The sequence below is a fragment of the Pseudomonas helleri genome (assembly GCF_045830615.1).
GTDB lineage: Bacteria > Pseudomonadota > Gammaproteobacteria > Pseudomonadales > Pseudomonadaceae > Aquipseudomonas > Aquipseudomonas helleri.
In genome coordinates, this window is record NZ_CP174501.1 from 1,703,020 (window position 1) to 1,818,362 (window position 115,343).

The following is a 115,343-nucleotide window of genomic DNA, read 5'->3' on the forward strand; positions in this document are numbered from 1 at the left end:
GGCTTTTTTTGTACGGGGACGTGTTGGCAATGCTCTGGCGGTGTTGGCGTTGCTGTTTGGCTTGCCGGCATTGGCGCTCTACAACGCCAGTTTGGCGGTCTTTGCGGTGGTGATTGCAGGGTTGCGGCTGGTTCGGGCAAAACCGCAAAAATAATCCAATCCAGGAGCAAGCTTGCGATCTTTTTAAAGATCAAAAGATCGCGAGGCAAGCTCGCTCCTACAGATTTGGGTTATTGACGGCGGCTGCGCCACAGCGCGATGACCATCAATACACTGACCAAGGCCCATACCCAGGCTTGTTGGTTGTTCAGGCCTTCGCGGTACAGTTGCAGTGGGATGCCCGCGCCTATGATCAGCGCCAACAGGCTGAGTTCACGCCGTGGTCCGCTCGCCGGGCGCAGCAGGTAAACCAAAGCTGGCAGCACCAGAGCGGCACTCGGGAAGCTGCGATAGCGGGGTTCAAATACCAGGCCCAGCATCATGACTGCACCGGCAAACCCGGCGGCTGCGATCCAGCATCCTGCATGACGCTCGAGCACGTTGAACAGACGCTTACGCCAGCCCTGTTGTTGCCCCAGCGCCAAAGCGCTGTGGGCGAGCACAATCAGATTGAGCACAACCAACAACCCGGCCCATGTCCATTCTTCGGTAAAGCGACTGGTAACTGATGCCAGTTCGGCCCATGCCACCAGGCTACAACCCGCCACGGCTCCCAGGGCCGGCAGCAACAGAGCCGAGCGCGTGCTGCCTACGCGTCCACCGATCAACAATGTGGCCGCAAACAGAGCGATACCCAGTCCCAGCCAGGCTGGCCAATGGGGCAGGTTGGTTACGGGGCCTGCAAGTATGCCTTTGTCTTGGCGGTCGGCATCAAATAGCCCCCAGTAACCGCCCACTGCACCTTCACTGGCACGCTTCCACGGTTGGTCGAAGGCTTCGATCAGGTTGTATTTCCAGCCGTTCTGTTCGGCCAGGGTGACAAAGCCACGAATGAATTTGGCTTCGTTGACACGGCTCGGCAGGGCGGTTTCGCGCTGGCGGCCTTCGCTGGGCCAGCCGGTTTCGCCGATCAGGATGTCTTTATCGAATTTGCTGCCGAATTCCTGGCGCACCTGGGCGACGTGGTTGACGGCCTGGTCGATCCCCGCAGGGTCGTCTTCCCAATACGGCAGCAAGTGGATGGTCAGAAAGTCTACTGCCGGTGCAATCTCGGGGTGTTGCAACCAGAACTCCCACACATCTGCGTAGGTGACAGGTTGTTTGATTTGGCTTTTGACCTGCGTGATCAGCTTGACCAGTTGGGGGGCAGTGATTTCTTTACGCAGCAAGGTTTCGTTGCCGACAATCACGGCGCTGATGACATCCGGGTTGGCATTGGCATTGGCGATCAATGCGTCGACTTCTTTTTGGGTCTCTACGGCGTTGCTGCTAACCCAGGCGCCACTCATCATCTTCAACCCGTGCTTGCGGGCCAGTTGCGGGAGGGCTTCAAGCCCGGCCTGGGAATACGTGCGGATACACTCAAAGCGTGTCGCCAACAATGCCAGATCCGCGTCCATGCGCTCTACGCGAGGTACGAAAGGCTGGTCGAACGGGGACTGGTCTTTGTCAAACGGTGTGTAAGACGCACATTGCAGTTTGTGCGTAGGGGTAGCGGCATCGGGCAGGATGACGGGCTGGCCCAGGCCATACCAGAAACCGGCAATGGCACACACGCCCAGCAAGCAGGCAAGGAGGTAAGGCAACACAGGGGAGCGGGCAGTCGCAGACATGGTCAGGCCGTATGGGAGCAAAGCCGCGCATCTTACCTGCAATCAGCTGCGCCTAGAGCTTCCGTATAATTTTGTCATGCAAAGTTCAGGTGGGTGTTTGGGCAAAGTGCTTTGGGGCAGCGGCTGATGTCGTTGATGGTTGGCTGGGCGTCGTCGTCAGAGCAGGGCTCTTGGCAGGCGAGGACGATTATCAGGGGGGATGTTATGTCGGGGGTGTTTATAAAGCCCTGAAACCTGATGTGGTCCGGCACTCGTCGGGCCCGGCACAGCGAGGAATCATAGATGAAGATGCGACGACTCTTGAGCGCGGGAGCTGCCTTGGTGCTGGCGATGAGTGCGGGGTTGGCGATTGCTCAGACCAAGCCCACCCTTAATATCGGTTATGTCGACGGTTGGTCCGACAGTGTGGCGACAACGTTCGTGGCCGCAGAGGTGATCAAGCAGAAGTTGGGTTACGACGTGAAATTGATGCCGGTGGCTACGGGCATCATGTGGCAGGGCGTGGCCACGGGCAAACTCGATGCGATGCTGTCTGCCTGGCTGCCAGTCACTCATGGTGAATACTGGGCCAAGAATAAAGACAAAGTGGTGGATTTTGGCCCCAACTTTAAAGAAGCAAAAATTGGTTTGATTGTTCCGGAGTATGTAGAGGCCAAGTCGATTGCTGATCTGAAGGACGATAAAGGCTATAAAAACAAAATCGTAGGGATTGATGCCGGGTCGGGCGTGATGTTGAAAGCGGACGAAGCAATCAAGGACTACGGTTTGAATTACAAGTTACAAGCCAGTTCCGGTGCGGCCATGACCTCTGAGCTTGGACGTGCATACGCTAAAAAAGAACCGATTGTAGTGACGGGCTGGGTGCCGCACTGGATGTTCGCCAAGTGGAAGTTGCGCTTCCTGGACGATCCAAAGGGTATCTTTGGCGCTGCAGAAACTGTCAATAGTGTCGGTAGCAAGGACCTGGGAAAGAAAGCGCCGGAAGTTGAAGCGTTCTTTAAGAAGTTTTCGTGGAATTCCAAAGACGAAATTGGTGAGGTCATGCTGGCCATTCAAGAGGGGGCCAAGCCAGAAGCTGCCGCAAAGGATTGGGTTGCCAAACACCCTGAGCGTGTCGCCGAGTGGACGGCTAAATAATCGCGAAGCGTCTAGCTCGCAGCACACAGAACCGCTCGGTTTAATCGCCGTGCGGTTTTTCTGTTTTGAGCACTGGCCAAATGATGTCGTTATTCGCGCAGCCTAGAGAATACGGGGCCTGTAGGGTATTTCGGTTCTACTACTAAAGTCGTCTGGCTTAGAGATCGAAGCCCCCTAATAGTGAAACCGTTACATCTCTTCTGTGCTGCGAGGACAAAAATAATGAACGACAGCATTTACCTCTCGATTCAAAACAGCCCGCGTTTCAAGGAGCTGGTCAAAAAAAGGGAGCGGTTCGCCTGGATTCTTTCGGCGATCATGCTCGGTTTATATGCCGCCTTTATTCTGTTGATTGCTTACGGGTCGCACATCATGGGGGCCAAGTTGTACCCCGGCTCCGCTATAACCTGGGGAATACCGATCGGGATCGGGCTGATTATTTCGGCCTTTGTTCTGACCGCTATTTATATTCACCGGGCCAATGGCGAGTTTGACGATCTGAACAATGCAATTCTGAAGGAGGCTGAGCAATGATCCGGCGTCTATTGGCAACACTGGGCATTGCTGCCTTGTCTCAAGGTGTCTGGGCGGCTGACGCCTTGACGGGGGAAGTTCAAAAACAACCGCTTAACGTCGCTGCAATTATTATGTTCCTCGCGTTTGTAGGCGCGACCCTGTGTATTACTTACTGGGCCTCCAAACGTAATAAGTCAGCTGCGGACTACTATGCCGCAGGTGGCAAGATCACCGGCTTTCAAAATGGTCTGGCGATTGCGGGCGACTATATGTCTGCCGCATCGTTTTTGGGTATTTCCGCGCTGGTATATACCTCTGGCTACGATGGCCTGATCTATTCGATTGGCTTTTTGGTGGGTTGGCCAATCATTCTGTTCCTGATTGCCGAGCGTCTGCGTAACTTGGGTAAATACACCTTTGCAGATGTGGCGTCGTACCGTCTGGGCCAAACCCAGATCCGTTCGCTGTCAGCGTGTGGTTCGCTGGTGGTTGTCGCGTTCTACCTGATCGCGCAAATGGTCGGTGCGGGCAAGCTGATTCAATTGCTGTTCGGTCTCGATTATCACGTTGCGGTGATTCTGGTCGGCATTTTGATGTGCCTGTATGTATTGTTCGGCGGCATGCTGGCGACTACATGGGTGCAGATCATCAAGGCGGTGTTGCTGTTGTCCGGTGCGACCTTCATGGCCGTGATGGTGATGAAGCACGTTAACTTTGACTTCAACTCGCTGTTCGCTGAAGCGGTCAAGATTAACCCCAAAGGTGAGGCCATCATGAGCCCGGGCGGCCTGGTGAAGGATCCGATTTCGGCCTTCTCGCTGGGTCTGGCGCTGATGTTTGGTACCGCAGGCCTGCCGCACATCCTGATGCGCTTCTTCACCGTGAGTGACGCTAAAGAAGCCCGCAAGAGCGTGCTGTACGCGACTGGCTTTATTGGTTACTTCTACATTCTGACCTTCATCATTGGTTTCGGCGCGATCATTCTGGTCAGCACCAACCCGGCTTTCAAAGATGCAGCGGGCGGTTTGTTGGGCGGTAACAACATGGCGGCGGTGCATTTGGCTGACGCGGTGGGCGGTAGCATCTTCCTGGGCTTTATCTCGGCGGTGGCCTTCGCGACGATTCTCGCGGTGGTTGCAGGGCTGACGCTGGCCGGTGCTTCGGCGGTGTCTCATGACCTGTATGCCAGTGTGTTCAAAAAGGGCAAAGCCAACGATAAAGATGAAATTCGCGTCTCCAAAATCACCACGGTGGCGTTGGGCGTGTTGGCGATTGGTCTGGGTATCTTGTTCGAAAGCCAAAACATCGCGTTTATGGTGGGCCTGGCGTTCTCTATCGCGGCGAGCTGTAACTTCCCGGTACTGCTGCTTTCGATGTATTGGAAAAACCTCACCACGCGCGGCGCCATGATCGGTGGCTGGCTGGGTCTGATCAGTGCGGTTGGCTTGATGGTCCTGGGCCCAACCATCTGGGTGCAGATTCTGCATCATGAAAAAGCGATCTTCCCTTACGAATATCCAGCCTTGTTCTCCATGATCATTGCGTTCGTGGGTATCTGGTTCTTCTCCGTGACTGACAAATCCAAGTCGGCTGCGAAAGAGCGAGCGCTGTTCTTCCCGCAGTTTGTTCGTTCACAAACCGGGTTGGGGGCGAGCGGGGCGGTAGACCACTAAAGCAGCGGCAAGTTGTTAGCTGCAAGCTGCACGTAAAATCAAATCCCCCTGTCTTAAGGCAGGGGGATTTTTTATGTCTGCCTACCCTGTAGGAGTGAGCTTGCCTCGCGATCTTTTAAAGATCAAAAGATCGCGAGGCAAGCTCGCTCCTACACGCAGTGTTTACTGCGCACAAAAAAATACGGCCTCTAACAAGTAGAGGCCGTATCGGCTGCAGCTAAGACGCTATCGTGGTATCAATGGTCTTATTTGCGGTCTTCAAGCTTGCTGAAGTCACGCGACTCGTAGCCGGTGTACAGCTGGCGTGGACGGCCAATCTTGTACGGGCTGGAGAGCATTTCTTTCCAGTGCGAGATCCAGCCGACAGTCCGCGACAGGGCGAAGATTACGGTGAACATGCTGGTAGGAATGCCGATCGCCTTGAGGATGATCCCCGAGTAGAAGTCGACGTTCGGGTACAGCGAGCGCTCGATGAAGTAAGGGTCGGTCAGAGCGATCTCTTCCAGGCGCATGGCCAGTTCGAGTTGTGGGTCATTTTTGATGCCCAGCTCTTTCAGTACTTCGTCACAGGTCTTTTTCATCACGGTGGCGCGCGGGTCGCGGTTTTTGTAAACGCGGTGACCAAAGCCCATCAGTTTGAATGGATCGTTCTTGTCCTTGGCCTTGGCGATGAACTTGTCGATGTTGGATACATCGCCAATTTCGTCGAGCATGGTCAGAACAGCTTCGTTGGCGCCGCCGTGAGCCGGGCCCCACAGTGCTGCGATGCCTGCAGCGATACACGCGAACGGGTTGGCGCCCGAAGAGCCCGCCAAGCGTACGGTAGAGGTCGATGCGTTCTGTTCGTGGTCGGCGTGCAGGATAAAGATCTTATCCATGGCCTTGGCCAGTACCGGGCTGATCGGTTTGATCTCGCACGGTGTGTTGAACATCATGTGCAGGAAGTTTTCGGCGTAGCTCAGGTCGTTACGCGGGTACATCATGGGTTGACCCATGGAGTACTTGTAAACCATGGCTGCCAGCGTTGGCATCTTGGCAACCAGACGGATCGCGGAGATTTCGCGATGCTGCGGGTTATTGATGTCCAGGGAGTCGTGGTAGAAAGCCGACAGTGCGCCGACCACGCCGCACATGACGGCCATCGGGTGAGCGTCACGACGGAAGCCGTTGAAGAAGGTCTTCAACTGCTCGTGAACCATGGTGTGGTTCTTCACGTTGCTGACAAACTGAGCCTTCTGTTCTACCGTCGGCAGTTCGCCGTTCAGCAGCAGGTAAGCTGTTTCCAGGTAGTCAGAGTGTTCAGCCAGTTGTTCGATCGGGTAGCCGCGGTGCAGCAGGATACCGTTGTCACCATCAATATAGGTGATCTTCGACTCGCAGGATGCAGTCGACATGAAGCCTGGGTCGAATGTGAATCGGCCCGTGGCCGTGAGGCCGCGCACATCGATTACATCGGGACCAACGGTGCCAGTTAAAATGGGCAGCTCGACGGGGGCAGCGCCCTCGATGATCAACTGCGCTTTTTTGTCAGCCATGTGGCCTCCTATTTATGCTTGAAATCATCAGACAGACCCCCCACGCAGGGCCCGCACCACTATAGTTAGATAAATTTGAATGTCAATTTGCCTAAAGTCTTGCTGTACAAGGCTTTCAGGAGTCATTTTTCTCGAATATCCCCGCCGTTTACGCCTTTTATGCAAAGAGTGCAATGCTCTATTAGAGGGAGGTGATTGCGTTGTCATTAGTAACCTAACTGTCTATACTCGGCAGCCGACCGCCAGAGGCTTTTGGGCCTGTTTAGATGGGGGTCGTCACTCCCGGGTGGTGGGTACCTGACCAGTGCGCATCCCAACAAACTTGCCCTGATTGTTAGGGGCTCTTCAGTGTGAAAAAAGCCGTGAATAGCCAACGACCTGTAAACCTAGACCTAAGGACCATCAAACTCCCCATCACCGGCGTTACGTCGTTTCTGCACCGCGTATCGGGCATCATTCTTTTTCTCGGCCTGGGCTTCATGCTTTATGCATTGAGCAAATCCCTGGGTTCCGAAGAAGGTTTTGCCGAGGTGAAGGCATGCTTGACCAGCCCGCTGGCCAAATTCATTGCATGGGGCCTGCTATCTGCCTTGCTGTATCACTTGGTTGCCGGTGTGCGCCACTTGATCATGGATATGGGCATCGGTGAGACGCTGGAAGGCGGCAAGCTGGGCTCGAAAATCGTAATCGTCATTTCCGTAGTGATGATTGTTCTGGCAGGAGTTTGGATATGGTAACCAGCGTTACGAACCTATCGCGTTCGGGCCTCTATGACTGGATGGCACAACGTGTGTCTGCGGTCGTTCTAGCGGCTTATTTCATTTTCCTGATCGGATACCTCGTTGCGAACCCTGGCATTGGCTACGCCCAATGGCACGAACTGTTCGCAAGCAACTGGATGCGTATCTTCAGCCTGTTGGCCCTGGTTGCCCTTGGCGCTCACGCCTGGGTCGGCATGTGGACCATCGCGACTGACTACCTGACGCCAATGGCGCTGGGCAAGTCCGCGACAGCAGTACGTTTCCTCTTCCAGGCAGTATGCGGCGTTGCGATGTTCGCTTACTTCGTCTGGGGTGTGCAGATTCTTTGGGGTATCTGATTCATGGCTAACACAGTTAATACACTTTCCTTCGACGCCATCATTATTGGCGGCGGCGGTGCCGGTATGCGCGCTGCGTTGCAACTGGCTCAAGGCGGTCACAAGACTGCTGTAATCACCAAGGTTTTCCCGACTCGTTCCCACACCGTATCGGCTCAGGGTGGCATCACCTGCGCGATCGCGTCTGCGGATCCAAACGATGACTGGCGCTGGCACATGTACGATACCGTCAAGGGTTCCGACTACATCGGTGACCAGGACGCTATCGAATACATGTGTTCCGTAGGCCCAGAGGCCGTATTCGAACTCGAGCACATGGGTCTGCCGTTCTCCCGTACCGAGCAAGGCCGTATCTACCAGCGTCCTTTCGGCGGTCAGTCCAAGGACTTTGGTAAAGGTGGTCAGGCTGCCCGTACCTGCGCTGCTGCTGACCGTACTGGTCACGCACTGCTGCACACCCTGTACCAGGCCAACCTGAAAGCCGGCACTGTATTCCTGAACGAATACTACGGTGTCGACCTGGTTAAAAACGAAGCTGGCGATTTCGTCGGCATGATCGTTATCTGCATCGAAACTGGCGAAACTTCCTATGTTCGCGCCAACGCCACCGTACTGGCGACTGGCGGTGCAGGCCGTATCTACTCTTCGACGACCAACGCCCTGATCAACACAGGCGACGGTATCGGCATGGCCCTGCGTGCAGGCGTACCGGTACAGGACATCGAAATGTGGCAGTTCCACCCAACCGGTATTGCCGGCGCCGGTGTACTGGTTACCGAAGGTTGCCGTGGTGAAGGTGGATACCTGATCAACAAGCACGGCGAGCGTTTCATGGAGCGTTACGCTCCGAACGCCAAAGACCTTGCTGGTCGTGACGTAGTAGCACGCTCGATGGTTAAAGAAATCATCGCGGGCAACGGTTGCGGTCCAGATGGCGACCACGTAATGCTGAAGCTTGACCACCTCGGTGAAGAAGTTCTGCACAGCCGTCTGCCAGGTATCTGCGAGCTGTCCAAGACTTTCGCCCACGTTGACCCGGTACTGGCCCCAGTTCCAGTGGTTCCAACTTGCCACTATATGATGGGCGGCGTTGCCACCAACATTCATGGCCAGGCGATCACCCAGGACGCCGACGGCAACGACCAGATCATCCCTGGCCTGTTCGCAGTAGGTGAAGTGGCGTGCGTATCGGTTCACGGTGCCAACCGTCTGGGCGGCAACTCGTTGCTCGACCTGGTGGTATTCGGTCGTGCTGCCGGTCTGTTCCTTGAGCAGACGCTTAAAGAAGGCGTTGATTACGCTCGTCCACGTCAGTCCGACATCGACGCTGCCCTGGCACGTCTGGACGGTCTGAACTCGCGCACTGATGGCGAAGACGTTGCGACCCTGCGCAAAGAACTGCAGAGCTGCATGCAGAACTACTTCGGCGTATTCCGTACCGGCGAATACATGCAGAAGGGTATTACCCAGCTGCAAGACCTGCGCAAGCGCATTGCCAACGTGAAGATCAACGATAAGAGCCAAGCGTTCAACACTGCTCGTATCGAAGCCCTTGAGCTGCAAAACCTGCTCGAAGTGGCTGAAGCCACTGCTATCGCTGCTGAAACCCGTAAGGAATCGCGCGGTGCTCACGCCCGTGAAGACTTCGAAGATCGTGACGACGTTAACTGGCTGTGCCACACCCTGTACTTCCCGGGTGAGAAACGCGTAGCCAAGCGTGCGGTGAACTTCTCGCCGAAAACCGTTCCGACCTTCCAGCCAATGGTTCGTACTTACTAAGGGTGGCCGATATGTTGAAAGTCAGTGTTTATCGCTACAACCCGGATCAGGACGCTGCGCCGTTCATGCAAGAATTCCAGGTCAATACCAACGGTAAAGACCTGATGGTGCTGGACGTACTGGCCCTGATCAAAGAGCAGGACGAAGGTTTCTCCTATCGTCGCTCTTGCCGTGAGGGCGTTTGCGGCTCCGACGGCATGAACATCAACGGTAAAAACGGCCTGGCGTGCGTAACGCCGCTGTCTTCCGTTGTAAAAGGTAACAAGTTGGTGATTCGTCCGCTGCCAGGTTTGCCGGTTATCCGTGACCTGGTCGTCGACATGAGCATCTTCTACAAGCAATACGAGAAGGTGAAGCCGTTCCTGCAGAACGATACTCCGGCTCCGGCCATCGAGCGTCTGCAATCGCCAGAAGAGCGTGAAAAGCTCGACGGTCTGTACGAGTGCATCCTGTGCGCTTGCTGCTCGACTTCGTGCCCGTCCTTCTGGTGGAACCCGGACAAGTTCCTGGGCCCTGCTGCACTGCTGCAAGCCTACCGCTTCCTGGCTGACAGCCGTGACACCAAGACCAGCGAGCGTCTGGCTTCACTGGATGACCCGTTCAGCGTATTCCGCTGCCGCGGGATCATGAACTGCGTAAACGTGTGTCCGAAGGGCCTGAACCCGACTAAGGCCATCGGTCACGTGCGTAGCATGCTGCTGCAAAGCGGCGTGTGATTCAAAGCTGCACTGCAACACCGTTGTAACCGTAGATGCTACGGCGCAGGCTTCAACCGGCGCCGTAGTTATAACCTGAGCAGCAGCTCACAAAGTTGCGGCTCTTATTTTGAAGAAATGAGACCAGCAGGGGCATCCGGGCTGGTACCCGGACTATCAGCGTGACTCTAGTGGCTTGTTTTAGTCGCTGTATTCGGACTTTCTCAAGTGCTGTGGTGTTTTCGCCGATGGTGTCCCCTAACCGAGGGTGACCAAGCATGCAAGAAAGCGTGATGCAGCGCATGTGGAACAGCGGCTATCTTTCAGGTGGTAACGCTGCCTATGTGGAAGAGCTCTATGAGCTCTACCTGCACGACCCTAACGCTGTGCCAGAAGAATGGCGCACCAAATTTCAGACGTTGCCTACTGAGGGCAACTCTGCCAACGATGTTTCGCACTCCACAATCCGCGATCATTTCGTGTTGCTGGCGAAGAACCAGCGCCGCGCCCAACCGGTATCTGCCGGTAGCGTGAGCAGCGAACACGAGAAGAAGCAGGTTGAAGTGCTGCGATTGATCCAGGCCTATCGGATGCGCGGCCACCAGGCAGCCCAGCTTGATCCGCTGGGGCTGTGGCAGCGTCCTGCACCTGCAGACCTGTCGATCAATCATTACGGCTTGACCAATGCCGATCTTGATACGACCTTCCGTGCCGGCGACCTGTATATCGGCAAAGAGGAAGCGAGCCTACGCGAAATTCTCGAAGCGTTGCAGCAGACATATTGCCGCACCATTGGCGCCGAGTTCACGCACATCGTCGATTCCGAGCAGCGCCACTGGTTTGAACAGCGTCTCGAAAGCGTACGTGGCCGTCCGACCTATTCGGCAGACATCAAAAGCCACCTGCTTGAGCGCGTGACCGCAGCTGAAGGCCTGGAGAAGTACCTGGGCACCAAGTACCCGGGCACCAAGCGTTTCGGTCTGGAAGGCGGCGAGAGCCTGATTCCGTTGCTGGACGAGCTGATTCAGCGTTCGGGCAACTACGGCACCAAAGAAATCGTTATCGGCATGGCCCACCGTGGTCGTCTGAACGTGCTGGTCAACACCTTCGGTAAAAACCCGCGCGACCTGTTCGACGAGTTCGAAGGCAAGAAAAAAATCGAGCTGGGTTCCGGTGACGTTAAATACCACCAGGGCTTCTCGTCCAACGTGATGACCTCGGGTGGCGAAGTTCACCTGGCCATGGCGTTTAACCCTTCCCACCTGGAAATCGTTTCTCCAGTGGTTGAAGGTTCGGTACGTGCACGTCAAGACCGTCGTAACGACGCAACGGGCGAAAAAGTACTGCCTATTTCCATCCACGGTGACGCTGCATTTGCAGGTCAGGGCGTGGTCATGGAAACCTTCCAGATGTCGCAGACCCGCGGCTTCAAGACTGGCGGTACGGTTCACCTGGTGATCAACAACCAGGTTGGCTTCACCATCAGCAACCCTGAAGACTCGCGTTCGACCGAGTACTGCACTGACGTCGCGAAAATGATTCAGGCGCCGATCCTCCATGTTAATGGTGATGATCCGGAAGCCGTTCTGTTCGTGACCCAGCTGGCAATCGACTACCGCATGCAGTTCAAGCGTGACGTCGTGATCGACCTGTTCTGCTACCGCCGTCGCGGTCACAACGAGGCCGACGAGCCAAACGGTACTCAGCCGTTGATGTATCAGCAAATCGCCAAGCAGCGCACCACGCGTGAACTGTATGCCGAGCGTCTGACTCAAGAAAAAGTGGTAGACGAAGAGCGCGTTCAGGCCAAGATCGACGAATACCGCAACGCGCTGGACAACGGTCTGCATGTTGTGAAAAGTCTGGTCAAAGAGCCGAACAAAGAGCTGTTCGTTGACTGGCGTCCGTACCTGGGCCACGCCTGGACTGCGCGTCACGACACACGCTTTGATCTGAAAACCCTGCAAGAACTGTCGGCCAAGCTGCTGGAAATTCCAGAAGGCTTCGTCATGCAGCGTCAGGTGTCGAAGATCTACGAAGACCGTCAAAAAATGCAAGCCGGCGGCCTGCCGATCAACTGGGGTTATGCCGAAACCATGGCATACGCGACCCTGGCGTTCGAAGGTCACCCGATCCGCATGACCGGTCAGGACATCGGCCGCGGTACGTTCTCGCACCGTCACGCAGTGTTGCACAACCAAAAAGACGCCAGCACCTACATTCCTCTGCAGCACCTGTACGAAGGTCAGCCTCGCTTTGACCTGTACGACTCGCTGCTGTCGGAAGAAGCGGTATTGGCGTTCGAATACGGCTACTCGACCACCACGCCAAACGGCCTGGTGATCTGGGAAGCCCAGTTCGGTGACTTCGCCAACGGTGCACAGGTTGTTATCGACCAGTTCATCACCAGCGGCGAGCACAAGTGGGGTCGCCTGTGCGGTCTGACCATGCTGTTGCCACACGGCTACGAAGGTCAGGGCCCAGAGCACTCCTCGGCACGTCTTGAGCGTTACCTGCAATTGTGCGCTGAGCACAACATTCAGGTGTGCGTACCAACCACTCCAGCGCAGATCTACCACCTGCTGCGCCGTCAGGTTATCCGTCCGCTGCGCAAGCCGCTGGTGGTACTGACACCGAAGTCGTTGCTGCGTCACAAATTGGCAATCTCGACACTGGAAGATCTGGCCGAAGGTTCGTTCCAGACCGTTATTCCAGAAATCGATGCACAAGATCCGGCGAACGTCGGTCGTATCGTGCTGTGTAGCGGCAAGGTCTACTACGACCTGTTGGAAAAACGCCGTGCCGAAGGTCGTGATGACATCGCTATCGTGCGTCTTGAGCAGCTGTATCCGTTCCCTGAGGACGACTTGATTGAAGTCCTGGCTCCGTACAAAAACGCCAAGCACATTGTCTGGTGTCAGGAAGAGCCAATGAACCAGGGCGCCTGGTACTGCAGCCAGCACCACATGCGTCGCATCATTGGCGGTCACGATAAATCTCTCGTGCTTGAGTACGCGGGCCGTGACGCTTCTGCTGCACCTGCTTGTGGTTACGCATCGATGCACGCTGAGCAACAGGCCAAACTGTTGCAAGACGCGTTCACTGTTTAACGCCTTCGCGCACTGAAACCGAATTAAAGGAACCAAAGAACATGGCTATCGAGATCAAAGCCCCAACATTTCCGGAATCGGTTGCCGATGGCACCGTTGCCACCTGGCACAAGCAACCAGGCGACGCTGTAAAGCGTGACGACCTGATCGTTGACATCGAAACCGACAAAGTCGTACTGGAAGTATTGGCGACTGCTGACGGCGTTCTGGGCGCAATCGTGAAAAACGAAGGCGACACCGTTCTGTCCGACGAAGTATTGGGCTCCATCGTTGAAGGCGGTGCTGCTGCCGCTGCTCCAGCCGCCGCTGCAACACCGGCTGCCCAAGCTGCTGCTCCAGCCGCTGCTGACGGCGAAGACGATCCAGTGGCTGCTCCGGCTGCACGCAAGATCGCTGAAGAAAACGGCATCAACATCGCTTCCGTTGCCGGTACTGGCAAAGGCGGTCGTGTGACCAAAGAAGACGTTGTGGCTGCTGTTGCTGCCAAGAAAGCCGCTCCGGCTGCCGCACCTGCCAAAGCTGCTGCGCCTGCTGCCACTGCTCCGGTATTCGCTGCTGGCGACCGCGTAGAAAAACGCGTTCCAATGACCCGCGTTCGCGCTACCGTGGCCAAGCGTCTGGTAGAAGCTCAGTCGAACATGGCGATGCTGACCACGTTCAACGAAGTTGACATGACCGAAATCATGGCACTGCGTTCGAAGTACAAGGACCTGTTCGAGAAGTCCCACAACGGCGTACGCCTGGGCTTCATGTCGTTCTTCGTTAAAGCCGCTACCGAAGCCCTGAAACGCTTCCCGGCTGTCAACGCGTCGATCGACGGTTCGGACATCGTTTACCACGGCTACGCCGACATCGGTGTTGCAGTGTCCAGCGACCGTGGCCTGGTAGTTCCAGTACTGCGTAACGCTGAACTGATGAGCCTGGCTGAAATCGAAGGCGGCATCGCTGCTTACGGCAAAAAAGCCCGTGATGGCAAACTGTCGATTGACGAAATGACCGGCGGTACGTTCACCATCACCAACGGTGGTACTTTCGGTTCGATGATGTCGACCCCGATCGTTAACCCGCCGCAAGCCGCGATCCTGGGCATGCACAACATCCTTCAGCGTCCAATGGCAGTCAACGGTCAGGTTGTAATCCGTCCGATGATGTACCTGGCTCTGTCTTACGATCACCGCTTGATCGACGGCAAAGAAGCTGTAAGTTTCCTGGTAGCCATCAAAAACCTGCTGGAAGACCCAGCTCGTCTGCTGCTGGATATTTAATAGGAGCAGCTTCAAGTTGCGAGCTTCAAGCTGCCTGTAACGCAGCTTGGCTTGCAGCTTGAAGTTCCGAGCTTGAAGCTTGTAGCTAATAGAGGATCTATTCCCATGTCTCAGAAATTTGACGTTGTAGTGATTGGTGCGGGCCCTGGCGGCTACGTTGCCGCGATCAAGGCCGCGCAACTGGGCCTTTCGACTGCATGCATCGAAAAATACACCGACAAAGAAGGCAAACTGGCATTGGGCGGTACTTGCCTGAACGTTGGTTGCATTCCATCCAAGGCGCTGCTGGACAGCTCCTGGAAGTATCACGAAGCCAAGGATGCATTTGCTATCCACGGCATCACCACCGGTGAAGTGAACATGGACGTGCCAGCGATGGTTGGCCGTAAAGCCAACATCGTTAAAGGCCTGACCTCCGGCGTTGCGACCCTGTTCAAAGCCAACGGTGTTACCTCCCTGCAAGGCCACGGCAAACTGCTGGCCGGCAAGCGCGTTGAGCTGACCAAGCCAGATGGCAGCGTTGAAATCATCGAAGCCGAGAACGTGATTCTGGCTTCCGGTTCGCGTCCTATCGACATTCCGCCAGCTCCAGTTGATAACAACGTGATCGTTGATTCGACCGGCGCACTGGAATTCCAGGCCGTACCTAAGCGTCTGGGCGTTATCGGCGCTGGCGTTATCGGTCTGGAACTGGGTTCGGTATGGTCCCGTCTGGGCGCTCAGGTAACGGTTCTGGAAGCACTGGACACGTTCCTGATGGCGGCTGACGCTGCTGTGTCCAAAGAAGCCTACAAAACCCTGACCAAACAAGGTCTGGACATCAAGCTGGGCGCTCGCGTGACCGGTTCCAAGGTAAACGGCGACGAAGTCGTTGTGACCTACACCGACGCCAACGGCGAACAGACCATCACCTTCGACAAGCTGATCGTAGCGGTAGGTCGTCGCCCTGTGACTACCGAACTGCTGGCAGCTGACAGCGGCGTGACCATCGACGAGCGCGGTTTCGTGTTTGTTGACGATCATTGCGCTACCAGCGTACCGGGCGTTTACGCCATCGGTGACGTGGTTCGCGGCATGATGCTGGCACACAAGGCTTCTGAAGAAGGCATCATGGTGGTTGAGCGCATCAAAGGTCACAAGACCGAGATGAACTACGACCTGATTCCATCGGTTATTTACACTCACCCGGAGATCGCATGGGTAGGTAAAACCGAACAGGCCTTGAAAGCTGAAGGCGTTGAAGTTAACGTCGGCACCTTCCCGTTCGCAGCCAGTGGCCGTGCCATGGCAGCAAACGACACCGGTGGCTTTGTTAAAGTCATTGCTGATGCCAAAACTGACCGCGTACTGGGCGTCCACGTGATTGGCCCGAGCGCAGCAGAGCTGGTACAGCAGGGCGCAATCGGTATGGAATTCGGCACCAGTGCCGAGGATCTGGGCATGATGGTTTTCTCCCATCCAACCCTGTCCGAAGCGTTGCATGAAGCAGCGCTGGCAGTGAATGGCGGCGCCATCCACATTGCCAACCGTAAGAAACGTTAAGACCAGACAATAAGAAACCACGGCGGTTTGCCCGTCGTGAGCCTTGCTAGCAAGCCTCACCGCGGAACTTCCGCCGGACGCAGTCTTGTCTTGTTTTATCCAGGCCCGGCCTTTGCTCACGCAATGGCCGGGTTTGCTAAAGCAGCACAAGCAGCAGTCACAGGTGGTGCGGCACTAATAAAAGTGCAGCGCCGAATGCGCAGTACCTAACGAAGACGGTAAAAAGCATGAATCTTCACGAGTATCAGGGTAAGCAGCTGTTCGCTGAGTACGGCCTGCCAGTATCCAAGGGTTATGCAGTAGACACCCCGGAAGCAGCGGCTGAAGCTTGCGACAAAATTGGCGGAACCGAATGGGTTGTAAAAGCCCAGGTTCACGCAGGCGGTCGCGGCAAAGCGGGCGGCGTTAAGCTGGTTCGCAACAAAGAAGACGCTAAAGCATTTGCTCAGCAGTGGCTGGGCAAGCGTCTGGTGACTTACCAAACTGACGCCAATGGTCAGCCGGTCACCAAAATCCTGGTTGAATCGTGCACTGATATCGCTAAAGAGCTGTACCTGGGCGCTGTCGTTGACCGTTCCAGCCGTCGTATCGTGTTCATGGCTTCCACCGAAGGTGGCGTGGACATCGAGAAGATCGCACACGACACTCCAGAAAAAATTCTCAAAGCAACCATCGATCCACTGGTTGGCGCTCAGCCATTCCAGGGTCGCGAGTTGGCATTCCAGCTGGGTCTGGAAGGCAAGCAAGTTGCTCAGTTCGCCAAGATCTTCGTAGGTCTGGCCAAACTGTTCAAGGATCACGATCTGGCCCTGCTGGAAGTGAACCCGCTGGTTATCAAGACTGACGGCGACCTGCACTGCCTCGATGCAAAAATCAACATCGACGCAAACGCCATGTACCGTCAGCCCAAGCTGAAAACTTTCCACGATCCGTCGCAAGACGATCCGCGCGAAGCGCACGCTGCCCAGTTCGAACTGAACTACGTAGCGCTGGAAGGCAACATCGGCTGCATGGTAAACGGTGCCGGTCTGGCCATGGGTACCATGGACATCGTTAACCTGCACGGCGGCAAGCCAGCCAACTTCCTCGACGTAGGTGGCGGCGCAACCAAAGAACGCGTAACTGAAGCGTTCAAAATCATCCTGTCCGACAGCAATGTCGCGGCAGTACTGGTTAACATTTTCGGCGGCATCGTTCGTTGCGACATGATTGCTGAAGGCATCATCGGCGCAGTGAAAGAAGTCGGCGTGAAAATCCCGGTGGTTGTGCGCCTTGAAGGCAACAACGCTGAACTGGGCGCTAAAGTACTGGCAGACAGCGGCCTGAACATCATCGCTGCTACCAGCTTGACCGACGCTGCTCAACAAGTTGTTAAAGCTGCGGAGGGCAAGTAATGAGCGTCCTGATCAATAAAGACACCAAAGTTATCTGCCAGGGCATCACTGGTTCGCAAGGTAGCTTCCACACCCAGCAAGCCATCGAGTACGGCACCAAGATGGTTGGCGGCGTAACTCCGGGCAAAGGCGGCACCGAGCACCTGGGTCTGCCAGTGTTCAACACCGTGAAAGACGCCGTAGCTGCCACTGGCGCCACCGCCAGCGTGATCTACGTTCCGGCTCCTTTCTGCAAGGACTCCATCCTTGAAGCAGCGTTCGGCGGCATCAAGCTGATCGTGTGCATCACCGAAGGCATTCCTACCCTGGACATGCTGGACGCTAAAGTTAAGTGCGACGAGCTGGGTGTTACCCTGATCGGCCCTAACTGCCCAGGCGTGATCACTCCGGGCGAGTGCAAGATCGGCATCATGCCAGGTCACATTCACTTGCCAGGCAAAGTAGGCATCGTGTCGCGTTCCGGCACCCTGACTTACGAAGCTGTGAAGCAAACCACTGACGCCGGTTTCGGTCAGTCGACGTGTGTAGGTATCGGTGGTGACCCGATCCCTGGCTCGAACTTCATCGACATCCTGAAACTGTTCCAGGAAGACCCGAAGACCGAAGCGATCGTCATGATCGGTGAGATCGGCGGTTCGGCTGAAGAAGAAGCGGCTGCCTACATCAAGGCACACGTGACCAAGCCAGTTGTTTCCTACATCGCTGGTGTGACTGCCCCTCCAGGCAAGCGCATGGGCCATGCTGGCGCAATCATCTCTGGCGGCAAGGGCACTGCAGACGAGAAGTTTGCTGCTCTGCAAGACGCAGGCGTAAAAACCGTGCGTTCGCTGGCAGACATCGGCAAGGCCTTGGCCGAGCTGACCGGTTGGGCTGTCAAGTAAGCCACGCGCTTAACTGATTGCTACACCAGGCAAAGGCCACCTTCGGGTGGCCTTTGTGCATTCTGGGATAACCAAATCCCCTATAGGAGTGGCCGCCCCGTCTTCGACGCCGCGCTGTCGCGCAGCAAACAGGCCGCCGAGTATCTTGAGCATCCCCCAATCGGTTCCCTCTCCTTCGGGAGAGGGCTAGGGTGAGGGGGCTCTTAGACCAAGATCAAAAGATCGCGAGACAAGCTCGCTCCTACAGCGATGTGGGAATGCTCACGTAGGAAAATCACACCAGTTTAAATTTCGATGTCATCCAGGCGACAACTGCGTTCGTTCATCGGACAGAACGCCCTGCAACAGTGCGTTCATCTTAAAAACTCGGTAATCTTGCCGCCATTCTGCTTTTCTGCGTGTGCGTCCCACAAGGAAGCCACGCGCTAGACGGGTCGGTCTTATTCAGACTGACAACATTTCCCATATCCGCACGGGAAATTCCCCTCTAAATCCCGATTTACTAGTGTGGTACTTCCGTAATGAAAGTTTTGAAAGGCCAGGACATTCTGGCACTTGGGTTTATGACCTTTGCCCTGTTCGTTGGGGCTGGCAATATCATTTTCCCGCCAATCGTTGGTTTGCAATCCGGGCCTAATGTCTGGATCGCCGCGCTGGGCTTTTTGATTACGGCTGTGGGTTTGCCGGTTGTCACTGTTGTCGCCCTGGCCAAAGTTGGCGGCGGCATGGATGCACTGAGCAGCCCGATTGGCAAAATCGCCGGTGGCTTGCTCGCGGCTGCGGCCTACCTGGCTGTGGGTCCGCTGTTCGCCACACCGCGTACGGCAACCGTGTCGTTCGAAGTGGGTCTGGCTCCCCTGACCGGTGAAAGCCCGTTGGCGCTATTCCTGTACAGCTCCGTGTACTTCTTGATCGTGTTCTTCGTTTCGCTGTATCCAGGTCGTTTGCTGGACACGGTAGGGCGTTTCCTGGCTCCGCTCAAAATCATCGCCCTGGCCATTCTCGGTATCGCCGCGTTTGCCTTGCCTGCCGGTGATATCGGTAGCGCGACCCCGGTCTATGAGGCTGCGCCGTTCTCTCAAGGGTTTATCCAGGGTTACCTGACCATGGACACGTTGGGCGCGCTCGTCTTCGGCATCGTGATCGTTAACGCGATCCGTTCCCGTGGTGTCGAGTCGCCGAAACTGATCACCCGCTACGCGATCATTGCTGGCCTGGTGGCAGGTGTCGGTCTGACATTGGTGTACCTCAGCCTGTTCCGTCTGGGCTCCGGCAGCCATGAAGTGGCTATCGGTGCAACCAACGGGGCTGCGGTGTTGCACGCCTATGTTCAGCACACCTTTGGTTCGCTCGGCAGTGGTTTCCTGGCGGTGTTGATTGCATTGGCATGCCTGGTAACAGCGGTGGGCCTGACCTGTGCCTGTGCCGAGTACTTCAGCAAGATCTTGCCGCTGTCCTACAAGACACTGGTGATTATCCTTGCTGTGTTCTCGCTGGTGGTGTCCAACCTGGGTCTGACCAAGTTGATCGCCTTTTCCATACCGGTACTGACCGCCATTTACCCGCCGTGCATCGTGCTGGTGGCCTTGAGTTTCTGCAAAGGCTTCTGGAATGAGCAGACGCGTATCGTCGGTCCGGTGATGCTGGCGTCGTTCATTTTTGGCGTGGTCGATGCCCTGAAAGGCGCTGGCCTGGCAGATGGCTTGCCGAACTGGCTGACTCACATGCCGTTCAGCGAGCAAGGCCTGGCCTGGCTGGTGCCGTCGCTGATCGTTCTGGTCGGTGCGTTCATTTACGACCGCCTGCTGGGCAAGTCGCAAGAAGCCATTGCCTGACGACACTGCCCGCCAAAAGCGCGCCCACGGTGTCAATAAAAAAGCCCTGTATCGATGAGATACAGGGCTTTTTTTATGGCGCTTGCCTGTAAGAGCGAGCTTGCCTCGCGATCTTTTAAAAGATCAAAAGATCGCGAGGCAAGCTCGCTCCTACAAGGTCAGCTACAGCGAATTACTTGCTTTCAGCCGCTGGAGCATCCTGAGCGGCTTCTTTTGCTGCTGCTTCATTGGATTCAGCTTGGGCTTTAGCCGCCTCAGCGTTCTCTTTGGCAGCGTCGTTTACCTTGTCTTGCGCTTCAGACATTTTTTGTTGAGCTTGTTCTGCGTGCTGATTAGCGTCCTGGGCTTTGTCTTCGGATTTTTTATCGCAAGCAGCAAGGCCCAGGGAAGCGGCCAGCATCAAGGCAACAGCAACGGTATTACGCATGGGATGTTTCTCCTTGTGAGTAGTTCTACGGGGCGTTTGAGCCAGCCCGCGGTACTTAAGTTCCATCACCCTGCAGATATATAAGTAGTGCCGACTGCACAGAATCTATTGGTAAAAAGTATCAGGCCTTGAAATCCAGAGTTCAGGCCCCAACTTTCATCACATCCCGCCGCTAACCCTCTTGGGCGTGGCTCATGCCATCTAATCGGAGTTTGATAACAATGAGCGTGGAAACTCAAAAGGAAACCCTGGGCTTCCAGACCGAGGTCAAGCAACTGTTGCACCTCATGATCCATTCGCTGTATTCCAACAAGGAAATCTTCCTTCGCGAATTGATCTCGAACGCCTCTGATGCTGTCGACAAATTACGTTTTGAAGCGCTGTCCAAACCAGAACTGTTGGAGGGCGGCGACGAACTTAAAATCCGTGTGAGCTTCGACAAGGACGCTAAAACCGTCACCCTCGAAGACAACGGTATTGGCATGAACCGTGACGACGTGATCGCCCACCTGGGTACGATCGCCAAGTCCGGCACCGCCGATTTCATGAAAAACCTGTCGGGCGATCAAAAGAAAGACTCGAACCTCATCGGTCAGTTCGGTGTGGGCTTCTACTCGGCCTTTATCGTCGCTGACAAAGTTGACGTATATAGCCGCCGCGCCGGTACACCTGCCAGCGAAGGCGTGCACTGGTCTTCCAAAGGCGAAGGCGAGTTCGAAGTTGAGAACGTCGAAAAAGCCTCTCGCGGCACCAAGATCGTTCTGCACCTCAAGTCTGGCGACGAAGAGTTCGCCGATGGCTGGCGCCTGCGCAACATCATCAAAAAATACTCCGACCACATCGCCTTGCCGATCGAACTGCCTAAAGAGCAGGCCGCGGCCGAAGGTGAAGAAGCACCGGCACTGGAATGGGAAACCGTTAACCGCGCCAGCGCCCTGTGGACCCGTCCTCGCACTGAAGTGAAGGACGAGGAATACCAGGAGTTCTACAAGCACATTGCCCACGACTACGAGAACCCGCTGGCCTGGAGCCACAACAAGGTTGAAGGCAAGCTCGAATACAGCTCGCTGCTCTATGTCCCGGCCCGTGCACCGTTCGACCTGTACCAGCGTGAAGCGCCTAAAGGCCTGAAGCTGTATGTACAGCGCGTATTCGTGATGGATCAGGCTGAGTCGTTCCTGCCGCTGTACCTGCGCTTCATCAAAGGTGTGGTTGACTCCAACGACCTGTCGCTGAACGTGTCGCGTGAAATCCTGCAGAAAGATCCGATCATCGACTCCATGAAGTCGGCGCTGACCAAGCGTGTTCTGGACATGCTGGAAAAACTGGCGAAGAACGAGCCAGAGAAATATCAGGGCTTCTGGAAAAACTTCGGTCAGGTCATCAAAGAAGGCCCGGCAGAAGATTTCGCCAACAAAGAAAAAATCGCCGGTCTGCTGCGCTTTGCCTCGACCCACGGTGATGATGGCGAGCAAACGGTTTCTCTGGCCGAGTACCTGGCACGTGCCAAAGAAGGCCAGGACAAGATCTACTACCTGACCGGCGAAACTTACGCTCAGGTCAAAAACAGCCCGCACCTGGAAGTCTTCCGCAAGAAAGGCATCGAAGTGCTGCTGCTGACCGACCGTATCGACGAGTGGCTGATGAGCTACCTGACCGAATTCGACGGCAAGAGCTTTGTTGACGTGGCGCGCGGTGACCTCGATCTGGGCAACCTGGACTCCGAAGAGGACAAAAAAGCCGCAGAAGAAGTGGCCAAGGCCAAAGAAGGTCTGGTTGAGCGCATCAAGACCGCGCTGGGTGAAAGCGTCAGCGAAGTGCGTGTGTCGCACCGTCTGACCGACTCGCCAGCCATTCTGGCAATTGGTGAACAAGACCTGGGCCTGCAAATGCGCCAGATCCTTGAAGCCAGCGGTCAGAAAGTGCCGGACTCCAAGCCGATCTTTGAATTCAACCCGGGTCACCCGCTGATCGAAAAACTGGATGCGGAGCAGAGCGAAGAGCGTTTTGACGACCTGTCGCACATTCTCTTCGACCAGGCTGCCCTGGCGGCCGGTGACAGCCTCAAAGATCCGGCGGCGTATGTCCGTCGCCTAAATAAGTTGTTAGTTGAGTTGTCCGTGTAACACGTCTATAAAAAACCCGCTTCGGCGGGTTTTTTTTGCTTTGAATTCGGGAGTTTTTAATGAAATCAATTACGGTCAGTTCTGTGGTCTATCAAATCGATGGCCAAGCTTACGAAAGCCGCCTGGCATATGACCCAAGCCGCGAAGAGTCGCTGCCGGGTTTGCTGATGGCACCGAACTGGATTGGCATCAGCGCAGGCGCCGAGGACATCGCCAAAAAGGTCGCTGAGCAAGGGTATGTGGTGCTGATTGCGGACCTGTACGGCCAAGGCGTTCGTCCCGCCAACGGTGATGAAGCCGGTGCTGCCATGATGCCGCTGAAAAATGACCGTGCCTTGCTGCGCAAACGCATGCAGGCAGCCTACGCGGTGCTCAAAGAGCAAACTGAGGCCAAGGTCGATAGCCAGCAATTGGCGACCTTTGGTTTCTGCTTTGGTGGGTGCTGTTCGCTGGAACTGGCCCGTGATGGCGCTGCGCTCAAGGCTGCGGTGTCGTTCCATGGCTCGCTGGATACGCCAAACCCGGTAGACGCCAACAACATCACCGGCTCTGTTTTGGTATTGCACGGCGCGTCCGACCCGTTGGTGCCCCATGAGCAATTGCCGGCTTTTGAAGCCGAGATGAATGCGGCCGGAGTGGACTGGCAGTTGACCAGCTACGGCGGCGCAGTGCATTCGTTCACCGACCCGCACGCCAACGTACCCGGCAAAATGATGTACGACGCCAAGACCGCGCACCGCGCCTTCACCGCCATGCACAACCTGCTGGATGAAGTGTTCAAGGGCTAAATAGTCTGTAGGAACTGCCGTAGGCTGCGATCGTTTGATCTTTAAAAGATCGCAGCCTGCGGCAGCGACTACAGGTTTAGAGTGTCCTTTCTATGGTCTCGCTCACCGTCAAATCACGCATCAGCAGGGCATAGCTCAGGTCCACCTGTTCGGGGATCGGCAAGTAAACTGTGTGCCCATCACCCGGCGCGACTTCGATCGGCAACCCCGCGGTGTTATGCAATTGGTCCAGGTCAAAGTGGTAATTGCCGCGTGGAGTCATCAACTCCAGGTGATCGCCCAAGGCAAAACGGTTTTTGACTTTGACTTCCGCGAGACCTTTGCGTCGCTCGCCGGTCAATTCACCGACAAACTGCTGGCGGTGTGACAGAGAACTGCCGTGCAGATAATTCTGGTACTCGTCATGCACATGCCGACGCAAAAAGCCTTCGGTGTAGCCGCGCTGCGCCAATGACTCCAGATCATTCATCAAGTTGCGGTCGAACTCACGGCCGGCCACCGCATCATCAATCGCCTTGCGATAGACCTGCGTCGCCCGCGCACAGTAAAAGTGCGACTTGGTACGCCCCTCAATCTTCAGTGAATGCACGCCCATCTCTGTCAGCCGTGCTACGTGTTGTACCGCGCGCAGGTCTTTGGAGTTCATGATGTAGGTGCCGTGCTCGTCCTCGAATGCCGACATGGGTTCGTCCGGGCGGTTGCTTTCGTGCAGCACAAACACTTCGTCGGTCGGCGCGCCCAGACCGAGGGTCGGCTCAACCACTTTCACCACATTGCCCAATTCGTTTTCTGTGGCGGGCTTGGCTTCGTACTTCCAGCGACACGCGTTGGTGCAACTGCCTTGATTGGCGTCGCGCTTGTTCATGTAGCCGGACAGCAGGCAGCGGCCGGAGTAGGCCATGCACAACGCACCATGGACGAAAATCTCAAGCTCCATGTCCGGCACCTGCTGACGGATTTCTTCGATCTCTTCCAGCGACAGCTCGCGGGACAGGATGATCCGGCTCAAGCCTTGCTGGCGCCAGAACTCGACACTGGCCCAGTTCACCGTGTTGGCCTGCACCGACAAGTGAATCGGCATCTGCGCGAAGTGCTGGCGCACCAGCATGATCAGCCCGGGGTCGGACATGATCAGCGCATCCGGCCCCATGGCTATCACCGGCTCCAGGTCCTTGAGGAAGGTGCGCAGCTTGGCGTTGTGCGGGGCGATGTTGACCACCACGTAAAAGCGTTTGCCTTGGGCCTGAGCCTCGCGAATGCCGATGGCCAGGTTGTCGTGGTCAAACTCGTTGTTGCGCACCCGCAAGCTGTAGCGCGGCTGGCCGGCGTAAACCGCGTCCGCGCCATAGGCGAAGGCGTAGCGCATGTTTTTCAGGGTGCCCGCAGGGGCGAGGAGTTCGGGTGGAGCAAGGCGCATGGTCGGGTCTTTCGCAAAAAGGCGCGATGGTAGACGAGCCTTTGGGCGCACTTATTGATCTGGATCTAAAAACCCGTACCTGGCTTAACGCGCCGTGCGCTGCAAGGCCAGCATGACGATCCCGGCGACCACAATCAGCCCGCCGATTACCTGGCCATTGCTGAGCACCTGGTCCAGGATCAGCCAGCCAAACAGCAGGCTCGCCACGGGCTCAACGTTCATCACCGGGGCGTTTTGCGCCATGTTCAAACGCGTCATGCAGATAAACAGCAAGCAGAACCCGAAGCCATACAAGGTGACCAGGCAGGCGAGGGCTGTCCAGCCGGTGGACGAGCTGGGCAACGACACGCCGTCGGGCAACACGCCGCTGATCCCGGCCAGTGTGGCGGCGCTGAACACAATCAACATGGTCAGCATGCTGCGTACGCTGCCGCGCAGGCTCGACAATTTGTGATCGGTGATCCACAGCGCACAGGCGAACACCGAAGCGGCACCAAAGCCAAACATAATGCCCTCCAGCCATTGCGCCTCGGTGCTGCCCTGATTGGCCAGACGCTCGGGCACGTCCAGCGCAAACACCAGGCCGCACATGATCAGGCCCATCAGCAGAGCTGCGCGGCGGGTGGGCGCAGCGCCGCCCAGCGCCCATGTCAGCAGCACCAGCAGAATCGGCGCCATATTGCCGATCAACAACGCCAGCGCGACGGGTATGCGCGCCACTGCTGAATAAAGAAAAAAACTTTGCGCCGCAATCAGCAGGCCGAGCAACAGTTGCCAGCGCCAGTTTGCAGCCGTCAATCGAGGTCGTTCGCGTTGCCAGACCACCAAGGCCGTCAGCACCAGCAAGGTGACTCCGGCGCGGCACAGAATCGCCAGCAACAGGCCGGTATCGTGATCGAAAGCAATACGCGCAGCGATATGGTTTCCGGCAAAGGCACAGGCCAGCAGCACCAGAATCAACACCGCAACATGACGGGGAAACAGAGCAGGAGCAGACATAAGCAACCAGCCTCCTTGGCTGGATAAATACGCACTGTAGGAGCGAGCTTGCCTCGCGATCTTTTAAAGGCTCAAAAGATCGCGAGACAAGCTCGCTCCTACAGAGGGGAGGGTTACAACACCAGGCTTGGCAGCCACAGCGAGATGGCCGGTACGTAGGTCACCAGCATCAGCACGCCGAACAACGCCAGGTAGAACGGCAGCAGAGCTTTAACGGTGCTTTCAATCGTGACTTTGCCCACCGCCGCGCCGACAAACAGCACGGCACCTACCGGCGGGGTAATCAGCCCGATGCCCAGGTTCACCAGCATGATCATGCCGAAGTGCACCGGATCAACGCCGATACCGATGATCACCGGCAGCAAAATCGGCGTCAGGATCAAAATCAGCGGCGCCATGTCCATCACCGTGCCCAGCAGCAGCAACATGACGTTGATGCACATCAGGATCACGTAACGGTTATCCGACAGCGTCAGGAACGCCGTGGTGATTTTCATCGGGATTTCCATCAGCGTCAGGATGTAACCGAAGCTGGCGGCAAAACCGATCAGGATCATCACGATCGAAATCGTCCGTACCGCCCGGTGCATCAACTTGGGCAGGTCGCGCCACTTGTAGTCGCGGTAGATAAACATGGTCACGAAGAACGACCACAACACCGCAATGGCCGCCGACTCGGTGGCCGTAAAAATCCCCGACAAAATACCGCCCAGGATGATGACCATGGCCATCAGCCCCCACAGCGCGTCACCGGCGATTTTCAGGGCCTTTTTCAGCGGGATCACTTCGCCCTTGGGGTAGTTGCGCTTGCGCGCAAAGATCATGCACAGGCCCATCATCACCGCACTGAGCAACAGCCCCGGCATGATCCCGGCCATAAACAGCGAAGCAATTGAAACCGTGCCACCGGCCGCCAGCGAGTACAGCACCGAGTTGTGGCTCGGCGGGGTGAGCAGGGCCTGTACCGAGCCGCTGACCGTCACCGCCGTAGAGAACTCGCGAGGGTAGCCCGCACGCTCCATTTCCGGGATCAGCACCGACCCCACCGAGGCGGTGTCGGCCACCGACGAGCCCGAGATGGCGCCAAAGAAGGTCGAGGCCACGATGTTGACCAGCGACAGGCCGCCGCGCACAAAGCCCACCAGTACCCCGGCGAAGGCGACCAGCCGGCGCGACATGCCGCCTTCGGCCATGATCGCGCCCGCCAGAACGAAGAACGGGATCGCCAGCAGCGAGAATTTGTTCACGCCGCCGGCCACTTGAATCATCAGCGCGTCGAACGGAATTTCAATCCACCAGGCGCCGATCAACGCCGACAGGCCCAGCGCGTAAGCCACCGGCATGCCAATCAGAATCAGCGCAACAAAGCTGCCCAACAGTACCAAAGCGTCCATTTATACGGCCTCTTCGCTGGCTTCTACGATGTCGAACCGCACAACACGGCGGTGGCTCTGGTCGCCCAGGAAGAGCTTTTCCAGGACAAAGATCAGCGTGATCAAGCCGCCGATAGGGATGGGCAGATACGAAATACCCACCCGCATGGACGGCATTTCGCCGAGAAATTGGTTCCAGGTGGTGGCGCAGAGTTTGAAGCCCTTGACCGCCATGAACAGGCAGACGATGACCATCAGGATCTGTACCAGCACCGCCACCGGTTTACGCACGTGCAGCGGCATGCGCTCAACCGCCATGGCCACGGCCATGTGTGCGCCTGCGCGATAGCTGGCTGCCGCACCGAAGAAGGTAAACACCACCATCAACAAAATGGCGGTGGGTTCTGGCCAGCTGGACCCTGAGCCCAGCACGTAGCGGGCGAAGATGCCCCAAGGGATGATCAGGGTCATGGTCAACACCGACAACCCGGCGATCGCAATACAGACCCTGTACAGAAAGTCGTTAAAACGCAGCACGGCATTTTTCATGGAGGCTCACCCCTGTGGCGGTGAACGGGCTGGCGCCCGCCACCGCGGCGTTATCGGACAGGCTTACTGAACAGCTTCGATACGCGAGATCAGCTCTTTGTAGTTGGCGCCGTATTTGTCACGAACCGGTTGGGTGGCGTCGTAGAAGGCTTTTTTCTGGTCCGGGGTGAGGGTGATGAACTCCACACCGGCGGTTTTGAGTTTGGCTTCGCTCTCGGCCGACTTTTTATCCCAGATCACGCGTTCTTCCATTTGCGCTTCACGGGCCAGTTTCTGCACCAGTGCCTGTTGCTCAGGGTTGAGCTTGTTCCACGTGGTTTTGGCAATCACGATGGGTTCCGGCAGGATCAAATGGTCAGTCCAGGTGAAGTACTTGGCGTTCTGGTAGTGGTTGTGTTCAAGGAACGTCGGCGGGTTGTTTTCGGCGCCATCAATCACGCCCGTCTGCAGGGCGCTGAAGATCTCGCCGGTGGCCATGGCAATGCCGTTACCGCCCATGTCATTGATGGTGTCGATAAACACCGGGTTGCCTTGCACGCGGATCTTCATGCCTTTGAGGTCGGCAATCTCACGCACGGGTTTTTTGGTGTAGAGGTTGCGGGTCCCGCCGTCCATCCACGCCAGAGCGACCATGTTGAAGTCGGAGTTGGTGATTTTGTCGAGCATCTCCTGGCCGATTTCGCCGTCGATGATTTTGCGCATGTGCGCTTGATCGCGGAACACGAAAGGCAGGTTGAAGGCATTGGTTTCCGGCACCACCGGGCCCAAGATGCCGAGGCTGACACGGGTCATTTGCACGGCGCCAGACTGCAACTGTTCAACCACTTCTTTCTCGGAACCGAGCACGCCACCGGCAAACATCTTGAACGAAATGTCGCCGTTGCTTTGCGCCGCCAGCTTTTTGCCCATCTCTTGTTCAGCCACTACCGGCGGATAGCCGACCGGGTGAACTTCAGCGAATTTGATCTTGATTTCGGCCTGGGCTACGCCCGAGAGGCAGAAGGCAAGCGGCAATGCAGCGATGAGTAAGGTGCGTTTGAAATCCATGGGTCACTCCACATATTGTTTTTGTTATTTAAAGGTTCTGGATCAGCAGGATTAAACAGTCAGCTTGTGTACGCGGGCTCCGCCAGCCCTTTAACGCCAGGGTTAAGGGCAAACACGCCGCCCGCCAAAGGTTGGTCACTGAGGTCGCCAGCCGGGCGAATCGAGGTGACGAACAGGGTGTCCAGATTCGCGCCGCCAAAGGCGCACATCGCAGGCTTCTTGACCGGGACGGCCAGCGAGCGGTCAAGTGTGCCTTCGGGGGTAAACCGGTGAATCAACCCGGCATCGTTGCCGCAAATCCAGTAGCAGCCGTCGGCGTCGACAGCGGCGCCGTCAGGTCGGCCGGGATGTTGTGTCATGTCGACAAACAGGCGGCGGTTGTGTGGGGTGGCCGTGTCGATGTCGTAATCGAAGGCCCAGATCTTTTGCACGTCCGGGTGCGAGTCCGAGAGGTACATCGTTAGGCCGTCCGGGCTGAACGCCAGGCCGTTAGGCACGATAAACCCGGTCATCTGCGGTTTTAGAGGTTCGTGTTGCCCGGCTTCATAGCGATACATCGCACCGGCGGGCACCCCAGCGGCCATGTCCAGCAGCATGGTGCCGGCCCAGAAGCGGCCCTGGCGATCACAGCGGCCATCATTGAAGCGCATGCCCGCTTGGGCGTGGTTCACGCTGCTTAACAGGCGTGTGCTCAGGCGGCCATCGGCCTGGGGCGTGAGGGTGAACACGCCGCTTTCCATTGCGCCAATCCAGTGGCCGTCGCTGCCTCTGGCGATACACGCGAGCATTTGCGGGGCTTCCCAGCTTTGGCTGAAGCCATCGGCGGCCTGCCAGCGGTGCAGACGCCGGGCCGGGATATCAACCCAGTACAGCGCTTGTTCGGCAACACTCCAGACCGGGCTTTCACCCGTGGCATTGCGTGCGTCGAGAATCAGTTCGGCAGTCATGCGGCTTGACCCCTGTCGTTATTGTTCTTATTCGTCGCCAAAGGGGCCGGCTGCCACAAAGGCACCGCCTTGATAAATTCTGCTGGGGTCATCGGCGGGCGGCATAGGTTGGGCTTCAACCTTGTCGCGGTAAATCTCTGAGGTGTCCTTGGGGGCGAAACCCAAGTGCGCCGCATAGCGGTTGTCCCACCACACGTTCAAATTGTTCGAGGCGCCATAGACCACGGTATGCCCGACATTCGGCGTGTAGAGCGCGCGTTCGAGCAACTGCGTGAGGTCGGCAAAGCTCAGCCAGGTGTGCATCATTCGGCGGTTTTGCGGTTCGGGGAAAGAAGAGCCGATGCGGATGCTGACGGTTTCGATGCCATAACGGTCGAAATAAAAGGTCGCCATGTCTTCGCCATACGACTTCGACAGCCCGTAGTAACCGTCAGGGCGGCGAGGGGAGCGGGCATCGAGTGTCTGGTCTTGCTGGTAAAAACCGATGACATGGTTAGAGCTGGCAAACACAACACGCTTGACCCCGTGTCGACGCGCCGCTTCGTAAATATGGAACACGCCGCTGATGTTAGGGCCGAGGATTTCTTCAAAAGAGCGTTCAACCGATACACCGCCAAAATGCAGGATGGCGTCCACGCCTTCGACCAACTGGTGCACAGCCTGTTTGTCGGCGAGGTCACACACGATGGTTTCTTCACGGCTGTCGGCTGCGCAGGCCATTGGCGCTATATCAGACAGTCGTAGCACCTTGGCATAAGGCTTGAGGGTTTCGCGCAGCACCTTCCCCAAACCACCTGCGGCACCGGTGAGAAGAAGGCGATTGAAGGGAGTTTGGACAGTACGAGTGTTAGTCATCAAGGACCCCTGCGTTTCTTATTAATGTCATCTGTTGTCGTATGACTTGGCTTGGATTATTCACAGCCCTAGCCGGTGTTGTCAATGCGCGATTTTGCCAAGTGCCATCATTGCGCCTCAACCCTTTGCAGGCGCGAGCTTGCCTCGCGATCTTTAAACCGATCACGAGACAAGCGGGCGGGTTACAACAGCGACAACGGGTAGCTGATAAAGATGCGGTTCTCGTCAAACTCATGGGCGCTGTAGTCGCGACGGATGCTCGCGTTACGCCAGCGCACTGTCAGGTCCTTGAGGGTGCCGCTTTGCACGGTGTAGGCCAGTTCCGATTCGCGGCCCCACTCTTTGCCGTCAGTGGTGGTGGTGGCGGTGTGGATGTTACTACCGCTGATATAGCGGTTCATCATGGTCAGACCCGGGACCCCAAGTACGGCGAAATCAAGGTCGTGGCGCAGTTGCCAAGAACGTTCCTTGGCCAGGTCATAGCTGGAGTTGTAACTGTCGTTGGCCAGGGTGCCGCCGCTGGTGCCGTTGACGCGGAACCAGCCGTCGTCGCCGTACACTCTTTGCAGGCCGACATACAGGGTGTTGCCTTTGTATTTGGCCGAGAGCAGGGCTGATGCGGTTTTGTTGTCCAGTTCACCGGCACGTTTGCTGCCGTCTTCCTTGCCCCAGAAGTAGCCGAGGTTCGCGCCTAGGGTGACATCGCCCACCGGCTGGCTGTGGATCAGGTTGAGGAATTGTTGCTGGTAGATGTTTTCCAGCTCGGCATACCAGGCGCCAACTTGTGTGCGTTTTTCATTGAAGGTGTAATCACCACCAGCAAAATTGAAGCGGTCTGATGTGAAGGCGCCTTTGCCGTTGAGCGACATGTCTTCCATGCTCGCGTCATTACGTGGGCTGTTGGCGCGGAACTGCCCGCCGTAAAGGTTCAGGTTGGCGATTTCTTTAGAAGTGATCTGTGCACCGCGAAAGGTCTGAGGCAGCGAGCGACCGTCATCTGAACGCAAAATTGGCAGCACCGGCATCCACTCGCCGACTTTCAGTTCAGTGTTCGAGAACTTGGCTTTGGCCGCCACACCCAGGCGCCCGAAGTTCTTGGCCGGTTCGCCATCACTGCCGGTCGGCAGCAACTGCGTACCTGCGGTGCCTTTACCGCCATCAAGTTTCTGCGAGTACATCCCCAGCACGTCCACCCCGAAACCGACGGTGCCTTGGGTAAAGCCGGACTTGACGTCCAGAATGAAGTTTTGCGTCCATTCTTCGGCCTTGCTTTGCGGGGCGCGGCTGTTGGGGTAGTCCGGGTTGGTGTAGTTGCGGTTGATGTACGCGTTACGCAGGGTAAGGGTCGCTTTGGTGTCGTCGATGAACCCTTCTGCCATGCCTGTCAGCGGCAGCGTAAACGACATGCTGCCCAGCCCCATAAGAATCAATGAGCGGGTGTTGTGAGATCTCATTATTGTTGTGCTCCCATTTTTGACAAAGCCGTCCTCACGTGACCAACAGAAGCGGTCTGCAATGTGAAGGCGGTGTGTGTTGCCCTGGTGTCAGGGCGCTGACTCAAGCCGTTGTGACGGCAGAGTCTTTTGCTGCAGACAGACGTTCAGCAAAAGCGGCAGGCAATCGGCCCGTGTGTAATCGGGCTCGACCGGGGTGTGCGAGGGGCGTAACGCGAGACAGTGTGGTCATACGGAATTCCCTGATTATTATTGTTGTGTTATCCGTTGTCGTACAACTTTGTCGGATTATTTACACCTTCGGCGGCCTTTGTCAATGCAGGGTCAAGCAAACAAATCAGGGTTACATCGGGGCAGAGGGTGGTTGAACTCACTGGCGAAGGGTGATCGTACAACCGCCATGAGCTATCATGCGATAACTTGCAGTTCGCACTTAGACCCCGAGATAAATGTTGACCATGGAAAACCCCACTGACGTTCCACGCCTTCCTCGCAAACGCCGTAGCCTCGCGCAGGAATTGGTGACGGTGCTGTCCGAGCAAATTCGCGACGGTTTGCTCAAGCGCGGCGACAAGCTGCCCACCGAGTCCGCGATCATGGAAGCCCATGGCGTCAGCCGCACTGTGGTGCGCGAGGCAATCTCCCGTTTGCAGGCGGCAGGGCAAGTCGAGACGCGGCATGGCATCGGCACGTTCGTGCTGGACACACCCAGCCCGAGCGGCTTTCGTATCGACCCGGCCACCGTGGTGACATTGCGCGACGTGCTGGCGATTCTGGAGTTGCGTATCAGCCTGGAAGTCGAGTCGGCCGGGTTGGCCGCGCAGCGTCGTAACCCGGAACAGTTGGCCGCCATGCGTGCCGCCCTGGATGCCCTTAACGAAAACACTGCGCGTAACGGCGATGCTGTAGCGTCGGACTTCCAATTCCACCTGCAGATTGCGCTGGCCACCGGCAACCGCTATTTCACCGACATCATGAACCACCTGGGCACCAGCATCATCCCGCGTACCCGCCTCAACTCGGCGAGCCTGGCCCATGATGATCAGGCCCAGTACATGAGCCGCCTGGGCCGGGAACACGAAGAAATCTACGCAGCCATTGCCCGCCAGGACTCCGACGCCGCCCGTGCGGCCATGCGTTTACACCTGACCAACAGCCGCGAACGCCTGCGCCATGCGCATGAAGAGGCAGAGGCGCAGGGCTAAAGAACTGCACTTGTAGTCGCTGCCGAAGGCTGCGATGGGCGGCATGGGCTGCGCAACGGCCCTCACCGTTGAAGTCAACAGCGAAGGTCCTGCGGCCCTTATCGCAGCCTTCGGCAGCGACTACAGGTCTACTTAAGACATGGAAGGCGTATGAACGAAACAAGTCTGCAACGTAAAACCCTGCTCCTGCTTCTGGCCTTTGTCACCGTTGCCTTTATCTGGATTTTGCTGCCGTTCTACGGGGCGATTTTTTGGGCGGTGGCGCTGGGTATCCTGTTTGCGCCCTTGCAGCGCAAGTTGCTCCTCAAGTTCAAAGGTCGGCGTAACCTGGCCACCTTTACCACGCTCACAGCCTGCACCCTGATCGCGATTCTGCCGGTGATTTTCACCACGATCCTGCTGGTGCAAGAAGTGGCCACCCTTTATAGCGATGTGCAAAGCGGCAAGATCAACGTCGCCGGCTACATCGCCCAACTGCAAAGCAGCTTGCCGCATCAGGTCACGGAATGGCTCGACCGCCTGGGCTTGAGAAGCATTGAAGGCGTCAGCGATAAAATCTCCAAGGGGGCGCTTGAAGGCAGCCAGTTCTTTGCCACTCAAGTGTTCAACTTTGGGCAGAGCACCTTTGAGCTGGTGGTGAGCTTTTTCATCATGCTTTACCTGTTGTATTTCTTTATTCGTGACGGTCAGGCCATGGTGCGTTTGATCCGCAATGCGGTGCCCATGGCTGAACAGCACAAGCGCCTGCTGCAAATCAAATTGCGTCGCGTGGTCAGGGCTTCAGTCAAAGGCAATCTGGCGGTGGCCGTGGTGCAGGGCGCGCTGGGTGGGGTAATCTTCTGGATCCTGGGCATCCAGAGCTCGCTGTTTTGGGCAGTGCTGATGATGTTTCTGTCGTTGTTGCCTGCCGTCGGGGCGGGCATCGTCTGGGCGCCGGTGGCGATTTACTTCCTGACCACCGGGATGATCTGGCAAGGCGTGGTGCTGGCGCTGTTCGGCGTCTTCGTGATCGGCATGGTCGACAACGTGCTGCGCCCGATTCTGGTGGGCAAAGACACGAAAATGCCGGACTTCCTGATCCTGATCTCGACCTTGGGCGGCATGGCGATTTTCGGCCTCAATGGCTTTGTCATCGGGCCATTGATCGCCGCCCTGTTCCTGTCGAGCTGGGGATTGTTCAGCGGCACCCGGCGCAAGGTCCGCTTGCCCGCTGACAAAATCACGCTCGACTAACGAAAGCTGTACGAAACCCCGACGTAGGCGCCCCGGCCTTCGCCGGGAGTGGAGCGGGCGGCGTCCTGGCCTTTGTCGTCGTAGCCCGGCGTCACCGTGGCGGCGTAGCGCTCGCCGGTGAGGTTGCGCAGGTCGATCCAGGTCTGCCAGTCGCGCTTGGGGGAGGCGTAACCCAGTGTCGCGCCCCACAGCGTGTAAGACGACGCGTAGTAAGTGTTGGCATAGTCCACCGCCATGCGTGAGGCCACTTGGGTGTTGACCCCCGCATAGAAGCCTTGCGGGTGGTCATAGCGGACCTCCGCCTGGTAGTAGTGCTGTGGGATGCCCGGCAAACGGTTGTCACCAAAGCGCGAGTCATCGCGGTAATGGAAGTCGCTGAAGGTGTAGGCCTGACGCAACGACACGCTGCCCACGCCATCGCGCTGCCACAAGCGGCTATTGAGCCCGGCTTCAATGCCTTGGTGCACGGTCGGGCTGGCGTTGGACTCGCCGACAATCGGTGCCAGGTCAGCCGTGGCGGCTTGCAGCTCAACCGTCAGCAGTTCATGGCGCACGGCCGAGTAGTACCAGGCCAGATCCCATTGGCCGATCCCCGAGTCGCCGCGTGTGCCCAGCTCAAGGGTGGTCGCGGTCTGGTTTTGCATGGCAATCGGTGTGCTTTGGCGTCCGGTAGCCGGGCCGCTGCCCACCGGGAATACGTACGGCGAACTCCAGATCATCGACCACGGGTGCGGCGGCTCGACCGAGCGACTGAGGTTGCCGTACACCTGCAAGTGCGGGTTGAACTCATAGCGCAAGCCCAGGCGCGGCGCGTAATCCCAATCATGGCGGCTGACTTTGCCGCCAGTGTCGGGGTAGCTCACTTCACTTTCGCGGCGGGTATAGATCAGCGCCATACCCGTGGTCAGCCACAGGTCTGGCATCAGTTCCAGATCATTGCTGGCGTGCAGCACGCTGTCCGAACCCTGATAACTGAAGTCGCGCATTTTGGTGCCCGGCGCATAGCTGGCGGTGTTGCCCCGCGGGATGCGCACGTATTCCGACGCGCCGCTGTTGGGCAAATGCTTGCTGCTGCGCAGACCCACCGTGGTTTTGCTTTCAAGGCCAAACAGGGTGTCGCGGCGCTTGTAGTTCAAGGTGCCGCTGACATCGGTGTAGGCCACCTTCAGCCGGTTAGGCCCTTCGCGCAGATCCATGGGGTAGTCGTGGTACACCAGCCCGACTTCCAGCTGCGAATCGTCGTCCAGGTACAGCGTGGTCTTGTTGCCCAGCCAGGTGCTGCCGGGTTGCGGGCGGGTGTAGTCACCGCTCACATACGCCGGATTGGCAGCGCGTGGGTGATGCTTGATTTGTTCTTTAGTGACTCGGCCTGCGAGTTCGTTATCGGTTTCGCGATAACGCAGATAAAAGCGCGTTTCCAGTTGCGGGCTGAAACGATAGCCAATATTGGCCGCGAAGCCTTTGCTATTGCCTGACGTGTGGTCTTGATAGCCGTTGGTCTCCGCGTCGTTCAGCGACACGTAGTAATCCAGATCCCCCAACACTTGCCCGGAACTGATCTGGCGTTTCTGGTAGCCGTAACTGCCTGTTTCATAGCGCACTTGCAGGGGCGCGGCGTCATAGCCGGTGTGGGTGACGTAATTGATCGAGCCGCCCAAGGCCAGCGCGCCGACATCAAAACCATTGGCTCCGCGCAACACCTCAGCACGGCTCAGCCACAACGGCTCGAACAGCTCATAGGGCGTACCGCCGGGGCCGGTCAGCGGCAGGCCATCAAACATCACATACAGGCCCGAGCCGTGGGCGCCGGGGGCGCGGTTGATGCCCGAACCGCGCACCGAGACCTTGGTGCCCTCATTACCGCCAGATTGCGCATACACACCGGGTTGATACGCCAGCACATCACTGTTGGTCGCGACGCGACCCTGTTCGACCGCGTTCATGTCGATCACATTGCTGGCGCCGGGCACCTGCTTGAGCGCCTCCTGGGCGGCTTGCAGGTCGCTGCTTTCCTCACTGCGAACCTGAACCTCACCCAATTCCAGCGGGTCAGCATAAGCGGGCGCAGCGCAGACAAGCGCCAAAGGCAGAAACGAAGACAAGGCAGATCGCATTAACAGGCATTCCAGGACGATGGGCGGGCGGCGCGCCAGCCTATACAAGCCCGTAATCACTCGCAACTGTCAGACAATCACAGCCCCACCTAACTGTAGGATCGAGCTTGCCTCGCGATCTTTTAAAGATCAAAAGATCGCGAGGCAAGCTCGCTCCTACAGGGGCTGGCAGGATCAAAAAAATACCCCGTGAAGGCCGGGCCTTCACGGGGTATCGGGACAACCCTTTAACGCTTAACCGTGCAGGTACAGCGTTGCGTGTTGCACCAGTTCCAGCATCGGTTGTGGGTACACGCCCAGTACGAACACCAGAATCGAAACCGCCAGCAGCATCACGCCACCTGCCTTCTGCTCCCAGTTCAGCGGAGCATCGTGGCGATGCAGTTTCGGCTCGACCAGGTACAGGGTCACCATCACACGCAGGTAGTAGAACACGCCGATGGCGCTACCCAGGATCAGGGAACCGACCAGCCACCATTGGTGAGCTTCAACGCCGGTCGCAATGATGTAGAACTTGCCGATAAAGCCAGCGGTCAGCGGGATACCGGCCAGCGACAACATCATCACGGTCAGTACGGCGGTCATGTACGGACGGCGCCAGAACAGGCCGCGGTACTCGTACAGTGCGTCTGCGTCACGGCCTTTGTACGGCGACGACATCATGGTGATGACGCCGAACGCACCGAGGCTGGTGAGCACGTAGGTGATCAGGTACACGCCGATCGCTTCAACGGCCATGCCTTTGCTCGCAATCAGGGCGATTAGCAGGTAGCCAAAGTGGGCGATGGACGAGAAACCCAGCAGACGCTTGAGGTTGTTTTGGGTCAGGGCCAGCAGGTTACCGAACAGGATCGAAGCAATCGCGATCACGGTCAGTACGTCGCTCATCACACCGGTAGTGGCGGCCGGGGAGATCTGGAACAAACGCACGATGACGGCAAACACGGCAACTTTCGAAGCGGTGGCCAGGAAAGCCGCCACAGGCGCCGGAGCACCTTCGTACACGTCTGGGGTCCAGAGGTGGAACGGTACCAGCGACAGTTTAAAGGCCAGACCCACCAGCATCATGCCCAGACCCAGCTGTGCGATGGCGCTTGGCGCGCCAGTCGACGCCAGGGCGTGGCCGATACCGCTGAAGCTCAGGCTGCCGGCTTCGGCGTACAGCAGGGCCATACCGAACAGCAGGAACGCAGAACCTGCAGCCGACAGCACCATGTACTTGATGCCGGCTTCCAGCGAACGCTTGTTGAAGAAGGCGTAAGCCACCAAGCCGTAGACCGGAACCGAGAGCAACTCCAGGCCGATGAACAAGCCCGCCAGGTGTTGCGCGCTCACCAGCACGATACCGCCAGCCGCAGCCAACAGGATCAGCAGGTAAAGCTCTTCGCGGTTGCCCGGGTAGCCGGTGCCGCCTTCGCCCAGGTAAGCATGGGCAAGGGTGACGCAGGCCAGCGTCGAGACCAGGATCAGACCGGTGTATAGATAGGCAAAGTTGTCCATCATCAACAGCGGGGTGACAGCCAGCGGTGCCACTTTTAATGCCGGGAAAATCGACAGCAGTGCCAGGTTAAGACCCGCCACCGAAAGCAGGAAGGTCTGTGAGTGATTGCGGCGCCACGCGATTGCCAGCATCACCACCACAACGGTGAGGCTGGTAATCAGCAGTGGAGCAAGCGCGATAAAGTGTTGGATCGTGAATTCCATAGCGCTCTTACCGGGCCGAAGCGAGTTGAGTGAAGGCGGTGCCGAGCCATTGCTGCACGCCATGCATGGTCGCAGCAGAGGTATCGAGGAACGGTTGCGGGTACACGCCGATGAAAATCAGCAGTACCGCCAGACCGAGCACCATGATCAGTTCACGAGCATCCATGCCGGCCAGTACCGCGTCCGATTTGGACGGGCCGAAGTAGGCGCGGTGAATCATGATCAGCGAGTAAACCGAACCAAACACCAGACCGGTTGTTGCAATGGCCGTGACCCAAGGGAAGCTGGCGAACGAGCCCATCAGAATCAGGAACTCACCCACGAAGTTACCGGTGCCTGGCAAGCCCAGCGACGCGGCAGCGAAGAACAGGCTGATGGCCGGCAAGTAAGCGATCTTCGACCACAAGCCACCCATTTCACGCATGTCACGGGTGTGCAGGCGCTCGTACAGCTGGCCGCTGAGGATAAACAGCGCCGCTGCCGAAACACCGTGCGCGAGCATCTGGATCACTGCGCCTTGCAACGCCAGCAGGCTGCCGGAGTAGATGCCGATCAGGACGAAGCCCATGTGCGAAACGCTGGAGAACGCGATCAGACGCTTGATATCGGTTTGTGCGAAGGCCAAGAAAGCACCGTAGAAAATCCCGATCAGACCCAGGGTCATGGCAATCGGCGCAAACTCGGCCGAGGCATTCGGGAACAGCGGCAAGGCGAAACGCAGCAGACCATAAGCAGCGGTCTTGAGCAGGATACCGGCCAAGTCGACCGAACCTGCGGTAGGCGCCTGGGCGTGAGCGTCCGGCAACCAGGAGTGGAACGGTACAACCGGCAGTTTCACCGCAAACGCAATGAAGAAGCCAAGCATCAGGATGTACTCGGTGGTGAGCGACATCTTGGTTTTCAGCAACTCGGCGTAGCTGAAGGTCAGCACACCGGTTTCATTGTAGTTAACCAGCACCAGGCCCAGGATCGCCACCAGCATGATCAGGCCGGAAGCCTGAGTGAAGATGAAGAACTTGGTCGCGGCGTAGATACGGGTTTTCTTGCCGTCGGACGAGCTGTGACCCCAGAGCGCAATGAGGAAGTACATCGGCACCAGCATCATTTCCCAGAAAAAGAAGAACATGAACAGGTCGATGGCGAGGAACACGCCAACGACGCCGCCCAGGATCCACATCAGGTTCAGGTGGAAGAAGCCCACGTGACGCTGAATTTCTTTCCAGGAACACAGTACCGACAACACGCCCAACAGGCCGGTCAGCAGGATCATCAGCAGCGACAGGCCGTCCAGCGCCAGGTGCACGCTGATGCCGAAGCGCTCGATCCAGGTGTGCTGGAACTCAAGCGCCCACGCCGGGGCAGCGCCCGGGTTCGGTGCCAGATGGTAGTCCCCGTGCGCCCACAGCCAAAGGCCGAGGGCAAGTTCGAGGGACATGGTCAGCAACGCAATCCAGCGTGGCAGGGTAGGGCCGAAGCGCTCACCCAGCCAGCACAGCAGGCCGCCGATAAAGGGGATCAGGATTAGCCAAGGCAGAATCATGACGGGCTCAATTCCTTTCGCAATGTCGAAGGTTCATATCAGACCGCTACCAGTACGATGGCGCCCATGACCAGTACAGCACCGGCGGCCATGGAAGCAGCGTACCAACGCAGTTGACCGGTTTCGCTGCGGCTCAGGGCGTTATGCCCGGCCTTGGCCATCTGCGGGATCAAACCAATGGTCTGGTCCAGCGGATCTTTGCGCAGCACGCGGCAGATCAACAGGTACGGTTTGACGAACAATTTGTCGTACAGCCAATCGAAGCCCCAGGCAGCGAACCACCAGGCCGAGAGGAAGCGACCGATGCCGCTATTGGCAACAGCGGTAACGAAACGACGTTTGCCCAGGTACAGCAGGGCAGCGAGCAGGATACCGGCCAGGGCAATGGCACCCGAGGCGATTTCCAGGCTGTGTTTGGCTTCGCCGCCGGCATGGCCAACGCTTTGTGGCAGTACGCCAGCCAACGGAGGCGTGATCAGGGCGCCGATGAAGGTCGACAGCACAATCAGGATGCTCAGTGGCAGCCAGTAGGTTACGCCATGGCCTGCGTGGGCTTCAGTCTTGGCTTCACCGTGGAAGGTGACGAAGATCAGACGGAAGGTGTACAGCGAGGTCATGAACGCACCCGCCAGACCGGCATACAGCAGACCGCTGTGACCGCTGGCGAAGGCTTCCCAAAGAATTTCGTCCTTGGAGTAGAAGCCTGCTGTCAGCAATGGCAAGGCCGACAAGGCCGCACCGCCGACGATGAAGCTGGCGTAAGCCAGTGGCAGTTTTTTCCACAGGCCGCCCATCTTGAAGATGTTCTGCTCGTGGTGGCAGGCAACAATCACCGCACCCGATGCAAGGAACAGCAGGGCCTTGAAGAAGGCGTGGGTCATCAGGTGGAAGATCGCCCCGTCCCAGGCGCCAACGCCCAGCGCCAGGAACATGTAGCCGATCTGGCTCATGGTCGAGTAGGCGAGGATACGTTTGATGTCGGTTTGAACCAGCGCTGCGAAACCTGCCAGCACCAGTGTCACACCGCCGACGATGCCGACCAGGTGCAGCACTTCAGGGGCCAGGGTGAACAGGCCGTGGGTCCGCGCGATCAGGTAAACACCGGCGGTCACCATGGTTGCGGCGTGGATCAATGCCGAAACCGGTGTCGGGCCCGCCATCGCGTCTGCCAACCAGGTTTGCAGGGGCAGTTGCGCCGATTTACCGACCGCACCGCCCAGCAGCATCAGGGTCGCAAGAACGATCCAGAAGTCGCCGGCCTGGAATTTCTGCGGCGCCAGCACCAGCAGTTCCTGAATGTTCAGCGTGCCCAACTGTTGGAACAGGATGAACAGGCCGATGGCCAGGAACACGTCACCGATACGGGTCACGATAAAGGCTTTGAGTGCGGCGTTACCGTTGTTGCGGTTGCTGTAGTAGAAACCGATCAACAGGTAAGAGCACAGGCCCACGCCTTCCCAGCCGAAGTACACGAACAGCAGGTTATCGGCCAGGATCAGGAACAGCATGCTGGCGATAAACAGGTTGGTGTAGGAGAAGAAGCGCGAGTAGCCGTCTTCACCGCGCATGTACCAGGAGGCAAATACGTGGATCAGGAAGCCCACACCGACAACAACGCCGAGCATGGTCACTGCCAGGCCGTCGAGGTACAGGGTGAAGCTAGGCTTGAAGTCGCCTACCGACATCCACTGCCACAGCACTTGGCTGTAGTGGCCGCCTTCAGGTGGTGCAACGTTGAATTGCCAGATCACGTACGCGGCAACGATGGCCGACAGGCCAATGGAGCCGACGCCGATCAGTGCCGAGAGGTTTTCGCTGAAACGTCCACGGGAGAACGACAGCAGCAAAAAGCCGATCAGGGGGAATACGAAAGTCAGAAAGAGAAGGTTCATCCGCGCATCTCACTGGCAGCATCGATATCAAGCGTGTGGAAGCGGCGATACAGTTGCAGCAAGATCGCCAGGCCAATACTGGCCTCGGCAGCTGCCAGGGTGATCACCAGGATGAACATCACTTGTCCATCCGGCTGCGCCCAACGTGCACCGGCAACAATGAACGCCAGTGCAGCGGCGTTCATCATGATTTCCAGACTCATCAATACGAAGAGAATGTTACGGCGAACCATCAGTCCAACCAGACCGAGGCAGAACAGTACGCCTGCTACCGCAAGCCCGTGTTCCAAAGGTATTCCAGGCATCTTATTGCTCCTTCGCCTCAGTGCGGCCCAAGTGGAACGCCGTCACCGCTGCAGCCAGCAGCAGCATCGAGGCGAGTTCGACCACCAGCAGATACGGGCCGAACAGGCTGATGCCCACGGCTTTTGCATCAATGGTGGTTTGACCGATATCCGCGCCGCTCTGGTGAGCGAACAGCACATACAGCAGTTCAGCCAGCAGCAAGGCCGACAGAATGCTCGGGCCAACCCATATGCCGGGCTTGAGCCAGTGGCGTTCTTGCGTCACCGAGGCCGGGCCCTGGTTGAGCATCATCACCACGAACACAAACAGCACCATGATGGCACCGGCGTAGGCGATCACTTCGAGCACACCGGCAAACGGTGCGCCGAGGCTGAAAAAGGTCATCGCCACGGCAATCAGCGAAATAATCAGGTAGAGCAGGGCGTGCACAGGGTTGGTGTTGGTGATCACGCGTAGCGTGGACACGACAGCGACACCCGATGCGAAATAGAAAGCGAATTCCATCGTTCTTCCTTAAGGCAGCAAGCTCTTCACGTTGATCGGCTCGGCTTCGTTCTGGGCAGCGCCTTTCGGCTTGCCTTCTACGGCCATACCCGCAACACGATAGAAGTTGTAATCAGGGTTCTTGCCCGGGCCGGAGATCAGCAGATCTTCCTTCTCGTAGACCAGATCCTGACGTTTGAACTCGGCCATTTCGAAATCCGGTGTCAGCTGGATCGCGGTGGTCGGGCAGGCTTCCTCACACAGACCGCAGAAAATGCAGCGTGAGAAGTTGATGCGGAAGAACTCCGGGTACCAACGGCCATCTTCGGTTTCGGCTTTTTGCAGCGAGATGCAGCCCACCGGGCACGCTACGGCGCACAAGTTACAGGCTACACAACGCTCTTCGCCGTCCGGGTCGCGGGTCAGGACGATTCGGCCACGGTAACGCGGTGGCAGATAGACCGGTTCTTCCGGGTATTGCAGCGTGTCACGCTTGCGGAAGGCATGGCCAAACACCATCACCAAGCTGCGAAGCTGGGTGTAGGTGCCATGCACGATGTCAAACAGGTACTTGAACATGGGTCTCTATCCTCACTGAACCGCGACTGCAGGCGTGTTCATCAACACGATTGCAGCGGTTACCAGCAAATTGATCAGGGTCAGCGGCAGGCAGAACTTCCAGCTGAAATCCATCACTTGGTCATACCGTGGACGCGGAATAGAAGCGCGCAGCAGGATGAAGATCATGATGAAAAACGCGGTCTTCAGGGCGAACCAGATAAACGGGATCTGCGGCAGGATGCCGAAAGGCCCGTGCCAGCCACCAAAGAACAAAGTCACCAGCAACGCCGAGATCAATACGATCCCGATGTACTCACCGACGAAGAACATGCCCCATTTCATGCCGGCGTATTCAATGTGGTAACCATCGGCCAGTTCCTGTTCTGCTTCCGGCTGGTCGAAGGGGTGACGGTGAGTCACAGCGACGCCAGCGATGAAGAAGGTCAGGAAACCGAAGATCTGCGGAATGATGAACCACAGGTTCTGCGCTTGGTATTCAACGATGTCGCGCATGTTGAACGAGCCAACCTGCACCACGATGCCCATCAGCGACAGGCCCATGAACACTTCGTACGACACAGTCTGCGCCGAAGCACGCAAGCTGCCGAGCAGGGCGAACTTGTTGTTGCTGGACCAGCCAGCGAACAACACCGCGTACACCGACAGACCGGCCATGGCGAAGAAGAACAGGATACCGATGTTCAGATCCGCCACGCCCCAGGTCGGGGTGATCGGGATAATCGCAAAGGCGATGAGCAAGGCGCTCATGGCCACAACCGGTGCCAGGGTGAAGATCATCTTGTCGGCAAACGGAGGGGTCCAGTCTTCCTTGAAGAACATCTTGATCATGTCGGCGGCGATCTGAAACGCGCCGAACGGGCCTACGCGGTTCGGGCCGTAACGGTCTTGCCAGAGGGCGAGCAAACGACGCTCGACCCAGCTCAGCAGCGCGCCGCACACCACCACGGCGAGCAGGATCACGATGGCCTGCACCACCGTGATGATCACGTCGATCACTTCAGGCGTAAACCAGCTCATTGGGCTGCCTCCTGCAAACCGTCAACGGTAAGGCCAAAGATAGCGGGTGGAATACCTGGCAGACCGGCTGGCAATGCCACCAGACCTGCACCCAGCTCTTCGTTGATACGCAGCGGCAGACGCAGGGTCAGGCCCGCCACGTTCAAGCTCAGCAGCGCGCCGTCGTTGACACCCAGACGGTCGGCTTCGGACTTGGCCAGGGCCACGTAGGCGGCAGGGATACGCTCTTGTACCGGCGCGGCTTTAGAAGAGTTCTCTTCGCTGCCCAGCAGGTGATAGAACGGCACCACTTGCCAAGTGCCACGTGCCGGGTTGAACGCGCCCGGAATGTTGGCGGACCAGCTCAGTGCATCACCTTTGCTTTCGATCAGGCGGGTGCCCGGGTCGCCAGCGCGGATATGACCACCGACTTCGTCCTGGAACTTGTTCCACGCTTGTGGCGAGTTCCAGCCCGGCGACCAGGCGAACGGCACTTGTTTACGCGGTTCTACCGAGCCCGAGTAACCTTCCATCGAGAACGCGAACGCGGTGTCCGGGTCTTGTGGAATACGTGGCTCGTGCACGCTGATGTTGGCGCGCATGGCCGTGCGGCCGCTGTAACGCAGCGGTTCACGGGCCAGTTTCAAACCTTTGATACGGAACGCAGCGGACGGCGCAGCATCAACGATCTGGGCCAGTTCCGGGGTGCTGGCGGCAGTGGCTTGAGTCACGTGGTCGAGCAGCGTCCAGTCAACCGGCTTGTTCAGCAGGGTGCTGCGCAGGGCATGCAGCCAGCGCCAGCCTTCGTGGATCAAAATGCTCGAATCCAGGTAGCGCGGCTCGTAGACCTGGAAGAAGCGCTGGGCGCGGCCTTCCTGGCTGACCAGGGTACCGTCGCCTTCGGCGAAGCTGGCGGCTGGCAGAACCAGGTCAGCGCGGTCTGTGGTCGCGGTCTTTTGATGATCGGCAACGATGACGACTTTGGCAGCGTCCAGTGCCGCATTGACCTTGATCGCGTCAACACGGGTGAACAGGTCGTTTTCCAGCACCACGATGGCGTCGGCTTTACCGTCGATAACCGCTTGCAGCGCTGCATCAACCGAATCACCGCCGAGCATGGCCAGGCCGAGGCTGTTGGCCTCTGGCACCACCAGGCTGATGGAGCCGGCTTTTTCACGCAGGTGCAGGGCCTTGGCGATGTTGCCTGCGGCTTCGATCAGGGCTTTAGAGCCCAGCGAAGTACCGGCCACGATCAGTGGGCGTTTGGCTGCGAGCAGGGCGTCAGCGATGCGCTGGGCCAGCTCAAGAGCTTCTGCGTCCAGGCCAGGTACGGCCGGAGCGCTGGCGTCAATGGCGTGAGCCACGGCGAAACCGATGCGCGCCAGGTCTTCCGGGGCGGCGTGTACACACTCTTCAGCCACGTCATCGAGCTTGGTTTCAGCCAGGCTGGCGATAAACAGCGGGTTCAACGCGTGCTGGCCGATGTTTTTCACCGCAGCGTCGAGCCAAGGCTGAACGCGCATGGCGTCGGCCATGTCTTCAGCTTTGCCCTTGACCGATTGACGTAGCGACAGCGCCATACGGGCGGCGGTCTGGGTCAGGTCTTCACCCAGCACGAACACGGCGTCGTGATCTTCGATCTCGCGCAGGTTAGGCACTGGCAGCGGGCTGTCTTTAAGCACTTGCAGCACCAGACGGATGCGCTCCAGCTCAGCGGCTTCGATGCCGGAGTAGAAGTGCTCGGCGCCGACCAGCTCAAGCAACGCGTAGTTGCTTTCGAGGCTGGCACGTGGCGAACCGATACCGACGATGTTGCGACCGCGCAGCAGCTCAGCCGCTTTGTCCAGCGCAGCGTCCAGGCCCAGCTTGGTGCCGTCGGCCAGCAGCGGCTGACGTGGGCGGTCGGTGCGGTTGACGTAGCCATAGCCGAAACGGCCACGGTCACACAGGAAGTACTGGTTCACCGAACCGTTGAAACGGTTTTCGATGCGGCGCAGTTCGCCATAACGCTCGCCCGGGCTGATGTTGCAGCCGCTGGAGCAACCGTGGCAAATGCTTGGCGCGAATTGCATGTCCCACTTACGGTTGTAGCGCTCGGAGTGAGTTTTGTCGGTGAACACACCGGTCGGGCAGACCTCGGTGAGGTTGCCGGAGAACTCGCTTTCGAGCACGCCGTCTTCAACGCGACCGAAGTACACGTTGTCGTGAGCGCCGAACACACCCAGGTCGGTGCCGCCTGCGTAGTCTTTGTAGTAGCGCACGCAGCGATAGCAGGCGATGCAGCGGTTCATCTCGTGAGCGATGAACGGGCCGAGTTCCTGGTTCTGGTGGGTGCGCTTGGTGAAGCGATAACGGCGCTCGTTGTGGCCGGTCATCACCGTCATGTCTTGCAGGTGGCAGTGACCGCCTTCTTCGCACACAGGGCAGTCGTGCGGGTGGTTGGTCATCAGCCATTCGACGACGCTGGCGCGAAACACTTTCGCTTCTTCGTCTTCGATGGAAATCCAGCTTCCGTCAGTGGCCGGGGTCATGCAGGACATGACGATACGACCACGGGTGTCGTTCTCGTCGGTGTACTGCTTGACTGCGCACTGGCGGCAGGCGCCGACGCTGCCCAGGGCAGGGTGCCAGCAGAAATACGGAATATCGAGTCCTAGCGACAAACAGGCCTGTAACAGGTTGTCTGCCCCATCGACTTCGAGCTCTTTGCCGTCTACGTGGATAGTGGCCATGGTTCAAAGTTCTTCGTTGGCCCGGTGTCAGCGGGCGTGGCTAATGGAATCTTGTTATGCGTTCGAATCAACACAGCCTTTACGGCGTCATCGAACGATCAAAGGGTGGCACGGACCACCCTCAGTCAAAGCGTTACGCGCCGATTACAATCGGGCGAGCCAGCGGTACGGCGCCAGGTTTTGCTTGCGCAATACCGGCTTCGAACTCTGGACGGAAGTACTTGATCGCGCTGCCCAATGGCTCCACGGCGCCCGGTGCGTGAGCACAGAAGGTCTTGCCTGGGCCGAGGAAACCGACCAGACCCAGCAGGGTCTCGATATCGCCGGGCTGACCTTCGCCTTTCTCGAGTGCCATCAAGAGCTTGACGCTCCATGGCAAACCATCACGGCAAGGGGTGCAGAAACCGCACGATTCACGGGCAAAGAACTGTTCCATGTTGCGCAGCAGGGACACCATGTTGACGCTGTCGTCGACCGCCATCGCCAGGCCCGTACCCATACGGGTACCGACTTTGCCGATGCCGCCGGCGTACATTTGTGCGTCCAGGTGCTCTGGCAGCAGGAAGCCGGTACCGGCGCCGCCTGGCTGCCAGCACTTGAGCTTGAAGCCGTCGCGCATGCCACCGGCGTAGTCTTCAAACAGCTCGCGTGCGGTCACGCCGAACGGCAGTTCCCACAGGCCAGGGTTCTTCACTTTGCCGGAGAAGCCCATCAGCTTGGTGCCGTGGTCTTCGCTGCCTTCGCGGGCGAGGGATTTGTACCAGTCAACGCCGTTGCCAATGATGGCCGGTACGTTGCACAGGGTTTCTACGTTGTTCACGCAGGTCGGCTTGCCCCATACGCCCACAGCGGCCGGGAAGGGCGGCTTGGAACGCGGGTTGGCGCGACGGCCTTCGAGGGAGTTGATCAGTGCGGTTTCTTCGCCGCAGATGTAACGCCCGGCGCCGGTGTGCACGAACAGTTCGAAGTCAAAGCCCGAACCGAGGATGTTCTTGCCCAGCAGGCCGGCTGCCTTGGCTTCTTCGACCGCACGACGCAGGTGCACGGCGGCGGTGGTGTATTCACCGCGCAGGAAGATGTAGCCACGGTAGGTTTTAAGCGCGCGGGCACTGATCAGCATGCCTTCGATCAGCAGATGGGGCAGTTGCTCCATCAGCATGCGGTCTTTCCAGGTGTTGGGTTCCATTTCATCGGCGTTACACAGCAGGTAACGGATGTTCATGGATTCGTCTTTAGGCATCAGCCCCCACTTCACGCCCGTGGGGAAGCCCGCACCACCACGACCTTTGAGGCCCGCGTCTTTCACGGTCTGGACGATATCGTCCTGCGCCATGTCCGCGAACGCTTTGCGCGCCGCCGCGTAGCCGTCTTTGGCCTGGTACTCGTCGAGCCATACAGGCTCGCCGTCGTCACGCAGGCGCCAGGTCAGCGGGTGGGTTTCTGCCGAACGCGCAATGCGGTTGGCAGGGCCGAAAGAAGTCAGGGTCATGGGTAGCCCTCCAACAACGTAGCGACGCCAGCAGGCTGCACGTCACCGAATGTGTCGTCGTCGATCATCAACGCCGGCGCCTTGTCGCAGTTGCCCAGGCAGCACACCGGCAGCAGCGTGAAGCGGCCGTCCGGGGTGGTCTGGCCCAGGCCGATGCCCAGCTTGCTCTGGATTTCGCCGACCACGGACTCGTGGCCACCGATGTAGCACACCATGCTGTCGCACACGCGAATGATGTGCCGGCCCACCGGCTGACGGAAGATCTGGCTGTAGAACGTGGCCACGCCTTCAACGTCGCTGGCCGGGATGCCCAGCAGTTCGCCGATGGCGTATACCGCGCCATCCGGCACCCAGCCGCGTTCCTTCTGAACGATCTTCAGGGCTTCGATCGACGCTGCGCGCGGATCTTCGTAGTGATGCATCTCGTGCTCGATGGCCGAGCGCTCGGTTTCGCTCAGGGCGAAACGGTCTGTCTGGATAAGCGTGCTGTTCATGCTTAGCGGTCCACGTCGGCCATAACGAAATCGATACTCCCCAGGTACGCAATCAAGTCCGCGACCATTTCGCCTTTGATCACCGAAGGGATCTGCTGCAAATGGGCGAAGCTTGGGGTGCGAATCCGGGTGCGGTAGCTCATGGTGCCGCCATCGCTCGTCAGGTAGTAACTGTTGATGCCCTTGGTCGCTTCGATCATCTGGAAGGATTCGTTGGCCGGCATGACCGGGCCCCACGAAACTTGCAGGAAGTGCGTGATCAAGGTCTCAATGTGCTGCAGCGTGCGCTCTTTAGGCGGCGGCGTGGTCAGCGGGTGATCCGCCTTGTACGGGCCGGCCGGCATGTTGCGCATGCACTGCTCGATGATTTTCAGGCTCTGACGCATTTCTTCGACGCGCACGATGCAGCGGTCGTAGGCATCGCCATTGGCTGCCAGCGGGACTTCGAATTCGAAGTTTTCGTAACCGGAGTACGGACGCGCTTTACGCACGTCGAAGTCGCAGCCGGTGGAACGCAGGCCAGCACCGGTGACGCCCCATTCCAGGGCCTCTTTGGTGTTGTACTGGGCGACGCCGATGGTACGACCACGCAGAATGCTGTTGTCCAGGGCGGCTTTTTGGTATTCGTCCAGACGCTTTGGCATCCACTCGACGAATTCCTTGACCAGACGCTCCCAGCCATTTGGCAGGTCGTGGGCAACACCACCGATGCGATACCAGGCCGGGTGCAGACGGAAACCGGTGATGGCTTCGATTACTTTGTAAGCGCGCTGACGGTCGGTGAAGGTAAAGAACACCGGGGTCATGGCGCCCACGTCCTGGATGTAGGTCCCCAGGAACAGCAGGTGGCTGGTGATACGGAAGAACTCGGCCATCATGATGCGGATGGTGTCGACCCGGTCCGGCACCTTGATCCCGGCGAGCTTTTCTACCGAGAGCACGTACGGCAGGTTGTTCATCACGCCGCCGAGGTAGTCGATACGGTCGGTGTACGGGATGAAACTGTGCCAGGACTGGCGCTCGGCCATCTTCTCGGCACCACGGTGGTGGTAGCCGATGTCTGGCACGCAGTCGACGATCTCTTCGCCGTCCAGTTGCAGAATGATACGGAAGGCACCGTGAGCCGAAGGGTGGTTCGGGCCCAGGTTGAGGAACATGTAGTCCTCGTTTTCGCCGGAACGCTTCATGCCCCAGTCTTCAGGACGGAAGCGCGCAGCTTCTTCTTCCAGTTGCACTTTGGCCAGGGTCAGGCTGTACGGATCGAACTCGGTCGCACGCGCCGGGAAGTCCTTGCGCAGCGGGTGACCTTCCCAGGTCGGCGGCATCATGATGCGCGACAGGTGCGGGTGACCTTTAAAGTCGATACCGAACATGTCCCAGACTTCACGCTCATACCAGTTGGCGTTTGGCCAGATACCGGTGATGGTCGGCAGGCTGAGGTCGCTCTCGGACAAGGCAACCTTGATCATTACGTCACTATTACGCTCAAGCGACATCAGGTGGTAGAAGACCGTGAAGTCTGCACCCGATGGCAAGCCCTGACGCTTGGTGCGCAGACGTTCGTCCACACCGTGCAAGTCATAGAGCATGACGTAAGGTTTTGGCAGGTTGCGCAGGAAGGTCAGTACTTCAACCAGTTTTGCGCGGGTAACCCAAAGCACCGGCATGCCGGTGCGTGTGGCCTGTGCGGTGAACGCTTCAGGGCCAAAACGGGTATTGAGTTCGACAACCACATCCTGGTCGTCAGCCTTGTAAGGCGGGATGTACAGAGCGGAGCCTGTAGTCATGGTTTTTTTATCGCTTTCGTTCAACGTAAAGAATGAAGCCAGTGTTTCGTTCTATGTATAGAAACGGCGCTGGATCAGACTTCGTCGGGGCTGCGCAGGTTAGTGACCTGAATACGCTGTTCGCGGCGCTGTTCCTTTTGGGACGGCATCTCGGCGCGGTACACGCCTTGTTCACCGACAACCCAGGAAAGTGGGCGACGCTCCTGGCCAATCGACTCTTGCAAGAGCATCAAGCCTTGCAGGAAAGCCTCTGGGCGGGGTGGGCAGCCTGGCACGTAAACGTCCACGGGCAGGAACTTGTCGACCCCTTGAACCACGGAGTAGATGTCGTACATGCCACCGGAGTTGGCGCAAGAACCCATGGAGATAACCCACTTGGGCTCAAGCATTTGCTCATAGAGACGCTGAATGATCGGCGCCATCTTGATGAAGCAGGTACCGGCAATAACCATGAAATCCGCCTGACGCGGCGATGCCCGGATCACTTCGGCGCCAAAGCGCGCGATGTCGTGGGGCGCCGTGAAGGCGGTGGTCATTTCCACGTAGCAGCACGACAAGCCGAAGTTGTACGGCCACAAGGAGTTTTTACGCCCCCAGTTGACCGTGCCGTTCAGCACGTCTTCAAGCTTGCCCATGAAAATGTTTTTGTGGACTTGATCTTCTAACGGATCGGCAACGGTTTCCCGATTGCCGATCGGGTATTGCTCGTTAGGAGCATCCGGGTCGATCCTGGTGAGTTCGTATTGCATTGCCAAAGCCTCATTGTTTCAGCTTGGCCTGCCGCTTACGACGAGCTTCCGGTGCCCAATCAAGAGCACCCACCCGAAATAGGTAGACAAGGCCTGCCAACAGAATTGCTATGAAAACGAGAGCTTCGACGAATCCGGTCCAGCCGCTTTCGCGAACAGACACAGACCATGCAAAGAGAAAGAGGGCTTCGATATCGAAGATCACGAACAGCATCGCGACCAGATAGAATTTTGCAGAGAGCCGCAAGCGGGCGCCACCGGTAGGCAGCATGCCGGACTCGAACGGTTCATTTTTGCTGCGGCCCCAGGCTTTTGACCCAAGGAGGCTGGAGACGCCGAGCATGAAGGCACAGAGGCCGACAACGCCGAGAAGGAAAATGGCAAAGCCCCAGTTGTGGGCTATGAGTCCTGTCGCTTCGGGCATGCTGGAAATCCTTAACAGAGAGCAAAGGTCTCTGAGCTTAAAAAGGTAATAAAGCAGTGACGATATGTCGCAGCGCTATTGATTGCCGGGATTTTATGGCTAAACACCCAGCAAGTAAATTTTCTAAGATGAATTAATTCAATCCTTTAGTGGTATAGCACTCCTCAAAGTCTGCGCAGGCCTTGTGTTCCGTGGATTACAGCGTGTTTCAAGGATTATGTTTTACGGCGCAGGTAATCAACAAAAGCAACTCTAAATGATAATTAATATCGTTTAAGCGCTGCGCTGTTGTGACGCAGTACGGTTAACCCGTTGAACTTGGCTTATATAGACGCACTTGGCAAGTTTAGAACTTGGCTTTGTAACCTGCTTCACGTTTCAGTTTATGGATCTGGGTCAGGTTTTTGGTGAATCGGCCTGATCCCCTCTGATGTCGTAGTCGCTGCTGAGGCACGAAGGCTGCGAGCCCTTGAAGTTCATGGCTGATCATAAACAGCTCGCAGCCTTCGTGCCTCGGCAGCGACTACAACGATGAGAGATGCCCACACAAAAAAACGCCCCGAACCAGTCGGGGCGCCAAACACTGAGGAGCAGTTATCAGTGGAATTGTTCTTCTTCGGTCGAGCCGGTCAGGGCGGTTACCGATGAAGAGCCACCTTGAATTACGGTGGTCATGTCGTCGAAGTAGCCGGTGCCCACTTCTTGTTGGTGCGCCACGAAGGTGTAGCCTTTTTCTGCGTCAGCGAATTCCTGCTCTTGCAGTTTCACGTAGGCGGTCATGTCGTTGCGGGCGTAGTCGTGCGCCAGGTTGAACATGCTGTGCCACATGTTGTGAATGCCGGCCAGGGTGATGAATTGGTGCTTGTAGCCCATGGCTGACAGTTCGCGCTGGAACTTGGCGATGGTCGCGTCGTCCAGGTTTTTCTTCCAGTTGAAGGAAGGCGAGCAGTTGTACGACAGCAGTTGGTCCGGGTATTCCTTTTTGATCGCTTCGGCAAAGCGGCGTGCTTCGTCCAGGTCCGGTTTGGCGGTTTCACACCAGATCAGATCGGCGTAAGGGGCGTAGGCCAGGCCGCGGGCAATGGCTTGGTCCAGGCCTGCACGGACTTTGTAGAAGCCTTCTTTGGTGCGCTCGCCAGACACGAACGGCTGGTCGTACGGGTCGCAGTCAGAAGTCAACAGGTCTGCGGCGTTAGCGTCGGTACGGGCCAGGATGATGGTTGGTACGCCAGCCACGTCAGCAGCCAGACGCGCTGCAGTCAGCTTTTGTACGGCTTCCTGGGTAGGAACCAGTACTTTGCCGCCCATGTGGCCGCATTTTTTCACCGAGGCCAGTTGGTCTTCGAAGTGAACGCCGGCGGCGCCTGCTTCGATCATGTTCTTCATCAGTTCGTAAGCGTTCAGTACGCCGCCGAAACCGGCTTCAGCGTCTGCCACGATAGGAGCGAAGTAGTCGATGTAACCTGCGTCGCCCGGGTTTTTGCCGGCTTTCCACTGGATCTGGTCGGCACGACGGAACGAGTTGTTGATGCGCTTGACCACGGTTGGAACCGAGTCCACCGGGTACAGCGACTGATCGGGGTACATGGATTCAGCAGAGTTGTTGTCTGCTGCCACTTGCCAACCCGACAGGTAGATAGCCTGGATGCCGGCTTTAACCTGTTGAACTGCCTGGCCCCCGGTCAGGGCGCCCATACAGTTGACGAAATCTTTCTCAGGACGGAAGGACGGGTGTGCGCCCTGTGTCACCAGTTTCCACAGCTTGTCAGCGCCCAATTTTGCAAAGGTGTGCTCGGGTTGAACCGAACCACGCAGGCGGACCACGTCAGCAGCGGAATAATCGCGTTTCACGCCTTTCCAGCGTGGGTTTTCGGCCCAGTCTTTTTCAAGGGCTGCAATTTGCTGTTCGCGTGTCAGTGCCATGGAGATAAACCTCGTCGCATAGGTCTGGGTTGAAAAATTTGCTCCGCCAGCACACAGCAATTGTGTTTGTGTAAGTGCGTGAATGGCTGCTCGCCAAGAGTCATCCAGGGCCCTTTTCCGGGGCTCTGATTGGCGGGAGCGGGGCCATCATGCCTTTGCATTTTTGTGTCGTCAAACACTTTGTAGTGCTTTTTTCGCAGCACTACATATTTGGTCTAATACGACCCGTCAGTCAGTTTTGGGCCCTCTGGTCGAGAGTGTTGACTTTGATCCGCACCGTCATGTCGTTGCGCCCTTGAGTAGAGTAAGTAAGGGTTGTAGCGTTATTTTCGGTCTGGCTCTGGTTACTGCTGCCTGCCACGGTGATCCACTGGCCGAGGGGTCCGCTGATCTGTGTGTTGGCATTTTTCATGTTCACTACATCGGGACGCTCCTGGCTCATGCTGTCCAGATGCGTGCTAATCGCGAGGTGTACCGTTTCACCTGTGACGGTGGCGGTGACGAAAAAACCCTGGGTGACATCGCGGTATTCGGTCTGTGTGAGCAGTCGGCCATAGGCGTCTGTCTGGGTGCTGGTGAGGGGCACGCTCTGGCCAATCTGGATTTGCGCGGGCACACCTTCAGTGGCCTCGATTTGCTGAATACCGCCTTCACGGCTGGCGGTGCTGATCACGCGGGTGTCTGAGTTGGACTCGGGGAGGTTGTTGTCGCGGGTGTCGACCGTAATCAGCAAGCGCTTGGCGGGGGTGTCGAGTTGCGCCAGCAGGTTTTCCAGATTTTGAATTTTTGAGGGGGCTGCTTCGACAATCAGTTGATTGCCGTAGGCACTGACTTTGCCGTTTTTACCAATAAAGTTCTGCGCAATCGGTAGCAGATCGGCGCTGGTGCGGTTTTGTAAGGTGATGACTTTTGTATCGGCCAGTGCGCTCAGGCTGAAGACCATGAGCAGGCTGGCGATGAAGGCGCGTAGGGACATGTCCGTTATCTCCGCAATACGTGAAAAGTATCCCCGGAGTGTGGCAGATAGCAAAACGCCCTGCGATCCGAAGATGGCAGGGCGTTTTGTGACGGGCCTTTGTAGTCGCTGCCGCAGGCTGCGATGGGTTGCGAAGCGACCCTTGATATTGGGCCCTTATTGCAGGCTACAGAGTAACGATCAGTCGCCGCGTTCCATATCAACGTGCGGAATGCCTGCTTCGAGGAATTCGTCGCTGACGATTTTGAAACCCAGGCGTTCATAGAACGGCGTTGCGTGCACTTGCGCGCTGAGCTGCTGCTTTTTGAGGCCGCGCTTTTCAGCTTCGTTGATCGCGGCCTGCATCAAGGCGTCTCCCACTTTAAGGCCGCGCCAGTCTTTGAGGACAGACACCCGGCCAATGTGGCCGTCCGGCAACAGCCGGGCAGTGCCAATCGGAAAGTCGCCCTCATAAGCCAGAAAATGCACGGCATCTGCGTCGTCTGCGTCCCACTCAAGCTCTGGCGGGACTTGTTGTTCGGCAATAAACACCGCCTCACGAATGCGTCGAATATCGGAGTTGTCCTTTTTCCAGTCGGCGACACTTACGTGAGTCTTATTCATCAGCAAACCCCAGGCTTCCTTGTTTAACCAGCTCGAAGAGCAGGTTGCTTGCGTCTTCATCGGCCAGCCATGGGCCGAGGTTATCACTGTGCAGGGCATCGGCCGCGCAAATCATTTTCAGCAATTCGCGCAGTTTACCCGGCAACAGGCGGCTTTGGCCGCTGGCGAACAACAGCAGGTCTTCGTCCACTTCAGACCAGGCCAGGCGGGCGCTCGGGTTGCGGATCAGGATAGCGCCCTGTTCCAGGCTGTCGATCAGCTCTGGCTCTTCAAGTTCCGGACCGACCACGAGTTCCGGGTAGCGTGGCTCGGTCATGAACTGGCCGAACCAGGTCAGCAGCATGCGCTCGTCGCTCATGTGCTCGGTCAGCAGGTTCTTCAGGCGCCCCAGAGCGTCGTGCTGAATCTGGTGCGGATCGCTTACAGGCTGCGCGTCGGCGTCAGTGTAGCGGTCTTCGTCTGGCAGATACTGGCTCAGGAAGTCGGTGAAGTGAGTCAGCACTTCGGCTGCGCTCGGGGCACGGAAACCGACCGAGTAGGTCAGGCAGTCATCCACGGCAACGCCGCAGTGGGCCAGACGTGGCGGCAGGTAAAGCATGTCGCCGGGTTCCAGGGTCCACTCATCGGTGGCCTCGAACTCAGCCAGAATGCGCAGGTCGGCATGTTCCAGCAGCTTGCTGTCGGCGTCGCACATCTGGCCGATCTGCCAGTGGCGTTTGCCGTGGCCTTGCAGGAGGAACACGTCGTAGTTGTCGAAGTGCGGGCCAACGCTGCCGCCCGGGGCTGCGTAGCTGATCATTACGTCATCGATGCGCCAGCTTGGCAGGAAGCGGAAGTTTTCCAGCAGTTCACCGACTTCCGGAACGAACTGGTCAACGGCTTGAACCAGCAGGGTCCACTCGCGTTCTGGCAGTTTGCCGAATTCGTCTTCTGCGAACGGGCCGCGGCGCAGTTCCCATGGGCGCTCGCCGTGCTCGATGATCAGGCGCGATTCGACTTCTTCTTCCAGCGCCAGACCGGCCAGTTCGTCGGCATCGATCGGGCTTTCGAAGTCAGGAATGGCCTGGCGGATCAGCAGTGGTTTTTTCTGCCAGTAGTCGCGCATGAACTCGCGCGCCGTGATGCCGCCCAGAAGTTGAAGAGGAGTATCAGGATTCATGTGTAACCTATTGAAAAAATGCGCTTTGTAATCAGGAATAAAAACGCCCGGCACGGCCGGGCGTTAATAGGTCGTTGCAGCGATCAGATACGCTTGGCTTGCTCGACCGCGTTGCCAATGTAGTTGGCAGGCGTCAGCAACTTCAGCTCGGCCTTGGCCGCTTCCGGCATTTCAAGGCCGTCGATGAACGTTTGCAGTGCTTCAGGGCTGATGCCCTTGCCGCGCGTCAGCTCTTTGAGCTTCTCGTACGGGTTTTCAATGTTGTAGCGACGCATCACGGTCTGGATCGGCTCGGCCAATACTTCCCAGCACGCGTCCAGGTCAGCAGCGATTTTTTGAGCGTTCAGCTCAAGCTTGCTGATGCCTTTGAGGCTGGCTTCGTATGCGATCACGCTGTGGGCGAAGCCGACACCGAGGTTGCGCAGTACGGTGGAGTCGGTCAGGTCGCGCTGCCAGCGGGAGATTGGCAGTTTGCTGGCCAGGTGCTGGAACAAGGCGTTGGCGATACCCAGGTTGCCTTCGGAGTTTTCGAAGTCGATCGGGTTGACCTTGTGCGGCATGGTCGACGAACCGATTTCACCCGCGATGGTGCGCTGCTTGAAGTAGCCCAGGGAGATGTAGCCCCAGATATCGCGGTCGAAGTCGATCAGGATGGTGTTGAAGCGCGCAATGGCGTCAAACAGCTCGGCGATGTAGTCGTGCGGTTCGATTTGCGTGGTGTACGGGTTGAAGCCCAGGCCCAGCTCGTCTTCGATGAAGGCGCGGGCGTTGGCTTCCCAGTCGATCTGCGGGTAGGCCGACAGGTGGGCGTTGTAGTTGCCGACAGCGCCGTTGATTTTGCCCAGCAGCGGTACTGCAGCGACTTGAGCGATTTGACGCTCCAGACGGTACACCACGTTGGCCAGCTCTTTGCCCAGAGTGGTAGGCGAAGCCGGTTGGCCGTGGGTGCGCGACAGCATTGGCACGTCAGCAAAACGGATAGCCAGTTCGCGGATGGCTTGAGCGGTCTGGCGCATCAGCGGCAGCATCACGTCATCACGGCCTTCGCGCAGCATCAGGGCGTGGGACAGGTTGTTGATGTCCTCGCTGGTGCAGGCAAAGTGGATGAACTCACTGACGTTGGCCAGTTCAGGCAGCTTGGCGGCCTGTTCCTTGAGCAGGTACTCAATGGCTTTAACGTCGTGGTTGGTGGTGCGCTCGATCTCTTTGACGCGCTCGGCGTGCTCCAGAGAGAAGTTTTCGGCCAGTTCGTTCAGAACGGCGTTGGCTTCGGCGGAGAAGGCCGGAACTTCAGGGATGGCAGCGTGAGCGGCCAGGCGCTGGAGCCAGCGAACTTCAACCAGAACGCGGGCACGGATCAGGCCGTACTCGCTGAAAATTGGGCGCAGGGCCTGGGTTTTGCCGGCGTAGCGGCCGTCAACAGGGGAAACCGCAGTGAGCGAAGAGAGCTGCATGGGGTGTTCTCGGACAGTCGGGCAACGAAATGGGGCGCGTATCATACATGAAAAAAACAGCCGGTCCGCTGCCAACTGACCGGCGTCTTACGCGTAACGAGGTTGCAACGTGTTGGTACTGGCGTGTTTCAGTTGCCACGCAGCATCGGATAAAGCTCTTTGAGCAGCTTGCGGCGGCTGAAAACCAGCTGCCAGCGATGACCGCCCAATTGGCGCCACAGCCGTGCGGAACGTATACCGGCCAGCAATAGCGCGCGAATTTTTGCCGCATTGTTCGGTTGTTGCAGGTTGCGCATGTCGCCGTGTACCTGGATGCGCTGACGCAGGGTGCTCAGGGTGTCCTGATACAGCCCGCCGCAGGCCGCCACCACGTTTTCGTGGGTGGGGCCGAAGTGCTCAACCTGGGACTGGATTTGCGGCAGGCGCTTGCCAATCAGCTCAAGCATGTCATCGCGCTTGGCCAGTTGACGCTCAAGCCCGAGCATCGACAGGGCGTAGCGCAGCGGCTCGCGCTGCAGGGTGTTCGGGTCGCGCTCAAGGGCGCCAATCAGTGCCCGATAGCCTTCGCGCAGGTTGCTGTCGTCACCGCCATAGACCTCAAGGGTGTCCTTGGGGTCGCGTACCAGCAGGCTGCCCAGCATGCAGGCCAGGTCGGCTTCGCTGATCTGGCCGGTCTTGGCGATCTTGTCGACCAGCACCGCGGCAAAAAACACGCCGCCCAGGGCTACCAGTTGCTCCTGAATCGGGTTCATGCGCGGTGGCCCTTGCTGGTCCACGGCTCGGCCACTTCGATCACGCCGCCGCCCAGGCACACTTCACCGTCGTAAAACACCACGGACTGGCCGGGGGTGACCGCGCGTTGCGGGTCGTCGAAGGTGGCGCGATAGCCGGTAGCGGTTTTTTCAAGGGTGCACGGCTGGTCGCTCTGGCGATAGCGGACCTTGGCGGTCAGGCGCAGCGGGCTGCTCAGGTCGATCGGGTTGACCCAATAGATCTCGGAGGCAAGCAGGGCGCGGGAGAACAGCCACGGGTGGTCATTGCCTTGGCCAACGATCAGCTCGTTGTGCTCCAGGTCTTTGATCAGCACGTACCACGGCTCGTCACTGGCGTCTTTGAGGCCGCCGATGCCCAGGCCCTGGCGTTGGCCGATGGTGTGGTACATCAGGCCGTGGTGGCGGCCGATCACTTCACCTTCGGTGGTTTTGATTTCACCCGGCTGCGCGGGCAGGTACTGCTTGAGGAAGTCACTGAAGCGGCGCTCGCCAATAAAGCAGATACCGGTGGAGTCTTTCTTTTTGGCGGTGGCCAGGCCGTGTTTCTCGGCAATGCGGCGCACTTCCGGTTTTTCCAGTTCGCCTACCGGGAACAAGGTCTTGGCAATCTGCTCACCACCGACGGCGTGCAGGAAGTAGCTCTGGTCCTTGTTCGGGTCGAGGCCCTTGAGCAGCTCTGTGCGGCCGTCAATGTCGCGACGGCGCACGTAGTGGCCGGTAGCGATCAGATCTGCGCCGAGCATCAGGGCGTAGTCGAGGAACGCCTTGAACTTGATTTCGCGGTTGCACAGGATGTCCGGGTTGGGCGTGCGCCCGGCCTTGTATTCGGCCAGGAAGTGCTCAAACACGTTGTCCCAGTATTCGGCGGCAAAGTTGGCAGTGTGCAGCTTGATGCCAATTTTGTCGCACACGGCCTGGGCGTCTGCCAGGTCATCCATGGCGGTGCAGTAATCCGTTCCGTCGTCTTCCTCCCAGTTCTTCATGAACAGGCCTTCCACCTGATAGCCCTGCTCCATGAGCAGAACGGCGGAAACGGAAGAGTCTACACCGCCGGACATGCCGACGATGACGCGCTGTTGTTCGGGGGCGACTAAGGCTGGATCACGCATAGGGTTTCAATGAGTGCCTTGAAAAAGGACGCGATTCTATCAGGCCCGAGCGCTCAAGGCTAAACCGAAGGGCGGATTAACGTGAGGTCGAACAATTGGCCGCTCAGATAATCGTCGATGCACTGCAAGCTCAGCTCGCTGCGCCAGCGCTGGCGTTGCGCTATCAGCTCGTCGCGGGTCAGCCATTGCGGGCCGATGATGCCGGTGTCCAGGGTGTATTCGGGGTGATGTTTGACAGCTTTGCCGGCAAAGCATACGCGCTGATACGTCACGCCGTTGCTCGGGGCGGTGTACAGGTAGATGCCGATGACCCCGGTCAGCTCGACGTCGTAACCGGTTTCTTCGAGGGTTTCGCGTATCGCCGCTTCAATCAGGGTTTCGTTCGGGTCCAGGTGTCCGGCGGGCTGATTGAGCACGGCGCGCTCGCCGCTGTACTCCTCGACCATCAAAAAACGGCCATTGTCTTCAACGACCGTGGCGACAGTGATGTGGGGTTTCCATTCCATTAAGGGGGTTCTCGGTTTTTTGGGAGAGTTTTCTGGATGCTACAGAAAGTTTGCGCCAAGCCCAAAACTGTAGTCGCTGCCGAAGGCTGCGATCGGTTGCGAAGCGACCGTAAACTACAGCAATACTGCGTGGTGTGGCTTTACGCCGGCTTCGCCGTCGATCGCAGCCTTCGGCAGCGACTACAGGGTTGCGAGCACCCTGAAAGCACAAACCCCGGCGTCGTGGGCCGGGGTCTGTGCTGTTGCCTGTTGCTCTTACACCAGAGAAGCGATGATCTCGTTCAGCGTGGCGCTAGGGCGCATTACGGTGCTCACCTTGTCGGCGTCGGCGTGGTAGTAACCACCGATGTCAACAGGCTTGCCCTGCACGGCGTTGAGTTCGGCAACGATTTTTGCCTCATTCTCGGTCATGGCTTTTGCCACTGGGGCAAACAGGGCTTGCAGCTCTTTGTCTTCAGTCTGGGCCGCCAAGGCTTGAGCCCAGTACAGCGCCAGGTAGAAGTGGCTGCCGCGGTTGTCGATGTTGCCGACTTTGCGCGATGGCGATTTGTTGTTGTCGAGGAACTGGCCAGTGGCCTGGTCCAGGGTTTTGGCCAACACCAACGCTTTTGCGTTGTTGTAGGTGGTGCCCAGGTGCTCCAGGGAAGCAGCCAGTGCCAGGAACTCACCCAGCGAGTCCCAACGCAGGAAGTTTTCTTCCAGCAGTTGTTGCACGTGCTTGGGTGCCGAACCGCCTGCGCCAGTTTCGAACAGGCCGCCGCCATTCATCAGCGGGACGATCGAGAGCATTTTGGCGCTGGTGCCCAGTTCCATGATCGGGAACAGGTCAGTCAGGTAGTCGCGCAGTACGTTGCCGGTTACCGAGATGGTGTCCAGGCCGGCACGGGTGCGCTCCAGGGTGAACTTCATGGCGTCTACAGGCGACATGATGCGAATGTCCAGACCGCTGGTGTCGTGATCTTTCAGGTAGGTTTCAACCTTTTTGATCATTTCTGCGTCGTGGGCACGCTTAGGGTCCAGCCAGAATACAGCCGGGGTGTTGCTGGCGCGGGAGCGGTTAACGGCCAGTTTGACCCAGTCGCGGATCGGCGCGTCTTTGGCCTGGCACATGCGCCAGATGTCGCCTTCCTCAACCTTTTGTTCCATCAGCACGTTGCCGTTGCTGTCGGTTACCCGAACAACGCCAGGGGTTTTGATCTGGAAGGTTTTGTCGTGCGAGCCGTACTCTTCGGCTTTTTGCGCCATCAGGCCAACGTTTGGCACGCTGCCCATGGTGGTTGGATCGAAAGCACCGTGCTTTTTGCAGTCTTCGATCGTGGCCTGGTAGATAGTTGCGTAGCAACGATCCGGGATGATGGCCTTGGTGTCTTGCAGTTGGCCTTCGGTGTTCCACATTTTGCCGGAATCACGAATCATCGCTGGCATCGAGGCGTCAACAATCACGTCGCTTGGTACGTGCAGGTTGGTGATGCCTTTGTCAGAGTTGACCATCGCCAGAGCAGGGCGGTTGGCGTAGACAGCCTGGATGTCAGCTTCGATTTCAGCTTGCTTCTCGGCTGGCAGTGCCTTGATACGGGCGTACAGGTCGCCAATACCGTTGTTCAGGTTGAAACCGATTTCTTTCAGGACGTCGGCGTGTTTGGCCAGCGCGTCCTTGTAGAACTCAGCCACGATCTGACCAAACATGATCGGGTCGGAAACCTTCATCATGGTGGCTTTCAAGTGAACCGAGAACAGCACGCCTTGTTTCTTGGCGTCTTCGATTTCGGCCGCTACGAACTTGCGCAGGGCATTTTTGCTCATGACGGAGCAATCGATGATCTCGCCGGCTTGTACGGCGGTTTTTTCCTTCAGGACGGTAGTGGTGCCGTCTTGAGCGATCAGTTCGATTTTAACGCTATCCGGGGCTTCGATCAGGGCCGCTTTTTCGCTGCCGTAGAAGTCGCCTTCGCTCATGTGAGCCACGTGGGACTTGGAGTCTGCAGCCCAGGCGCCCATTTTGTGCGGGTGCTTGCGAGCGTAGTTTTTAACCGACAGTGGTGCGCGGCGGTCCGAGTTGCCTTCGCGCAGTACCGGGTTTACGGCGCTGCCCATGACCTTGCTGTAACGCGCTTTGATATCTTTCTCGGCGTCAGTCGTCGCGGTGTCCGGGTAGTCAGGGATGTTGAAGCCCTGTGCTTGCAGTTCCTTGATGGCAGCTTGCAGCTGAGGAACCGAGGCGCTGATGTTAGGCAGCTTGATGATGTTGGCTTCAGGGGTAACAGCCAGGGCGCCCAGTTCGGCGAGGTGGTCTGCTACGGCCTTGTCACCCAATTGCTCGGGGAAGCTGGCGAGGATGCGGCCTGCCAAAGAGATGTCGCGCGTCTCAACGTCAATATCAGCGCTGGCGGTGAAAGCCTCGATGATAGGCAGCAGTGAATAGGTGGCGAGCGCCGGAGCTTCGTCGGTGAAGGTGTAGATGATCTTCGAACGGTTGGGCATTTCGGATTAACTCTCTTCTTTGCTGAGCGTGCTCAGATACTCGAGATGCGCAGGGTAGGCGCTTTCGTACACAGTGAACAATGAGCCGAAAGTCGAGGTTCTTCGCTGTGATGTGAATGCATCAGTAGAGCGTCAAGCGGTCGAGCCGGGGTAACGGCTCAGCCTTTCTAGGCCTGAAAGACTCATTCCAGTAGGTGTTGCTGAGTGACTCCGTGGTCACCGGCGCAGTATACATAGGTCACTAAGGTTGCTGCGAGGGGGGTGGCCTAACACAAATCATCAATTGGTCTAAGAACCTGCGGCAAAATGCCCTTGGTTTTGGCTTGATGCCCCCGTGTTTACAGGGTTTTTCTGGGGTTTTGAAGGTGGGATGTGCACGTGCATGGCGGCAAGTGCAATAAAAAAACGGCCGATTCGTGTGTGAGAATCGGCCGTTCTTCATGACGAGCTGTGCTCGCGGGCTCAGACCGACAGGCGGGTGGCCCCTGATGCAGTCACGGGTTGCGGCGTCAGCACCTTGGCGTCGGTGATTGCCACAGCGTGCAGGCCTTTGGGCCCTTGAATGATTTCAAAGCTGACAGGCTGGCCTGCTTTCAGCGTTTTGTAGCCGTCCATCTGAATGGCGGAAAAATGGGCGAAGAAGTCGATTGAATGTCCATGCTCGTCGATGCCTTCCTTGGCTTCCGTATTGATAAAGCCGAAGCCTTTGGCGTTGTTAAACCACTTGACCTTGCCTTGCATACTCATCTCCCTCTGCTGCAAACAACTCCATCACTGGAGTATCATCCAGTTCACTCGCGCAGAAACCACGAAATATGGTTGACTGCACGGACCTTTATTACCCACTGTGGGTTCTATTGGTTGTAACACCGTTTTACCGATAGTCAAGGTCACGCGGCGGCGCAGTTGAAATTTGCTACGCCTGCCTCCATCACTGTAATCGATCAAAGACGAACCTTTCTTTCCATGCATGCAATCAGCCAGATTCGACTAACATCCAATCATGATCAGCCCGATTATGATGACGAAGATTCCGCTGGCTTGGCTGTGCAAGAGGCTAAGCCTGCGCTTCAGGCGCCGCCGATGTACAAGGTGGTTTTGTTCAACGATGACTACACACCCATGGATTTCGTTGTCGAAGTGCTTGAGGTGTTTTTTAACTTGAATCGCGAATTGGCGACCAAGGTCATGCTGGCCGTTCATACAGAAGGACGGGCAGTGTGCGGCATCTTTACCCGCGACATCGCCGAGACCAAGGCGGCGCAGGTAAACCAGTACGCACGCGAAAGCCAGCATCCGCTACTCTGTGAAATCGAGAAGGACGGTTAACGCCGACCACTTGGGTATGAGGTGAAGCCATGTTAAATCGCGAGCTCGAAGTCACCCTCAATCTGGCCTTCAAGGAAGCACGCTCAAAGCGTCATGAGTTCATGACGGTCGAGCACCTCCTTCTAGCGCTTCTGGATAATGAGGCGGCCGCAACCGTTCTACGCGCCTGTGGCGCAAACCTCGACAAACTCAAGCATGACCTGCAAGAGTTTATTGATTCCACCACCCCCCTGATCCCTGTCCACGACGAAGACCGTGAAACTCAGCCAACCCTGGGTTTTCAACGCGTCTTGCAGCGCGCTGTGTTCCACGTACAAAGCTCCGGCAAGCGTGAAGTTACCGGCGCTAATGTGCTGGTGGCGATTTTCAGTGAGCAAGAAAGCCAGGCGGTGTTCTTTCTCAAGCAGCAGAGCGTTGCCCGCATCGATGTGGTCAACTTCATCGCCCACGGGATTTCCAAAGTGCCGGGCCATGGCGATCACGCTGAAAACGAGAACGAAATGCAGGATGAAGAGGGCGGTGAGTCGTCGTCTTCAAGCAATCCTTTGGATGCTTACGCCAGCAACCTGAACGAGCTGGCCCGCCAGGGCCGGATTGACCCGCTGGTGGGGCGTGAAAACGAAGTTGAGCGCGTTGCGCAGATTCTGGCGCGTCGCCGTAAAAACAACCCGCTGCTGGTGGGCGAGGCAGGCGTGGGTAAAACCGCGATTGCAGAAGGCCTGGCCAAGCGCATCGTTGATAACCAGGTGCCGGACCTGCTGGCCAACAGCATCGTCTATTCGCTGGATCTGGGTGCATTGCTGGCCGGTACCAAGTACCGCGGCGATTTCGAGAAGCGCTTCAAGGCGTTGCTCGGCGAGCTGAAAAAGCGTCCGCAAGCCATTTTGTTCATCGACGAGATCCACACCATTATTGGTGCAGGCGCGGCGTCCGGTGGCGTAATGGATGCTTCCAACCTGCTCAAGCCCCTGCTGTCCTCGGGTGAGATCCGTTGCATTGGTTCGACCACGTTCCAGGAATTTCGCGGGATCTTTGAAAAAGACCGTGCCCTGGCGCGACGCTTCCAGAAAGTCGACGTGTCCGAACCTTCGGTTGAAGACACCATCGGTATTCTGCGTGGCCTCAAAGGGCGTTTCGAGCAGCATCACGGTATTGAATACACTGATGAGGCCCTGCGTGCGGCGTCCGAGCTGGCGTCACGCTACATCAATGACCGGCACATGCCGGACAAAGCCATTGACGTGATCGACGAGGCGGGGGCGTATCAGCGCCTGCAGCCGGTTGAAAAGCGCGCCCAGCGCATCGATGTGCAACAGGTCGAAGACATCGTGGCGAAAATCGCCCGTATTCCGCCTAAGAGCGTCTCCAGCTCCGATAAAGAGCTGCTGCGTAACCTTGAGCGCGACCTCAAGCTGACGGTGTTTGGTCAGGATGCGGCGATTGATTCCTTGTCGACGGCCATCAAGCTGTCGCGTGCCGGGCTCAAGTCGTCAGACAAGCCTGTCGGTTCGTTCCTGTTCGCAGGCCCGACCGGTGTGGGTAAAACCGAAGCTGCGCGCCAGTTGTCCAAGGCGCTGGGCGTCGAGCTGATTCGCTTTGACATGTCCGAGTACATGGAGCGCCACACCGTATCGCGTCTGATCGGTGCGCCTCCAGGTTATGTCGGGTTTGATCAGGGCGGCCTGCTCACCGAAGCCATCACCAAGCAACCGCACTGCGTGCTGCTGCTGGATGAAATCGAGAAGGCGCACCCTGAGGTCTTCAACCTGCTGCTGCAGGTCATGGACCACGGCACGCTGACCGACAACAACGGGCGCAAGGCTGACTTCCGTAACGTGATCATCATCATGACCACGAACGCGGGTGCAGAGACGGCTTCGCGGGCATCGATCGGCTTTACCTTGCAAGATCACGCCACCGATGCAATGGAAGTGATCAAGAAGAGCTTCACCCCTGAGTTCCGTAACCGCCTGGACACCATCATTCAATTTGGTCGCCTCAGCCATGAAGTGATCAAGCACGTGGTGGACAAGTTCCTCACCGAGTTGCAAGTGCAGCTGGAAGACAAGCACGTGCAGTTGGTGGTGACCGATGCCGCGCGCGGCTGGCTGGCGGCTGGCGGCTACGACGTGACCATGGGCGCCCGCCCGATGGCGCGTCTGATTCAGGACAAAATCAAGCGTCCACTGGCTGAAGAGATTCTCTTTGGTGAGCTGGCTGATCACGGCGGTGTGGTTAACATCGACCTCAAAGACGGCGAGCTGATCTTCGAGTTTGAAACAGACGTTGAAATGGCTTGATGTGACCGTGAAATAAAAAAAGCGCCGAAAGGCGCTTTTTTTATAGGTAAACCCTGTAGGAGCTGCCGCCTCGTCTTCGACGCCGCGCTGTCGCGTAGCAAGCAGGCCGGCGAGTATCTTCAGCATCCCCCAATCGGTTCCCTCTCCTGCGGGAGAGGGCTAGGGTGAGGGGGGCTTAGATCAAGAGATCGCGAGGCAAGCTCGCTCCTACAGTCAGGGCTGGCGTTCGTCATATCGCAGGCAAACAAAAACGCCCGGCAGAGCCGGGCGTCTTGTATTGACTTGATTAACGAGCGCGGTAAGTGATGCGCCCTTTGCTCAAGTCATAGGGCGTCAGTTCGACGCGCACTTTGTCACCGGTAAGAATACGAATGTAGTTCTTGCGCATCTTGCCGGAAATATGCGCGGTTACGACGTGCCCATTTTCCAACTCCACACGAAACATGGTGTTGGGCAGGGTGTCGACGACAGTGCCTTCCATTTCGAAGCTGTCTTCTTTCGACATGCAGTAAAGCCCTCGGTGTCCAGTGAATGGCCCGGTGCAACTGCGCCAGGCAAAAGCGGCGTGCATTGTGCCCGAAAAGTAGGGTTTAAGCCAAGGGGTTCAGTAAAGAGTGCTCCATCTCTGATTAATCAGCAGCTCAATGGGCCGATATTCAGTCTTGTAATTCATCTTTTTGCAGTTCTTGATCCAGTACCCGAGGTACAGCGCATTCAGCCCCAGGCGGCGGGTTTCGGCAATTTGCCAGAGAATCCCGTAACGGCCCAGGCTGCGGCGCTCTTCGTCAGGCTCGTAGAACGTATACACCGCTGACAAACCATTGGGCAGCACGTCAGTGACCGCCACGGCCAGTAACCGTCCGTCGAGACGGAACTCGTAAAACGTCGAGAACGGCAAGTCGCGCACCAAAAACGTCGAAAATTGCTCACGGCTTGGCGGGTACATGTCGCCGTCTGCGTGCCGTAGTTCGATGTAGCGCTTGTAGAGGGCGAAGTACTCATCGCTAAAACTGGGCTTGGCGGCCTTGACCTGAAGGTCGGCATTGCGTTTGAAAATACGCTTTTGCTGGCGATTGGGGATAAACGTCTGTACCGGGATGCGGGCAGGTGTACACGCATCGCAATTCACGCAATGGGGTCGATAAAGGTGGTCGCCACTGCGACGAAAGCCCATTTCGGACAAGTCGGCATAGACCTGCACATCCATCGGCTGGCTGGGATCGAGGAACAGCGTGGTAGCCTGTTCATCGGGCAGGTAGCTGCAAACGTGAGGTTGAGTGGCATAAAACTTCAAGCGCGCCAGCTCGGTCATGATGGGCCCTCAGGGAAATCTTTGAATTAAGTGTAAGCCAGCCAGCAGAACTCGCCTATCAAACCCACTCTGCGTTTGTAGGTAGATCGAGATGTTTGTGTAGGTAATCGGCGAATTGTTGTCGTGGGATTGATCGGGCGCCCAGGCTTTCGAGGTGATTGGTCGGCATCTGGCAGTCAATCAGCACAAAGCCCCAGGCCTTCAAATGACTGACCAGCGTCGCAAACCCCACTTTTGAGGCGTTGTCTGCGCGGCTGAACATGGACTCGCCAAAAAACAATTGGCCCATCGCCAGGCCGTACAAGCCGCCAACCAGTTCGCCGTTGTCCCAGACTTCTACCGAGTGCGCGTGGCCGCGTGCGTGAAGCTCGATGTAGGCATCTTGCATTTTTTCGGTAATCCACGTGCCGTCGGCATAGCTTCGTGGTTCGGCGCAGGCTCGAATAACCCCTTCGAAGTCGCGGTCGAACGTCACGTGGTAACGTTGCTGGCGCAATAGTTTTGCCAGGCTGCGCGAGACATGCAGCTCTTGCGGGAATAACACCGTGCGCGGGTCTGGCGACCACCAGAGTATCGGCTGGCCTTCGGAAAACCACGGGAAGCAGCCATGGCGATAGGCCTGGATCAGCCGGTCAGGGGACAGATCGCCGCCGGCGGCGAGCAAGCCATTGGGTTCGCGCATGGCCGTTGTCAGTGGCGGGAATGTCAGGGTGTCGCGTTTTAACCAGGTCAGCATGGCAATCGGTCTTACAGAAGAGGGGAGGGGGCTGCAACTCTGTCGCGTTGCCGCGGTCTGAGTCGAGCGGATCCGTGGCTGTCGCGACAGCGCTATAAGTCTTTGTCACACAAGGCAATGCATGCTCAAATTGGCGGCTCTCGGGCAGGCACATGATGATCGCGCCCGGCGCTGGCGTCAGCGTGGCATCCACGGCTTAAACCCGTACAATGGCCCGCCTGTTTGAGCTGTTCTAAACTGCACAACATTCGCCTCACTCCCTGGCGGGCTGGTCTTGGGGTGACGAGTCATATTACAAGGCTGTGTGCAAGGCTAGTCCAGTTTCATGTCTGAACTTGTCACCTGCTCGAATTGAGCAGTATTTTGCAGTCAATCAATTGTTGGGCGCGCCACAGGCGCAGGAAAAGACGCGTTTTGAAGAAATCCACAGCAGCACCTAAAACAGTTCCACTCTGGCGTCAGCAATTGCACTACCGGCTCAAGGAAGGTGCACTGCTCGCTATTGGCGCTCTATGCCTGTTCATGATGATGGCCTTGCTGACCTACGGTAAGGACGACCCCGGCTGGAGCCACAACAGCCGCGTAGTGGATGTGCAGAACTTTGGCGGGCCTGCGGGCGCCTACAGTGCGGACATCCTGTTCATGGTGCTCGGCTATTTTGCCTACATCTTCCCGCTGCTGCTGGCGATCAAGGCGTATCAGATTTTCCGCGAGCGGCATCAGCCGTGGCAGTGGAGCGGCCTGCTGTTTTCGTGGCGGCTGGTCGGCCTGATCTTTCTTGTGCTTTCAGGTGCCGCGCTGGCGCACATTCACTTTCATTCTGCCAGCGGCTTGCCCGCCGGTGCTGGTGGTGCTCTGGGCGAAAGCCTGGGGGATCTGGCGAAGAACGCGCTGAACATTCAAGGCAGTACCTTGCTGCTGATCGCCTTGTTCCTGTTCGGTTTGACTGTTTTTACCGATTTGTCGTGGTTCAAGGTCATGGACGTGACCGGCAAAATCACCCTTGATCTGTTCGAGTTGATCCAGGGCGCCGCGAATCGCTGGTGGTCTGACCGTAACGAGCGCAAGCAACTCGTTGCGCAACTGCGTGAAGTCGACACACGGGTTAACGAAGTGGTCGCCCCAAGCGTTCCCGACAAGCGTGAGCAGGCCAAGGCCAAAGAGCGCCTGATTGAACGTGAACAGGCGCTGACCAAGCACATGACCGAGCGTGAAAAACACGTGCCGGCCGTGATTACCCCGGCACCGGCCAAAGCGCCGGAGCCGAGCAAGCGTGTGCAAAAAGAGAAACAAGTGCCGCTGTTTGTCGACAGCGCGGTTGAAGGCACCTTGCCTCCGATCTCGATTCTGGACCCGGCCGAGAAGAAACAGCTCAACTACTCCCCTGAATCCCTCGCGGCTGTTGGCCATTTGCTTGAGATCAAGCTCAAGGAATTCGGGGTCGAGGTGGCGGTGGACTCGATTCATCCGGGTCCGGTCATTACCCGTTATGAAATTCAGCCAGCGGCCGGGGTCAAGGTCAGCCGTATCGCCAACCTGGCCAAAGACCTGGCACGTTCGCTGGCCGTGACCAGCGTGCGGGTGGTTGAGGTTATTCCGGGTAAAACCACGGTGGGCATCGAGATCCCCAACGAGGATCGCCAGATCGTGCGCTTCTCCGAAGTGCTGTCGACCCCTGAGTTCGATGACGCCAAATCGCCAGTTACCTTGGCCTTGGGTCATGACATTGGCGGCAAGGCGGTGATTACCGACCTGGCAAAAATGCCGCACTTGCTGGTGGCCGGTACCACCGGTTCCGGTAAGTCGGTGGGCGTGAACGCGATGATCCTGTCGATCCTGTTCAAGTCCGGGCCGGAAGACGCCAAACTGATCATGATCGACCCGAAAATGCTTGAGCTGTCGATCTACGAAGGCATTCCGCACTTGCTCTGCCCGGTTGTGACCGACATGAAAGACGCGGCCAACGCCCTGCGCTGGAGCGTTGCCGAGATGGAGCGCCGCTACAAGCTGATGGCCAAGATGGGCGTACGTAACCTGGCCGGTTTCAACCAGAAGATCAAAGATGCCGAAGCGGCGGGTGAGCCAATCAGCGATCCGCTGTACAAGCGCGAAAGCATCCATGACGAAGCGCCGCTGCTGACCAAACTGCCGACCATCGTGGTGGTGGTCGACGAATTTGCCGACATGATGATGATCGTCGGCAAAAAGGTCGAAGAACTGATTGCCCGTATTGCCCAGAAAGCGCGGGCAGCCGGGATTCACTTGATCCTCGCGACCCAGCGCCCATCGGTAGACGTGATCACCGGTCTGATCAAGGCCAACATCCCGACCCGTATGGCGTTCCAGGTATCGAGCAAGATTGACTCGCGTACCATCATCGACCAGGGCGGCGCCGAACAACTGCTGGGCCACGGTGACATGCTCTACATGCCGCCAGGCACCAGCTTGCCGATTCGGGTGCACGGTGCGTTCGTGTCTGACGAAGAAGTGCACCGTGTGGTTGAAGCCTGGAAACAGCGTGGTACGCCGGACTACAACGATGACATTCTGGCGGGCGTCGAAGAGCCGGGCAGCGGCTTTGATGGCGGTAGCAGTGAAGGCGGCGATGACGCTGAAACCGACGCGCTGTACGACGAGGCTGTGCAGTTCGTGCTCGAAAGTCGTCGCGCTTCGATCTCTGCGGTTCAACGCAAACTGAAGATTGGCTACAACCGCGCGGCACGCATGATCGAGTCCATGGAAATGGCCGGGGTTGTGACCGCAATGAACACCAACGGCTCGCGCGAAGTGATAGCGCCGGCTCCAATGCGCGACTGATCTGCTCGCAGGTAAGCTGCAAGCAGGGTTTAACTAATCAATGAGGATTTCCATGCGTTTTGTCAGCATGTTGTTGCTACCGGTTTTGGCGTTGACTGCCTTTTCCGCCAGTGCCGCTCCGGCGGATGTACAGAGCCTGACCAACCTTCTGGAACGGTCGAAAACGTTGACGGCCAATTTTTCTCAGTTGACCCTCGATGGCAGCGGCACCCAGTTGCAAGACACCAAAGGGCAAATGGCCTTGCAGCGTCCGGGGTTGTTCTACTGGCACACCGATGCGCCTAACGAGCAGACAATGGTTTCCGATGGCCAGAAAGTTACTTTGTGGGACCCGGACCTGGAGCAGGTCACCATCAAGAAGCTTGATCAGCGCCTGACCCAGACCCCGGCCTTGCTGCTCTCGGGTGATGTCTCAAAAATCAGCGAAAGCTTTGAAATCACCTCCAGGCAGTCGGGTGAGGTGATCGACTTCACGCTCAAGCCAAAAACCAAAGACACCCTGTTTGACTCGCTGAACCTGTCGTTTCGCAGTGGCCTGATCAATAACATGCGTCTGGTTGATAGCGTGGGTCAGCGCACTGATCTGCTGTTCACCGGGGTCAAGGCCAACGAGCCGATCCCGGCTTCAAAATTCAAGTTCGATATCCCGAAAGGGGCTGATGTCATCCAGGAATAAGCCCTGGACGAGGTTTCAAACGCTGCTATGGATCTGTTTCGAAGTGCACCGATTGCCCAGCCCTTGGCCGCCCGTCTACGGGCGACCAATCTGGATGAGTATGTCGGTCAACAACACCTGCTCGCCCGGGGCAAGCCCCTGCGTGAAGCGCTGGAGCAGGGCGCGCTGCACTCGATGATCTTCTGGGGGCCGCCCGGTGTGGGTAAAACCACACTGGCGCGGCTGCTGGCTGAAGTCTCGGATGCTCATTTTGAAACGGTCTCGGCCGTCCTGGCCGGGGTCAAAGAGATCCGCCAGGCGGTGGAAATCGCCAAGCAGCAAGCCGGCCAGTACGGGCGGCGGACCATTCTGTTTGTCGACGAAGTGCACCGCTTCAACAAGTCGCAGCAAGATGCGTTCTTGCCCTACGTTGAAGACGGCACCCTGATTTTTATCGGTGCGACCACCGAAAACCCCTCCTTTGAGCTCAACAACGCGCTGTTGTCGCGGGCAAGGGTCTACGTGCTCAAAAGCCTCGACGAGGCGGCGTTGCGCAAGTTGGTAAACCGGGCGTTGACCGAAGACAAAGGCCTGGGCAAGCGCGGTCTGACCTTGGGCGATGAGGGTTTCCAGACGTTGCTCAGGGCCGCTGATGGCGATGGTCGACGTTTGCTAAATCTGCTGGAAAACGCCTCTGACCTGGCCGAAGACCACAGTGAAATCGGCGTCGACCTGTTGCATGACTTGCTGGGCGATACCCAGCGTCGCTTCGACAAAGGCGGTGAGGCGTTTTACGACCAGATCTCGGCCTTGCACAAATCGGTGCGCGGCTCCAACCCGGACGGTGCGCTGTACTGGTTTGCGCGCATGATCGACGGCGGTTGCGACCCGCTGTACATCGCCCGCCGGGTGGTGCGCATGGCCAGCGAAGACATCGGCAACGCTGACCCGCGAGCCTTGAGCCTGTGCCTGTCAGCCTGGGACGTGCAAGAGCGTCTCGGCAGCCCCGAAGGCGAGCTGGCCGTGGCCCAGGCCATCACTTACCTGGCCTGTGCGCCGAAAAGCAACGCGGTGTACATGGGCTTCAAGGCCGCGCTGCGCAGCGCCGCCGAATACGGTTCGCTCGAAGTCCCGCTGCATTTGCGCAATGCGCCGACCAAGCTCATGAAGCAATTGGGTTATGGCGACGAATACCGTTACGCCCACGATGAGCCAGATGCGTATGCTGCCGGTGAAGACTACTTCCCGGACGAGCTGGAGCCGTTACCGTTGTATCAGCCCGTCCCGCGCGGGCTCGAATTGAAGATTGGCGAGAAGCTTAAACACCTGGCTGCACTGGATCGGGCCAGCCCTCTACAGCGGAGAAAACCTTGATTCCTTTGATCGCTGCGGTAACGGTGGGCGGTATTGCAGGTACATTGTTGCGTTTCGCCACGGGCAATTGGGTGAACGCCAATTGGCCAAAGCACTTCTATACCGCGACATTGGCCGTTAATATCGTGGGCTGCCTGCTGATTGGCGTCCTTTACGGACTTTTTTTAATCCGCCCGGAAGTACCGATCGAAGTCCGCGCTGGATTAATGGTCGGTTTCCTGGGTGGTTTGACCACTTTTTCATCCTTTTCACTGGATACGGTGCGCCTGCTCGAAAGCGGGCAAGTGCCTTTAGCACTGGGCTATGCAGCCATCAGCGTATTCGGCGGGCTGCTTGCAACCTGGGCTGGCCTGTCCCTGACCAAACTTTGATAAACGAGAAACCGACATGCTCGATTCCAAACTGTTACGTACGAACCTGCAGGACGTAGCGGATCGCCTGGCATCCCGTGGCTTTAAGCTGGACGTGGCGCGCATCGACGCGCTGGAAGCCAAGCGTAAAGAAGTTCAAACCCTGACCGAGCGTCTGCAGGCTGAGCGCAATGCCATCTCCAAGAGCATTGGCCAGGCCAAGGCGCGCGGCGAAGACATCGCGCCACTGATGGCCAGTGTTGAAACCATGGGCAGCGATCTGGCCAACGGCAAGGTTGAGCTGGATGCCATCCAGACCGAACTGGACTCGATTCTGTTGAGCCTGCCGAACCTGCCGGATGAATCGGTGCCGGTGGGTGCGGACGAAGACGACAACGTCGAAGTTCGCCGCTGGGGCACGCCAAAAGCCTTTGATTTCGAAATCAAGGACCACGTCGCCCTGGGCGAGCAACACGGCTGGCTGGATTTTGAAACCGCGGCCAAATTGTCCGGTGCCCGTTTTGCTTTGCTGCGTGGGCCGATCGCTCGCCTGCACCGCGCCCTGGCGCAGTTCATGATCAACCTGCACATCAACGAGCACGGCTACGAAGAGGCTTACACGCCGTACCTGGTTCAAGCGCCTGCATTGCAGGGCACTGGCCAGTTGCCCAAGTTCGAAGAAGACCTGTTCAAGATCAGCCGCGAAGGCGAAGCCGATCTGTACTTGATCCCGACCGCTGAAGTGTCGCTGACCAACATCGTTGCGGGCGAAATCGTCGATCACAAATCGCTGCCGATCAAGTTTGTGGCGCACACGCCATGCTTTCGCAGTGAGGCCGGTGCTTCGGGTCGCGACACGCGCGGCATGATCCGTCAGCACCAGTTCGACAAAGTTGAGATGGTTCAGATCGTCGAGCCTTCGACCTCGATGGATGCACTGGAAGGCCTGGTCGGTAACGCCGAAAAGGTTCTGCAACTGCTCGAGCTGCCATACCGCACCTTGGCGCTGTGCACCGGCGACATGGGCTTCAGCGCAAGCAAAACCTACGATCTGGAAGTGTGGATCCCGAGCCAGGACAAGTACCGCGAGATCTCGTCGTGCTCCAACTGCGGCGATTTCCAGGCCCGTCGTATGCAGGCGCGTTTCCGTAACACCGAAACCGGCAAGCCTGAGCTGGTTCACACCCTCAACGGTTCCGGTCTGGCGGTCGGTCGTACACTGGTTGCCGTGCTGGAAAACTACCAGCAGGCCGACGGTTCGATCCGTGTGCCAGAAGTGCTCAAGCCTTACATGGGCGGTATTGAGGTCATCGGCTAAATGGAGTTTCTGCCGCTGTTTCATAACCTGCGTGGCCGCCGTGTGCTGGTGGTCGGCGGTGGCGAGATTGCCTTGCGCAAATCTCGCCTGCTGGCCGATGCCGGTGCGGTGTTGCGGGTCGTTGCGCCCGCGATAGAGCCACAGTTGTGCGAGTTGGTAAACAGTAGCGGCGGTGAGCAGGTGTTGCGCGGTTATGTCGAGGCCGACCTTGACGGGTGCGGGCTGGTCATCGCCGCCACCGACGATGAGCCGCTCAACGCTCAAGTGTCCGCTGATGCCCATCGACGTTGCGTGCCGGTCAACGTGGTCGACGCGCCTGCGCTGTGCAGCGTGATTTTCCCTGCCATCGTTGATCGCTCGCCGTTGATCGTTGCCATCTCCAGTGGCGGCGATGCGCCGGTGCTGGCGCGATTGATTCGGGCCAAGATTGAAACCTGGATCCCCTCGACATATGGGCAACTGGCGGGTCTGGCTGCGCGTTTTCGCAGTCAGGTTAAAACCCTGTTCCCGGATGTTCAGCAACGTCGTGGTTTCTGGGAAGACGTGTTTCAGGGGCCGATTGCCGACCGTCAACTGGCCGGGCAGGGCGCTGAGGCAAAACGTCTGCTTGAGGCCAAGATCAATGGCGAAGCGACGCTGACCACGGGTGAGGTTTACCTCGTGGGTGCCGGGCCGGGTGACCCGGATCTGCTGACCTTCCGCGCCCTGCGCCTCATGCAACAGGCGGACGTGGTGCTCTACGACCGTCTGGTGGCGCCGGCGATTCTGGAACTCTGCCGTCGCGATGCCGAGCGTATCTACGTAGGCAAACGACGTGCTGATCACGCGGTGCCGCAAGACCAGATCAACCAGCAACTGGTGGACTTGGCCAAGCAAGGCAAGCGCGTGGTGCGGCTCAAAGGCGGTGATCCGTTCATCTTTGGCCGTGGTGGCGAAGAAATCGAAGAGCTGGCAGCCCACGGGATTCCCTTCCAGGTGGTACCGGGCATTACCGCCGCCAGCGGTTGCGCGGCCTATGCCGGTATTCCGTTGACCCATCGTGACCACGCGCAATCCGTGCGTTTCGTGACAGGCCACCTAAAGGACGGCACCAGCAACTTGCCATGGAACGATCTTGTCGCTCCGGCGCAAACCTTGGTGTTCTACATGGGCCTGATTGGCTTGCCAATTATCTGCGAGCAACTGATTGCCCATGGTCGCTCGGCGGACACTCCGGCTGCATTGATCCAGCAAGGCACCACGTCTAACCAGCGAGTGTTTACCGGCACGTTGAAAGACCTGCCGACCCTGGTTGCAAAGCACGAAGTGCATGCCCCGACCCTGGTGATCGTCGGTGAAGTGGTGTTGCTGCGTGAGAAGCTGGCGTGGTTCGAAGGCGCCCAGTCGCAGGTTTAAAAGCTCCCTCACCCCAACCCTCTCCCAGGGGAGAGGGAGCTCTACCGAGGTGTTCTCAGCTTCAGTGCTTGGTTTGCAGGCCGCCGAACATCTACAACATCCCCCAATCAGTTCCTTCTCCCTTTGGGAGAGGGCTAGGGTGAGGGTTTTTTGATCTTGGGTTTCAGCTCCTGTTTTCTCCCACCAGGCTGTCGACCGACGGCACGCGGGTATCGCTTTCCATCTGGGCATCGTGCTCCAACTGGTGACTAAAGCGGTCCAGTGAGCCTTGCGCCGGTTGAGCGTCGCTGGCAAAGACCGGCGGGCTCAGCAGGTAAGCACTCAATAAGCGGCTCAACCCCGCCAGGCTATCAATGTGCGTGCGCTCATAGCCGTGGGTCGCGTCGCAACCAAATGCCAGCAAGGCACAGCGAATGTCGTGCCCCGCCGTGACGGCTGAATGCGCATCACTGAAGTAGTAACGGAACATATCGCGGCGTACCGGTATGTCGTTGTGGGTCGCCAAACCCAACAGGTGCCGTGACAAATGGTAGTCATACGGGCCCCCCGAATCCTGCATGGCCACGCTGACTGCATGTTCACTGGAATGCTGGCCCTCGGCGACGGGCGCAATATCAATGCCGACAAACTCACTCACGTCCCACGGCAAGGCTGCTGCCGCACCACTGCCGGTTTCTTCGGTGATGGTGAACAGCGGGTGGCAGTCGATCAGTGGTTGTTCACCACTCTCGACGATGGCTTTGAGTGCGGCCAGCAAGGCCGCAACACCGGCTTTGTCGTCCAGGTGCCGGGCGCTGATATGGCCACTTTCGGTGAACTCGGGCAGCGGGTCAAAGGCGACAAAATCCCCAATATTTACCCCCAGTGAATCGCAGTCGGCACGCGTCACGCAGTAGGCGTCCAGGCGCAACTCAATGTGGTCCCAGCTCACCGGCAATTCATCCACCGCGGTATTAAACGCATGACCGGACGCCATTAACGGCAACACGCTGCCGCGAATCACGCCGTTGTCGGTGAACAGGCTGACCCGGCTGCCTTCGGCAAAGCGGCTGGACCAGCAGCCAACCGGGGCCAGCACCAGGCGGCCGTTGTCTTTGATGGCCCGAACGCTGGCGCCAATGGTGTCCAGGTGAGCTGACACGGCGCGGTCCGGGCCGCTCTGCTGCCCTTTAATCGTGGCGCGCAAAGTGCCGCGTCGGGTCAATTCAAAGGGGATGCCCAATTCTTCAAGCCGCTCAGCGACGTAACGCACGATGGTGTCGGTAAACCCGGTCGGGCTGGGGATGGCAAGCATTTCCAGGAGAACCCGTTGCAGGTACTCAAGGTCCGGTTCTGGCAGGGCATGACTCATAAAAGCTCCTTTTGCGGGAGAGGCGGGACATAGGGGGTGATGACGTTTCAATGCAGGCGCTAAGAAACGTCAACAGACCCCACCGTTCAGGGTGCGGGCTGGCTGTGCGGAAACAGCAAGTCGATAAAGCGTTCGGCGGTGGGCTGCGGTTCATGGTTGGCCAGTCCGGCGCGCTCGTTCGCTTCGATAAACACGTACTCGGGCTGGTCGGCGCCGGGCACCATCATGTCGAGCCCGACCACCGGAATATCCAGTGCCCGGGCGGCCCGCACGGCCGCATCGGCGAGCACCGGGTGAAGGATGGCCGTGACGTCTTCCAGGCAGCCACCGGTATGCAAGTTGGCCGTGCGGCGCACCGCCAGCAACTGGCCAGCAGGCAGGATGCTGTCGTAGTCGTAACCTGCCGCTTGCACGGCACGCAGAGTTTCGGCGTCCAGCGGGATGCGGCTTTCGCCTTGGGTGGCGGCCTGGCGGCGACGGCTTTGCGCTTCGATCAGTTGGCGGACGTTGTGCTGGCCATCGCCGATAACCTGCGCCGGACGCCGAATGGCGGCCGCGACCACTTCATAACCAATCACTACGATGCGCAGGTCATGGCCTTCATGGAAGCTTTCGAGCAACACCCGGCTGTCAAAGGCCTGCGCCGCCTTGATCGCATCCTGTACGTGCTCAATGGTTTGCAGATCAACCGCCACCCCATTGCCTTGCTCGCCATCCAGAGGTTTGACCACCACCCGCAGGTGTTCTTCGAGAAACGCGAGGTTGTCATCGGCATTGCCTGCGCGTTGTTGCGTGGGCACGTTCAAGCCTGCGGCACTCAGCACTTTGTGGGTCAGGCTCTTGTCCTGACACAGGCTCATGCTGATGGAACTGGTCAGATCGGTCAGCGATTCGCGACAGCGAATGCGCCGTCCACCATGGCTGAGGGTGAACAGCCCGGAATTGGCGTCATCAATGTGCACATCGATGCCGCGTTTGTAGGCTTCCTCAACCAGAATCTGCGCATACGGGTTAAGCCCTGCCTCCGGGCCTGGGCCAAGAAACAGCGGTTGGTTGATACCGTTTTTACGTTTGATGGCAAAGGTCGAAAGGGTGCGAAAGCCCAATTTGCGGTAGAGGTTCTTCGCTTGCAGGTTGTTGTGCAGCACCGACAGGTCGAGATAACTCAGGCCGCGGCTCATAAAGTGTTCGACCAAGTGCCGCACCAGCACTTCGCCAACACCGGGGCGCGAGCACTGTGGGTCAACCGCCAGGCACCACAGGCTGCTGCCGTTTTCCGGGTCATGGAATGCCGTGTGGTGGTTCAGGCCCATGACGCTGCCAATCACCGCGCCGCTGTCCTCGTCTTCCGCTAGCCAGTACACCGGGCCACCGTTGTGGCGTGCGGTCAGCAAGTCCGGGTCGACCGGCAGCATGTTACGCGCCTGATACAAGGCATTGACCGCGCTCCAGTCCGCTTCGCTGCGCACTCGACGAATGCGGAAACCGCGAAACACCCGAGTTGCGGGACGGTAATCGGTGAACCACAGTCGCAAGGTGTCCGAGGGGTCGAGAAAAAGTTGTTGCGGTGACTGCGCCAAAACCTGTTGCGGCGCGGCCACATACAGGGCGATATCGCGTTCCCCGGCTTGTTCGTTCAGCAGTTCATTGGCCAGACGGGCAGGGTCGGGGAAGGTGTGCCCGATCAGCAAGCGACCCCAGCCGCAATGCACGGCGACCGGTTGCGCGTCCAGTGCACTGCCATCTTCGGCAAAGCGTGCCTGGAGTCGCTCGTAGGAGGGCGTTTGCCCTCGCAGTAAACGTTGGCTATAGGCGGTGGCAAGGGGTTTCATTGATCAAATTCCTTGTTCGCTCAGCCACAGATTCAGGGCTGCCAATTGCCACAGTTTGGAACCGTTCAGTGGCGTCAGTTGGCTTTGCGGATGGCTCAGCAAGCTATCCAGCATGGCCGGCTGAAACAGCCCGCGATCCTGGCTTGGGTCCAGCAATAGATCGCGTACCCAATTGCGCGTGTTGCCTTCCAGATGCTTAAGGCCGGGTACCGGGAAGTAGCCTTTTTTGCGGTCGATGACTTCGCTGGGGATTACCAGGCGCGCGGCTTCCTTGAGCACATGCTTGCCGCCGTTGGGCAGCTTGAAACGCGCCGGGATGCGCGCCGACAGTTCCGCCAGGCGGTAATCCAGAAACGGTGTGCGGGCCTCAAGGCCCCAGGCCATGGTCATGTTATCGACGCGTTTCACCGGGTCATCCACCAGCATGACTGTGCTGTCCAGACGCAGCGCCTTGTCGACGCCCGCATCCGCGCCGGGCTGGGCAAAGTGCTCGCGCACAAAGTCACCGGCAGCATCGTTGGCGGTCAGCCATTGTGGCTGCACCGTGGCCTGGTACTCGGCATAGCTGCGATCAAAAAAGGCCTCGCGGTAGGCCGCGTAAGGATCGCTGGCGCCGTCAACTTGCGGGTACCAGTGGTAACCGGCAAACAGTTCATCAGCGCCCTGGCCGCTTTGCACCACCTTGCAATGTTTGGCGACTTCGCGCGACAGCAGGTAAAAGGCGATGCAATCGTGACTGACCATCGGCTCGCTCATGGCCCGGAAGGCCGCCGGCAATTGCTCGATGATTTCGTTTTCGCCAATGCGTAACTGGTGATGACGGGTGCCGTAATGCTTGGCAATCAGATCCGAATACTCGAATTCATTCCCGCGCTCGCCGCCTGCGTCTGCAAAGCCAATGGAAAAGGTCGACAGGTCTTGTACGCCGACTTCCCGCAGCAAACCGACCAGCAGGCTGGAGTCGACACCGCCTGACAGCAGCACACCGACATCTACCGCAGCGCGCTGGCGAATGGCGACGGCTTCACGGGTGCTGTCCAGCACGCGTTCGCGCCAGTCTTCAAACGTCAGATTGGTCTCATCTGCATGTGGGCCGTAGGGCAGTGTCCACCAGGTTTTCTGCTCGGTGGTGCCGTCGGCGTCAATGCGCAGCCACGTGGCAGGCGGCAGTTTTTCAATACCGGCAATCAGCGTTCGCGGGGCCGGGACCACGGCGTGGAAGTTGAGGTAGTGGTTCAGCGCGACCGGGTCGAGCATCGGGTTGATATCGCCGCCTTTGAGCAGGGCGGGCAGGGTGGAGGCAAAGCGCAGGCGCTCACCGGTGCGTGACAGGTACAGCGGCTTCACGCCCAAGCGGTCGCGGGCAATGAACAAGCGTTTTGCATCTCGCTCCCATATGGCAAATGCGAACATGCCATTGAGCTTGGGCAGCAAGGCTTCGCCCCACGCGTGGTAGCCCTTGAGCAGGACCTCGGTGTCACCGCCGGAGTAAAAGGCGTAGCCGAGTGCTTCCAGTTCGGCGCGCAGTTCCGGGAAGTTGTAGATCGCCCCGTTGAACGCCAGCGACAGGCCCAACTGGTTGTCGATCATGGGTTGCGCTGAACCGTCCGACAAATCCATGATTTTCAGACGGCGATGGCCGAGGGCTATCGGCCCTTGGCTATGAAAACCCCAGGCATCGGGGCCACGTGGAGCAAGGTGGTGGGTGATGCGTTCGATGGCCGCCAGGTCGGCAGGTTGATGATCAAAACGTAACTCGCCAGCTAATCCGCACATGGTGTGTAAATCCTTGGTATTTCGGCATGTGTGTCACTACCGCTTCAGTCGCCATCCCTAGGGGATGCGGGCAGCGCGGGCACGGTCTAGAGAAGGCATAGCGGGTTGCCATGTCTTCAGCCCAAACGACGCACAGGCGGTAAAAATGCCGGGCGCCGCGATGAATGACCGTGTTTTATCGAGTGATCGTGGTCTGGATCGTTCAATAAAATTTACCAACGGTGCTTGTTCGCGGCGCGGATCGGGTCTACGCAAGGGGCGGTTGGCTCCGGCAGCGCAGGGGCGCACTGCCGGGTTGAAGGCCGGTTTTAAAGCCTGCGCACCAGGGCGCGCACAGCAAAACGGTTGGGGTGGCAAGCTTCTGCGACCGGGCGGGGCAGCGGCAGGGGTTCGTCGTTGATCCAGGCCGCAAGCAGTTCGCCAGACAGCGGTGCGGTGATCAAACCGCGTGAGCCATGGCCGCTGTTGACGTACAAACCGTCAAGCCACGGGCATTGGGTATCGGGCACCTGCCGGGCGTCTTTGCTGAGCACGGCATAGGCTTGGCTGAATGCTTCGGCATCGGCCAGCGGCCCGACAATCGGCAAGTAGTCTGGGCTGGTGCAACGAAACGCGGCCCAGCCTTGCAAGGTCTGCGGGTTGAGGTTTGCTTCACCCAGACGTTGTACCAGGTCAGGCGAAATTTCTGCCAGCAAATCCAGATTGCCCTGATGACCTTCTGGTGTGGTGCTCAGGTCTTCGTTATGAAAATCGAAGCTGGCGCCCACCGTGTGCTCGCCCAAACGCCCCGGCGCCACATAACCTTCGGCGCACACCACGGTGTTAAGCGCCGCGCTTTGCGGAGTTTCGAGCAGTTGGGTGATTTGCCCGCGAATGCGTTTGAGCGGCAAACCGCTGCTGGCCGGGAAGCGTTTGACCTCGGCCGCCCCGGCGAGAATCACCACAGGTGCGCTGGCCAGTACCTGTTCGCCCTGGCAGGCCTGCCATTGGCCCTGCACTTTATTGAGTTGCAGCACGTCATGGTGGGTCAAGACGCTGACGTTGGGGTGCAGCGTCTGAAACTGGCACAAAGCGGGCGGATGCACCCAGCCGCCTTCCGGGTAAAAAAGCCCGCCATGGGCCAGGTCTATGCCTGCCAAGGCTTGTGCCTGGGGTTGATCCAGCACGTGCACCAGCGCGGGCGGGAAGGCAGCGGCCAGTTGCTCCTGACGCTCGGCCTCTTTGGCATTGAAACCCAGTTGCAGTACGCCGCAATCATCCCAGTCGCGTCCGCGCTGCAAGTGCTCGAGCACGCGGCGGGTGTAGCCAAAGCCACAGACGATCATTTGCGACAGTGCCGTGCCGTGGGCGGACAGCTTGAGATACAACACCCCTTGCGGGTTGCCGGAGGCTTCTTTGGCCAAGCGTTCGTGACGCTCCAGCAGCAGCACCTTCCAGCCGCGCTTGGCCAGGCTGTTGGCGCTGGCGCAACCCGACAAACCACCGCCGATCACCAGCGCAGTGCGCGGGCCGCTGATCTGTGGTGGGCGAGCGAACCAGGGTTTGACCGTGGCGCCGGGCGCAGCGGTGTCCGGCAGGCCGAGAAAGACCCCGCGCAGGATCTCCCACTTATGGCCGATACCCGGCGTGCGGCGCATTTTAAACCCGGCCTCATTCAGCGCGCGGCGCACCCAGCCGGTGCTGGTAAAGGTGCTGAGGGTGGACTCGGGAGCCGCCAAACGGGCCAGTTGTGCGAACAGTTCTGGCGTCCACATGTCCGGGTTCTTCGCGGGCGCGAAGCCGTCCAGAAACCACGCGTCGACTTGCGCATCGAGCTGTGGCAGTTGCTCCAGCGCGTCGCCGATCAGCAGCGTGAGCGTGACCCGGCCATTGGCCAGGCTGAGGGTTTGAAACCCCGGATGAATGGCCCAATAGCTGGCCAGCAGTTGCTCGCTGTAGTGCGCCAGCTCCGGCCAGAGGGCGAGGGCGCGTTGCAGATCAGCGCGGGTCAGCGGGTATTTTTCGGCACTGATGAAATTCAGCCGGGCCTCAGGGTGCGCCGTTTCGTCGAACAGTTGCCACGCACAGAGAAAGTTCAGGCCGGTTCCGAAGCCGGTTTCACCAATCACAAAATGCGCGTTGGCAGGCAAGGTGCTGAAGCGCTCGCGCAAGGCATTCTGTTCAATAAAGACGTAACGGGTTTCTTCAAGGCCGGACTTGTCTGAAAAATACACGTCGTCAAACAGTCGCGAATGGGGGCGACCCTGGTCATCCCAGTCGAGCTGGGCATTGGGCATTTCAATGGTCATGTGAGGCTCTGCATCGGCAAGGCGGCCATTCTAGCCGATCGGCCACAGCACGACGGATTGATGACAGTTTTATGCGTTTTGTTGTTACGCGCAGGCATCAATCGTCTAGGCTTGTGGCATCTTGCCAGGGAGCTTTCCATGTTCGAATCTGCAGAAATCGGTCATTGCGTCGACAAAGAAACCTACGACAGAGAAGTTCCTGCCCTACGCGAGGCTTTGCTTGAGGCGCAGTACGACTTGCACCAGCAAAAGCGCGCAGCGGTGATTGTGCTGATCAACGGCATCGAGGGCGCCGGCAAGGGTGAAACAGTCAAGCTGCTGAGTGAATGGATGGACCCGCGGCTGATTGAGGTGCGCACCTTTGATCAGCAATCGGACGAAGAACTGGCGCGTCCGCCCGCGTGGCGTTACTGGCGTCATTTGCCGGCCAAAGGCCGCATGGGCGTGTTTTTCGGCAATTGGTACAGCCAGATGCTCCAGGCCAGGGTGCACGGGGTGATCAAGGACGCGGTGCTGGATCAAGCGATCACCGGGGCCGAGCGCCTGGAGCGCATGCTCTGTGACGAAGGCGCGGTTATCTTCAAATTCTGGTTTCACTTGTCCAAAAAACAAATGAAAGCACGGCTCAAGGCGTTGAAGGATGACCCGCTGCACAGCTGGCGAATCAGCCCGCTGGACTGGCAGCAATCCAAAACCTACGACAAGTTTGTGCGTTACGGCGAGCGTGTACTGCGTCGCACCAGCCGTGATTACGCGCCCTGGCACATCGTTGAGGGTGTAGACCCGCACTACCGCGGCCTGACCGTGGGCAAGATTTTACTCGAAGGGCTGCAAGCCGCGTTAAGTGCGCCCAAGACTCGCCCACGCTCGATCAACGTGCCACTGCTGCCTGAAAGCCGTGATGGGTTGAGCCTGCTCGACTGCCTGGACATGACCCAGGTGCTGGAAAAGGATGACTATAAAGAGCAACTGGTCACCGAACAGGCACGGCTATCGGGTCTGATGCGTGACAAGCGTATGCGCCGTCATGCCTTGATTACGGTATTCGAGGGCAACGATGCGGCGGGCAAGGGCGGCGCTATTCGCCGTGTTGCGGCGGCACTCGACCCGCGCCAATACAACATCGTGCCAATTGCTGCGCCGTCGCAGGACGAGCGTGCGCAGCCTTACCTCTGGCGCTTTTGGCGACAGATCCCGGGGCGTGGCAAATTCACCATCTTTGACCGCTCGTGGTATGGGCGGGTGCTGGTAGAGCGGGTCGAGGATTTTTGCACCCAGGCCGACTGGATGCGCGCCTACGGCGAAATCAATGATTTCGAAGAGCAATTGAAAAACTCGGGAATAATCGTCGTCAAGTTCTGGTTAGCGATTGATAAAGACACGCAACTGGAGCGTTTTCAGGAGCGGGAAACAATCCCGTTCAAGCGTTTTAAAATCACTGAAGAAGACTGGCGCAATCGCGAGAAGTGGGACCTGTACCGCACCGCTGTGTGCGACATGGTTGACCGCACCAGCACGGAGATTTCGCCCTGGACACTGGTAGCGGCCAATGACAAACGCTGCGCACGGGTCAAAGTGTTGCGCACCATCAACGAAGCGCTGGAAGCCGCCTTTGCCAAAAGCGACAAACACGTCAAGAAGAACAGGGCCATGATTCGTATCTGAGGAGGAGCGGCACTACGCCTCCTGAATCCGATTTCGTACGATCTGTAGGAACTGCCGCAGGCTGCGATCTTTTGACCGTTAACATCAAAAGATCGCAGCCTGCGGCCCCTCTTATCAAACACAAAATAAGTTATTGATTCTAAAGACCCTGTAGGAGCGAGCTTGTCTCGCGATCTTTTGATCTTGATCTGGCTTTTGATCTTGATCTTAGAGGCCCCGTTAAACCACGCTGGCCGAACGCAGGTGTTGCGCAGAGGGTAACCCGGCAGGACGCCGGGTTAGCCGCGACACGGCCAGGGATGGCCGATCGCGGCGGGCCCACCAAGCTTGGCCTGTGGTGAGGGCATGCCGAGCCTCAGCGAGGCACCGAGGGATTGGGGTAAAAAGCGTTTGGTTACTTTGCGCTTTCAAAGTGACGCGCCGTAAGGGCGGAACCCTAAGTGGCCGTTGCCGCAGCAACGGATATGTACAAAAAATCAAGAGCCCCCTCACCCTAGCCCTCTCCCGAAGGAGAGGGAACCGATTGGGGGATGCTGAAGATACTCGCTGTCCTGTTTGCTGCGCGACAGCGCGGCGTCGAAGACGGGGCGGCCCCTCCTACGGGGTTATGGCGTTTGTTTTTAATGCTTGCCGGGGCTGAGCATGTTTTCCGGGCGTACCCACTCGTTGAATTCTTCGTCGGTCAGGTAACCCAACTCCAGCGCCGCTTCGCGCAAGGTCAACCCTTCGGCATAGGCTTTTTTGGCGATTTGCGCCGATTTGTCGTAGCCGATGTGGGGGTTGAGTGCGGTCACCAGCATCAGGCCGCGCTCCAGGTGTTCGGCCATTTTGCCCGCGTCCGGCTCAAGCCCGGTCACGCAGTGTTCATTGAAGTTGCTGCAACCGTCGGCCAGCAGTTTGATCGACTGCAGCAAGTTATGAATGATCACCGGCTTGTACACGTTGAGCTGCAAATGCCCTTGGCTGGCGGCAAAGCCAATCGCCACGTCATTGCCCAGCACCTGACAGGCGAGCATCGACAACGCTTCGCATTGGGTCGGGTTGACCTTGCCTGGCATGATCGAGCTGCCCGGTTCGTTGGCGGGCAGTTTGATTTCGGCCAGCCCTGCGCGTGGGCCGGAGCCCAGCAGGCGGAAGTCATTGGCCAGTTTCATCAAGGTGACGGCCAGGGTTTTCAGAGCACCCGACAAGGTGGTCAGAGGCTCATGCCCGGCCAGCGCGGCAAATTTATTGGGGGCGGTGACAAACGGCAGGCCTGACAGGGCGGCAAGTTCGGCGGCAATGGCTTCGGCAAAGCCATGTGGCGCATTCAGCCCGGTACCCACGGCGGTGCCGCCCTGCGCCAGTTCGCAAACGGCCGGCAGGGCTGCACGAATGGCTTTTTCTGCGTAATCGAGTTGCGCGATGTAAGCCGACAGCTCTTGGCCGAACGTAATGGGGGTCGCGTCCATCATGTGGGTGCGACCGGTTTTAACCAGTTTCATGTGGCGCGCCGACAATTCGGCCAGCCCGCCGGACAACTCACTGATCGCTGGCAGCAGGTGCTCATGCACCGCTTTGGCCGCCGCAATGTGCATGGCCGTCGGGAAGCAGTCGTTGGAGCTTTGCGAGCGATTGACGTGGTCGTTGGGGTGTACCGGCGATTTGCCGCCACGGCCTTTGCCGGCCAGTTCGTTGGCGCGCCCGGCAATCACTTCGTTGGCGTTCATGTTGCTTTGGGTGCCACTGCCGGTTTGCCAGACCACCAAGGGGAATTGGTCATCGTGCTGGCCGCCGAGCACTTCGTCGGCCGCCTGTTCAATCAGGCGTGCGATGTCGGCTGGCAAGTCGCCGTTGCGGTCGTTGACGCGGGCCGCGGCTTTTTTGATCAGCACCAGGGCATGCAGCACGGCCAGCGGCATTTTTTCGTTGCCGATGGCAAAGTTGATCAGCGAGCGCTGAGTCTGAGCGCCCCAATAGGCCTCATCCGGTACGTTCACTTCACCCAGGCTGTCGGTTTCGATGCGGCTCATCAGGTCGTTTCTCCTAAAGGTTGATCAGTGAGCTTAGGCGCTCAATCGCCTGCAGGAGTTCAAACTTTAGTTTTATTGGTTTTTGTCGGATTGTTGAGAACCGCTATCAGTCTCGGGGTTGAGTGACACACTTTGTTAGGCGCAGAATGGTGCCCCCTGGGGTACGACCTCGCTTGCTAGATAAAGGAAACTCGATGACTCGTCTTCGCGCCATCTGTACTGCAGTTGCTCTGGTATGCGCCAGCGGCCAGGTATTCGCCGATGCTGCCAGCCACGCTGCCAGTGCTGAAACGTTCCTCAAGCTGGCACACGCCGACAAACTGGGGACGCCGGTGTACATGCAAGTGCAGCAAATGTTTGCTCAACGCTTTGAGCAAACCAAAGCGCCAGCCTCGAAAAAGGCCTTGCTGGAAACCTACCAGGCCAAAGCCAACACTGCCCTGGACCAAGCCATTGGCTGGGACAAGCTGAAGCCGGACATGGTCAAGCTGTACACCACCAACTTCAGTGAGTCCGAGCTTAATGACCTGGTGAAGTTCTACCAGTCGCCATTGGGCAAGAAAGTGCTGGAAAAAATGCCGCAACTGACTCAACAGTCTGCCCAGATGACTCAAGCCAAGCTGGAAAGCGCCGTGCCTGTGGTCAACAAGCTGTTGGAAGACATGACTGCCCAACTGGTACCGGCTGCACCGGCCCCGGCCAAAAAGAAGTAAGCGGAGTCTGAATGAGCATGCAACAACGTATTGAAACGACGCTGAACGCGTTGCAACCCGAGCATTTGAGCGTGCTGGATGAGAGCCACATGCACAGCCGCGGGTTGCAGACTCACTTCAAGGCAGTGGTGGTCAGCGAGCAGTTCGCCGGGCTCAACCGTGTCAAGCGTCACCAAAAGGTTTACGCCACCCTGGGTGACCTGATGAGTGAGTTCCATGCGTTGGCATTGCACACGTACACGCCTGAAGAATGGGCGAAAATCGACGCAGCCCCGGCCTCGCCGACCTGCGCTGGCGGTGGGCACTAACACACGTTTTTGCTAGAATCCGCAACGCGCCGCTTAGTCGGCGCGTTTTTTTTGCATCCGGTTCACCCTTTGCGAGGGTAGCCACCTGGAGAGATTCACGATGACCGCGCCAATTGTTGTTGCTGCACTGTATAAATTCGTCACCCTGCAAGACTACGTTGAACTGCGTGAGCCGTTGCTCAAGGCAATGGTGGATAACGGCATCAAAGGCACTTTGCTGATCGCCGAAGAAGGTATCAATGGCACCGTTTCCGGTAGCCGTGAAGGCATCGACGGCCTGCTGGCATGGCTCAAAAATGACCCGCGCATGGTCGATATTGACCACAAAGAATCCTACTGCGATGACCAGCCGTTCTACCGGACCAAGGTCAAGCTGAAAAAAGAGATCGTCACCCTCGGCGTTGAAGGCGTAGACCCGAATAAAAAAGTCGGTACCTATGTCGACCCCGAAAACTGGAACGCCTTGATCAGCGACCCAGAGGTGTTGCTGATTGACACCCGTAACGATTACGAAGTCTCGATTGGCACCTTTGAAGGCGCCATCGACCCTAAAACCACGAGTTTTCGTGAGTTCCCTGACTACATCAAAGCCAACTTCGACCCGGCTGTGCACAAAAAAGTCGCGATGTTCTGCACCGGCGGCATTCGCTGTGAAAAAGCCTCGAGCTACATGCTTAGCCAAGGGTTTGATGAGGTGTATCACCTCAAGGGCGGCATTCTGAAGTACCTCGAAGAGGTGCCGCAGGAAGAGTCCAAGTGGGAAGGTGACTGCTTTGTATTTGATAACCGCGTGACCGTGCGTCACGACCTGAGCGAAGGCGAGTACGATCAGTGCCACGCTTGCCGCACGCCGATCGACGCCGCCGACCGTGAGTCCGAGCACTACCAGCCGGGTATTAGCTGCCCGCATTGCTGGGACAAGCTGAGCGAGAAAACCCGTCGCAGCGCGATAGATCGTCAAAAGCAGATTGAACTGGCCAAGGCCCGCAATCAGCCGCACCCGATTGGTCACAACTACCGTAAATCTGCCGAGGCCTGATATGTCTGCGCGCCTGCTCTATGTGATGGACCCGATGTGTTCATGGTGTTGGGGTTTTGCGCCTGTCGCGCAAGCCCTGATCGAGCAGGCGCAAGCCGCAGGTGTGGAACTGCACCTGGTGGTGGGCGGTTTGCGCACCGGCAACAGTGCGGCGCTTGAGCCTTCGACGCGGCGCTACATCCTTGAGCATTGGCAGGCCGTGGCTGACGCCACCGGACAGCCGTTCAACTTTACGGGGGCCTTGCCCGAGGGTTTTGTCTACGACTGCGAGCCCGCTTGTCGGGCGATAGTGGCGGCACGCGGCCTGGCACCGCAGAAAACCTGGGGCTTGCTCAAGCTTATCCAGCACGCGTTTTACGCTGAAGGCCGGGATGTCACGCAAAGCAGTGTTTTGGTTGAGTTGGCCGAGCAGGCCGGGTTGCCACGGGCTGAGTTTGCGGCGGCCTTTGACAGCGTCGAGCAACAGGCGGCGACGGCTGCGGACTTTACGTGGGTACAGGACCTGGGCATTGCCGGGTTCCCGACGTTGCTGGCCGAGCGTAATGGTCAATTAGCCTTGCTGACCAATGGCTATCAACCGCTTGAGCCGTTGTCTGAATTACTCGGCCGCTGGCTGGATCGTGCCACGAGTGCTTGATCCCAAGGCCAAACCGTCAACTGCCCGCACGCCAGACCGGTTGGGCTGGGCTGACATTCGCCGTCTGGCCCTGCGGCATAAAAAAGCCCTGTGGCTTGCCAACGGTGTGGCTGTGCTGGCCACGCTGTGCAGTGTGCCGATTCCGTTGCTGCTGCCGCTGTTGGTGGACGAAGTGCTGCTGGGGCATGGCGACGCGGCCCTGAAAGTCATGAACCACTGGCTGCCAGTCGCCTGGCAGAGTTCGGTGGGCTACATCGGCCTGATGCTGGTAGTGACGTTGCTGCTGCGCGTTGGCGCATTGTTGTTTAACGTCCTGCAATCGCGGCTGTTTTCAAGGCTGGCCAAAGACATCGTGTTCCGTATCCGGGTGCGCTTGATTGAGCGCTTGAAGCGCATCTCGCTGGCGGAGTACGAGAGCCTGGGCAGCGGCACGGTGACCACGCACTTAGTCACCGACCTCGATACCCTCGACAAGTTTGTCGGCGAAACCCTCAGCCGGTTTTTGGTGGCCATGCTCACCTTGATCGGCACCTCGGCGATTCTGCTGTGGATGAACTGGCAGTTGGCGCTGTTGATCCTGTTGTTTAACCCGCTGGTGATCTACGCCACGGTGCAACTGGGCAAACGCGTCAAACATTTGAAAAAGCTCGAAAACGACAGCACCGGGCGTTTCACCCAGGCGCTGACCGAAACCCTGGATTCAATCCAGGAAGTACGAGCGGGCAATCGTCAGGGCTTTTTCCTCGGTCGCTTACAGCAACGTGCCCGTGAAGTCAGGGATTTTGCTGCGAATTCGCAGTGGAAAACCGACGCCTCGAACCGGGCCAGCGGGTTGTTATTCCAGTTCGGCATCGATATTTTCCGCGCGGCCGCGATGTTGACGGTGTTGTTCTCTGACCTGTCGATCGGGCAAATGCTGGCGGTATTCAGTTACCTCTGGTTCATGATCGGCCCGGTCGAACAGTTGCTGAACCTGCAATACGCTTTTTACGCGGCGGACGGCGCGGTGACACGCATCAACCAGCTGCTGGCGCGTGAGGATGAACCTCACTATCCGGGCGGCGTTGATCCGTTTGCCGGGCGTGAAACAGTTGGCATCGAGATCCGCGACCTGAGCTTCAGCTACGGCGAAGAGCGGGTGCTGGACACGCTTAATCTGAGCATCGCTCCTGGCGAGAAAGTAGCGATTGTCGGCACCAGCGGCGGCGGGAAAAGCACCTTGGTGCAATTGCTGCTGGGGCTGTACACGCCTCTGTCCGGGAGTATTTCGTTTGGCGGTGTGCGCCAGTCGGATATTGGTCTTGAGGCCATTCGCGAGCATGTGGCGGTGGTGTTGCAGCATCCGGCGCTGTTCAACGACACGGTGCGCGCCAACCTGACCATGGGCCGTGAGCGCACGGACGAAGCCTGCTGGCGCGCACTGAAAATCGCTCAGCTGGATGGCACCATCATGACCCTGCCGCAAGGTCTGGACAGTATCGTTGGGCGTTCCGGGGTGCGTTTGTCGGGAGGTCAGCGCCAGCGCCTGGCGATAGCGCGCATGGTTCTGGCCGAGCCCCGTGTGGTGATTCTCGACGAGGCCACCAGCGCACTGGACGCGGCCACTGAATACAACTTGCACCACGCGTTAGGCGCTTTTTTGAGCGGGCGCACGACGCTGATCATCGCGCACAGGCTGTCTGCGGTAAAACAGGCAGACCGGGTGCTGGTGTTTGACGGTGGCAGCATTGCCGAAGACGGCGAGCATCACCAGTTGATCGCCGAGGGCGGCCTTTACGCGCAGTTGTATGGCCACTTGCAGCAAAGTTGAGGGCGCAGCGTATTTGCCCTTAATGTGTTTTTTGAGGGCTAGTTAGCACTCTGAGGTATCCCTAATGTCGGTTGTTGGCCTAGTCTCAGTTCTTTGAGGCTTTTCCTCTGGTTTTCATCTGACTGCTTGATGCAAAGGGAACTCATGAAGCCAAAACGTACGCTCGGGACGCCCCACCTGCTCGGGATTGTCTGGCCCTTTATTGCGGTTGTACTGTTTCAGGTTTTATTGGGCTGCATGAGTCTCTACATGCTTTCGGCCGTAAGGGGCTATGTCGCAGGCGAGAGCTTGTGGTCCAAGGGCCAGAAAGACGCCATCTATTTCTTGAGCTTGTACGCGGACAATCGCGACCCCGCGACCTATGCGCAGTATCAGCAAGCCATTCGTGTGCCTCAGGGCGGCCATAAACTGCGGGTGGCCCTGGATCAGCCTGAGCCAGATATGCAGGCCGCACGCGAAGGCATTCTGCAAGGTGGCAATCGCCCCGAAGACGTCTATGGGTTGATTTGGCTTTATCAAAATTTCCGACATTTCAGCTACCTGGAAAAAGCCATCGCGAAATGGAGCGTGGGCGACGAGTATCTGGACAAACTCGATAATCTGGCGCAAGAGATAAACAGGCACGTCAGCACGAACCAGGTGTCAAAGGCAGATATAGCGCAGTGGCATGGGCAGATTTATGCCATCAACGAAGCGGTCACCCCCGCAGCCAAGGCGTTCAGCGATGCTTTGGGCGAAGCTTCGCGGTTTATTTTGAAACTGCTGGTAGCAGTCAACCTGGCGGTGGCCCTCGGTCTTATTTGTCTCGCCTTGTTGCGCACCCATAAGATCCTGGTTCAGAGCCGCGTCTTTGCCCAAGCGCTGCAACTCGAGAAGGAGCGGGCGCAAATCACTCTGGAATCCATTGGTGATGGCGTGATCAGTACTGATGTTGATGGCGCCATCACGTACATGAACCCAGCTGCAGAGCACTTGACTCACTGGCTGTCTGAACAGGCTCGGGGCGTGCCTTTAGGGGCGCTGTTCAAAATCCTGGATGACAACAGGCCGGATGAAGGCTTCAAGCTGATTGATCATGTGCTCAGCGGTCAGTTGGGCAGCAACAATGAGAACTCCAGGTTTATCCAGCGCATGGATGGCAGTACCGTGGCGGTCACCCTGTCCGGCGCGCCGATCTTGCATGCGGGCAAACTCAGCGGCGCGGTGTTGGTGCTGCATGACATGACCCAGGAGCGGCAGTACATCGCCAATCTGTCCTGGCAGGCCACCCATGATGCGCTAACCGGGCTGGCCAACCGCCGTGAGTTCGAATACCGCATGGAACTGGTGCTGCAAAACCTGGCGCGGCAACAAGGTCGGCACGCGCTGATGTTTTTGGATCTGGACCAATTCAAGCTGGTGAATGACACCTGCGGTCACGCGGCGGGTGACGAGCTTCTGCGCCATATTTGTGCGCTGCTGCAATCCGGTTTACGTGAGGGCGATACCCTGGCGCGGCTGGGCGGAGATGAATTCGGCATCTTGCTGGAAAACTGCCCGGCCGATGTGGCTGAGAAAATTGCCGAGGGGTTGCGCCATGCAGTGCAGAGTCTGCACTTCGCCTGGAAGGGGCGTCCGTTCCTCAACACCATCAGTATTGGCCTGGTGCATATTCACGAACTCCCGATCACGCTGGAAGGCTGTATGCGGGCTGCCGACATGGCCTGTTACATGGCCAAGGAGAAAGGCCGGAACCGGGTGCAGGTGTATCACGAGGACGACTCCGAACTGTCCATGCGCTTCGGTGAAATGAACTGGGTGCAGCGCCTGCATGTGGCGCTGGAAGAAAACCGCTTTTGCCTCTACTCCCAGGCAATCGTTCCGTTGGGGCATGTGGAGGAGCACAGCGGTCACATTGAGATTCTTTTGCGTCTGCACGATGAAAATGAACGCATGATCATGCCTGACCATTTCATCCCGGCCGCCGAACGTTATGGCTTGATGCCGTTGATTGACCGCTGGGTGGTCGAGAATGTGTTCAAGATCATTTCCGAATGCACGGCTAAGCACCCCGGGCGCCCAATGGAAATGTGTGCGATTAACTTGTCGGGCACAACCATTGGTGATGATGAGTTTCTGGCGTTCTTGCACGAACAGTTTGAATGCTATGGCGTTTCGCCCGGGCAAATCTGCTTTGAGATCACTGAAACCAGCGCCATCGCCAATCTGGGCAGCGCCATTCGCTTTATCAATGACCTGAAGGCGCTGGGGTGCCGTTTCTCGCTGGATGACTTCTGCGCGGGTATGTCTTCGTTCGCTTATTTAAAGCACCTGCCGGTGGACTTTTTGAAGATTGATGGCAGTTTCGTCAGAGACATGCTGGATGATCCGATTAATCGGGCTATGGTAGAAGTGATTAATCACATTGGGCATGTAATGGGTAAGCGTACGATTGCAGAGTTCGTTGAGTCTTCGCACATTGAGCAGGCTTTGGTCGAGATCGGTGTCGATTATGCGCAGGGATATGCAGTTGAACGTCCTCACGTGCTGACGTGTGACAGTTTGTGGTGCCGGCCCAAACGTCCCGCGCCGTTGGCCTTGAAGTCGCCTGGCACGTTGCGTTAAGCATTTCCGGATTTGCAAAACCAGCGTGTCAAAAGGAGCCTGATAGTGACCGAGACCTATAACCGAACTGGCCCTCTAATGGAGGCGACCAGCTACCCCGAGTGGGCTCAGCAATTGATCCGCGACTGCAGCGAGAGCAAACGCCGGGTTGTTGAACACGAAATTTACCGACGCATGCGCGACAACACCCTCAGCGAAAAGACCATGCGTATTTTCCTGATCGGTGGCTGGCCAGTGGTCGAGCAGTTTTCGTTGTACATGGGCCATAACCTGGGCAAAACCCGTTATGGTCGCCATCCGGGTGAGGACATGGCGCGGCGCTGGCTTATCCGCAACATTCGTGTCGAGCTTAACCATGCCGACTATTGGGTGCATTGGGCGCGTGCACACGGTGTAAGCCTTGAAGACATGAACGCGCAGGACATACCGGCAGAGTTTCAGGCGCTCAACGACTGGTGCTGGCACAGCTGCGCAACCGACTCGTTGGCCGTGGCGATGGCCGCCACCAACTATGCCATCGAAGGCGCAGTCGGTGAGTGGGCTGCTGTGGTGTGCTCAAAAAGCATCTACGAAGAGTCGTTTCCGCAAGAAGGGCGCAAGCGCTCCATGAAATGGCTGAAGATGCACGCGCAGTATGACGATGAGCACCCGTGGGAAGCGCTGGAGATCATTTGCACGCTGGCGGGGTTGAACCCTTCACAAGAGCTGAAAACCGAGTTGCGTAAAGCGATTTGCAAGAGCTATGACTACAAGTACCTGTTTTTGCAGAGCTGCTTGCAGTTTGAGGGGGCGCCGGTAGTGCGTCCGCGGCGCGAGCTGGTCGAGTCCTGATTATCGGGAGATGACGACCTGAAGGGTTAAAAAAACCGGAGGCTGCGTGGGCAGGCTCCGGTTTTTTTATGGGTTTTTACTGTGCGTTGAACGCCTGCCCATTGATTCCGGTACTGTCCGGGCCCATCAGGTACAGGTAAACCGGCATGATGTCTTGCGGCTCAGGGTTGTTCTGCGGGTTTTCTGCGGGGTAGGCTTGCGCACGCATGCTGGTGCGGGTTGCGCCCGGGTTGATGCTGTTGGAGCGTACCGCCGAGACGTTTTCAACTTCGTCGGCGAGGGTTTGCATCAGGCCTTCGGTGGCGAACTTGGACACGCCATAAGCGCCCCAGTAGGCACGGCCTTTTCGGCCAACGCTGCTGGAGGTGAAGATCACCGAGGCGTCTTTAGACAGTTTGAGCAGCGGTAGCAGTGTGCTGGTCAGCATAAACATGGCGTTTACGTTGATGTGCATCACGCGCATGAAGTTCTCGCCACTCAGTTGCTCCAGCGGCGTGCGCGGGCCGATGATCGAAGCGTTGTGCAGCAGCCCGTCCAGACGCCCGAACTCGCTTTCAATCATGGCTGCCAGTTCGTCGTACTGATGCGGCAGGGCGGTTTCGAGGTTGAACGGGATAACTGCCGGTTTGGCGTGCCCGGCGGCTTCAATGTCGTCGTAGACCTGGATCAGGTTGGCTTCTGTCTTGCCGAGCAGCAACACGGTCGCTCCGTGGGCTGCATAGGTTTTGGCTGCGGCTGCGCCAATACCACGACCGGCCCCCGTGACCAGGATGATCCGGCCCTGAAGCAGGTCGGGGCGGGCGGTGTAATCAAACATAAAGCACCTCAACAAAAAGCAGGAAACATGTGCAGCGCCCGGGTGTCAGCAACTGCACATCGCGTTATCCAGGACTTTGCGCAATTCGGCCGGATGGTCGACCACCACGTCAGCACCCCAATGGTCAGGGTTGTCGTTGGGGTGGATATAGCCATAACGCACAGCGGCTGTTTTGGTTCCGGCATCGCGGCCTGACTCGATGTCACGCAGGTCGTCGCCGACAAACAGTACGCTGGCCGGGTCCAGGTCGAGCATCTTGCACGCCAGGATCAACGGCTCGGGGTCGGGCTTGCTCTTGGTGACGTGATCGGGGCAAATCAGCAGGGCGGAGCGCTCGGCCAGCCCAAGCTGTTGCATGATCGGCTCGGCGAAACGCACGGGTTTGTTGGTGACAACGCCCCACACCAAATGAGCCTTTTCAATGTCGGCCAACAGTTCGGCCATGCCGTCAAACAGTTTGCTGTGGACCGCACAGTCACGCTGATAACGCTCAAGGAACTCAAGGCGTAGCGCTTCAAAACCCGGAGATTCTGGGTCCATGGCAAAGGTGGCGGCGACCATTGCGCGCGCGCCGCCGGAAATTTCATCGCGAATCAGTTTGTCGGCAACAGGCGGCAGGCCGCGTTCTGCGCGCATGGCCTGGCAGATGGCGATAAAGTCCGGCGCGGTGTCGAGCAGGGTGCCGTCCATGTCAAAAAGAACTGCTCTTAAACGCATGTATTACTCCTCGCGAAGGGTCTGGATCATGTAGTTGACGTCTACATCGTTGGCCAGTTTGTAATGCTTGGTCAGCGGGTTGTAGGTCAGGCCGATGATGTCTTTGACGCTCAGGCCAGCTTGACGGCTCCAGGCGCCCAGCTCGGAAGGGCGAATGAACTTCTTGAAGTCATGGGTCCCGCGTGGCATCAGCTTGAGCACGTATTCGGCGCCGATAATCGCGAACAAGTAGGACTTGGGGTTGCGGTTGATGGTCGAGAAGAACACTTGGCCGCCCGGTTTGACCATCTGGTAGCAGGCACGGATGACAGACGCTGGATCCGGCACGTGTTCGAGCATTTCAAGGCAGGTGACGACGTCGAACTGGCCCGGCATTTCGAGCGCCAGTTCTTCGGCAGTGATTTGGCGGTACTCAACGTTGACGCCGGACTCGAGCTGGTGCAGTTGCGCGACAGCGAGGGGGGCTTCGCCCATGTCGATACCGGTGACAGTCGCCCCGCGCTGAGCCATGGACTCACTGAGGATGCCGCCGCCGCAGCCTACATCGAGGACTTTTTTGCCGGCCAGATGAACGCGCTCGTCAATCCAGTTGACCCGCAGCGGGTTGATGTCGTGCAGCGGCTTGAACTCGCTTTCGCGGTCCCACCAGCGATGGGCAAGCGCCTCGAATTTGGCGATCTCGGCGTGGTCGACGTTGCTCATGGGTAAATCCTCTAAAGCTAAAAAACCGGGTAAAACTCAGGGCCGGGGCCCTGAGGCTTGGAATCAATGAGTATGGCTGTTTATACGCTCGCCCCAGGCTTTGGCGGTGGCGCACAGTTGTTGCTCGTCCAGGCGCGTCAATTGGCCGTTATCCAGCAGTTGCTTGCCGGCGACCCATACGTGTTTCACGCAATCGCGGCCAGTGGCGTAGATCAGCTGTGAGACGGGGTCATAGACCGGCTGCTGGGCAAGGCCGCTCAAATCGAATGCCACCAGGTCAGCCGCTTTGCCGACTTCGATCGAGCCGATTTCGCTCTCCTGGCCCAGGGCGCGAGCGCCGTTGAGCGTTGCCATACGCAGTGCGCGGTGAGCATCCAGTGCCGTGGCCGAGCCGGATACGGCTTTGGCCAGCAAGGCAGCTGTGCGGGTTTCACCGAGCAAATCGAGGTCATTATTGCTGGCGGCCCCGTCGGTGCCAACCGCGACATTGACGCCGGCTTGCCACAAACGCTCGACCGGGCAGAAACCGCTGGCCAATTTGAGGTTGGATTCAGGGCAATGAATCACGCTGGAATTGCTTTCTACCAGAAGGCTCAGGTCTTCATCGTTGATTTGAGTCATGTGCACGGCCTGGAAGCGCGGGCCCAGCAAACCCAGGCGGGCAAGGCGGGCTACCGGGCGCTCGGCATTGTGCTCGACGGCCTGTTGCACTTCGAAGGCGGTCTCGTGTACGTGCATTTGCACGGCAGCATCGAGTTCGTCGGCAATCACCCGGACTTTCTCGAGATTTTCGTCACCGACGGTATACGGCGCGTGCGGGCCGAACGCGATTTTGATGCGCGGGTGGTATTTCAAGTCGCCAAACAGTTCTACCGCCTGGCGCAGGGATTCGTCTGCGGTGCTGGCGCCCGGAATCGGGAAGTCCAGAATGGGGAAGGCAATTTGTGCGCGGATACCGCTGTTGTGCACGCGCTCGCTGGCGACCTTGGGGAAAAAATACATGTCACTGAAGCAGGTAATGCCGCCTTTGATCTGCTCGGCTATGGCCAGGTCGGTGCCGTCGCGCACAAACGCCTCATCGACCCACTTGGCCTCGGCCGGCCAGATATGGTTTTCCAGCCAGGTCATCAGGGGCAAGTCATCGGCCATGCCGCGGAACAACGTCATTGCCGCGTGACCGTGGGCATTGATCAGCCCCGGGCTGAGCAGCATCTCGGGGAGTTCGCGGGTTTCAAGGGCAGTGTGTTTTTCGGCGAGGTGGCGCGGGCCCATGAATACAATGCGTCCGTCCTGGATGCCCACAGCATGGTCCTTGAGTACGACCCCGGCGGGTTCAACAGGTACGAGCCAGGTGGGGAGCAGCAATAAGTCGAAGGTCAAGGGCTGGGTTGGCATCAAAAATGACTTCCGGTGCATTATAAAAAGGACGCGAAGTATACCCGAGCGTCTTGGGGGCGGGCTCGCTATAATCGGCGGTTTTGTATCAGGGTGATAGGGGAAGTCATGCGCGATCGACTGTTGGCCGCTGAAAAGGTAAAGGCCATTGATTGGCAGGGTGAAGCCCTGCATCTGCTGGATCAGCGCATTTTGCCTTTTGAAGAGAACTGGCTGGCCTATACCGACGCTGACGGGGTTGCTCAGGCCATTCGTGACATGGTGGTGCGTGGCGCCCCGGCGATTGGTATTGCGGCGGCCTATGGCGTAGTGCTGGCGGCGCGTGATCGCAAAGCGGCAGGCGGTGACTGGGTGGCGGCGCTGGAGCAGGATTTCTCCCTGTTGGCGAACTCGCGACCGACCGCGGTGAATCTGTTTTGGGCGCTTAATCGCATGCGCGACCGTCTGGAGCGCTGCAAAGACAACACCGATGCGCTGCAAGCGCTGGAAGACGAAGCCGTCGCGATGCATGAGAGCGACCGCGAGGCCAATCTGACGATGGCGCAGTTGGGTGTCGATGTGATCCGTCGCCATCAGGGCAATGCCCAGACCGTATTGACCCACTGCAACACCGGAGCGCTGGCAACCGGCGGCTTTGGCACGGCACTGGGGGTGATTCGCGGCGCATGGATCGAGGGCATGATCGAGCAGGTGTATGCCGATGAAACCCGGCCGTGGCTGCAAGGTTCGCGCCTGACTGCCTGGGAGCTGGCCAACGAAGGGATCCCGGTGATTTTGAACGTGGACTCGGCGGCAGCCCACATCATGAAAACCAAGGGCGTGACCTGGGTGATTGTCGGCGCTGACCGCATTACCGCCAATGGTGACGTGGCAAACAAGATTGGCACCTATCAGTTGGCGGTCAACGCCATGCACCACGGTGTGCGCTTTATGGTGGTTGCGCCGAGTTCGACCATCGACATGGACCTGGCCAGCGGCGAAGACATTCCGATTGAAGAGCGTAACGGCAGTGAATTGCTGGAAGTGGGCGGCAAGCGTGTCGGCGCGGATGTTCAGGCGTTCAATCCGGTGTTTGACGTGACCCCGGCAGATCTGATTGACGTGATCGTGACCGAGAAGGGCATTGTTGAGCGCCCGGACGCTGCCAAAATGGCGCAATTGATGTGCCGCAAGCGGTTGCATTGATGCGCTGACGCGGGCTCCCTCCCTTGTTGCCAGATGATACAAACGAAGGCTTGCGGCGCGTGTCGCAGCCTTCGGTACTCACTAAAAACCTGGGTGGCAGGGCCCCTCAAGTGGGCTCAGAGTCCCTCTGGACACGCTCAAGCCTGCAATCGGTCCAATTACTATGCTCCATGCGCATCTGGGGGATAGGTGCGTGGCGGCGATTGTGATAACATCCGGCGGTTTCCGGGGTGCCCTGCAAGGGTTGCCCTTACTGCGCAAATCCGTAGGTTAACTCGTTGATTTGTCGTAAGTCGTTGCGTGGCACGTGGCCAGCGGCGGCGAGCTTCGTTCGTCCCGAATGGATGTGGCGAAGTTTCACCCGAAAAAGGAATCAGGCTTCTCATGGGCGAACTGGCCAAAGAAATCCTCCCGGTCAATATCGAAGACGAGCTGAAACAGTCCTACCTCGACTACGCAATGAGCGTAATTGTCGGCCGGGCACTGCCTGATGCGCGCGATGGCTTGAAGCCCGTGCACCGGCGTGTGCTGTTTGCGATGAGCGAACTGAGTAACGACTGGAACAAGCCGTACAAGAAATCTGCCCGTGTGGTCGGTGACGTTATCGGTAAGTATCACCCGCATGGTGATACGGCCGTTTACGACACCATCGTTCGAATGGCTCAGCCATTCTCCCTGCGCTACCTGCTGGTAGACGGTCAGGGTAACTTCGGTTCGGTTGACGGCGACAACGCCGCTGCCATGCGATACACCGAAGTGCGCATGACCAAGTTGGCTCACGAACTGCTGGCCGACTTGCACAAAGAAACCGTGGATTGGGTGCCGAACTATGACGGCACGGAACTGATCCCGGCGGTCATGCCAACGCGTATTCCCAACTTGTTGGTCAACGGCTCCAGCGGTATTGCTGTGGGCATGGCCACCAACATCCCGCCGCACAACCTGGGCGAAGTCATTGATGGCTGCCTGGCGTTGATCGACAACCCGGAGTTGAGCGTCGACGAACTGATGCAGTTCATCCCGGGCCCGGATTTTCCAACGGCGGCAATCATTAACGGCCGTGCCGGCATCATCGAAGCCTATCGCACTGGCCGTGGCCGCATTTATATGCGTGCCCGTTCGGTTATCGAAGACATCGACAAGGTCGGCGGCCGTCAGCAGATCGTGATCACCGAGCTGCCTTACCAGTTGAACAAAGCGCGTCTGATCGAGAAGATCGCTGAGCTGGTTAAAGAGAAGAAGCTTGAAGGCATCACCGAGCTGCGTGACGAGTCCGACAAGGACGGCATGCGCGTTGTGATCGAGTTGCGTCGCGGTGAGGTGCCGGAGGTTATTCTCAATAACCTCTATGCACAGACCCAGCTGCAAAGCGTGTTCGGGATCAACATTGTTGCCCTGATCGACGGTCGTCCGCGCATCCTGAACCTCAAAGACCTGCTTGAAGCGTTCGTGCGTCACCGCCGTGAAGTGGTGACCCGTCGTACCGTCTTCGAGCTGCGTAAAGCCCGTGAACGTGGCCACATCCTTGAAGGTCAGGCCGTTGCCCTGTCTAACATCGACCCGGTGATTGCGCTGATCAAAGCGTCTCCAACGCCATCTGAAGCCAAGGAAGCGCTGATCAGCACCCCTTGGGAGTCGACGGCGGTAGTGGCGATGGTTGAGCGTGCCGGTGCCGATTCATGCCGCCCTGAAAACCTTGACCCGCAATATGGTCTGCGCGACGGCAAGTACTTCCTGTCGCCAGAACAGGCTCAGGCCATTCTTGAATTGCGCCTGCACCGCTTGACCGGTCTTGAGCACGAGAAGCTGCTGGCTGAGTACCAAGAGATCCTGAACCAGATCGGCGAGCTGATCCGCATCCTCAACAGCGCTGTGCGCTTGATGGAAGTGATCCGCGAAGAACTGGAAGTCATTCGTGCGGAATACGGCGACGTGCGCCGTACCGAAATTCTGGATCATCGTCTCGACCTGACACTGGGCGACATGATTCCGGAAGAAGAGCGCGTTGTGACCATTTCCCACGGTGGCTATGCCAAGACCCAGCCGTTGGCTGCGTACCAGGCTCAGCGTCGTGGCGGTAAAGGCAAGTCGGCCACTGGCGTGAAGGATGAGGACTACATCGCTCACCTGCTGGTAGCCAACAGCCACACCACGCTGTTGCTGTTCTCCAGCAAGGGCAAGGTGTACTGGCTCAAGACCTACGAAATTCCAGAAGCGTCCCGTGCCGCGCGCGGTCGTCCGCTGGTCAACCTGCTGCCGCTGGATGAGGGTGAATACATCACCACCATGTTGCCGGTCGAGGAGTACACCGAAGGTCATTTCATCTTCATGGCCACCGCTAACGGCACCGTGAAGAAGACCCCGCTGGAATCCTTCAGCCGTCAACGCAGCGTGGGCCTGATCGCCCTGGAGCTGGACGAAGGCGACGTACTGATCAGCGCTGCTATCACTGATGGCGAGCGCGAAGTCATGCTGTTCTCCGACGGTGGCAAAGTGACTCGCTTTAAAGAGTCTGACGTCCGTGCGATGGGCCGTACGGCCCGTGGTGTTCGCGGCATGCGTCTGCCAGAAGGTCAAAAGCTGATCTCGATGTTGATCCCGGAAGAAGGCAGCCAGATCCTCACGGCGTCCGAGCGTGGCTACGGCAAACGTACGGCGATCAGCGAGTTCCCTGAGTACAAGCGTGGCGGTCAGGGCGTAATTGCCATGGTCAGCAACGAGCGTAACGGTCGCCTGGTTGGCGCTGTCCAGGTTCAGGATGGCGAAGAAATCATGCTGATTTCTGACCAGGGTACGTTGGTGCGTACGCGTGTTGACGAAGTGTCGAGCCTGGGTCGTAACACCCAGGGCGTGACCTTGATCAAACTGGCCAGCGATGAAACGCTGGTCGGGCTTGAGCGGGTACAGGAGCCTTCGGAAGTGGAAGGCGAAGAACTCGACGATGACGTTGAGCTCGAGGGCGAGGCCATCCAGGATGGCGTTGACGACGAGCAGCCGCTAGAGGCTGGCGCTGACGAAGAAGAACCGCAGGAATAAGCGGACACACAGGGGGCGGATGAAGATTCGCCCCCTTGTTGTATGTGTTGGGGCTGTAACGTGTAGCGAAGCTCTGATTTTTGAGCCGCCAGGCCGGTGTGCACAGAACAGATTGGCGCTTTGCCATGCGGTGCAGCTTTTGTTGATTTATTGCATGACCCACCAAATCAGAGCGAGAGTGGATGTGAGCAAACGAGCCTATAACTTCTGCGCAGGTCCTGCTGCGCTTCCTGAAGCCGTCCTGTTGCGTGCCCAGTCTGAGTTGCTCGACTGGCATGGCAAGGGCCTCTCGGTTATGGAAATGAGCCATCGCAGCGATGAGTTCGTGTCCATTGCAACCAAGGCTGAGCAGGATCTGCGCGACCTGCTGTCTATTCCCTCGAACTACAAAGTCCTGTTTCTGCAAGGCGGCGCAAGCCAGCAATTTGCCCAGATCCCGTTGAATCTGCTGCCTGAAAATGGCTCGGCGGATTACATCGATACCGGCATCTGGTCGCAAAAAGCCATCGAAGAAGCTGCACGCTATGGCCGCATCAACGTGGCTGCCAGTGCCAAGAACTACGATTACTTTGCGATTCCTGGCCAGAACGAGTGGAACCTGTCCAAAGACGCGGCCTATGTTCACTATGCGCCGAACGAAACAATCGGCGGTCTGGAGTTTGACTGGATTCCGCAAACCGGCGACGTTCCGCTGGTTGCCGATATGTCCTCGGACATCCTGTCGCGTCCAGTCGACGTTTCCCGTTTCGGCATGATCTACGCTGGTGCGCAAAAGAACATCGGCCCAAGCGGTATCGTGGTGAACATCGTTCGCGAAGACCTGTTGGGGCGTGCACGCTCGTTCTGCCCGACCATGCTGGATTACAAGGTCGCCGCCGATAATGGCTCGATGTACAACACCCCGCCAACGCTGGCCTGGTACTTGTCTGGCCTGGTGTTTGAGTGGCTGAAAGAGCAGGGCGGTGTTGAAGCCATCGGCAAGCTCAATGAAGTTAAAAAGCGCACCTTGTACGACTTCATCGATGCCAGCGGCTTGTACAGCAACCCGATCAACAAGACTGACCGCTCGTGGATGAACGTGCCGTTCCGTCTGGCTGACGACCGTCTCGACAAGCCATTCCTGGCGGGTGCTGAGGCTCGCGGCCTGTTGAACCTCAAAGGCCACCGCTCGGTAGGCGGCATGCGCGCGTCGATCTATAACGCCGTGGACATCCACGCAGTGAATGCGCTGGTGGCTTACATGGCAGAGTTCGAGAAGGAACACGGCTAATGTCCGAGCAAGAACTCAAGGCCTTGCGCCTGCGTATCGACAGTCTGGACGAAAAGGTTCTGGAGCTGATCAGTGAGCGTGCCCGCTGCGCTCAGGAAGTGGCGCGGGTCAAGATGGCGTCGCTGGCTGAAGGCGAAGTGCCGGTCTTTTACCGGCCTGAGCGTGAAGCTCAGGTGCTTAAGCGTGTGATGGAACGCAACAAGGGGCCGCTGGGCAACGAAGAGATGGCGCGGTTGTTCCGCGAAATCATGTCTTCTTGCCTGGCGCTTGAGCAGCCGCTGAAAGTGGCTTATCTGGGCCCTGAAGGCACCTTTACCCAAGCTGCGGCCATGAAACACTTTGGCCACGCGGTCATCAGCAAGCCGATGGCTGCGATTGATGAAGTGTTCCGTGAAGTGGCGGCCGGTGCGGTGAACTTTGGTGTGGTGCCGGTAGAGAACTCTACCGAAGGCGCTGTTAACCACACGCTGGACAGCTTTCTTGAGCACGACATGGTGATCTGCGGCGAAGTTGAGCTGCGTATCCACCACCATTTGCTGGTGGGCGAAAACACCAAGACTGACAGCATCAGCCGTATCTACTCGCATGCCCAGTCGTTGGCCCAGTGCCGCAAGTGGCTGGACGCGCACTACCCGAACGTTGAGCGGATTGCCGTGTCGAGCAATGCCGAAGCGGCCAAGCGGGTTAAAGGCGAGTGGAACTCCGCAGCGATTGCTGGCGACATGGCAGCAGGCCTGTACGGTCTGACCCGTCTGGCTGAAAAAATCGAAGATCGCCCGGATAACTCCACGCGTTTCTTGATGATTGGCAACCAGGAAGTGCCGCCGACCGGGGATGACAAAACCTCGATTATCGTGTCGATGAGCAACCGTCCGGGTGCGCTGCATGAGTTGTTGGTGCCATTCCATGAAAACGGCATCGACCTCACGCGCATTGAGACGCGTCCATCGCGTAGCGGCAAGTGGACCTATGTGTTCTTCATTGACTTTGCTGGCCACCACCGCGACCCGTTGGTCAAAAGTGTGCTGGAGCAGATCAGTCAGGAAGCCGTAGCGCTCAAAGTGCTCGGCTCCTATCCGAAAGCGGTTCTCTGAGGCGGTTTACATGAGCGGTGATTTCCTCGCCCTGGCACAGCCGGGTGTGCAGCAACTTTCGCCATACGTCCCGGGCAAGCCTGTGGACGAGCTGGCGCGTGAGCTGGATATTGATCCGGCAACCATCGTCAAACTGGCCAGTAACGAAAACCCTATGGGTGCAAGCCCCAAAGCGCTGGCGGCCATTCGTGAAGAGTTGGCCGAGTTGACGCGTTATCCAGACGGTAATGGTTTTGCGCTCAAAACCTTGCTGGCCGAGCAAACTGGCGTGCAACTGAATCAAGTGACGCTGGGCAATGGTTCTAACGACATCCTGGAGCTGGTTGCGCGTGCGTACCTGGCGCCAGGCCTGAATGCCGTGTTCAGTGAGCATGCGTTCGCGGTGTATCCGATCGTGACCCAGGCCATTGGTGCGACGGCGCATGTCGTTCCGGCCAAAGACTGGGGTCATGACTTGCCAGCCATGCTGGGGGCGATAGACGAGAACACCCGTGTGGTGTTCCTCGCCAACCCGAACAACCCGACCGGCACCTGGTTCAGCGCCGAGGCGCTCAATGAGTTTTTGCAAGATGTGCCTGAGCGTGTGCTGGTGGTTCTGGACGAGGCGTACATCGAGTACGCAGAAGGCAGTGAATTGCCGGATGGCGTGGAGTTCTTGTCGGCTTACCCTAACTTGCTGGTCTCGCGAACCTTCTCCAAGGCTTATGGCCTGGCCGCCTTGCGGGTAGGGTACGGCCTGTCGAGCGCAGTGGTAGCCGACGTATTGAACCGCGTTCGCCAGCCATTCAACGTCAACAGCCTGGCGCTGGCGGCGGCCTGCGCTGCGCTGCAAGATGCCGACTATCTGGCCGAAAGCCGTCGCCTCAACGAGTCGGGCATGCAGCAGTTACAAGACGGCTTCCGTGAGTTGGGCTTGCAGTGGATTCCCTCCAAAGGCAATTTTATTGCGGTGGATCTGGGGCAGGTCGCAGCGCCGGTTTATCAAGGCTTGTTGCGTGAAGGCGTAATTGTGCGTCCGGTGGCCAACTACGGCATGCCGAATCACTTGCGAGTCACCATTGGTCTGCCAGCGGAAAACACCCGTTTGCTTGAGGCGCTGGCCAAGGTTCTTGCTCGTGGTTGATGTTATATCGCTGAAACCTGTTGCGCCTATTGTAGGTCGGCTGGTGGTTGTAGGATTGGGCCTGATTGGTGGCTCTTTCGCTAAAGGTATGCGTGAAAGTGGCTTGTGCGCCGAGGTGGTCGGTGTTGATCTGAACCCGAAGTCGCGAGCCCTGGCAGTCGAGCTGGGTGTGGTTGATCGCTGTGAAGCTGATCTGGCGGTGGCTTGCCGTGGCGCCGACGTTATTCAGTTGGCCGTGCCAATTCTGGCCATGGAGAAAATGCTCGGCTTGTTGGCGGGCATTGATCTGGGTCGCGCGGTATTGACCGATGTCGGCAGTGCCAAGGGTAACGTGGTGCGCGCTGCAGCTCAGGCGTTTGGTGCCATGCCGCCGCGTTTCGTGCCGGGGCATCCAATTGCCGGGTCTGAGCAAAGCGGTGTCGAGGCTTCAAATGCCAGTCTCTTCGAGCGGCACAAGGTTATTTTGACGCCTGTAGCTGAAACCGATCCTGCTGCGCTGGCCCTGGTCGATACGTTGTGGCGGGCACTGGGCGCAGATGTTGAGCACATGCAGGTCGAACGTCACGACGAAGTCCTCGCTGCAACCAGTCATCTGCCGCACCTGCTGGCGTTTGGGTTGGTCGATTCTCTTGCCAAGCGCAATGAGAATCTGGAGATCTTTCGGTACGCTGCGGGGGGCTTCCGCGATTTCACAAGAATCGCCGGGAGCGACCCGGTAATGTGGCATGACATCTTCCTCGCTAACCGCGAGGCGGTGCTGCGCACATTGGATACATTTCGTAGCGACCTCGACGCCTTGCGCGACGCGGTCGATGCAGGGGACGGGCATCAATTGCTGGGCGTTTTTACCCGCGCCCGGGTTGCTCGAGAGCATTTCAGTAAAATCCTGGCCCGCCGGGCATATGTGGACCCTATGAATTCAAATGATCTGATTTTCCTGGCTGAACCAGGTGGCACTGTAACTGGCCAAATCCGTGTGCCAGGCGACAAGTCCATTTCTCACCGCTCGATCATGCTCGGCTCGTTGGCTGAGGGCACGACGCAGGTTGAAGGTTTTCTTGAGGGCGAAGACGCTCTGGCAACGCTGCAAGCGTTCCGTGACATGGGCGTTGTTATTGAAGGACCGCACCAGGGTCGCGTGACCATTCACGGCGTTGGCCTGCATGGCTTGAAAGCGCCACCAGGGCCCATATATCTGGGTAACTCGGGTACGTCGATGCGCTTGTTGTCGGGTCTTTTGGCCGCACAGAGCTTTGACACGACGCTGACCGGTGACGCATCGCTGACCAAACGCCCAATGAACCGTGTGGCTAATCCGCTGCGTGAAATGGGCGCTGTGATTGAAACGGCGGCTGAGGGTCGCCCGCCCATGATCATTCGTGGCGGTCACGCGCTTAAAGGTGTGAACTACACATTGCCAATGGCCAGTGCCCAAGTGAAGTCCTGCCTGTTGCTGGCGGGTTTGTATGCCGAAGGCACTACCTCTGTCACTGAGCCTGCGCCAACCCGCGATCACACCGAGCGCATGCTGCGTGGTTTTGGTTACCCGGTTAGCGTCAACGGACCTACGGCGTCGGTCGAGTCGGGCCACAAGCTCACGGCGACGCATATCGAAGTGCCGGGCGATATCTCGTCGTCGGCGTTCTTCCTGGTAGCGGCTTCAATTGCTGAAGGTTCGGACCTGTTGCTGGAGCACGTAGGCATCAACCCTACTCGCACAGGCGTGATCGACATCTTGCGTTTGATGGGTGCTGACATCACCCTCGAAAACCAGCGCGAAGTAGGTGGCGAGCCAGTGGCGGACCTGCGTGTACGGGCTGCCAAGCTTAAAGGTATCGACATTCCGGAAGCGCTGGTGCCATTGGCAATTGATGAGTTCCCGGTACTGTTTGTAGCTGCGGCGGTGGCAGAAGGTCGTACTGTTCTGCGCGGCGCCGAAGAACTGCGAGTCAAGGAGTCTGACCGTATCCAGGTGATGGCTGACGGCTTGCTGACCTTGGGCGTCAAATGCGAACCGACCCCTGACGGCATCATTATTGATGGCGGCTCCATCGGTGGCGGTGAAGTTCATGGTCATGGCGACCACCGTATTGCGATGGCATTCAGCATTGCTTCGCTGCGTGCTACGGCGCCAATCCGTATTCACGATTGTGCTAACGTCGCGACGTCTTTCCCGAACTTCCTTGCGCTGTGCAAGCAGGTCGGTATTCGTGTGGCGCTAGAGGCGCAGTCGTGATGTCGTTGGCGCCAGTCATCACCATCGACGGACCTAGCGGTTCGGGCAAGGGCACCGTTGCAGGTCGCCTGGCCGAGCATTTGGGTTGGGCATTGCTGGATTCTGGCGCCTTGTACCGTTTGCTGGCGTTTGCCGCTGTTAATCATGGTGTCGCACTCGATAACGACAAGTTGTTGAGTCATTTGGCGGCTCATCTTGATGTGCAGTTCGTCGGAGCGACGGAAGGTAAGTCGGCGCGTATCGTGCTTGAAGGTGAAGACGTCACGCAGGCAATTCGTAATGAGGCTGTTGCTGCGGGTGCATCGAAAGTGGCGGCGTTGCCCGCTGTTCGCGACGCTTTGCTGCAACGTCAGCGTGCATTCAGGGAGCCTCCGGGGCTGGTTGCCGACGGCCGCGACATGGGAACAGTGGTTTTTCATGATGCGCCGCTGAAGATTTTTCTGACGGCCAGCGCCGAGGAGAGGGCCCGACGCCGATACTTGCAGTTGAAGGCCAAGGGGGATGATGTTAGTCTCCCGCGTCTGTTGGATGAGATACGTGCCCGTGATGAGCGTGACACGCAGCGTGCAATAGCCCCGCTAAAGCCGGCGGCTGATGCCATACAGCTTGACTCCACGGAGTTATCCATCGAGCAGGTGTTAGAACGCATCAAGAGTGAAATCGCCCTTCGCGATCTCGCCGGATGACCAAGAACGCGTGCAGGAGACCAGAAATAGTCCTGCATGCCTTCTTTTATATGAACGTAACCCACATTGTCTGGAATGTGGCAGATGGGCGTATTCCTTCGCCCTTGATCAACAGGAATTAAAATGAGCGAAAGCTTTGCAGAACTGTTTGAAGAAAGCCTAAAAACCCTGAATCTTCAGGCTGGCTCGATCATCACCGCTATCATCGTTGATATCGATTACCAAGCTGGTTGGGTTACCGTTCACGCTGGTTTGAAGTCTGAAGGCCTCATCCCGCTGGAGCAGTTCCACAACGACGCTGGCGAACTGAACATCAACATCGGTGATGAAGTTCACGTTGCGCTGGACGCGGTCGAAGACGGCTTTGGCGAAACCAAGCTGTCCCGTGAAAAAGCCAAGCGCGCTGAATGCTGGATCGTTCTGGAAGCAGCCTTCGCAGCTGAAGAAGTGGTCAAGGGCGTTATCAACGGTAAGGTTAAAGGCGGCTTCACTGTCGACGTTAACGGCATCCGTGCGTTCCTGCCAGGTTCTCTGGTTGACGTTCGTCCAGTGCGCGACACCACGCACCTGGAAGGCAAAGAGCTGGAATTCAAGGTCATCAAGCTTGACCAGAAGCGCAACAACGTTGTTGTTTCGCGTCGCAGCGTACTTGAAGCAGAGAACTCGGCTGAGCGTGAAGCTCTGCTGGAATCCCTGCAAGAAGGTCAGCAAGTTAAAGGTATCGTCAAAAACCTCACCGACTACGGCGCATTCGTCGACCTGGGTGGCGTTGATGGCCTGCTGCACATCACTGACATGGCCTGGAAGCGCATCAAGCATCCTTCCGAAATCGTCAACGTTGGCGACGAGATCGATGTCAAGGTTCTGAAGTACGATCGCGAACGCAATCGTGTTTCCCTGGGCCTGAAGCAACTGGGCGAAGATCCATGGGTTGCTATCAAAGCCCGTTACCCAGAAAGCACTCGCGTTACCGCTCGTGTAACCAACCTGACCGACTACGGCTGCTTCGCTGAGCTGGAAGAAGGCGTTGAAGGTCTGGTACACGTTTCTGAAATGGACTGGACCAACAAAAACATCCACCCTTCGAAAGTCGTACAAGTCGGCGACGAAGTGGAAGTTATGGTTCTGGACATCGACGAAGAGCGTCGTCGTATCTCCTTGGGCATCAAGCAGTGCAAATCTAACCCATGGGAAGATTTCTCTGGCCAGTTCAACAAGGGCGATAAAATCTCCGGCACCATCAAGTCGATCACCGATTTCGGTATCTTCATTGGTCTGGACGGCGGCATCGACGGCCTGGTTCACCTGTCCGACATCTCCTGGAACGAAGTGGGCGAAGAAGCCGTACGTCGTTTCAAGAAGGGCGACGAGCTTGACACCGTTATCCTGTCTGTTGATCCAGAGCGTGAGCGCATCTCCCTGGGTATCAAGCAGCTGGAAAGCGATCCGTTCTCCGAGTACGTACAAGAGAACGACAAAGGCGCAATCGTTAAGGGCATCGTGAAAGAAGTTGACGCTAAAGGCGCCATCATCACTCTGGCCAACGATATCGAAGCAACTCTGAAAGCCTCCGAAATCAGCCGTGACCGCATCGAAGACGCGCGTAACGTTCTGAAAGAAGGCGAAGAAGTAGAAGCCAAGATCATCAGCGTTGATCGCAAGAGCCGCGTAATCCAACTGTCCATCAAGTCGAAAGACGTTGAAGACGAGAAGGAAGCAATCCAGAGCCTGCGCGACAAGCCAGCTACCTCTGAGATCGCTGCTGGTCCGACCACTTTGGGCGACCTGCTGCGTGCACAAATGGAAAAACAGAACTAAGTTCTGATTGACCATAGAAAAAGGGCGACTTAGGTCGCCCTTTTTTGTGCCTGCGATTTGAGTATTGTTTACTTAGATATAAAGCATACAGAGCCAGTACGACGCGATTCTGGAGGTCCTTGTGGCCATCGGCTCCAGTACACGGTATCTATCTCAATTGCCGGTCAGTAACTCTCTGCGAGCATGTCGGGCAGGTTGATGGTGTGCTTTACCTGAAGTGATGGTTGACAGGTATGTCAGGCATACCTGAGCAATTGCGCAGAGGTCTGCAAAGATAAGTCAAGATCTGGGCTGTTCAAATTCAATTGATCATGCTAAAACCTTTGAAGCGCTGATCTAGCTGCTTGAAAAAGAAGGGAAAAATATGACGAAGTCGGAGTTGATCGAACGAATTGTCACCCATCAAGGGCTGCTCTCATCCAAAGATGTTGAGCTGGCTATCAAGACCATGCTTGAACAAATGTCACAGTGCCTGGCAACCGGAGATCGAATTGAAATCCGTGGCTTTGGTAGTTTTTCACTGCATTACCGCGCACCACGGGTCGGCCGTAACCCAAAAACCGGCCAGTCTGTAAGTCTCGACGGTAAATTTGTTCCTCATTTCAAGCCGGGTAAAGAGCTACGGGATCGAGTGAATGAAGATGAGGAAGACGATTTTTAATCCTTAGGGACATGGGAGTTACAGATGAGTAGCGTTAAGCGTGCAGTTCTGGTGGCTTTTGCGCTGGTAGTTATTTTCGGGACGATGATTTTTATTCTCGAAAACCAGCAGCCCACGTCTTTGGTTTTTCTTGGGTGGAGTACACCTGAGCTGCCAGCTTCACTGTTTTTTATCGGTGCATTGCTGCTTGGCATGCTGATTGGGCCTGCAATGGGCTTTATTGCATACAAGCGAAAAGCTGCCAAATTGAAGCGCAGCGTGTTGCAGCCTTAAAACAAAGAGCTTGGCGCATCGGGGCAAGGAGCGCCTCCTTGGTCCAGCAGCAGTCGCTTTCATAGGAAAAGTCCTACAGAAAGTCAGGCTTCGTATTCTATGTACGCCTTGGTAATGCATGCAGAATACGGCCAATCCTCGATTGCCAGCTATTTCCCTGCTTATTCAGGTGCTCTGGTTTAAGCACCTGCTGTTCAGCAATGAATATCCCTGCAGCCGAGCCCGCCATGTTTCATTGAAAGCAGGCTTTGTCGGTGAGCAATACTTCCTCTGTTTCCAGTGCCGTCTCAAGGCATGACATCGATATTTTTGGCATTTCCAAACTGATTTGGCAGGGCAGGCGTCTGATTCTGCTACTGGGCACACTCTTTGGTTTGTCTGCTTATGCCTATACCAGGCTCATCACATCTGAGTACCAGGTTATCAGTGTGCTTCGGCCGGTTGCGCTTAATGCGCTGGATGCGCTTAACCGTTCAGGTGTCTACACACTTCCTCCCGAGAAGGCTCTGACAAGAGTGGGTTCGGCTCTTGAGTCATATGGAGTGCGCTTAGGTTTTTTTAGAGCGAATCAGGCACTGTTCAGTAACTTGCAGCGTCCAGGCGTTACGCTTGAACAGAGCTTTGAGTCCTTCAATAGAGCTTCGTTGAAGGTGATCACGCCCCCTATCAATGAGGTCGGGTCGACAAGTGCTCTTATTCGCTTGGAGCTGAATTATCCCGAAGGCGTTGACGGTGCCCAAATTCTCAATGGTTTCGTTGAGTATGCAATTGAAGTGGAGCGTAAACATATAGAAGCTGACCTCAAGATCATCATTGAGAACCGTCTTGTGGAGCTTGAGGGCAGCATCGACGCCGCTCGCGCTGAATATGACGTGATCAAGCAAGCCCGCATTGCAACATTGCTGGAGACCGATGGCGTTCAGCGTTCGCAATTGCAGGACGAGCTTGTCGCGCTACGAAAGCAGCTCAGGGTTGGGCGAATGGATCGAATAGCTCAATTAAAGGAGGCCATCGACATTGCTCAATCGTTAGGGATTCAAAAGCCAACGACGCCATCGGGTTTGGCTGAGAGTTCTCGCGCGGGTGAAGGGCCTGCCATGTACACCGAGATCAACAATCAGCAGATCCCACTTTTTTTTATGGGGGTCGAGATCCTCGAAGCGGAACGCTCTGCATTGTTGAAGCGTAACAGTGATGACTTCACTGAGGCGCGTATTGCTCACATCGCGCGTGAAATGTGGATGCTGCAAAATAATCGTGAAGTTGAAGTGCTTGAGCAGCGTGAAAATGAGGAGCTTTTTCTGAGTGGGGTACAGCCCTTTCGGGCTGAAATTGCACGCTTGGGTAAAGCCGGCAATCTTGATTTCAGTGGTATTCAGTTAGTGGCAATTGACCGCAAAGCACTGGAGCCTCTGGATCCAATCAAACCCAGGAAAATCTTGTTCGTAGTTCTGGGTGTGGCTTTTGGCTGTGCGGCAGGTGCCTTGATTGTTTTGATTCGAAATTCAATGGCTGCGCGACGAGTCGAGAGCCTGGGTGGGGGATAGCCCTAAATTCTGATTGGCGAGAGCAAGTACATGGCATATCCGATTGTAAAACATCACGGTGCCATCAACGGCGTCACAGGCTCGTGTCATCAATTACAGATGACAAGCCAGAGCAGCATTCTGATCGACTGCGGGCTTTTTCAAGGCAGTGACGAACGTATCGCTTTAGACAGGAACCCACGGTACCCGCAAATCGACTTTTCGCTTCAAGGCATAAAAGCCTTGGTCATCACCCATATCCATGCCGACCATGTGGGGCGTCTTCCTCATTTGCTTGCTGCAGGATTCAAGGGGCCAATCCTGTGCAGTGAACCATCAGCCAAATTGCTGCCATTGATACTTGAGGATGCATTCAAGCTTGAGGTGAGTCGTGAGCCGAAGATCATCGAGCGATATTTACAGCGTGTGCACCAACAAGTGATTGCGCTGCCTTTTGGCCATTGGTTCAACATCGAGCAAACAGATAACCTGCGCGCTCAAATCAGGCTGCAGAGAGCAGGCCACATACTGGGATCAGCCTATGTGGAGTGCGATCTAGATTATCCTCAGGCAGCGTTGACGCGACGCATCGTCTTTTCGGGTGATTTGGGCGCTCCGCATTCACCATTTCTGCTTGCGCCTGTGTCACCCAAGAGGGCAGATGTGCTGGTTCTTGAGAGTACTTACGGCGACCGTTTACACGAAAATCGTCTGGACCGCCAAGAACGCCTGGAAATCGCTATCGACAGGGCTTTGGCTGATCATGGAACGTTACTGATACCGGCATTCAGCATGGGCCGTACTCAAGAGCTACTCTACGAAATCGAAGATATCCTGCATCGCAAAGCGTTGCTGGGTCCGGCGCAAGCAATATGTGATGACGATCAATTTCTTCCCATAACTTGGCCACAAGTCCCGGTTATTCTTGATTCTCCGTTAGCAAGTCGTCTAACCAAGGTCTATCGTGAACTGCAGGACTATTGGAATGAAGAGGCGCAAGTGCGTCTGGGTCATGGACGCAACCCTTTGCATTTTGAGCAAATGATCACTATCGACAGCCATGCCCGGCACTTGCAGACCGTTAACTATTTGGCCAGCACGGGTCGGCCGGCAATCGTCATCGCCGGAGGAGGGATGTGCTCCAGCGGTCGAATAGTCAATTACCTGAAAAGGATGTTGGCTGACCAACGGCATAATGTGCTTTTTACGGGGTATCAGGCGAAGGGAACACCTGGGGCGGCTATACAAAAATACGCTCAGTCAGGCGGTTTTGTTGAATTGGAAGGTGAGCGCTGTATGATCCATGCTGGCGTCAGCACATTGGGTGGATATTCCGCCCATGCCGACCAGGTAGACTTGCTCAACTTTGTATCAGGCATGACTGAGTGGCCTGAAGAGATACGTTTGGTACACGGTGATGAGC

The 115,343-nt window shown here is 57.7% G+C and carries 93 protein-coding genes (2 of these 93 only partly in view); 46 read left to right on the forward strand and 47 right to left on the reverse strand.

Translation table 11 applies throughout. From position 1 onward, the window contains the following. On the forward strand, positions 1-154 hold the end of the coding sequence (locus tag ACJJU9_RS07850; RefSeq protein ID WP_407730400.1) for a hypothetical protein. It extends 215 nt beyond the left edge of the window; 154 of the gene's 369 nt are visible here — the last part of the coding sequence; the start codon falls outside the window, past its left edge; the stop codon is at positions 152-154. A 76-nt stretch (positions 155-230) separates the two neighbouring features. Here ACJJU9_RS07850 and ACJJU9_RS07855 read toward each other — a convergent pair whose 3' ends face one another. Beyond that, positions 231-1,772, reverse strand: a complete 1,542-nt coding sequence (locus ACJJU9_RS07855) for a glycosyl hydrolase family 17 protein (protein ID WP_407730401.1) — start codon at positions 1,770-1,772, stop codon at positions 231-233. A gap of 282 nt (positions 1,773-2,054) precedes the next feature. Here ACJJU9_RS07855 and ACJJU9_RS07860 point away from each other — a divergent pair, with 282 nt between their 5' ends. The 3 genes from ACJJU9_RS07860 to ACJJU9_RS07870 all read left to right on the forward strand — a co-directional run bounded on the left by ACJJU9_RS07860 (position 2,055) and on the right by ACJJU9_RS07870 (position 5,098). Then, positions 2,055-2,909: a glycine betaine ABC transporter substrate-binding protein gene (locus tag ACJJU9_RS07860; protein WP_407730402.1), complete on the forward strand. Its 855-nt coding sequence runs from the start codon at positions 2,055-2,057 to the stop codon at positions 2,907-2,909. Positions 2,910-3,131: 222 nt separating this feature from the next. After that, positions 3,132-3,443 carry a DUF485 domain-containing protein gene (locus ACJJU9_RS07865; protein ID WP_048368581.1) on the forward strand — a complete coding sequence of 104 codons (312 nt, stop codon included), beginning with the start codon at positions 3,132-3,134 and terminating at the stop codon, positions 3,441-3,443. Continuing rightward, positions 3,440-5,098, forward strand: coding sequence for a cation acetate symporter (locus tag ACJJU9_RS07870; RefSeq protein WP_407730403.1), 1,659 nt, complete (start codon positions 3,440-3,442; stop codon positions 5,096-5,098). Before ACJJU9_RS07865 ends, ACJJU9_RS07870 begins: the two co-directional genes overlap by 4 nt. Before the next feature lie 245 nt (positions 5,099-5,343). Here the strand turns inward: ACJJU9_RS07870 and gltA are convergent, their stop codons facing one another. Then, positions 5,344-6,633 carry a citrate synthase gene (gene gltA / locus ACJJU9_RS07875; RefSeq protein ID WP_048368579.1) on the reverse strand — a complete coding sequence of 430 codons (1,290 nt, stop codon included), beginning with the start codon at positions 6,631-6,633 and terminating at the stop codon, positions 5,344-5,346. A 350-nt stretch (positions 6,634-6,983) separates the two neighbouring features. Here gltA and sdhC point away from each other — a divergent pair, with 350 nt between their 5' ends. The 10 genes from sdhC to brnQ all read left to right on the forward strand — a co-directional run bounded on the left by sdhC (position 6,984) and on the right by brnQ (position 20,233). Further along, complete coding sequence (gene sdhC, locus ACJJU9_RS07880; RefSeq protein WP_019408939.1) at positions 6,984-7,370, forward strand: succinate dehydrogenase, cytochrome b556 subunit; 387 nt, start codon at positions 6,984-6,986, stop codon at positions 7,368-7,370. Continuing rightward, on the forward strand, positions 7,364-7,732 hold the full coding sequence (gene sdhD, locus ACJJU9_RS07885; RefSeq protein WP_003446906.1) for a succinate dehydrogenase, hydrophobic membrane anchor protein: 369 nt from the start codon (positions 7,364-7,366) through the stop codon (positions 7,730-7,732). The genes sdhC and sdhD overlap by 7 nt, the downstream gene beginning before the upstream one ends. Before the next feature lie 3 nt (positions 7,733-7,735). Next, a complete protein-coding gene (gene sdhA / locus ACJJU9_RS07890; RefSeq protein ID WP_048368578.1) occupies positions 7,736-9,511 on the forward strand; it encodes a succinate dehydrogenase flavoprotein subunit in 1,776 nt (591 codons plus the stop codon). Positions 9,512-9,522: 11 nt separating this feature from the next. Beyond that, positions 9,523-10,227: a succinate dehydrogenase iron-sulfur subunit gene (locus tag ACJJU9_RS07895; RefSeq protein WP_048368577.1), complete on the forward strand. Its 705-nt coding sequence runs from the start codon at positions 9,523-9,525 to the stop codon at positions 10,225-10,227. A gap of 257 nt (positions 10,228-10,484) precedes the next feature. After that, on the forward strand, positions 10,485-13,316 hold the full coding sequence (locus ACJJU9_RS07900) for a 2-oxoglutarate dehydrogenase E1 component (RefSeq protein ID WP_048391336.1): 2,832 nt from the start codon (positions 10,485-10,487) through the stop codon (positions 13,314-13,316). A 41-nt stretch (positions 13,317-13,357) separates the two neighbouring features. Beyond that, positions 13,358-14,581, forward strand: a complete 1,224-nt coding sequence (gene odhB / locus ACJJU9_RS07905; protein WP_407730404.1) for a 2-oxoglutarate dehydrogenase complex dihydrolipoyllysine-residue succinyltransferase — start codon at positions 13,358-13,360, stop codon at positions 14,579-14,581. Between the two features lie 105 nt (positions 14,582-14,686). Next, complete coding sequence (gene lpdA, locus ACJJU9_RS07910) at positions 14,687-16,123, forward strand: dihydrolipoyl dehydrogenase (RefSeq protein WP_048368574.1); 1,437 nt, start codon at positions 14,687-14,689, stop codon at positions 16,121-16,123. A gap of 227 nt (positions 16,124-16,350) precedes the next feature. Beyond that, positions 16,351-17,517, forward strand: a complete 1,167-nt coding sequence (gene sucC, locus ACJJU9_RS07915; RefSeq protein WP_048368573.1) for an ADP-forming succinate--CoA ligase subunit beta — start codon at positions 16,351-16,353, stop codon at positions 17,515-17,517. After that, positions 17,517-18,398, forward strand: coding sequence for a succinate--CoA ligase subunit alpha (gene sucD / locus ACJJU9_RS07920; protein WP_003223019.1), 882 nt, complete (start codon positions 17,517-17,519; stop codon positions 18,396-18,398). Before sucC ends, sucD begins: the two co-directional genes overlap by 1 nt. Before the next feature lie 521 nt (positions 18,399-18,919). Further along, entirely contained in the window at positions 18,920-20,233 is a 1,314-nt protein-coding gene (gene brnQ / locus ACJJU9_RS07925; protein WP_048391678.1) for a branched-chain amino acid transport system II carrier protein, read from the forward strand. A gap of 172 nt (positions 20,234-20,405) precedes the next feature. On the opposite strand, the gene ACJJU9_RS07930 is transcribed toward brnQ, so the two are convergent. Beyond that, on the reverse strand, positions 20,406-20,660 hold the full coding sequence (locus ACJJU9_RS07930) for a hypothetical protein (protein ID WP_048391680.1): 255 nt from the start codon (positions 20,658-20,660) through the stop codon (positions 20,406-20,408). A gap of 221 nt (positions 20,661-20,881) precedes the next feature. Here ACJJU9_RS07930 and htpG point away from each other — a divergent pair, with 221 nt between their 5' ends. Next, complete coding sequence (gene htpG / locus ACJJU9_RS07935) at positions 20,882-22,786, forward strand: molecular chaperone HtpG (protein WP_048368570.1); 1,905 nt, start codon at positions 20,882-20,884, stop codon at positions 22,784-22,786. Positions 22,787-22,845: 59 nt separating this feature from the next. Next, positions 22,846-23,574 (forward strand): dienelactone hydrolase family protein, encoded by a 729-nt coding sequence (locus tag ACJJU9_RS07940; protein WP_407730405.1) that lies wholly within the window; start codon positions 22,846-22,848, stop codon positions 23,572-23,574. 76 nt (positions 23,575-23,650) lie between these two features. On the opposite strand, the gene yegQ is transcribed toward ACJJU9_RS07940, so the two are convergent. The 8 genes from yegQ to ACJJU9_RS07980 all read right to left on the reverse strand — a co-directional run bounded on the left by yegQ (position 23,651) and on the right by ACJJU9_RS07980 (position 32,215). Further along, positions 23,651-24,991, reverse strand: coding sequence for a tRNA 5-hydroxyuridine modification protein YegQ (gene yegQ, locus ACJJU9_RS07945; protein WP_407730406.1), 1,341 nt, complete (start codon positions 24,989-24,991; stop codon positions 23,651-23,653). A gap of 84 nt (positions 24,992-25,075) precedes the next feature. Then, a complete protein-coding gene (locus ACJJU9_RS07950; protein WP_407730407.1) occupies positions 25,076-25,990 on the reverse strand; it encodes an EamA family transporter in 915 nt (304 codons plus the stop codon). Positions 25,991-26,103: 113 nt separating this feature from the next. Beyond that, on the reverse strand, positions 26,104-27,384 hold the full coding sequence (locus tag ACJJU9_RS07955; RefSeq protein WP_048368566.1) for a TRAP transporter large permease: 1,281 nt from the start codon (positions 27,382-27,384) through the stop codon (positions 26,104-26,106). After that, positions 27,385-27,912 (reverse strand): TRAP transporter small permease, encoded by a 528-nt coding sequence (locus tag ACJJU9_RS07960; protein WP_048387721.1) that lies wholly within the window; start codon positions 27,910-27,912, stop codon positions 27,385-27,387. It lies immediately after the preceding gene. 63 nt (positions 27,913-27,975) lie between these two features. Continuing rightward, positions 27,976-28,959 carry a TRAP transporter substrate-binding protein gene (locus ACJJU9_RS07965; RefSeq protein ID WP_048368564.1) on the reverse strand — a complete coding sequence of 328 codons (984 nt, stop codon included), beginning with the start codon at positions 28,957-28,959 and terminating at the stop codon, positions 27,976-27,978. 59 nt (positions 28,960-29,018) lie between these two features. Continuing rightward, positions 29,019-29,906 carry a glucurono-1,5-lactonase gene (locus ACJJU9_RS07970; RefSeq protein ID WP_048387723.1) on the reverse strand — a complete coding sequence of 296 codons (888 nt, stop codon included), beginning with the start codon at positions 29,904-29,906 and terminating at the stop codon, positions 29,019-29,021. Between the two features lie 27 nt (positions 29,907-29,933). Next, positions 29,934-30,761, reverse strand: coding sequence for an NAD(P)-dependent oxidoreductase (locus ACJJU9_RS07975; protein WP_048387725.1), 828 nt, complete (start codon positions 30,759-30,761; stop codon positions 29,934-29,936). A 182-nt stretch (positions 30,762-30,943) separates the two neighbouring features. Next, on the reverse strand, positions 30,944-32,215 hold the full coding sequence (locus ACJJU9_RS07980; protein ID WP_407730408.1) for an OprD family porin: 1,272 nt from the start codon (positions 32,213-32,215) through the stop codon (positions 30,944-30,946). A 458-nt stretch (positions 32,216-32,673) separates the two neighbouring features. Here ACJJU9_RS07980 and ACJJU9_RS07985 point away from each other — a divergent pair, with 458 nt between their 5' ends. Together ACJJU9_RS07985 and ACJJU9_RS07990 are read left to right on the forward strand one after the other, a co-directional pair. After that, positions 32,674-33,420: a FadR/GntR family transcriptional regulator gene (locus ACJJU9_RS07985; RefSeq protein WP_048387837.1), complete on the forward strand. Its 747-nt coding sequence runs from the start codon at positions 32,674-32,676 to the stop codon at positions 33,418-33,420. A gap of 150 nt (positions 33,421-33,570) precedes the next feature. Next, positions 33,571-34,653, forward strand: coding sequence for an AI-2E family transporter (locus tag ACJJU9_RS07990; RefSeq protein WP_407730409.1), 1,083 nt, complete (start codon positions 33,571-33,573; stop codon positions 34,651-34,653). On the opposite strand, the gene ACJJU9_RS07995 is transcribed toward ACJJU9_RS07990, so the two are convergent. The 24 genes from ACJJU9_RS07995 to ACJJU9_RS08110 all read right to left on the reverse strand — a co-directional run bounded on the left by ACJJU9_RS07995 (position 34,650) and on the right by ACJJU9_RS08110 (position 63,670). Beyond that, positions 34,650-36,767 carry a TonB-dependent receptor family protein gene (locus ACJJU9_RS07995; protein ID WP_407730410.1) on the reverse strand — a complete coding sequence of 706 codons (2,118 nt, stop codon included), beginning with the start codon at positions 36,765-36,767 and terminating at the stop codon, positions 34,650-34,652. The two genes, ACJJU9_RS07990 and ACJJU9_RS07995, sit on opposite strands and share 4 nt — an antisense overlap. A 234-nt stretch (positions 36,768-37,001) precedes the next feature. Then, positions 37,002-38,471, reverse strand: a complete 1,470-nt coding sequence (gene nuoN / locus ACJJU9_RS08000) for an NADH-quinone oxidoreductase subunit NuoN (RefSeq protein WP_048368558.1) — start codon at positions 38,469-38,471, stop codon at positions 37,002-37,004. A gap of 7 nt (positions 38,472-38,478) precedes the next feature. Beyond that, positions 38,479-40,011, reverse strand: a complete 1,533-nt coding sequence (nuoM, locus tag ACJJU9_RS08005; protein ID WP_048387732.1) for an NADH-quinone oxidoreductase subunit M — start codon at positions 40,009-40,011, stop codon at positions 38,479-38,481. 38 nt (positions 40,012-40,049) lie between these two features. Then, on the reverse strand, positions 40,050-41,903 hold the full coding sequence (gene nuoL / locus ACJJU9_RS08010) for an NADH-quinone oxidoreductase subunit L (protein WP_048368556.1): 1,854 nt from the start codon (positions 41,901-41,903) through the stop codon (positions 40,050-40,052). After that, positions 41,900-42,208 (reverse strand): NADH-quinone oxidoreductase subunit NuoK, encoded by a 309-nt coding sequence (gene nuoK / locus ACJJU9_RS08015; protein WP_003446970.1) that lies wholly within the window; start codon positions 42,206-42,208, stop codon positions 41,900-41,902. Before nuoK ends, nuoL begins: the two co-directional genes overlap by 4 nt. 1 nt (position 42,209) lies before the next feature. Beyond that, complete coding sequence (nuoJ, locus tag ACJJU9_RS08020; RefSeq protein WP_407730412.1) at positions 42,210-42,713, reverse strand: NADH-quinone oxidoreductase subunit J; 504 nt, start codon at positions 42,711-42,713, stop codon at positions 42,210-42,212. Positions 42,714-42,722: 9 nt separating this feature from the next. After that, positions 42,723-43,271 (reverse strand): NADH-quinone oxidoreductase subunit NuoI, encoded by a 549-nt coding sequence (gene nuoI / locus ACJJU9_RS08025; RefSeq protein WP_016780194.1) that lies wholly within the window; start codon positions 43,269-43,271, stop codon positions 42,723-42,725. 12 nt (positions 43,272-43,283) lie between these two features. Beyond that, a complete protein-coding gene (gene nuoH, locus ACJJU9_RS08030) occupies positions 43,284-44,291 on the reverse strand; it encodes an NADH-quinone oxidoreductase subunit NuoH (protein WP_048368554.1) in 1,008 nt (335 codons plus the stop codon). Further along, a complete protein-coding gene (gene nuoG, locus ACJJU9_RS08035) occupies positions 44,288-47,002 on the reverse strand; it encodes an NADH-quinone oxidoreductase subunit NuoG (RefSeq protein WP_048368553.1) in 2,715 nt (904 codons plus the stop codon). The genes nuoH and nuoG overlap by 4 nt, the downstream gene beginning before the upstream one ends. Positions 47,003-47,135: 133 nt before the next feature. Beyond that, on the reverse strand, positions 47,136-48,491 hold the full coding sequence (gene nuoF, locus ACJJU9_RS08040; RefSeq protein WP_048387736.1) for an NADH-quinone oxidoreductase subunit NuoF: 1,356 nt from the start codon (positions 48,489-48,491) through the stop codon (positions 47,136-47,138). Then, entirely contained in the window at positions 48,488-48,985 is a 498-nt protein-coding gene (gene nuoE, locus ACJJU9_RS08045; RefSeq protein WP_048368551.1) for an NADH-quinone oxidoreductase subunit NuoE, read from the reverse strand. Before nuoE ends, nuoF begins: the two co-directional genes overlap by 4 nt. 2 nt (positions 48,986-48,987) lie before the next feature. Next, positions 48,988-50,772, reverse strand: coding sequence for an NADH-quinone oxidoreductase subunit C/D (gene nuoC / locus ACJJU9_RS08050; RefSeq protein WP_048368795.1), 1,785 nt, complete (start codon positions 50,770-50,772; stop codon positions 48,988-48,990). Positions 50,773-50,846: 74 nt separating this feature from the next. Continuing rightward, positions 50,847-51,521, reverse strand: coding sequence for an NADH-quinone oxidoreductase subunit B family protein (locus ACJJU9_RS08055; protein WP_048368550.1), 675 nt, complete (start codon positions 51,519-51,521; stop codon positions 50,847-50,849). A gap of 10 nt (positions 51,522-51,531) precedes the next feature. Beyond that, a complete protein-coding gene (locus ACJJU9_RS08060) occupies positions 51,532-51,945 on the reverse strand; it encodes an NADH-quinone oxidoreductase subunit A (RefSeq protein WP_003446990.1) in 414 nt (137 codons plus the stop codon). 597 nt (positions 51,946-52,542) lie between these two features. Next, the gene (gene aceA / locus ACJJU9_RS08065; RefSeq protein WP_048387738.1) at positions 52,543-53,868 is read right to left on the reverse strand and encodes an isocitrate lyase; all 1,326 of its coding nucleotides are present in this window, start codon (positions 53,866-53,868) and stop codon (positions 52,543-52,545) included. 232 nt (positions 53,869-54,100) lie between these two features. Further along, positions 54,101-54,844, reverse strand: a complete 744-nt coding sequence (locus ACJJU9_RS08070) for a secretin N-terminal domain-containing protein (RefSeq protein WP_407730413.1) — start codon at positions 54,842-54,844, stop codon at positions 54,101-54,103. A 180-nt stretch (positions 54,845-55,024) separates the two neighbouring features. After that, positions 55,025-55,447, reverse strand: a complete 423-nt coding sequence (locus ACJJU9_RS08075) for a GNAT family N-acetyltransferase (RefSeq protein ID WP_407730414.1) — start codon at positions 55,445-55,447, stop codon at positions 55,025-55,027. Further along, positions 55,440-56,606, reverse strand: coding sequence for a cupin domain-containing protein (locus ACJJU9_RS08080; protein WP_048368546.1), 1,167 nt, complete (start codon positions 56,604-56,606; stop codon positions 55,440-55,442). The genes ACJJU9_RS08075 and ACJJU9_RS08080 overlap by 8 nt, the downstream gene beginning before the upstream one ends. An 83-nt stretch (positions 56,607-56,689) precedes the next feature. Next, positions 56,690-58,060, reverse strand: coding sequence for an adenylosuccinate lyase (gene purB / locus ACJJU9_RS08085; RefSeq protein ID WP_048368545.1), 1,371 nt, complete (start codon positions 58,058-58,060; stop codon positions 56,690-56,692). A 128-nt stretch (positions 58,061-58,188) separates the two neighbouring features. Beyond that, complete coding sequence (gene hflD / locus ACJJU9_RS08090) at positions 58,189-58,812, reverse strand: high frequency lysogenization protein HflD (protein WP_407730415.1); 624 nt, start codon at positions 58,810-58,812, stop codon at positions 58,189-58,191. Continuing rightward, a complete protein-coding gene (gene mnmA, locus ACJJU9_RS08095; RefSeq protein ID WP_048368543.1) occupies positions 58,809-59,942 on the reverse strand; it encodes a tRNA 2-thiouridine(34) synthase MnmA in 1,134 nt (377 codons plus the stop codon). Before mnmA ends, hflD begins: the two co-directional genes overlap by 4 nt. A 59-nt stretch (positions 59,943-60,001) precedes the next feature. After that, positions 60,002-60,448, reverse strand: a complete 447-nt coding sequence (locus tag ACJJU9_RS08100) for an NUDIX hydrolase (protein WP_048368542.1) — start codon at positions 60,446-60,448, stop codon at positions 60,002-60,004. Between the two features lie 255 nt (positions 60,449-60,703). Next, the gene (locus tag ACJJU9_RS08105; RefSeq protein WP_048368541.1) at positions 60,704-62,929 is read right to left on the reverse strand and encodes an NADP-dependent isocitrate dehydrogenase; all 2,226 of its coding nucleotides are present in this window, start codon (positions 62,927-62,929) and stop codon (positions 60,704-60,706) included. A gap of 462 nt (positions 62,930-63,391) precedes the next feature. After that, positions 63,392-63,670, reverse strand: coding sequence for a cold shock domain-containing protein (locus ACJJU9_RS08110; protein WP_407730416.1), 279 nt, complete (start codon positions 63,668-63,670; stop codon positions 63,392-63,394). Positions 63,671-63,895: 225 nt separating this feature from the next. Here ACJJU9_RS08110 and clpS point away from each other — a divergent pair, with 225 nt between their 5' ends. Beyond that, positions 63,896-64,258 carry an ATP-dependent Clp protease adapter ClpS gene (gene clpS / locus ACJJU9_RS08115; protein WP_048368539.1) on the forward strand — a complete coding sequence of 121 codons (363 nt, stop codon included), beginning with the start codon at positions 63,896-63,898 and terminating at the stop codon, positions 64,256-64,258. Positions 64,259-64,287: 29 nt separating this feature from the next. Beyond that, complete coding sequence (clpA, locus tag ACJJU9_RS08120; protein WP_407730417.1) at positions 64,288-66,558, forward strand: ATP-dependent Clp protease ATP-binding subunit ClpA; 2,271 nt, start codon at positions 64,288-64,290, stop codon at positions 66,556-66,558. 286 nt (positions 66,559-66,844) lie between these two features. On the opposite strand, the gene infA is transcribed toward clpA, so the two are convergent. The 3 genes from infA to aat form a co-directional block, all read right to left on the reverse strand. Further along, the gene (infA, locus tag ACJJU9_RS08125; protein ID WP_002553999.1) at positions 66,845-67,063 is read right to left on the reverse strand and encodes a translation initiation factor IF-1; all 219 of its coding nucleotides are present in this window, start codon (positions 67,061-67,063) and stop codon (positions 66,845-66,847) included. 99 nt (positions 67,064-67,162) lie between these two features. After that, complete coding sequence (locus tag ACJJU9_RS08130; RefSeq protein WP_153331498.1) at positions 67,163-67,870, reverse strand: arginyltransferase; 708 nt, start codon at positions 67,868-67,870, stop codon at positions 67,163-67,165. A gap of 58 nt (positions 67,871-67,928) precedes the next feature. Continuing rightward, a complete protein-coding gene (gene aat, locus ACJJU9_RS08135; protein WP_048387749.1) occupies positions 67,929-68,606 on the reverse strand; it encodes a leucyl/phenylalanyl-tRNA--protein transferase in 678 nt (225 codons plus the stop codon). Positions 68,607-68,978: 372 nt separating this feature from the next. On the opposite strand from aat, the gene ACJJU9_RS08140 reads away from it, so the two are divergent. The 6 genes from ACJJU9_RS08140 to cysG are packed head-to-tail and all read left to right on the forward strand — an operon-like array spanning position 68,979 to position 76,515. Then, positions 68,979-71,423, forward strand: coding sequence for a DNA translocase FtsK (locus ACJJU9_RS08140; RefSeq protein WP_371928870.1), 2,445 nt, complete (start codon positions 68,979-68,981; stop codon positions 71,421-71,423). Between the two features lie 52 nt (positions 71,424-71,475). After that, entirely contained in the window at positions 71,476-72,099 is a 624-nt protein-coding gene (lolA, locus tag ACJJU9_RS08145; RefSeq protein WP_407730418.1) for an outer membrane lipoprotein chaperone LolA, read from the forward strand. 27 nt (positions 72,100-72,126) lie between these two features. Beyond that, complete coding sequence (locus ACJJU9_RS08150) at positions 72,127-73,452, forward strand: replication-associated recombination protein A (protein ID WP_048387753.1); 1,326 nt, start codon at positions 72,127-72,129, stop codon at positions 73,450-73,452. Further along, positions 73,449-73,823: a fluoride efflux transporter CrcB gene (crcB, locus tag ACJJU9_RS08155; protein ID WP_048387754.1), complete on the forward strand. Its 375-nt coding sequence runs from the start codon at positions 73,449-73,451 to the stop codon at positions 73,821-73,823. Before ACJJU9_RS08150 ends, crcB begins: the two co-directional genes overlap by 4 nt. 16 nt (positions 73,824-73,839) lie before the next feature. After that, the gene (gene serS, locus ACJJU9_RS08160) at positions 73,840-75,120 is read left to right on the forward strand and encodes a serine--tRNA ligase (protein ID WP_048368531.1); all 1,281 of its coding nucleotides are present in this window, start codon (positions 73,840-73,842) and stop codon (positions 75,118-75,120) included. Then, positions 75,121-76,515 carry a siroheme synthase CysG gene (cysG, locus tag ACJJU9_RS08165; RefSeq protein ID WP_407730419.1) on the forward strand — a complete coding sequence of 465 codons (1,395 nt, stop codon included), beginning with the start codon at positions 75,121-75,123 and terminating at the stop codon, positions 76,513-76,515. It begins immediately after the preceding gene. Positions 76,516-76,678: 163 nt separating this feature from the next. Here the strand turns inward: cysG and ACJJU9_RS08170 are convergent, their stop codons facing one another. The 4 genes from ACJJU9_RS08170 to mnmC all read right to left on the reverse strand — a co-directional run bounded on the left by ACJJU9_RS08170 (position 76,679) and on the right by mnmC (position 83,762). Further along, positions 76,679-77,866 (reverse strand): osmoprotectant NAGGN system M42 family peptidase, encoded by a 1,188-nt coding sequence (locus ACJJU9_RS08170; RefSeq protein ID WP_048387757.1) that lies wholly within the window; start codon positions 77,864-77,866, stop codon positions 76,679-76,681. An 86-nt stretch (positions 77,867-77,952) separates the two neighbouring features. Next, positions 77,953-79,698, reverse strand: coding sequence for an N-acetylglutaminylglutamine synthetase (gene ngg / locus ACJJU9_RS08175; protein ID WP_407730420.1), 1,746 nt, complete (start codon positions 79,696-79,698; stop codon positions 77,953-77,955). A gap of 3 nt (positions 79,699-79,701) precedes the next feature. Next, positions 79,702-81,474: an N-acetylglutaminylglutamine amidotransferase gene (locus ACJJU9_RS08180; RefSeq protein WP_407730421.1), complete on the reverse strand. Its 1,773-nt coding sequence runs from the start codon at positions 81,472-81,474 to the stop codon at positions 79,702-79,704. A gap of 308 nt (positions 81,475-81,782) precedes the next feature. After that, positions 81,783-83,762: a bifunctional tRNA (5-methylaminomethyl-2-thiouridine)(34)-methyltransferase MnmD/FAD-dependent 5-carboxymethylaminomethyl-2-thiouridine(34) oxidoreductase MnmC gene (gene mnmC, locus ACJJU9_RS08185; RefSeq protein ID WP_407730422.1), complete on the reverse strand. Its 1,980-nt coding sequence runs from the start codon at positions 83,760-83,762 to the stop codon at positions 81,783-81,785. 138 nt (positions 83,763-83,900) lie between these two features. On the opposite strand from mnmC, the gene pap reads away from it, so the two are divergent. Then, positions 83,901-85,427, forward strand: a complete 1,527-nt coding sequence (gene pap, locus ACJJU9_RS08190) for a polyphosphate:AMP phosphotransferase (RefSeq protein ID WP_407730423.1) — start codon at positions 83,901-83,903, stop codon at positions 85,425-85,427. 620 nt (positions 85,428-86,047) lie between these two features. On the opposite strand, the gene ACJJU9_RS08195 is transcribed toward pap, so the two are convergent. Next, positions 86,048-87,439 (reverse strand): class II fumarate hydratase, encoded by a 1,392-nt coding sequence (locus ACJJU9_RS08195; RefSeq protein WP_153334748.1) that lies wholly within the window; start codon positions 87,437-87,439, stop codon positions 86,048-86,050. Positions 87,440-87,633: 194 nt separating this feature from the next. Here ACJJU9_RS08195 and ACJJU9_RS08200 point away from each other — a divergent pair, with 194 nt between their 5' ends. The 7 genes from ACJJU9_RS08200 (at position 87,634) to ACJJU9_RS08230 (ending at position 95,381) form a co-directional block, all read left to right on the forward strand. Further along, positions 87,634-88,152 carry a DUF2059 domain-containing protein gene (locus tag ACJJU9_RS08200; RefSeq protein WP_123750426.1) on the forward strand — a complete coding sequence of 173 codons (519 nt, stop codon included), beginning with the start codon at positions 87,634-87,636 and terminating at the stop codon, positions 88,150-88,152. Positions 88,153-88,163: 11 nt separating this feature from the next. Further along, on the forward strand, positions 88,164-88,460 hold the full coding sequence (locus ACJJU9_RS08205) for a BolA family transcriptional regulator (RefSeq protein WP_153338106.1): 297 nt from the start codon (positions 88,164-88,166) through the stop codon (positions 88,458-88,460). A 100-nt stretch (positions 88,461-88,560) separates the two neighbouring features. Further along, entirely contained in the window at positions 88,561-89,499 is a 939-nt protein-coding gene (locus ACJJU9_RS08210; RefSeq protein WP_048387770.1) for a rhodanese-related sulfurtransferase, read from the forward strand. 1 nt (position 89,500) lies between these two features. After that, the gene (locus tag ACJJU9_RS08215) at positions 89,501-90,136 is read left to right on the forward strand and encodes a DsbA family protein (protein WP_407730424.1); all 636 of its coding nucleotides are present in this window, start codon (positions 89,501-89,503) and stop codon (positions 90,134-90,136) included. After that, positions 90,129-91,946, forward strand: coding sequence for an ABC transporter ATP-binding protein (locus ACJJU9_RS08220; protein WP_407730968.1), 1,818 nt, complete (start codon positions 90,129-90,131; stop codon positions 91,944-91,946). The genes ACJJU9_RS08215 and ACJJU9_RS08220 overlap by 8 nt, the downstream gene beginning before the upstream one ends. Before the next feature lie 144 nt (positions 91,947-92,090). Next, complete coding sequence (locus ACJJU9_RS08225; RefSeq protein WP_407730425.1) at positions 92,091-94,550, forward strand: EAL domain-containing protein; 2,460 nt, start codon at positions 92,091-92,093, stop codon at positions 94,548-94,550. Positions 94,551-94,595: 45 nt separating this feature from the next. Beyond that, on the forward strand, positions 94,596-95,381 hold the full coding sequence (locus ACJJU9_RS08230; protein WP_323370505.1) for an iron-containing redox enzyme family protein: 786 nt from the start codon (positions 94,596-94,598) through the stop codon (positions 95,379-95,381). Between the two features lie 76 nt (positions 95,382-95,457). Here the strand turns inward: ACJJU9_RS08230 and ACJJU9_RS08235 are convergent, their stop codons facing one another. From ACJJU9_RS08235 to ACJJU9_RS08250, 4 genes are all read right to left on the reverse strand, one after another. After that, a complete protein-coding gene (locus ACJJU9_RS08235) occupies positions 95,458-96,198 on the reverse strand; it encodes a YciK family oxidoreductase (RefSeq protein ID WP_153338103.1) in 741 nt (246 codons plus the stop codon). Positions 96,199-96,243: 45 nt separating this feature from the next. Then, positions 96,244-96,915: an N-acetylmuramic acid 6-phosphate phosphatase MupP gene (mupP, locus tag ACJJU9_RS08240; RefSeq protein ID WP_048387782.1), complete on the reverse strand. Its 672-nt coding sequence runs from the start codon at positions 96,913-96,915 to the stop codon at positions 96,244-96,246. Between the two features lie 3 nt (positions 96,916-96,918). After that, a complete protein-coding gene (ubiG, locus tag ACJJU9_RS08245; protein ID WP_048368514.1) occupies positions 96,919-97,617 on the reverse strand; it encodes a bifunctional 2-polyprenyl-6-hydroxyphenol methylase/3-demethylubiquinol 3-O-methyltransferase UbiG in 699 nt (232 codons plus the stop codon). 63 nt (positions 97,618-97,680) lie between these two features. Then, on the reverse strand, positions 97,681-99,012 hold the full coding sequence (locus tag ACJJU9_RS08250) for a TRZ/ATZ family hydrolase (protein ID WP_048368513.1): 1,332 nt from the start codon (positions 99,010-99,012) through the stop codon (positions 97,681-97,683). A 108-nt stretch (positions 99,013-99,120) separates the two neighbouring features. Here ACJJU9_RS08250 and mtnA point away from each other — a divergent pair, with 108 nt between their 5' ends. From mtnA to ACJJU9_RS08310, 12 genes are all read left to right on the forward strand, one after another. Further along, positions 99,121-100,197 (forward strand): S-methyl-5-thioribose-1-phosphate isomerase, encoded by a 1,077-nt coding sequence (gene mtnA / locus ACJJU9_RS08255; protein ID WP_407730426.1) that lies wholly within the window; start codon positions 99,121-99,123, stop codon positions 100,195-100,197. A 384-nt stretch (positions 100,198-100,581) separates the two neighbouring features. Then, positions 100,582-103,233 (forward strand): DNA gyrase subunit A, encoded by a 2,652-nt coding sequence (gyrA, locus tag ACJJU9_RS08260; protein ID WP_123750435.1) that lies wholly within the window; start codon positions 100,582-100,584, stop codon positions 103,231-103,233. Positions 103,234-103,417: 184 nt separating this feature from the next. Then, positions 103,418-104,503: a 3-phosphoserine/phosphohydroxythreonine transaminase gene (serC, locus tag ACJJU9_RS08265; protein ID WP_273218925.1), complete on the forward strand. Its 1,086-nt coding sequence runs from the start codon at positions 103,418-103,420 to the stop codon at positions 104,501-104,503. Next, positions 104,503-105,597, forward strand: coding sequence for a prephenate dehydratase (gene pheA / locus ACJJU9_RS08270; RefSeq protein WP_048368510.1), 1,095 nt, complete (start codon positions 104,503-104,505; stop codon positions 105,595-105,597). Before serC ends, pheA begins: the two co-directional genes overlap by 1 nt. A gap of 10 nt (positions 105,598-105,607) precedes the next feature. After that, the gene (gene hisC / locus ACJJU9_RS08275) at positions 105,608-106,720 is read left to right on the forward strand and encodes a histidinol-phosphate transaminase (RefSeq protein WP_407730427.1); all 1,113 of its coding nucleotides are present in this window, start codon (positions 105,608-105,610) and stop codon (positions 106,718-106,720) included. A gap of 28 nt (positions 106,721-106,748) precedes the next feature. Further along, entirely contained in the window at positions 106,749-108,956 is a 2,208-nt protein-coding gene (locus ACJJU9_RS08280) for a bifunctional prephenate dehydrogenase/3-phosphoshikimate 1-carboxyvinyltransferase (RefSeq protein ID WP_407730969.1), read from the forward strand. Then, a complete protein-coding gene (gene cmk, locus ACJJU9_RS08285) occupies positions 108,956-109,642 on the forward strand; it encodes a (d)CMP kinase (RefSeq protein ID WP_407730428.1) in 687 nt (228 codons plus the stop codon). Before ACJJU9_RS08280 ends, cmk begins: the two co-directional genes overlap by 1 nt. 123 nt (positions 109,643-109,765) lie before the next feature. Then, on the forward strand, positions 109,766-111,460 hold the full coding sequence (gene rpsA, locus ACJJU9_RS08290; protein ID WP_019826775.1) for a 30S ribosomal protein S1: 1,695 nt from the start codon (positions 109,766-109,768) through the stop codon (positions 111,458-111,460). A 364-nt stretch (positions 111,461-111,824) separates the two neighbouring features. Next, positions 111,825-112,121 (forward strand): integration host factor subunit beta, encoded by a 297-nt coding sequence (ihfB, locus tag ACJJU9_RS08295; RefSeq protein WP_407730429.1) that lies wholly within the window; start codon positions 111,825-111,827, stop codon positions 112,119-112,121. Positions 112,122-112,145: 24 nt separating this feature from the next. Next, the gene (locus ACJJU9_RS08300) at positions 112,146-112,394 is read left to right on the forward strand and encodes a lipopolysaccharide assembly protein LapA domain-containing protein (RefSeq protein ID WP_153338096.1); all 249 of its coding nucleotides are present in this window, start codon (positions 112,146-112,148) and stop codon (positions 112,392-112,394) included. Positions 112,395-112,648: 254 nt separating this feature from the next. After that, positions 112,649-113,941, forward strand: coding sequence for a chain-length determining protein (locus ACJJU9_RS08305; RefSeq protein WP_407730430.1), 1,293 nt, complete (start codon positions 112,649-112,651; stop codon positions 113,939-113,941). Between the two features lie 30 nt (positions 113,942-113,971). After that, positions 113,972-115,343 carry the 5' portion of an MBL fold metallo-hydrolase gene (locus ACJJU9_RS08310; RefSeq protein ID WP_407730431.1) on the forward strand. 56 nt of this gene lie beyond the right edge of the window, so the window shows 1,372 of its 1,428 coding nt (coding positions 1-1,372); it begins with the start codon at positions 113,972-113,974; its stop codon lies off the right edge, out of view.

Coding starts and splice junctions, on each gene's coding strand:
- ACJJU9_RS07855 (WP_407730401.1), bottom strand. CDS start 1,772: ATGTCTGCGACTGCCCGCTCCCCTGTGTTGCCTTACCTCCTTGCCTGC.
- ACJJU9_RS07860 (WP_407730402.1), top strand. CDS start 2,055: ATGAAGATGCGACGACTCTTGAGCGCGGGAGCTGCCTTGGTGCTGGCG.
- ACJJU9_RS07865 (WP_048368581.1), top strand. CDS start 3,132: ATGAACGACAGCATTTACCTCTCGATTCAAAACAGCCCGCGTTTCAAG.
- ACJJU9_RS07870 (WP_407730403.1), top strand. CDS start 3,440: ATGATCCGGCGTCTATTGGCAACACTGGGCATTGCTGCCTTGTCTCAA.
- gltA (WP_048368579.1), bottom strand. CDS start 6,633: ATGGCTGACAAAAAAGCGCAGTTGATCATCGAGGGCGCTGCCCCCGTC.
- sdhD (WP_003446906.1), top strand. CDS start 7,364: ATGGTAACCAGCGTTACGAACCTATCGCGTTCGGGCCTCTATGACTGG.
- sdhA (WP_048368578.1), top strand. CDS start 7,736: ATGGCTAACACAGTTAATACACTTTCCTTCGACGCCATCATTATTGGC.
- ACJJU9_RS07895 (WP_048368577.1), top strand. CDS start 9,523: ATGTTGAAAGTCAGTGTTTATCGCTACAACCCGGATCAGGACGCTGCG.
- ACJJU9_RS07900 (WP_048391336.1), top strand. CDS start 10,485: ATGCAAGAAAGCGTGATGCAGCGCATGTGGAACAGCGGCTATCTTTCA.
- odhB (WP_407730404.1), top strand. CDS start 13,358: ATGGCTATCGAGATCAAAGCCCCAACATTTCCGGAATCGGTTGCCGAT.
- lpdA (WP_048368574.1), top strand. CDS start 14,687: ATGTCTCAGAAATTTGACGTTGTAGTGATTGGTGCGGGCCCTGGCGGC.
- sucC (WP_048368573.1), top strand. CDS start 16,351: ATGAATCTTCACGAGTATCAGGGTAAGCAGCTGTTCGCTGAGTACGGC.
- sucD (WP_003223019.1), top strand. CDS start 17,517: ATGAGCGTCCTGATCAATAAAGACACCAAAGTTATCTGCCAGGGCATC.
- brnQ (WP_048391678.1), top strand. CDS start 18,920: ATGAAAGTTTTGAAAGGCCAGGACATTCTGGCACTTGGGTTTATGACC.
- ACJJU9_RS07930 (WP_048391680.1), bottom strand. CDS start 20,660: ATGCGTAATACCGTTGCTGTTGCCTTGATGCTGGCCGCTTCCCTGGGC.
- htpG (WP_048368570.1), top strand. CDS start 20,882: ATGAGCGTGGAAACTCAAAAGGAAACCCTGGGCTTCCAGACCGAGGTC.
- ACJJU9_RS07940 (WP_407730405.1), top strand. CDS start 22,846: ATGAAATCAATTACGGTCAGTTCTGTGGTCTATCAAATCGATGGCCAA.
- yegQ (WP_407730406.1), bottom strand. CDS start 24,991: ATGCGCCTTGCTCCACCCGAACTCCTCGCCCCTGCGGGCACCCTGAAA.
- ACJJU9_RS07950 (WP_407730407.1), bottom strand. CDS start 25,990: ATGTCTGCTCCTGCTCTGTTTCCCCGTCATGTTGCGGTGTTGATTCTG.
- ACJJU9_RS07955 (WP_048368566.1), bottom strand. CDS start 27,384: ATGGACGCTTTGGTACTGTTGGGCAGCTTTGTTGCGCTGATTCTGATT.
- ACJJU9_RS07960 (WP_048387721.1), bottom strand. CDS start 27,912: ATGAAAAATGCCGTGCTGCGTTTTAACGACTTTCTGTACAGGGTCTGT.
- ACJJU9_RS07965 (WP_048368564.1), bottom strand. CDS start 28,959: ATGGATTTCAAACGCACCTTACTCATCGCTGCATTGCCGCTTGCCTTC.
- ACJJU9_RS07970 (WP_048387723.1), bottom strand. CDS start 29,906: ATGACTGCCGAACTGATTCTCGACGCACGCAATGCCACGGGTGAAAGC.
- ACJJU9_RS07975 (WP_048387725.1), bottom strand. CDS start 30,761: ATGACTAACACTCGTACTGTCCAAACTCCCTTCAATCGCCTTCTTCTC.
- ACJJU9_RS07980 (WP_407730408.1), bottom strand. CDS start 32,215: ATGAGATCTCACAACACCCGCTCATTGATTCTTATGGGGCTGGGCAGC.
- ACJJU9_RS07985 (WP_048387837.1), top strand. CDS start 32,674: ATGGAAAACCCCACTGACGTTCCACGCCTTCCTCGCAAACGCCGTAGC.
- ACJJU9_RS07990 (WP_407730409.1), top strand. CDS start 33,571: ATGAACGAAACAAGTCTGCAACGTAAAACCCTGCTCCTGCTTCTGGCC.
- ACJJU9_RS07995 (WP_407730410.1), bottom strand. CDS start 36,767: ATGCGATCTGCCTTGTCTTCGTTTCTGCCTTTGGCGCTTGTCTGCGCT.
- nuoN (WP_048368558.1), bottom strand. CDS start 38,471: ATGGAATTCACGATCCAACACTTTATCGCGCTTGCTCCACTGCTGATT.
- nuoM (WP_048387732.1), bottom strand. CDS start 40,011: ATGATTCTGCCTTGGCTAATCCTGATCCCCTTTATCGGCGGCCTGCTG.
- nuoL (WP_048368556.1), bottom strand. CDS start 41,903: ATGAACCTTCTCTTTCTGACTTTCGTATTCCCCCTGATCGGCTTTTTG.
- nuoK (WP_003446970.1), bottom strand. CDS start 42,208: ATGCCTGGAATACCTTTGGAACACGGGCTTGCGGTAGCAGGCGTACTG.
- nuoJ (WP_407730412.1), bottom strand. CDS start 42,713: ATGGAATTCGCTTTCTATTTCGCATCGGGTGTCGCTGTCGTGTCCACG.
- nuoI (WP_016780194.1), bottom strand. CDS start 43,271: ATGTTCAAGTACCTGTTTGACATCGTGCATGGCACCTACACCCAGCTT.
- nuoH (WP_048368554.1), bottom strand. CDS start 44,291: ATGAGCTGGTTTACGCCTGAAGTGATCGACGTGATCATCACGGTGGTG.
- nuoG (WP_048368553.1), bottom strand. CDS start 47,002: ATGGCCACTATCCACGTAGACGGCAAAGAGCTCGAAGTCGATGGGGCA.
- nuoF (WP_048387736.1), bottom strand. CDS start 48,491: ATGACCCTGACTTCTTTCGGCCCTGCCAACCGCATTGCGCGTTCGGCA.
- nuoE (WP_048368551.1), bottom strand. CDS start 48,985: ATGAACAGCACGCTTATCCAGACAGACCGTTTCGCCCTGAGCGAAACC.
- nuoC (WP_048368795.1), bottom strand. CDS start 50,772: ATGACTACAGGCTCCGCTCTGTACATCCCGCCTTACAAGGCTGACGAC.
- ACJJU9_RS08055 (WP_048368550.1), bottom strand. CDS start 51,521: ATGCAATACGAACTCACCAGGATCGACCCGGATGCTCCTAACGAGCAA.
- ACJJU9_RS08060 (WP_003446990.1), bottom strand. CDS start 51,945: ATGCCCGAAGCGACAGGACTCATAGCCCACAACTGGGGCTTTGCCATT.
- aceA (WP_048387738.1), bottom strand. CDS start 53,868: ATGGCACTGACACGCGAACAGCAAATTGCAGCCCTTGAAAAAGACTGG.
- ACJJU9_RS08070 (WP_407730413.1), bottom strand. CDS start 54,844: ATGTCCCTACGCGCCTTCATCGCCAGCCTGCTCATGGTCTTCAGCCTG.
- ACJJU9_RS08075 (WP_407730414.1), bottom strand. CDS start 55,447: ATGAATAAGACTCACGTAAGTGTCGCCGACTGGAAAAAGGACAACTCC.
- ACJJU9_RS08080 (WP_048368546.1), bottom strand. CDS start 56,606: ATGAATCCTGATACTCCTCTTCAACTTCTGGGCGGCATCACGGCGCGC.
- purB (WP_048368545.1), bottom strand. CDS start 58,060: ATGCAGCTCTCTTCGCTCACTGCGGTTTCCCCTGTTGACGGCCGCTAC.
- hflD (WP_407730415.1), bottom strand. CDS start 58,812: ATGAACCCGATTCAGGAGCAACTGGTAGCCCTGGGCGGCGTGTTTTTT.
- mnmA (WP_048368543.1), bottom strand. CDS start 59,942: ATGCGTGATCCAGCCTTAGTCGCCCCCGAACAACAGCGCGTCATCGTC.
- ACJJU9_RS08100 (WP_048368542.1), bottom strand. CDS start 60,448: ATGGAATGGAAACCCCACATCACTGTCGCCACGGTCGTTGAAGACAAT.
- ACJJU9_RS08105 (WP_048368541.1), bottom strand. CDS start 62,929: ATGCCCAACCGTTCGAAGATCATCTACACCTTCACCGACGAAGCTCCG.
- ACJJU9_RS08110 (WP_407730416.1), bottom strand. CDS start 63,670: ATGCAAGGCAAGGTCAAGTGGTTTAACAACGCCAAAGGCTTCGGCTTT.
- clpS (WP_048368539.1), top strand. CDS start 63,896: ATGCATGCAATCAGCCAGATTCGACTAACATCCAATCATGATCAGCCC.
- clpA (WP_407730417.1), top strand. CDS start 64,288: ATGTTAAATCGCGAGCTCGAAGTCACCCTCAATCTGGCCTTCAAGGAA.
- infA (WP_002553999.1), bottom strand. CDS start 67,063: ATGTCGAAAGAAGACAGCTTCGAAATGGAAGGCACTGTCGTCGACACC.
- ACJJU9_RS08130 (WP_153331498.1), bottom strand. CDS start 67,870: ATGACCGAGCTGGCGCGCTTGAAGTTTTATGCCACTCAACCTCACGTT.
- aat (WP_048387749.1), bottom strand. CDS start 68,606: ATGCTGACCTGGTTAAAACGCGACACCCTGACATTCCCGCCACTGACA.
- lolA (WP_407730418.1), top strand. CDS start 71,476: ATGCGTTTTGTCAGCATGTTGTTGCTACCGGTTTTGGCGTTGACTGCC.
- ACJJU9_RS08150 (WP_048387753.1), top strand. CDS start 72,127: ATGGATCTGTTTCGAAGTGCACCGATTGCCCAGCCCTTGGCCGCCCGT.
- serS (WP_048368531.1), top strand. CDS start 73,840: ATGCTCGATTCCAAACTGTTACGTACGAACCTGCAGGACGTAGCGGAT.
- cysG (WP_407730419.1), top strand. CDS start 75,121: ATGGAGTTTCTGCCGCTGTTTCATAACCTGCGTGGCCGCCGTGTGCTG.
- ACJJU9_RS08170 (WP_048387757.1), bottom strand. CDS start 77,866: ATGAGTCATGCCCTGCCAGAACCGGACCTTGAGTACCTGCAACGGGTT.
- ngg (WP_407730420.1), bottom strand. CDS start 79,698: ATGAAACCCCTTGCCACCGCCTATAGCCAACGTTTACTGCGAGGGCAA.
- ACJJU9_RS08180 (WP_407730421.1), bottom strand. CDS start 81,474: ATGTGCGGATTAGCTGGCGAGTTACGTTTTGATCATCAACCTGCCGAC.
- mnmC (WP_407730422.1), bottom strand. CDS start 83,762: ATGACCATTGAAATGCCCAATGCCCAGCTCGACTGGGATGACCAGGGT.
- pap (WP_407730423.1), top strand. CDS start 83,901: ATGTTCGAATCTGCAGAAATCGGTCATTGCGTCGACAAAGAAACCTAC.
- ACJJU9_RS08195 (WP_153334748.1), bottom strand. CDS start 87,439: ATGAGCCGCATCGAAACCGACAGCCTGGGTGAAGTGAACGTACCGGAT.
- ACJJU9_RS08200 (WP_123750426.1), top strand. CDS start 87,634: ATGACTCGTCTTCGCGCCATCTGTACTGCAGTTGCTCTGGTATGCGCC.
- ACJJU9_RS08205 (WP_153338106.1), top strand. CDS start 88,164: ATGAGCATGCAACAACGTATTGAAACGACGCTGAACGCGTTGCAACCC.
- ACJJU9_RS08210 (WP_048387770.1), top strand. CDS start 88,561: ATGACCGCGCCAATTGTTGTTGCTGCACTGTATAAATTCGTCACCCTG.
- ACJJU9_RS08215 (WP_407730424.1), top strand. CDS start 89,501: ATGTCTGCGCGCCTGCTCTATGTGATGGACCCGATGTGTTCATGGTGT.
- ACJJU9_RS08225 (WP_407730425.1), top strand. CDS start 92,091: ATGAAGCCAAAACGTACGCTCGGGACGCCCCACCTGCTCGGGATTGTC.
- ACJJU9_RS08235 (WP_153338103.1), bottom strand. CDS start 96,198: ATGTTTGATTACACCGCCCGCCCCGACCTGCTTCAGGGCCGGATCATC.
- mupP (WP_048387782.1), bottom strand. CDS start 96,915: ATGCGTTTAAGAGCAGTTCTTTTTGACATGGACGGCACCCTGCTCGAC.
- ubiG (WP_048368514.1), bottom strand. CDS start 97,617: ATGAGCAACGTCGACCACGCCGAGATCGCCAAATTCGAGGCGCTTGCC.
- ACJJU9_RS08250 (WP_048368513.1), bottom strand. CDS start 99,012: ATGCCAACCCAGCCCTTGACCTTCGACTTATTGCTGCTCCCCACCTGG.
- mtnA (WP_407730426.1), top strand. CDS start 99,121: ATGCGCGATCGACTGTTGGCCGCTGAAAAGGTAAAGGCCATTGATTGG.
- gyrA (WP_123750435.1), top strand. CDS start 100,582: ATGGGCGAACTGGCCAAAGAAATCCTCCCGGTCAATATCGAAGACGAG.
- pheA (WP_048368510.1), top strand. CDS start 104,503: ATGTCCGAGCAAGAACTCAAGGCCTTGCGCCTGCGTATCGACAGTCTG.
- hisC (WP_407730427.1), top strand. CDS start 105,608: ATGAGCGGTGATTTCCTCGCCCTGGCACAGCCGGGTGTGCAGCAACTT.
- cmk (WP_407730428.1), top strand. CDS start 108,956: ATGTCGTTGGCGCCAGTCATCACCATCGACGGACCTAGCGGTTCGGGC.
- rpsA (WP_019826775.1), top strand. CDS start 109,766: ATGAGCGAAAGCTTTGCAGAACTGTTTGAAGAAAGCCTAAAAACCCTG.
- ihfB (WP_407730429.1), top strand. CDS start 111,825: ATGACGAAGTCGGAGTTGATCGAACGAATTGTCACCCATCAAGGGCTG.
- ACJJU9_RS08300 (WP_153338096.1), top strand. CDS start 112,146: ATGAGTAGCGTTAAGCGTGCAGTTCTGGTGGCTTTTGCGCTGGTAGTT.